We start from the raw sequence: 109,036 nt of genomic DNA, 5'->3' as shown, positions 1-109,036 counted from the left end.
GTCATGACCCGGGTCACCCGTCAGCCCGATCATGCATGATTCGAGAGACACAAGGGGTGTTCCAGGGAACGCCAGCGTCTCATTCCGCTGGAACACCCCTCAACCGTCTCGGCGCTAACGCGCCGATCCACCTTCTCCCACAAGGGGGAGAAGGGAAATCGCGTCAGCCGCCAACCGGAGCGTTCGCCTCCCAGCCGTTGACCCAGACCTGCCGCAAGCGGTCGCCTTCGCCCTTGAAGCGCAACCCGGTCGGCTGGCAATCCGCGATCCGGTCGCTGCGGAAATTGCGGATCGCCTGGCGCAGCTCGCACCAGGCGACGATGTTGGCGGTTTCGGCGTAGTAGATGAGCGCGATCGGCCGGACGAGGCGCTCGGAGGCGCGGCCCATCTCGTCGCGATAGGAGAGGTCGAGCTTTTCCTCGTCGCGGATAGCGCGGCGCACCAGCGCCAGGTCGATGGTGCCGGCCGAGGGCGCGGCGAACCCCCACGCATGCAGCGCATTGGCATCGAGCGTCTGCCGCAAAGGTGGCGGCACCGCGCCGGCGATCTTGGCGCCGACACGCTTGGCCGCCTGCTTGAGCTCGTCGTCTCCCGTGCGCTCCAGCAGCGCCAGCGACAGGACGATCGCCTCCATCTCCTCGATCGAAAACATCAGCGGCGGCAGGTCGAAGCCGGGACGCAATACATAGCCGATGCCGCGTCCGCCCTCGATCGGCACGCGCATCGCCTGCAGGGCTGCAATGTCGCGGTAGATGGAGCGGATGGTCACTTCCAGCTGCGCGGCGATCATTGCCGCCGTCACCGGCTGCCGCGCCAGCCGCAGGATCTGGATGATCTCGAACAGGCGTGACGCCTTGCGCATTTTCTCACCCGGCTCCGATCGCAACTGACACACCATCGTCAGTTGGGTTGACCTATAGGACTGCCTATCGGGTTGAAATCAACAATTCCTCTGCGGTGCGCCGTCAGGAGGCGACGGGCAACTGACATGAATTATGCGGGAAATCCATGAATTATGCGGAAAATCTCTGGCTCTTCTTTATCCTCCTGTTCGGCATCATAGCCGTTCCGGGCATGGACATGCTGTTCGTGCTAGCCAATGCGCTGACCGGCGGACGCGACAGGGGGCTTGCCGCCACCGGCGGCATTATGGTCGGCGGCATGGTGCACACGCTGAACGGCGCCATCGGCGTCGGCCTGCTCATGCATTTCGTGCCGATCCTGTTCACGCCGCTGCTGATCGCCGGCGCCGCCTACATGGCCTTCATCGGCATCACGCTGATGCGCAGTTCGATCACCGTCGGTGATGACGGGCCCGCCGGCAGCCGCTCCGCATGGAAGGCGTTTCGCCAGGGTTTCGTGACCTGCCTGATCAACCCGAAGGCCTACCTCTTCGTGCTGGCCGTCTACCCGCAATTCCTGAAGCCGGATTATGGTCCGATCTGGATGCAGGCGACCATCATGGGCCTGATGACGGTCCTGACCCAGGCCGCGATCTATGGCGGGCTCGCAATATCAGCCGGCCGCAGCCGCAAGCTTCTGATCGCCAATCCGCGGGCGACCGTTCTCGCCGGCCGGGCGGCCGGCTTGCTGTTGTTTGCGGTCTCGGTGTTCACCGCGTGGGAAGGGCTGAGGACGGCGTGATCCCTGGCTGAATCGGGAACCGCCGCCCTGCCTTGTGCCCGGCCAGATCAAGCGGCGCCCGGTCGGCTCTCCATCATGGCGCGGCGTGTCGAGCGGCGCCATTCGACGGCGCCGGCAAGGCCGTGCAGCACGGTCTCGGTGGTTGCCCAGTCGATGCAGCCATCGGTGATGCTCTGGCCGTAGACGAGCGGCTTGCCTGCCACCACGTCCTGCCGGCCGGCGACGAGATTGCTCTCGATCATGACGCCGACGATGCGCTCGTCACCCGCCGCCACCTGCCCCGCGACATCCGCTGCCACCTTGGGCTGGTTCTCCGGCTTCTTCGAGCTGTTGGCGTGGCTGACATCGATCATCAGCCTGGGTGCGACGCCGATGCGGGCGAGTTCCACGCTAGCCGCCTCGACGCTCGCCGCGTCATAGTTGGGCTGAACGCCGCCGCGCAGGATGACATGGCAGTCCTCATTGCCGGTGGTGGTCGCGATGCCGCTGCGGCCGCCCTTGGTCACCGCCATGAAATGATGCGGCTGCGCGGCGGATTTCACCGCCTCGGCGGCGATCCTGAGATTGCCGTCGGTGCCGTTCTTGAAACCGACCGGGCAGGAGAGGCCCGATGCCAGCTCGCGGTGGATCTGGCTCTCGGTCGTGCGCGCGCCGATCGCGCCCCAGGCGACGAGGTCGGCAATGTATTGCGGGGTGGTCATGTCGAGGAATTCGGTCGCCGCCGGCAGGCCGAGATTGTTGACGGCCGAAAGGACGTTGCGCGCCATCCGCAAACCCTTGTCGATGTTGAAGCTGCCGTCGAGGTCCGGATCGTTGATCAGGCCTTTCCAGCCGACCGTCGTGCGCGGCTTTTCGAAATAGACCCGCATGACGATCTCCAACCGGTCGGACAGGGCCTCGCGCAGCGCCGCCAGACGGCTGGCATAGTCGACCGCAGCGACCGGATCGTGGATCGAACAGGGGCCGACGACGACGAGCAGCCGGTCGTCGGTCCCGTTCAGGATGGCGTGGATGGCGTTTCGTGACGCGCTGACGGTGCGCGTCGCCGTCAGCGTGCGCGGGATTTCCCGCATCACCTGGTCGGGTGTGCTCAGTTCTCGGATTTCCTTGACCCGAAGGTCGTCTGTGGTGGTCAACACGGCTTTCTGCTCCTTTTTTGGGAACCTGCCGGCTGAAACAAAAAAGCCGCCAGGTCTGGCGGCTGTTCGGATATTGTTGCTGCAATCTTCAGATCGAGCGCAATCCTCCCGCCGCCAGCGAGCTGCTAAAGTACCAATAGGTGGCGGTCAGGTGGATCATGCGGCTCATATAGTGGAAGCCGAGGCGTTTGTCACGTGCCGTAGATGAGTTGGCGAAATCGCTGGCGAGAGCCCCTCTCCCCGTCACTATACGGGGAGAGGATGCCGGCAGGCAGGTGAGGGGCGGCGCTTGCGTCAACGGATAGGACGGGGGCGAAAAGCACCGGCTTCAATCGAACCATGTAACTATCAAAGTCGGCGCTGCCCCTCATTGCCCTGCCGGGCATTTCTCCCCGTATAGTGACGGGGAGAAAGGGGGCCTGTTCGAACCGGATAGATAGGTAACAGAATGGACCTGATGGATGGGTGACAGTTTTCTCCTTCGCTGGGAGNACGCCATCGTAGACGGCTTCGTTCTCGCCTCACAAAAATGAGCCCGAAGCAAATGTGTGCCCACGCTAGCCCCCCTCCGGAGGGAGAGGAAGGAGCCTGTTCGAACCGGATAGATAGGTAACAGAATGGACCTGATGGATGGGTGACAGTTTTCTCCTTCGCTGGGAGGACCGGCGATGGTTTGGCGAGAGACTGGCATCATGGACGAGCGACTTCGGTTTGTTGTGGACTGCCTGGCAGGTGAGGAGACGATGAGCGAGATTTGTGCGGCCTACGGCATCTCTCGCAAGATCGGCTACAAGTGGCTTGGTCGCTATCGTGCGTTGGGCCCGGAAGGTTTGCGCGATCTGCCACGGGCGCCGCTCAATCACGGCCGGGCGACGGCTCTGGATCTGGTGGAACGGATCGTGGCGGCAAAGGAGACGCATCCACTGTGGGGGCCCAAGAAGATCGTGGCGCGGCTCAAGCGCACGGCCCCCGAGCTGCGCTGGCCGTCAGCTTCGACGGCGGGTGCCATCCTTGCACGACATGGGCTTGTGGGCGCGCGCAAGCGGCCACGGCTGCGGGCCTGCGGCAACGGCCCCTGGCCGCCGGCCGAGGAACCGAACGCAGTGTGGACTGGCGACCACAAAGGCTGGTTCCCGACCGGCGACAAGCGGCGTTGCGAGCCCTTGACGGTGATGGATGCGTCAAGCCGCTATCTTCTGGCGCTGGAAGCAACGGGCTCGACGGCCGATGCCGAGGCCTGGCCGGTGTTCGAGCGGTTGTTCGAGGAGCATGGGCTGCCGGATCGCTTCAGAAGCGACAATGGCCCGCCGTTCGCGTCGGCCGGCGTCGCCGGGCTGACGCCACTTGCCGCGCGCTTCGTCAAACTTGGCATCGTGCTGGAGCGGATCGCGCCCGGCAAGCCGCAGCAGAACGGCCGCCATGAGCGCTTTCATCTGACCATGCTGCCGCTGGCCAAGCACCCGCAAGCCGACAGAACAGCTCAGGGTCGAGCCTTCGAGGCCTTTCGGCGCAGCTACAATGAGGAGCGACCGCATGAGGCGCTGGCCATGGACACTCCAGCCCAGCATTACCGCCGCTCACAGCGCCTCATGCCAAGAACGCCACCCGAGCCCGATTATCCGGCCGAGGCCGCGGTCCGCCACGTGCGCCACAATGGCGAGATCCGATGGAATGGCGGCTTCATCTATGTCTCGCAAACGCTGGCCGGTGAAGCGGTCGCGGCCACCGAAACCGAGGATGGCCAATGGGCGCTTTCCTTCTATGCCCATCCCCTGGGCATCATCGACACGAGGCGCATGAAGCTCGTCCGCCGCAGCGCCGCGCCAACCAAACCGCTTGGCGCTGCGGCGGACGAATAGAGCGGAGAAGTGTTACCTATGTATCCGGTTCAAAGTGTTACCTATCTATCGGCTGGACAAGCCNGGACGAATAGAGCGGAGAAGTGTTACCTATGTATCCGGTTCAAAGTGTTACCTATCTATCGGCTGGACAAGCCAAGGTCGGCGAACTCGCGCCCTTCCTCTCCCCCGTCGATCGGGGGAGAGGTGGCCCGAAGGGCCGGAGTGGGGGTCGACCAGCGCCACGCTGGAGATGAGGCGCCCATCGTCATGCTGCGGCGCAGCAACGAATTCGCTTGCCTTGTTTAGTAAAAATTGCATCACTAAACAAATTACTAAACATTCGCGGTGCTCTGGCGCTGCCATGTTTGGGCCCCTGAGGAGAGGGGTTGAGGGCTCTTGAAACCGTCATCCGGGCGCGTTTCGCAAATGGGAGGAAGGCATGAAATCGAGCTTTAAACTGGCGTTGGGACTGACCTCGGCGATATCAGCGTCGACAGCCGTCTCGAACGCCGCGCACGCTGAAGATCTGACGCTGTGCTGGGCCGCCTGGGACCCGGCAAACGCGCTTGTCGAACTGTCCAAGGATTTTACCAAGGAAACCGGCATCGGCATGAAATTCGAGTTCGTGCCGTGGACCAACTACGCCGACCGCTTCCTCAATGAACTGAACTCGCACGGCAAGCTGTGCGACCTGATCATCGGCGACAGCCAGTGGATCGGCGGCGCCGCCGAGAACGGCCATTATGTCAAGCTGAACGACTTCTTCGACAAGGAGAAGATCAGCATGGACGACTTCGTGCCGGCAACCGTCGTCGGCTATTCGGAATGGCCGAAGAACACGCCGAACTACTGGGCGCTGCCAGCCATGGGCGACGTCGTCGGCTGGACCTATCGCAAGGACTGGTTCTCCAAGCCGGAACTGCAGAAGGAATTCAAGGAGAAGTATGGCTGGGATCTCGGCCCGCCGGCCACCTTCGACCAGTTGAAGCAGATCGCCGAATTCTTCCAGAAGCGGCAGATCGACGGCAAGACCGTCTATGGCGCCTCGATCTATACCGAGCGCGGCTCCGAAGGCATCACCATGGGCGCCATGGACGTGCTCTACAGCTACGGCTTCCAGTACGAGAACCCGAAGAAGCCCTACGAAATGGAAGGCTTCGTCAATTCCGACAAGTCGGTGAAGGGGCTGGAGCTCTACAAGGCCCTCTATGATTGCTGCACCCCGCCGGGCGCGTCGAATAGTTATATGGGCGAAGGCGTCGATGCCTTCAAATCCGGCCAGGTGGCGATGCACATGAACTTCGCCTTCACCTGGCCAGGCCTGCAGAAGGACGAGAATGTCGGCGGCGACAAGATCGGCTATTTCGTCAATCCCAAGGGCCCCGACGGCGAACAGTTTGCCCAGCTCGGCGGCCAGGGCATTTCGGTGGTGTCCTATTCCGACAAGCAGGAATCGGCGCTGAAATACATCAAGTGGTTCGCCAACAAGGACGTGCAGGCCAAGTGGTGGTCGCTTGGCGGCTATTCCTGCCTGAACGCCGTGGTGAAGGATCCGAAATTCCCGGCCAGCCAGCCCTATGCGCAGACCTTCCTCGACTCGATGGCCATCGTGAAGGACTTCTGGGCCGAGCCGAGCTACGCCCCGCTGCTGCAGGCCTCGCAGAAGCGCTTCCACGACTATGTCGTCGCCGGCCAGGGTTCGGCCAAGGATGCGCTTGACGGCCTGGTCAAGGACTGGACGCAGGTGTTCCAGGACGATGGCAAAATGTAACCGGCTCCTCCCGAGCTAGGCCGAGCGCCCCGTGCCACCTTGGCACGGGACGCGGTTCAGATAAATTTCATGACAGAGACGTTTTTAAAGTGACCGAAGCAGGACTCACCATGCTCAATCGGACCGCGGAGAACGTTGCCCGGGCGACCCCGGAGCCGTTGGCCCGCAAGGTCCGGGGCATCAGCGACAAGGGCCTCGCCTGGCTGTTCATTTCGCCGACGATCCTGTTGCTGCTCGCCATCAACATCTTCCCGCTGTTCTGGGCGATCTATCTCTCCTTCACCAATTACCGGGCCAACCGGCCCAACGAAGTGGTGAAGAATCTCGGCTTTGCCAACTACCAGCGCATCCTCGGCGACAAGGATATCTGGATCGCCATGCAGACGACCGCGCATTTCGTGTTCTGGACGATCCTTTTGCAGACGCTGATCGGCTTCACGCTGGCCTGGCTGATCGACAGGAAGTTCCGCGGCCACGCCTTCTGGACGACGCTGATCCTGGTACCGATGATGCTGTCGCCAGCGGTGGTCGGCAATTTCTGGCGCTTCCTCTACGAACCGCAGATCGGCCTGTTCTCTTATGTCATCTCGTTCGTCTCCGGCATTCCACCGACAAGCATCCAGATGCTCTCCAACGTGTCGCTGGCGCCGTGGTCGATCATCATCGTCGATACCTGGATGTGGACGCCCTACGTGATGCTGATCTGCCTCGCGGGCCTGCGCTCGATCCCCGAATACATCTATGAGGCGGCCGAGGTCGACCGCGCCTCCAACTGGCGGCAATTCTGGTCGATCACGCTGCCTATGGCGCTGCCCTTCATCATGCTGGCGGTGCTGTTTCGCGGCATCGAGAACTTCAAGATGTTCGACATGGTCAATCTCCTGACCGGCGGCGGGCCTGGATCGACCACCGAAGTCGCCTCGATCACGCTGAAGCGGCAGGCTTTCGAGAGCTGGCGCACCGGCTATTCCTCGGCCTTCGCCATCATCCTGTTCGTCGCAGTGTTTGGCCTCGCCAACATCTACGTCAAGGCGCTCAACAAGGTGAAGCAGAGATGAGCCTGACCACTGCCCATTCGGTCGTCGCCCCCTCGGCCAACTCGAAGCGCATCGCCGGCGCGATCATCATCGCCTACGCGTTGATCTCGATCGTTCCGCTGTTGTGGATCTTCGCCACCAGCTTCAAGACGCCGCCGGACTCGATCGCCTATCCGCCCAAGGTCCTGTTCCAGCCTAGCATCGAGGGTTACTGCAACCTGTTCACGACGCGCACACGTCAAACGCCGGAGTACATCAACTCGCTGGGACCGGCGACCGGCTTCTGCGACGAGACGGTGCGCAAGCGCAACATGGTGATCGCCGGCCCGTCCAACTTCCTGCCGCGCTTCGCCAACTCGCTGATCATCGCCTTCGGCTCGACCTTTTGCGCCGTCTTCCTCGGCACGCTGTCGGCCTATGGCTTCTCGCGCTTCAAGGTGCCGCTGGCGGACGACCTTTTGTTCTTCATCCTGTCGACGCGCTTCATGCCGCCGATCGCCGTCGCCATCCCGATCTACCTGATGTACCGCGAGCTTGGCCTCTCCGACACGGCACTCGGCATGATCCTGCTCTACACGGCGGTCAATGTCTCGCTGGCGGTGTGGTTGCTGAAGGGCTTCATCGACGAGATCCCGCGCGAATACGAGGAGGCGGCGATGATCGACGGCTATACGCGGCTGCAGGCTTTCTGGCGCACCGTGCTGCCGCAGGCGACGACCGGCATTGCCGCGACGGCCATCTTCTGCCTGATCTTCGCCTGGAACGAATATGCGTTCGCCGCACTCCTGACCTCCGGCACGGCACAGACGGCACCGCCTTTCATCCCGACCATCATCGGCGAAGGCGGCCAGGACTGGCCGGCGGTGGCGGCCGGAACGACGATCTTCCTGGTGCCGATCCTGGTTTTCACCATTCTGCTTCGCAAGCAATTGCTGCGCGGCATCACTTTTGGGGCGGTGCGGAAATGAGTGATGTGCGAGGTCGACCCCCACTCCGTCGAGCTTCGCTCGACACCTCTCCCGCGATCGACGGGGTAGAGGAAGGGCGCGAACTTCATTCAGCCAGGCTCCCTTCCTCTCCCTCCGGAGGGGGGAGAGGTGGCGCTGCGAAGCAGCGACGGAGTGGGGGAACCACCCCGCAACCATCTCTCCGCTTGAACGGCGAGAAGGAAGGGAGCTACGCATGACCCGCCTCGCCATCTCCAGGAAAACATCATGGCCCCGTTGGGCCAGGCGCGGCCTGATGGAAAACGTCGCCACGGCGCTGATCGCCATCGGCTTCCTGATGCTGTTCCAGCCCTTCGCGCTGTCGCTCTACACCTATTCCTTCATCACCATGCTCGCCGGCACCGTGATGTTCATCATCGTCTCGAAGTTCCCGGAATAATCATGGCCGAGATCCGCGTCCAACATTTGAGAAAGGCCTTCGGCGATTTCGTCGCCGTGCAGGATTCCAACTTCGTCGTGGAGGATGGCGAGTTCTTCGTCATGCTTGGGCCTTCGGGCTGCGGCAAGACGACGACCTTGCGCATGATCGCCGGGCTCGAACTGCCGACCGGCGGCGAGATCCTGCTCGGTGGCGAGGACGTCACCATGCTGCGGGCCCGCGAACGCGACATCGCCTTCGTGTTCCAGCTGTTCGCGCTCTACCCACATATGAATGTGCGCAAGAACATCGGCTTTCCGCTCCTGGCGCAAGGCATGCCGGCGGCCGAAATCCGCACGCGGGTCGAGGAGACGGCAAAACTCCTGCGCATCGACCATCTGCTCAACAAATCCGTCTCGGGCCTTGCCGGCGGCGACCGCCAGCGCGTGGCGCTCGGCCGCGCCATCGTGCGGCGTCCGAAATGCTTCCTAATGGATGAACCGCTCGGCACGCTCGATACCGAATTCCGCGATCTGATGGTTCATGAGCTGCGCGAGCTGCACAACCGCATCCACGCCACCACGGTCTATGTCACGCATGACCAGATGGAAGCGATGTCGATGGCCGACAAGATCGCTGTCATGAACCACGGCGTCATCGAACAGTTCGGAACACCCCGCGAAATCTACGATCGCCCGGCGACGATGTTCGTCGCCGACTTCATAGGTTCGCCGCCGATGAATTTCCTCGGCTTCGGTGGCGGGCTGACCAAGGGCGCGAAGGAGATCGTCGTCCAGGGCGCGAAGGTCGCGGTGCCGGAGGTGCGCGAGGACATTGCGCCGGCCGACATGGCGCTTGGCATCCGGCCTGAGCATATCCGCTTCGACGACGCCTCGAAGCTTCGCGGCGCCATCTACGGCACCGAATATCTCGGCACGACGCAGATCGTCGCGGTGGAAACGGCGGACGGCATCATCAAGGCGCGGGTGCCGGCCGAAATCCGGCTCAACGCCGGCGATCATGTCGGCCTGACGTTGAACAGCGCGCGGCTGTCGCTGTTCGACAAGGGATCCGGCCGCGCGGTGAGAACCGCTGTTCACGATACCGCCTCTCAAGGGAGAGCGCAGCATGGCTGACGTCCATATCAAGAACGTGACCAAGAGCTTTGGCGAGCATGTCGCCGTCGACGGTCTGGACCTGCACATAGAAGACGGCGAATTCGTCGTGCTGCTCGGGCCGACGGGGGCCGGCAAGACGACGACGCTGCGCCTGATCGCCGGGCTGGAGCGGCCGGATAGCGGCACGATCGAGATCGGCGGCCACAATGCGACGACGCTGTCGCCGGCCGAGCGCGACACGGCTTTCGTGTTCCAGCAATACTCGCTCTATCCGCATCTATCGGTGTTCGACAATCTCGCCTTCCCGCTGCGCTCGCCGGCCCGGAAAATACCGGAGGACCGGATCCGCCGCCGGGTCGAGGAGGTGGCGAAGATGGTGCGCATCCACCACAAGCTCGCCAACCGCTCGACCAAGCTGTCGGGCGGCGAAATGCAGCGCGTCGCCATCGGCCGCGCGCTGGTGCGCAAGCCCGCCATCTATCTGATGGACGAGCCGCTGTCGTCGCTCGACGCCAAGCTGCGCGCGGATCTCAGGCTCGAGCTGAAGCGCATCCAGTCCGAACTCGGCGCCACCATGCTCTACGTCACGCACGACCAGATCGAGGCAATGACGATGGCCGACCGCATCGGCATCCTTGCGGACGGCGTGCTGGTGCAGATCGGCTCGCCGAGAACGATCTATTCCGAGCCGGCGAACCTGCATGTCGCGGCAAGGCTCGGCCAGCCGGCGATCAATCTGCTGCCGACGGGGCTGCTGCCCGATGGCGGCGCGCCGGCCGGCACCAGGACGATCGGCGCGCGCACCGAACATTTGACGATCGAAAAAGCAATGAATGGCCATGCCGACGGCGTCGTCGACTGGGTCGAGCATCTCGGCGACCAGAACCACCTGCATGTGACGGTCGGCCCGAAGAAACTGGTGACGCTGACCGACCCGGACACGGACCTGTCGCAAGGCGACAGAGTGGTGATCCGCTACCGCTCGCCGCTCTATTTCGGCGCCGACGGACAACGACTGATGTGAACGGTTTTCGGTGTTTTCCCCCAAAGGATAATGCCGGCTTGTGATTGACGATTGCGAATACGGGACGAATTCGATGAAGCACTTTTTCAACCGCAGGGAAACGATCGTCACCGAGGCGCTGGATGGCCTGTTGCGGACCATCGGCTCAGGCGAACTGGCGCGCCTCGACGGCTATCCCGAGCTCAAGGTGGTGCTGCGCGCCGACTGGGACAAGTCGAAAGTCAGCGTCGTTTCCGGCGGCGGCGCCGGGCATGAGCCTTCGCATGCGGGCTTCGTCGGCAAGGGCATGCTGACGGCGGCGGTCTCCGGCGAGATCTTCGCCTCGCCGAGCGTCGAGGCGGTGCTGGCGGCCATCCGCACAGTTACCGGACCGGCCGGCTGCCTGCTGATCGTCAAGAACTACACCGGCGACCGTCTCAATTTCGGCCTGGCCGCCGAGAAGGCGCGCGCCGAAGGCTTTCGCGTCGAGATGGTGATCGTCGCCGACGACATCGCATTGCCCGACATCGCCCAGCCGCGCGGTGTTGCCGGCACCTTGTTCGTCCACAAGATCGCGGGACACCTGTCGGAAGCCGGTCACGATCTGGCCGATATCGCGACAGCGGCCCGGGCAGCGGCGAAGGACATCGCCTCGCTCGGCATGTCGCTGTCGTCCTGCTCCATTCCCGGGCAGCCGCATGAGGACCGGTTTGGCGAAAACGACGGCGAGCTCGGCCTCGGCATTCATGGCGAGCCGGGCGTCGAGCGCATCGCGGTGCAAAGCGCCGACCGGCTGATGGCGATCATGGCGGAGCGCCTGGCGGTGAGGCTCGACCCGAAGGCCGCCTATGCCTTGCTGATCAACAATCTCGGCTCCGTGCCGCCGCTCGAAATGTCTGTTATCGCCAATGCGGTGCTTGCCTCGCCGCTCGGCAAGGCGGTCAAACTGACCGTCGGGCCCGGCCCGCTGATGACGGCACTCAACATGAACGGCTTCTCGCTGTCGCTGATCCAGCTCGACGCCGCGCGTGAGACAGCCTTGCTGGCGCCGGTCGGTCCGCATGCCTGGATGCCGGCCAAGCCGGTCGCAGCGCCTGCCATCGTGCCAATGGCGAAAGCAGCTGGACAAAGTGCTGCATACAAGGCCAGCCAGGACGCCGGCACCAGGCGCGTGATCGTCACGGTCTGCGAAAGGCTGATTTCGCTTGAAGCCACGTTGAACGGGCTTGACGCCAAGGCGGGCGACGGCGACACCGGCTCGACGGTGGCGACCGGCGCGCGCAGCATCCTCGAACGTCTCGATACGCTGCCGCTTGCCGAGCCTGCGGCAACCCTCGGGGCAATAGGTGACGTCCTGAGCGCATCGATGGGCGGCTCCAGCGGGGTGCTGCTGTCGATCTTCTTCACCGCGGCGGCGCAGGCTCTGGATGGCGGCGCCGATGTGGCCAAGGCGCTGCTTGCCGGCCTCGAGCGGATGACTTTTTATGGCGGCGCACAGCTTGGCGACCGCACGATGGTCGATGCCCTGGAGCCAGCCCTGAAAGCGCTCGACGCCAACGGGCTGGAAGAAGCGGCGGCGGCGGCCCGGCGCGGCGCGGAGACAACGGCGGCCATGGCGAAGGCGAAGGCCGGGCGGTCCGCCTATGTCGGCAGCCAGTTGCAGGGCGTGGCCGATCCCGGCGCCCATGCCGTGGCCGAGGTGTTCGCGGCCGCCGCGACGCTGTTCGTCACGGCCTGACGCATGCACCAGTTGTCGAATGACGGTTCTTTCGCTACTGCCGTCAAGGTGGAAACCGGGAGTCTGGGCGACATGGCGACGTTGAACCTTGCCAGGCTGGTTGCGGCCGCGGCTGACACGATCGCCGCCCACGCCGAGGAATTGACGGCGCTCGACCAGGCGATCGGCGACGGCGACCATGGCTTGAACATGAAACGCGGCTTCGAGGCCGTACGGGCCGAGGCGGATGCGTTCGCGGCAAAGCCGCTGCCCGACGCCCTGAAGGCGATCGGCACCAAGCTGGTGATGACGGTGGGCGGCGCGTCCGGCCCGTTGTTCGGAACATTGTTCATGGCGCTGGGCAAGGAGATTTCGGCGGAGCCCGACCGCGCCAACCTGACGGTGGCCTTTGGCAGAGCGATCGAAGCGGTGGCGGCGCGCGGCAAGTCGCAGGTTGGCCAAAAAACCATGCTCGATGTGCTGCAGCCGGTGCATGACGCATTGGCCGGGGGAAAGACCGCGGCCGAGATAGCCGACATCGCCGACGCTGCGGCCGAGGCGACCGTGCCGATGAAGGCTCAGCGTGGCCGCGCCTCGTTCCTCGGCGACCGCTCGATCGGCCACATGGATCCCGGCGCGCGCTCGACGGCACTGCTGGTGCGCACGGTGGAACAAGCGATCGGGGAAAGCGCATGAGCAATGTCGGGATCGTGATCGTGTCGCATTCGCCGCTGGTCGCGGAAGGCACGGCCGACATGGTGCGCCAGATGGTGGGCGACGAAGTGCCGCTTGCATGGTGCGGCGGAAACGGTCATGGCGGGCTCGGCACCAATGTCGAGGCGATCATGGGCGCCATCGACAAGGCCTGGTCGGAAGCCGGCGTCGCCATTCTGGTCGATCTCGGCGGCGCCGAGACCAACTCGGAAATGGCGGTGGAGATGATCGGCGAACCCCGCGCGCAGAAGATCATCGTCTGCAACGCGCCGATCGTCGAAGGCGCGGTGATGGCCGCGACCGAGGCGTCCGGCGGCGCCTCGCTTCGGGAAGTGGTTGCGACGGCGCATGAATTGTCGCCGTCGTGAGTAAACGGGAATTTTGAAAGACATGTCCGCAGCCGCCGAAGCGACCGTCCTGATCACCCATGATGTGGGCCTGCATGCGCGTCCTTCGGTGAAATTCACCAAGCTCGCCAAGACCTTTGCCGCCGACGTGGAAATAGCGCTTGCCGCCAACGGGCCGTGGTTCGACGCCAAGAGCATCGTCAAGGTGATGGCGGCCAAGGCGCCGAAGGGCACGGTGCTGCACATCAGGGCCAGCGGCGACGGCGCCAATGATGCCGTCGACGCGCTGGTCGAACTGGTGCGGCGCGATTTCGACGAGGGTGCCGGTCATGTCCGGTCGGCGTGAGGCCGGCCCACGTCTGCATCGACCCGCGGGGGATGCGGGCCATGCGGATTGAGGGTGTACCGGCTTCGGCCGGCTATGCCGAGGGGCCGCTGTTCGAGCTCGACCGGCCGCCGGCAGTCTACACCAGCAAAGCCACTCCCGAGGAGGAGAAGGCGTCACTGAGGGCGGCGATCGGCAAGGCGGTGAGCCGGCTCATGACCATGGCCGGAACCGCCGACAGCGACGCCGCCGGCATACTCGAATTCCACATCGCCATGCTGGAAGACGATGCGCTGAGCGGACCAGCCTTCGCGTCGATCGATTCCGGACGGGCCGCCGACGCGGCCTGGCGGCAGGCACTCGACGGCGAGATCGCCGGCTATGAAGCCTCCGACCAGGATTATTTTCGCGCCCGCGCCGGAGACCTGCGCGATATCAGAGACCAGGTGCTGCATGCCCTGACCGATGACGGTGCCAGCACAGCCCCGGCCGGCGCCATTCTCTATGGCGAGGACATCGCGCCGACGCGTTTTCTCGAAACCGATTGGAGCAGCGGCGGCGGCATCGCGCTGAAGGCGGGCAGCACCGCCAGCCATGTCGCCATGCTGGCGCGCTCACGCGGCGTGCCGATGGTCGTGAGCCTACGCGAACCACCCGCCGGTCTGGCCGGCATGGCGCTGCTCGACGCCGAGCACGGCAATATCGTGCTGGCGCCCTCGCCGGCCGAGATCGGCTCTTTCCGGCAGTCGTCCTCTTCCTTCGCCGCCCGCCAGGGCAAGGCGCAGACCTTTCTGGCAAGGCCGGCGCTGACCAAAGCCGGCACGGCGGTGCGCGTCCAGGTCAACATCGCCGATCCGTCGGATGTCGACGCAATCGACATCGCGACCTGCGACGGCGTCGGCCTGATGCGCACAGAATTCCTGTTCGGCAAGACGTTGCCGGACGAGGAGACCCAGTATCGCGCCTATCGCAAGGTGCTGGAATGGGCCGGCGACAAGCCGGTGACGATCCGCACTGTCGATGCCGGCGGCGACAAGCCGGTGCCGGGCTTCACCGTCGAGGAAGGCAACCCATTCCTCGGCCTGCGCGGGATCAGGCTGTCGCTGGCGCGGCTCGATATCTTCCGTGTTCAGATCAGGGCATTGCTGCGCGCCGCGCCACACGGCAATCTCAGGGTCATGTTTCCAATGATCGCCACGGCCGAGGAGTATGAGCGCGCAGCCGCCTTGTTCACCGACGAACAGGCAGCCCTTGCCGCGCGCGGCACAGTGCAGCGGATGCCGCCGCTCGGCATCATGGTCGAAGTGCCGTCGGTGGCCATCGCGCCGGAGGCCTTCGCCGGCGCCGCCTTTTTCTCGATCGGCTCCAACGACCTGACGCAATATGTGATGGCGGCGGCGCGCGACAATGCCGCGGTCGCGCATCTCAATTCGGTCCGCCATCCCGCGGTGCTGCGGCTGATCGGCTCGGTCACCGCCTTCGGACGGGACAATGGTATTCCCGTCAGCCTGTGCGGCGATGCCGGCGGCGATCCCGCCTCGATCCCCGCGCTGATCGAGGCCGGCTTGCGCGATCTCTCCGTGGCGCCGGCGCAACTCGCCATGGCCAAGGCGGCCATCGCGGACATTTCGGTGTAGGCGTGGCAGGCATGGTCGACAAGACGCCCGAACCCGGTTCCGAAGAAGCGATCCGAGCCTACAAGACGATCCTGTCGCATGTCATCGACCAGCGGCCGTCCGGCATGCGCCAGCGTCTCGCCGACGCGCTCGGCAAGCACCGCAGCTTCGTCACGCAAATCTCCAGTCCGACCTATTCGATCCCGATTCCGTCAAAACACTTGCCGGCCATATTCTCCGTCTGCCATTTCAGCCCGGCCGAGCGCGATCAGTTCCTCGCCGCCTACCATCAGGCGCATCCGGGAAAAATGTCGGTCGCGGCTGGCATGCGCAAGACGCGGCATGTTTCGCTTGTCGTGCCGGATTTCGGCGACGACAAGCAGAACGCCGCGCTCGACAGGGCGGTCAACGACTTCATCCAGAAGATCACCAGCATCACCGGCAAGGGTGGCGGCTGACCATTCTTGCCGGACTGTTCGGGAGGACGCCATGAAGAAATTTATGAATTCGGTGGACACGGTGCTGACCGAGAGCCTCGACGGTTTCGTCGCCGCCCATGCCGATATCCTGGCGCTTGGCGAGGAGCATAAATTCGTCCGTCGCAGAACCCTGCGGCCAGGCAAGGTGGCGCTGATCTCCGGCGGCGGTTCCGGCCACGAGCCGCTGCATGGCGGCTTTGTCGGCCATGGCATGCTGGACGCCGCCTGCCCCGGCCAGGTCTTCACCTCGCCGACGCCCGACCAGATGCTGGCGGCGGCGCAAGCCGTCGACACCGGCGCCGGTTGCCTGTTCATCGTCAAGAACTATGAGGGCGACGTGATGAACTTCGACATGGCGGCGGAAATGTCCGATGGCATCCTGCAGGTGGTGACCAATGACGACGTCGCCGTCGAGAATTCATCCTACACGACCGGCCGGCGCGGCGTCGCCGGCACGCTGGTGGTCGAAAAGATCGTCGGCGCGGCGGCAGAGCGTGGCCTGGCGCTCCCGGCGTTGAAGGCGCTGGGCGACCGGGTCAATGCCGCGACCCGCTCGATGGGCGTGGCGCTGACCAGCGGCACGGTGCCGGCGGCCGGCAAGCCGACCTTCGCCATCGGCGACGGCGAGATGGAATTCGGCGTCGGCATCCATGGCGAACCCGGCCGCCGGCGCGATACGTTGAAGAGCGCTGACGCCATCGCCGAGGAAATCTGCGCCGCGATCCTGGGCGATCTCGGCGACGAGGCGAAAGGCCCGGCGTTGCTGTTCGTCAATGGCTTCGGCGGCACGCCGCTGATGGAACTCTATCTGATGTACAACAGCGCGCGTCGTATCTTCGAGAGGCACGGCGTGACAATTACCCGCTCGCTGGTCGGCACCTATGTCACCTCGCTCGACATGGCCGGCTGCTCAATCACGCTGACCATGCTTGATGATGAGACGACCGGCTGGTGGGATGCGCCGGTCCACACGGCAGCACTGCGGTGGGGCATGTAGCGCTGGCTTCCACAGCGCTTTTCTGCAACCATCCTGGGCCGTCCATTTAGCAACTTGCCCGGGCTGATGCTGCCATTCCTCAACTCCGCCGAAGAAAAACTGCTGCTGCGCTTCGCCGATCCGGAGGCCGCGGCAGTCGAGGACGATTTGTCGGCAAAGGCTTTGTCGGCACTGCTCGACAACGCGGAGTTTCATGGCGTTCTGCCGATCATGCTGCGCAAGCTCCATGACCGTGGCAACGCGCATCTGACATCGGATGCGAACGTGCAGAGCAAACTTCACGAACTGCGCCAGAAAGCGCCGATCGCCACCGGCCAATCGATGCTACTGAATTACCATGGCGGCCGCATCATGAAGGTGCTCGCCGCCGAGTGCATTCCGGCACGGATCGTCAAGGGCCCGGTCTTTGCGGGAAAGCTCTATCGCCACGTCACCGACAGGCCGTTCACCGACATCGACATCCTCGTCGAGCCCGCCAACCTTGCACGGGCAAACCGGGTGATCGCTTCATGCGGCTTCGAGCTTGGCAGCAATGAAGCCGAATCCTACCAGCTGCAGGAATTCAAATGGCTGGAAAAGGGGAATTCGAGCCTGCTGGTCGAACTGCATGGCGACCTCGTGCACGATACGGGCATGCGCCGACGCCTGTCGCTCGGTTTCCGCGAATTGCGCGTCATCGACGGCGATGCTACCGACACGCCGGCAGCCCTGCTGACTATCGCCATCGTGCATGCCGCCGGCGGCCACAAATTTCATCGGCTGCAGCTTTGCGTCGATGTGCTGCAAGGCGTGCGGGCACTGCAGTCCCCCGAAGCGGAAGCCCGCCTGCTCGACGCCGCCCGCATGACCGGCATCGAACTCGAACTGGCGATCGTGCTCAATGTGACCGGCGAGCTGTTCGGCGAGCGCCGTGCACTTGAACTCGCCGGCCGCATCAAGCCCGACCTTTCGATAAGGCTGGCCAAACGGCTGATCACCACGAACACGCTGCTCAGGGTCAATTCGAGGGAAAAGATCGGCTCACGCCTGCGCCGTGATGCCTTCCGCTGGATCCAGCGCCTGGCCAAGGCTCGGCCATACCCAGCCTGAAGCTCCGGCTCAGTCCTGCCTGGCCAATGTGGCATTGATCAGCGCCGCGGCGTCGGCCGGGCGGGCACCGACTTCCAGCGTGAAGGTCGGCACCGATGAGACCAGCTTGCCGATCGTCGCCAGCCGGCGTTTCTGCAGCGGCAGCAGGCCGGTCATGCCGGTGCGGACATTGTCCATCGCCAGCGCTACCATCGCGTCGGTGCGGGCCATGGCGACGAGCCGCGTCTGCCCGTCTGCGGAGCGCGCCAGGTGCAGGAGGGCGGCCACGGGTCGGGCCACCGGGCTTTCGATCCGCACGATCTCGCTCAACCGCTCCAGCGAGACGGCCTGCTCCCCATTGCGGTCCCAGGAGGGGCCAAGGCATGGCGCCACCTGCGGGATCATTTCGGCGGTTATCTGGTGGATCTTGACGTGCCGCGGCAGACCCCAAGCCATCGGCTTGCCTGAAGTCAGATCCAGGATCATGGCGTCGTCGGAACAGAGGCCAAAGCCTTGCGTTGCCAGCGCCAGCGACGTGGTGGTCTTGCCGGTGCCGCTCGGCGCATGGATCAGCACGACGGCATCACGGCCCGGCAATGTCAGGCCGGCCGTGTGCAGCATATGCTGGCCGCCGGCGTCGAGGGCGGCGTCCAGAACCAGCATCGATGGCGTCCAAGCGGCTTTCGTGCCGGGCCGAACCCGGAGTTTGGCCCAAGCCTCCTCGTCATTGATGGCTACGGTCTGGCGTCCGGGAAAGACGAGGTGGATCGTGGCGCCATCGGCGATCATCCGGCAGTGGCCATCCTCCGGTATCTCGCCGTCGAAGACGAGCGAACCGCCGGGAGCCTCATCCAGAACGTCCGCCTCAGCGATATCGAGGCGAAAGCCCGGCTCGACGGGATCCGTGATGCGCAGGACGCCCAGCATCCTGTCGAAATCCTCCCATAGGTCGGGGCGTTCGGCCGATATGCCGAGGATCTGGCCGTTGAGGCCATAGCAGGCAGAGCGCATGGTCAAGCGGGGCGCACCTTTGTGGGGTCGGCATGGTGACGATAGATCTCCACCATGCCCGGAAGGCGATCGCTGACCACCGGTCTGCCATCAAGACAAACCCAGCAATGCGCCGACAGATGCGGTGCCTGCAGCGACTTCGGATCAACGCCGAAGCGCAGCTCCGGATCGAAACCGGCGAGACGCAGGAAGCGATGGCCGAGCAGCCCCTCGCGCAGGCATCTGCGGTCGCGCATCTGCCAGGGATGGCGGACGGTGCGGTTGACTCTGGCGACGATGTAGGCGGCCGGCAGACCGCGATAGGGTGTCGACGAGGCCAGCGGCGCCCATTTCAGCACCTGCTCGAAGCTGCGGTTTGCGATGAGGACCGGCATCAGCCGCGCGCTTGCCCAGAGATGGCATCGAAACAGGGCACGCAGGAGCGGACCGTCGGCCATCACGCACCTAGCTCCATCACGCACCTACCTCCATCACGCACCGGAGGCGGCAAGGATGCCTTCCGAGATCAGTTCGGTGGCCAGCGCCGCCATGTCTTCATCCAGCGTGCCCTTGTCGACCTCGAACTCCTCGCAAAGCAGGCCGACGATCTGATCGAGACTGCGCGCGCCGTCCACCTTGTCGAGAAAGGCTTCGGTCGTGCCGTTGCATGTATAGAGCTGGCCGCTGCGCGCCAGAAGCACGACGGCACCGTCGCCGACATGCTGGACCGAAGCGTCGTCGGCCAGCCGCAGAACCGTTCCAGAGGCAATTTCCATAACCAACCCCACCAAGCCATAAGAACCCCGAAATGAGATAGCGCGGCGGTGGAGCGCTGTCTATCGGCCGGCGGGGATGGGCTCGTGCGCCTTGCGACCGCGACAGATCCCGTGGCTGCAAAATGCCTCCACCACCTGTTCCAGCCGAAATCATCCCAGAAATGGTCGTCGGCGCGACGCCGCAGACAAGGGAGTTGGCCGGCGGGACCGTTGCTTTTCTTCCCCAGAGTAAGGTAAGGACTCCCGGGGTTTTGGGGAGATAGCGTATGCGTTACAACTGGGAGCGGGCTCCGACGACTTTCGAACGTCATCGAAAAGCGATGGCAGCAGCCATTTTGATCTTCGGCGGCGTAGGCCTCATGCTTGTGGCCCTGCCGATCTAGTGCAATCGGCATTTGCCCAATGAATACCGTCTGTTAAGCGGACCCACCGACCTTCAGCGAGGCTGCCCGGTCACGGCAATGAAACGGCGGTCGCGCCCTTCAAAGCCCTGACTGAAGCGCTGCACGAGCACAACGATCATCGCCGGTTTGCCGACAGGGGTGAATTCATAGGATTCCGACAGGCTGTAGGAGGTCGGGCAGTTCCTCGACCCGGGCACGGCCTTGTCTTCGTGCAGGGTCTTGAACGGCTTGCCGTCCTGGCCTTGCAAGGTCAGCCGGAAGCCGAGCGCCTTGCCCGGTTTGTCGCCTTGTAGCGCCTGGTCACCCTGCTGGATGTCATTGAAACTCGCTGAGCAATCGATCGCACTGTCGGCCAGGATCTCATCGAGCCGGATGGTTGAAACCTCGGTCTCGTCATAGAGCGGCGAAAGCCATTTCTGCGACGCCTGCTCAAGACGCGAAATGTCGTTGTAGCCGACGATCTCGCCGGGAAAGGTGAACTTGTCGGACGCTGTTTGCGTGCCCCGCGATGCAATGGCGTACTTCGCCAGGATCGGCGCCGCCTTGGCAGCCGCTTGCGCCCTGGCCTGTTCCAGGGTCAGTGTCGACTCCTCGGTTTCGTCGACGACGAGAATGGGCTTGCCGCCAACGAACTGATCGGTGCGGGTGTCGATGATGTCGATCTCCGAGTAGCCTGAATCCGACGCGCCGGCGTCGAGCGTTCCATACTGCTCGAAGGCGAAATAGGCGCCATCGGCCGAGAAGCCGATGATGCGCCGTGCCGCGGCATCCCCGGCGCGGGCGACACCGGCCGAGACAACGATCGCCGTACCGACCGCCAGCGTAACCAGCGGCCAGCCCGCGATCGACCACCAATGGCGCATTCGTTCGCATCCTCCCCGCCGATACGGCAGTTCACGACACCGCGCCTCCCTGGTCAAGCCAGGGAACGTCTCAGACGAAAATCAGGGAAGACAGCGCCGGAAAAAACAGCATAGGCTGTATGCAAAGACGGCAAATCGTTCCTGGGGAGGTACGGATGGCTTCACGCTATCATGAGGTCTATGAGGGTTGGAGACGCGATCCGGAAAAATTCTGGGCGGACGCGGCCAGCGCCATCGACTGGTATTCGCCATGGGACAAGGTGTTCGATGCCACCGCCGGCGTCTACGGCCGCTGGTTCACCGGCGCGACCTGCAACACCTGCTACAACGCCATCGACCGGCATGTCGCCGGCGGGCGCGCCGACCAGATCGCGCTGATCCACGACAGCGCCATCACCGGAACGGTGAAAAAATTCACCTATGCCGAGCTGAAGCGCGACGTGGTGGCGCTGACCTCGGTGCTGAAGAACCGTGGCGTCGGCAAGGGCGACCGCGTCATCATCTACATGCCGATGGTGGCGGAGGCGGCCATCGCCATGCTCGCCTGCGCCCGGATCGGCGCGGTGCATTCGGTCGTGTTCGGCGGCTTTGCCTCGCATGAATTGGCCACCCGCATCGACGACGCCAGGCCCAAGCTGATCATATCGGCCTCTTGCGGGCTGGAGCCGGGCCGCATCGTCGCCTACAAGCCGCTGCTCGACAAGGCGATCGAGATGTCCCGCCACAAGCCGGACGCCTGCCTGATCCTGCAGCGCGACCAGTTGCGTTGCGAACTGAAGGACCATTTCGATATCGACTATGCCGATGCCGTTGCCCGCGAGCGGGCGGCCGGCGCCAATGTCGACTGCGTGGAGGTGCTCGCCACCGACCCGCTCTACATCATCTACACGTCCGGCACGACCGGCCAACCCAAGGGCATCGTGCGCGACAATGGCGGCCACATGGTCGCACTGAAATGGACGATGGAAAACGAGTTCGGCGTCAAGCCGGGCGAAGTGTTCTGGGCGGCATCCGATGTCGGCTGGGTCGTCGGCCATTCCTACATCGTCTACGGACCGCTGCTGCATGGCTGCACCAGCATCCTGTTCGAAGGCAAGCCGATCGGCACGCCCGATGCCGGCACCTATTGGCGGGTGATCGCGGAACACGGCGTGGTCGCGCTGTTCACCGCGCCGACCGCTTTTCGGGCGATCAAGGGCCAGGACCCCAGGGGCGAGTTCGTTGCCAAATACGACCTCTCCAAATTCCGCACGCTGTTCCTCGCCGGCGAGCGCGCCGACCCCGAAACCATCAAATGGGCGGAGCAGAAGCTCAACGTGCCGGTGGTCGACCATTGGTGGCAGACCGAGACCGGCTCGCCGATGACGATCAACCCGGCAGGCCTCGGCCTGCTGCCGGTGAAATACGGCTCGCCCGGCGTGCCGATGCCCGGCTATGACATACGCGTGCTCGACGATGCCGGCCACGAGGTGGCGCGCGGCACGCTGGGCAATGTGGTGGTCAAGCTGCCGCTGCCGGCGGGCTGCCTGCCAACGCTGTGGCACGCCGACCAGCGGTTCCGCCAAGCCTATCTCGACGAGTTCCCCGGCTTCTACAAGACGGCCGATGCCGGCATGATCGACGAGGACGGTTATCTCTATGTCATGGCCCGCACCGACGACATCATCAATGTCGCCGGCCACCGGCTGTCGACCGGCGCCATGGAAGAGGTGCTGGCCGCCCATCCCGATGTCGCCGAATGCGCTGTCGTCGGCATCGCCGACGCGATGAAGGGCCAAATTCCGCTCGGCTTCGTGGTGCTGAATGCCGGTGTCGCGCGTGATGGCGGCACCATCGAGAAGGAGGTCGTCGCGCTGGTGCGCGAGCGCATCGGCCCGGTCGCCGCCTTCAAGACCGTGGTGACGATCAAGCGCTTGCCCAAGACGCGGTCGGGCAAGATCCTGCGCGGCACCATGCAGAAGATCGCCGACAAGGAGGAATGGACCATGCCGGCGACCATCGACGACCCGGTCATCCTCGACGAGATCGCCGCCGCCATGAAGGAGCGCGGGATCGGGGTCTGAGGCCGCCGGCCGGGAGCGATCCCGCGCAGCCTTGCTTGCCAACAAGCCTATGCCGAATCGGCAAGCAATACTTTTATTGTGCAATGCAGCAACCCTCCCTACAGTGGCAAATGGGGGGCCATCCGGCGGTTCGGTATGGCTCAGCAGAAAATTACATTTGGCGGCGTCGACATCCTGCGGTTTCTCGCCGCCGTGCTGGTCATGGTCTACCACTATGGCTTCTGGGTGTGGGCTTATCCCGACGGCATCTCGGCGCAGGCCACGGGCGGCGTTCCCCAGCAGCCGGCAATAGGCGCCTGGGTCGAGTCCGGCTGGGTCGGCGTCGAGATATTCTTCGTCATCAGCGGCTTCGTCATCGCCTTCAGCGCGGAGAATTCGACGCCGCTGCGGTTCTTCGAGGCAAGGGTGAAAAGGCTGGCGCCGGCGGTCTGGATCTGCGCGCCGGTCACCGCCGTGCTGCTGCTCGCCATCGGCCTGAGCTGGCCAACCGATGCGGTGGTCAGGCTGGTCCGCACCGGCCTGTTCGCGCCCTATGGCCCGTGGGTGGACAGCGTCTACTGGACGCTCGGCATCGAGATCGCCTTCTATGCCATCGTCTGGGTGCTGCTGCGGCTCGGCCGCTTCCACCTTATGGAGGCGGTCGCCATCGCCATCGGCCTAGTCAGCACGCTGTTCTGGTGCCTCTATTACCCGCTCGGCTGGTCCGACTTCGCCGAAACGCGCTGGCTGCAGCTCGTCCTGGTGCATCATGGCTGCTTCTTCGCTGTCGGCGTGCTGCTCTGGCTGATGCGGTTCAAGGCGCTGACGCCGTCGCGCCTTGGCTTCTGCCTGCTGTTCCTTGGTGGCGGCGTGCTGCAGATCGCCAGTTCGGTCGACGTTCACAGCATCAAGGTCGGGGCCGTGATGCCCTATGCGCCACCGATCCTGATCTTCCTCGTCGCCATCGCCCTGATGGCGCTGTCGCTGCGGCTTCAGCTCTCCTGGAGCGGCTGGCGCCGCATCGGCCTGATGACCTACCCGCTCTATCTGATCCACGACGTCATCGGCGCGGCGATGCTTGGCGCCATGGTGCGCGCCGGGCTGCCCTATCTCCTGTCGATGGCGGCGGTCGCCGCGACCATGATCGCGGCAAGCTGGCTGGTGGCGACCGAGGCGGAGCCGCGTGTCCGACTGCTGCTCGACCACACCGTTTTCCGCTACCGGCTGAAGGCTGCGTAGGCGCGGACCGGTACGAGGGCTGAGCATAATGCTTGGCCCTGCCGCCACTGCTCAAGAAATCAATGATGGCGTCGGGTAGCGTCACTGGCAAAGCTTCGAATCCAAACGCAGCTTTGCGCTCACGCTCGCCGGCGCCCAGCATCGCTTCCGCCACGGACCGACGCACCCGCCGACGGCAGAACGCTATAAATTGATCGTCAACCCAGAATGGGATGAGCGCGCGGCTCTCCAGAAAGCCTTTGAAAAGGGCCAGCAATCCGTCCGCGAAGGATCGCACCGGTCAGGGTTTTGAGGTCGAGATGGAAACCATCTTCGATTGATTGAAGGCGACGAGCTACCGTCGCGCCTCCCGCACGCTCCATCAACTTGCCGCCGACGAGTTCCTTCGCTTGTCCACCCAAACGTTCCTGGCATACTCGATGCTCGGCGAACATGCTGGCCAAGCAATGGCCTACCTCAGACCCGCGCCTTGCTGCGCACTTCCGACTTGTCGAGATAGTAGGCCGAGTACTTGTCGAAGAATTTTTCCGACGCCCCGAACGATCCGTATTTGGCCAGCTTCTTCAGGTCGACCTTGTTCAGCACCGCGCCGACGATCTTGTTGGCGACATAGGGTTCGGATTCCAGCATCGACCGCACCATGGCGCGCGGCGTGCGGCCCCATTCGGTGACCAGCACGAAGCCATCGACAAGCGGCGCGAAGGCCTTGGCGTCGACCACCGGCCCGAGCGGGGGCAGGTCGACGACGATGTATTCGAAGGTCTCCTTGGCGTTCTCGATGAAGCGCCGCATTCCCGCCGAGGAGAGCAGCTCGCTGGTGTGCGAGAAATGCCCGCGCGATACGGCCGGGATGATCGCCAGCTTGGTCTGCCGATCGATCTTGCCGACGGACTGCCAGGTCTGGCCGTTCACCACCGCTTCCATCAAGCCTTGCTCGGCCTCCATGCCGAGGCTGCGGCTGAGGCCCGGATTGCGCAGGTCGCCGTCGACCAGCAATGTCTTGGAGCCATTGGCGGCAAGCAGCCCGGCGAGATTGGCCGCAACTGTCGACTTGCCTTCGCCGGGAAGCACCGAGATGACGCCGATGACGCGGCTGCCTTGCCCTTCCATCACGACATCGAAGGCGATCTTGGCGCTGCGCAGCGTTTCGGAGAACATCGATGCCGGAGCGTCGATGCTCACCCGCATGCGCGCGCGCCTTTCGATGGCGGCCGGCGATCTGGCGACCTTGGCATCCAATTGACCGTCGACCGCCTTGTCCTCCTTGGTGACGGCCTTGCTGCCGATGGTCGGCAGGTAGCCGAGGAACTTGAGGCCGACGCGGTCGCGCACTTCCTCGCCGGTCCGGAAGAACCGCTCGTTGAATTCGTTGAGACCGCCGAAACCGGCGCCCATCAGCATGCCGAGCACGAGCGAAAGTCCAAGCACGATGATGGTGCGCGGGCTCGAGGCGGAGAGCGGCGTCGACGCGTCCGAGATGATGCGGATCTTGCCGACCGGGAAGGATTGCTGCTGCGCGGCTTCCTCGTAACGGCCAAGAAAGGTCTGATAGAGCGTCGAGAGCGCCGTCGCCTTCTGGTCGAGGTCGCGCAGTTTGACCTGCGACTGGTTGTCGATGGAACTCTTGCCCTGTGCTGCCGCGACATTGGCCCTGAGCGCGGTCTCGCGCGCCTGCGCAACCTCATATTCGTTGCGATAGTTTTGGGTCAGCTGTTTCAGCTCGCCGAAGATCTGCGCCGAAATGTCGGCCTTTTCCTTGGCGAGCGCCACCGCTTGCGGGTGCTGGGCGCCGAAATTCGCCTCGACATCCTGCTGCCGCTTGGAGACCGCGAGATAGCGGGTCTTGAGTGCCGAGATGAGCGCACCGCTTGGCTGGTCGGACGATATGGCGGCATCCTTGAAGGCGTTTTCGGAGCCGCTGTCGACGATCGACTTGTACTGCTGATAGCGGGCGCTGGCGCGCGCCGTGTCGGCCTGGGCCACGATGAGCTGGGCGTTGAGGTCGGCGAGTTGCTTGTCGCTCATCAACTGGCCATCGCTGTTGGCCGACAGGCCGTGCTCGGCCCTGAATTTTTCGACCGCGAGCGATGCCTGTTGCGAACTTTCGCGCAGTTCCGTCAGCCGGCCCTGCAGCCAAACCGCCGCGCGCTCGGTGGCGTCGAAGCTGGCATCGAGCTGATCGGCAAGATAGGCGTCGGCATAGGCCTTGGTGATCGCGGTCGCCAGTCCGGGATCCGTCGCCTGGTAGCCAAGCGCGATGACGTAGCTTCGCCCGACACGGTCCGCCTGGATTTCATTCTGCAGCTTGAGGATCGCATAGTCGCGCCGCGACGTGGCAATCAGCGCATCGCGAGCGGCGGGGGAGAGCTGGCTGACGTCGCCGACGCCCGGCATGACCGGGCTAGGGCGGACATACTGGATCAGCCCGCGGATGAGGCCGACGCCCTGGGCAAGCGCCGACTGGGGCGGGTTCATGAACGCATCGTTCTGGTCCAGCTTGAGCTTGTCGACGACCACCGCGGCAAGCCGTGTCGAGGTCAGGATCTCGATCTGGCTCAGAATGGCGCTATCGGTCTGCATGGTTGTGGACGCCGCCGAAATGTCATCGACGATCTTGTTCAGACCCTCGTCGATCAGCACGCTGGCGACCGACACATATTTGGGCGGCGTGGTCTGGATATAGAGCAAGCCCAAAAAAAGGCCGATGACGGCACACACGGCGACCACCTTGGCCTGCCGTGCGGCCATGCCAAGCAGCCGCTCGATGTCGATGAAGTCTTCGCCGTCTCCTGCATCCGAATTCGGCAATGGCATCCTCTTGTCGAGAGGAAAGTTGGCATAATTCATCGTCGGTCCAATTCCAGAGCCTGTTCCATCCCGATCGTTGGGCTGGGCTCTATCTCTCTGTTTGAGCATGATCTTTTCCGAAAACCGGAACCCACATTCCGGGATCATGCCTTGGCTGTCAGGCGCCTCGAAGATCGGAAGCATCGCCTACAGGCAACGCAAGCTTCATGCCAGACGGCGGGACCTGTCGGCCCTCGCCGCCGGACATCCGGCAATACTCCCGAAAGATGGGCATTATGCGGCTTCTTCCTGACGTTCATGCGACTGGACGAACTCCTGAAGCATCTCGAAGACCGGGCCCTTCATGTCGTCTCGCGCCAGAGCGAAGGCGATGTTGGCCTGGATGAAGCCTTCCTTGGAACCGCAATCGAACATGCGGCCGAGGAAAGGCTGGGCGAAGAACGGCTGATCCTTCGACAGCCGGACCATGGCGTCCGTCAGCTGGATCTCGTTGCCGGCGCCGCGCTGCTGATTGCCCAGAAGCGCGAAGATCTCGGGCTGCAGGATGTAGCGGCCGTTGATGTAGAAGTTCGACGGTGCATTGGCCGGTGCAGGCTTTTCAACCATGGCCGAGACCTCGAAACCGCCGCCGACGTCGGCACCGCGGCCGACGATGCCATATTTGTTGGTCTCGCTCGGATCGCAGCGCTCGACGGCGATGACGTTGCCGCCGGTGCGCTCATAAAGGTCGACCGTTTCGGCGAGACATCCGCGGCGACCGAAGGAAACCATGTCGGGCAAAAGCAGGGCGAAGGGCTCGTTGCCGATGACCTCGCGTGCGCACCAGACGGCATGGCCGAGGCCTTGCGGCGACTGCTGGCGGATGAAGGAGGTGGCGCCGGCCACGGGAAGCATGCTTTCGAGCGCCTCCAGCTGGGTCTTCTTGCCGGTCTGCTCCAGGGTTCCGATCAATTCCGGATGCAGGTCGAAATAGTCCTCGATGACCGCCTTGTTGCGGCCGGTCACGAACACGATGTGCTCGATGCCGGCCTCGAAGGCCTCGTCCACCGCATATTGCACGACGGGCCTGTCGACCACCGGCAGCATTTCCTTCGGCATCGACTTGGTCGCCGGCAGGAACCGTGTTCCAAGCCCCGCCACCGGTATCACGGCCTTCCTGATTTTCTTCATCGCAAATTCCTTCTGAGGAGATCGACTTCAGTCCATTCACAGGCCACGAGAAATCCCTTCATGTGCCTGCATCTTCACCTCCCCACCCCCACGGCAAACTGTGCCGCTACTCTTCGCAACCGCACGGCGATCGGCATGCCCATATGCCTGACCGCCGCCGGGTCGCTGAGCGCCGTCCGGATCGCCTTGAACGGGGACCGCGCCTTGATGTGCTGGACCATCGCCAGGAAGGAGGCCGCCTTGCGCAAGCTGCGGCCGCGCCGGGCGAAGGCGGCCAGGGCCGCCTCATCCATCCGATGGGTTTGAGCGAATTTGGCATCCGCCTCGCGCATCGCCTCGACATGGTGAAGCTCGAGCACACGCGAGATGGAGCCGCTGAGAATGTGGTAGGCATAGCCGATATCAGGCTCGACCACGCATCTGCCGCCCTTGGCCAGGGCGTCGGCAAACAGGATGTAATCCTCGCCGATCCTCAGTTTCTCGTCATAGCGAAGCCGGTTTTCATCCAGGAACCGGCGCTGGAAGATCGGCTTGAGGTAGCCGAGGTTGAACTTCGATTCGAAAACGACGTTGCCGGCGATATAGGTGGCCAGCGAAATCTCGCCCAGGCGCTCCAGATACTGGCGCGGGAACATTGCGTCCTCGACGACACCGTCCTCGCGGACGACCTGGAGATTGTCGACGGCGATCTGGGCATCCGCCCTCTCGGCGCGGGCAATCATGGCTGCCATGCGGCCTGGAAAGACCGCGTCGTCGGAATCCAGCACCGCGACCCACCTGCCGCGGGCGACGTCGAGCCCGGCATTCCTCGCCCCGCCGGGGCCCCTGTTTTGCGGGAGCGCGACAACGCGCACGATGTCCTGCGGATAGGCCCTTGCCACATCGAGCGTCGCGTCACGCGACTTGTCGTCGACGACGATGATTTCGACGCTGACATCCTTCTGGGCGATGGCGCTGGCGATCGCCCGGTCCAGCGTTGCCTCGGCATTGTAGGCGGCAATGATGAAGGAGACATCGGGGACGAAAGAGACATCCGGGATGGGGGAAACGTCAGGCTGCACGCTTGCCTCCTTCCCGTGGCGAGGGCTGGCCGTAGAGGCGAATCTCTCGAATGCCAACGAGACCGCTGACGACCCCGACATGCATAATGCCGCGCAGCACGCTTCGGTTCCGGCGCACCGGGCTGGCGACGACGGGAAGCGCCGCGGCGAAGCAATAAAGCGCCTTTACCGAAGCCAGGCCGATCTGTTTGACCAGGCCGATGCCACCGGCGTTGTGGCCCAGGAGATGGCCGTGCGTCTGGCCGACCCGGAAGCGCCGGCGGCCCAGCCAGTCGAACGCAGCCCTGGTTCGCGGCACCACCTCGTTTACCCAGGCGTCTGGGGAAAAAGCGATACGGCCTCCCGCCTTGTGCATCTGGTCGAAGTACTCGGTGTCCTCGCCGCCGGTCTGGCCGCGCGCCAGGCTGAAGCGACGGCCGCGCAGGCTGTCCGCTCCCACGCGCAGCAGCACGTTGCAGGTGTAGCCGGTGCGGATCTCGCCCTGGACCCAAACGGGCAAGGTGGAGTGAAAATCGCCGCGCCGCATCCAGTCCGGCGCATCCGGGCGGTAAAGCGCCCGCACCGGGCCGAGCACGGCGGCGGCACCGCTCGTTTCAGCCGTCGTGACCAGTTCCGCGAGCCAGCGGGCAGTCGCCGTCTCGTCATCGTCGATGAAGGCGAGAAAATCCGCCTCGCTGGCGTCGAGGCAAGCGTTGCGCGCGATCGAGATGTTGCGCGCCGGGCAATGACGATAGCGGACCGGCACCGCCAGTTCCCGCGCCAGCACCGTCACCAATTCCCTGGCGCTCGGCGTGTCGTCATTGTCGGCGACGATGATGCCGACATCGAAACCCCTGGGCATATCCATGGCGGCAAGCGAGCGCAGCGTGTCGGCCAGTTCCGGCCGCCGGAACGTGCACACGCCAATGTCGATGCTGCGGTTCTTGGCCTGAACAGCCATCAAGCCACCCCGCGCCGCGAGCCGAGGCCGAGAAGCTGCAGCCAGAAACCGACGGACCAGCCGAGATGCATGACCATCGCCGAGACCCCGGCCAGCGCGACATCGGCCTTGCGTTGGCGAATCGCCGCCACCAGGCCATAACCCAGGCACACCGACGCCCAGACCAGCAGCGGCACCGCCGCGATCCAGTGCACGAACGAGAAGGCCGCGAGAAGAACCACCGGGAACACCGCCAGCGGCACCATCTGCCGAACCTTCGGGATGACACGGTGCTTCAGCACGTTCTTGGCGCGGCCGCGGCCATAGCCGAGATACTGGAAATAGAGACCCTTGAGCGAGGTGCGCGGGTAGTAGACCATCTGCGTCTTCCCGCTCATCCAGATCTTGTAGCCGGCTTGCCGCAGCCGGTAGTCGAGTTCGGCGTCCTCATTGTGGCTGAACGTCTCGTCATAGCCGCCGACAGCGCCGAAGGCCGAAATCCGCATCAGCGCATGGTGGCCATGGTCGATCCACTCTCCGGCGGAGAGGTGGCGGTGCTTGGAACCGCCGGTGCCGAGTTTTGAATTTTGCGCCGCCGCCGCCGCCTTCTGCACGGGGCCGCTGCCGCTGGTCAGCATGGAAACCACCACCGAATCAGCGCCCGTGGCCAGTGCCTCCTCGACCAGCCTGTCGCAATAATCGTCGGGATAGCCGCCATGAGCGTCGATCCGGATCAGATACTGGGCACCCTCGCCGAATGTGCCGACGGCGAGATTGATCGCCGCGCTCTGTATGCGCCGCTGGTTGTGCAGCAGGATGACGCGCGCGTCCCTGGCCGCGACATCCTCGACGATGGCCAGCGTGCCATCGGTGCTGCCGCCATCGGCAACGACAATCCTGGCGCCCAGCCTTTCGGCCGCGGGCCGCAACTGGTCGAGCAGCGCACCGATATGGGCCGCCTCGTTCAGGCAGGGGATCACGATCAGGCTGGAAGGCAGCGCTTGCGTCATCGGGCGAGGTCCATCCTATGCCAGGGCTTCGGCCGCGAGGGGTTCGCGCACGATGGTCAGACGGCGCAGTTTTTCGACCAGTGCCCTGCAGTCGCTGCGATCGTAGCTCCACATCCTCGGATTTTGGGACAGCACGCGGGCTTTCAGCCTGTCGAAGCGGTGCTCCTCCATCTTGCCGAGCGCGCTTTCGAGCGCATCGGGCGTGGCTTGCGGCAAAAGGATACCGATGTCCTGCTGGCTGAGGAATCGTCCCGTTTCGGTATGGCCCATCGAAATCGGCACCGCGCCGAAGCGGCAGCCTTCATAGAGGCGGTTGGGCAGCAGCCATTCCGAATTCTGCCCCTCTTCGAAGAAATCGATCGCCCAGGAGAAATGGACGTCCTGGTAGATCGACGCCATGTCCTCCGGATTGCGGTAGGGGCCGCGAAACGACAGATACGGTTGGGCTTCGACGAAAGCATGGAAATCCGGGAATTCGGACAGCGCCGGGCGGCCGCGTAGCACGACCTCGAAGCGTCCATCCATACGGCGCGTGAAATCGGCCAGCAGTTCGAGCGAGCGGCGGCAGCGCAGCGCTCCGAACCAGCCGATTCGCCATGGCGGCGCGGCAGGCGTTTCCGCCACCTGGTGTGCGCCGGGCAAAATCGCCGCCGTCTCGAAATACTTGTTTTCGACCAGTTCGACAGGTGCGGCGACCTGGCGGAAGGGCTTGAAGTAGTTGGCGATGAAGGCCGGCGAACTGGTCACCAGCAGCTTCACGTCCCGCGCCAGATGGCGCTCCGTGGCGCGCAACGCCTTGCCCAGGACATCGTTGCGAAGCACCAGGCGATGGATGTCGAGGCATTCATAGACGATCGGGACCGTGGCACCGAAGGCCGATCTGGCACGGCCGGCAAGCGCCAGCATTTCCAGGTTGCGCGCGATGATCAGATCGGGTCTCGGCGTGCCGCTCAGCTTCGCCCGAAGAGAAACCGCCGCTTTCGCCACCGCTGCCAGGCGCTGCACGAATCGGCCGTCGCGCGTCGCGCCAAGGTCGATCGGCCGCAATCCTTCGATGTCGGCGATCGGGGTCGCGGTGCGGCGGAAACCCGCCAAAGTGACCCGGGCGCCGCCTGTCCGGAGCATCGTGATCCGTCGGCGGACCGCCGGATCGGAAACATCGTGCACCAGGTACAAGACATGCAGCATGAAAACTCGACCGCTGTTTGACCCACCCAAGGGAATGCTAGTACAGCTCTTGCTGCATCGCAACATTTTTGGCGCGGAGATGGACATTTTCTGTTGCACTGCAAAATTATTGCCGTAGTTTGGGGTTGGCGGCGGTTGTGGATTTCGGGCTCCGGAATCCGCGCAAAGATCAGGAATCCTGAATTTGGAAGCCAATCCATTCGACCCGCCAGAAGGCTCGTTGCGCAAATCGGTCGGCCGTGGCGCGGTCGTGACCGCCATGTCGCAATCGGTGCGGGTCGCGACACAGATCATATCCGTCATCGTGCTGTCGCGGCTCCTGTCGCCGCAGGATTTCGGCGTCGTGGCGATGTGCGCGCCGGTGCTGGCCTTCATCGCCCTGTTCCAGGATTTCGGCCTGACTCAGGCGACGATCCAGAAGTCGGGCATCCGGCATGAGGAGGTGAACTACCTCTTCTGGATCAACGTTGCGGTCAGCGCCATCCTGGCCTGCGTGCTCGCGGGCGCCGCACCGCTGGTCGCCGCCTTCTACGGCGAGCCGCGCGTGGCTGGCCTGGTGGCCGCCCTGGGCCTGCAGATCATGGCCTATGGGCTCGGCGCGCAGCATCTGGCGCTTCTGACGCGGCGCATGCAGTTCGGACGTCTGGCGATCATCGATGTCGCCAGCGCCGTCGCGGGTCTGGCGGTATCGATCGCCTGGACCTTCATCGACCGCTCCTACTGGGCGCTGTTTGCCGGCACGCTGACCGGCGCCGTGCTGCCGACGCTGTGCTACTGGGCAAGCTCACGCTGGCGGCCCGGCCTGCCGCGCAAGGTCGCCGGCATCGGCGAACTGATCAATTTCGGCGCCGGCATCACCGGCTTCAACTTCGCCAATTTCTTCGCCCGCAACCTCGACAACGTGCTGATCGGCAAATACTGGGGCGAGGCCCAGCTCGGCCTTTACGACCGCGCCTACAAGCTGCTTTTGTTCCCGCTCAGCCAGATCACCAATCCGCTGTCCAAGGTCATGGTGCCGGCGCTCTCCAGGCTGAAGGACGAACCCGACCGCTACCGCAGCGCCTATCTGCGCGTCATGCCGCTGATCCTTTTGGTGGCGCTGCCCGGCGTCGCCTTCGCCACCGCGATGTCGGACGTGCTGATCCCCTTCGTGCTCGGCGAGCAGTGGCGGGCGAGTGCCTCGATCTTCCTGGCGCTCGGCTTTGCCGGCCTGCTGCAGCCGCTCAACAACCCGGCGGGATGGCTCTTCGTCAGCCAGGGCCGCTCCGGCGACTTCATGCGCTGGGGCATCATCACGGCGGTGACGTCGGTGCTCGCCTTCGCGCTCGGCCTGCCCTATGGCGCGCTCGGCGTGGCTGTCGCCTATGCGGCCAGCGAGTATCTGCGCACGCCGTTCCTGTGGCTCTATGTCGGCAGGAGCGGGCCGTTGCGGGCCAGCCATGTGCTGCGCGCGGCAACGCCCTTCGTGCTCGGCGCGCATCTGGCGCTGGCGGCGGTCTGGGTGGCCAAGCCGCTGCTGCCGCAGCAGCCTGTCGTTTCCCTGGCCGGCGGCGCCATCCTCGCCTACGCCATCACCATCATCGTCGCGTTGGCGTTCGCAGCCGGTCGCGAGGCCTTGCGCGAAGCCGTGAAAATGCTGCCGGCAAGGCCGCCAGCGGCGGCACCACGCCAGGCGCAATAGTTTCGGCGCTTTCGACCGCTATCTCCATATCCACCCAAGCATCAGGTCCGATCCATGCACTACCGTTCGATCTCCGACATGAACGACGCCATCGTCAGCAACCTTCACCGGCTGCCGCGCGACATCGACCTGGTGGTCGGCGTTCCAAGAAGCGGCGTGCTGGCGGCGACGCTGGTCAGCCTTGCGGCGAACATTCCTATGACCGATCTGGATTCCTTTCTGGACGGCCGCGTCTACACGTCGGGCATCACCAAGCGCCGCGCCGCGCTCGACCGCAAGGTCTCGGACATGCGCAAGGTGCTGGTGATCGACGACAGCGTTTCCGGCGGCAATGCCATGCGCGACGCCCGCGCCCGTATTCAGGCCGCCGGCATCGAGGCGGACTACACCTTTGCCGCCGTGTTCGGCCTGCAGCCAAAGCATCAGGAGACGGATATCGTCTTGGAGGTGGTGCCGCATCCGCGCATGTTCCAGTGGAACTTCATGCACCACAAATTCCTGGCGCAATGCTGCGTCGACATAGACGGGGTGCTGTGCCTCGACCCGACCGAAGCGGAAAACGACGACGGCCCGGCCTACGAGAAATTCCTCAGCGAGGCACGGCCGCTTCATGCCCCGACCCACAGGATCGGCTGGCTGGTCACCAGCCGGCTGGAGAAGTACCGCGCGCTGACCGAGGCATGGCTGGCCAAGAACGGTATTCAGTACGACCAGTTGGTCATGCTCGATCTGCCGAGCAAGGCAGAGCGGCAACGGCTTGGCGCGCATGGCAGTTTCAAGGCCGATTTCTATCGCAAATCCGACGCCATGCTGTTCATCGAAAGCGAGCATGCGCAGGCGCTGAAGATCGCGGAGCTGTCAGGCAAGCCGGTATTGTGCGTCGAAACGCACATTGTGAGCTTTCCCGATGCGCTGTCGCTGCCGGCGCTCGGCCAGGCGGCGCGCAACCTGCCGGCGAGGCTGCGGCAGGTCAATTCGCAGGAAGGCCGCAAGGGCGTCGCCAAGGCCCTCGCCCGCGCCCTGCTTGGCGCCCGCGGCTACGAGACGCTGAAGAGCCGGGTCAAACGTCCGGCCTGACCAGCATCGCCATCTGGTGCGCGGCGGAGTGCCTTTTCAGGCGGCCTAATTTAGTCAGGCGGCTTGGAGCGCGCGCTGCTGGATCGCCTTGTCCAATATCGAAAAGAAGGTGACGAACTGGCGATCGGGATCGAGTTCCGGGCGCGCCGCGAAACTGCGCGCGAGACTGGAGACCCGCTCATATTCCTGGTTGTCGTTCCACAACCGCCTGACGGCCGCGACCCAGTCGACGAGCGGAGAGTCGTAGTCGAGCACCACGCCGCCAGGTCCGATCGCCTCAGGCAGGCCGCCGCGCCGCGAGCCGACGACCGGGATGCCGCTGCAATGGGCCTCCGAGGCGACGCGGCCCCAGGCCTCTTCCCATTTGCTGGGCGCCAGCAGGATCCGGGTGCGGCCATAGACCGTCTTCATGTCGCTGGTGCGGCTCTCCAACGTGACGTTGCCGAGCGGCGCGATCGTCTCTTCGATGCGCGCCCGATGGTCGTCGTCCAGCTTCCAGCTTTCGACGAACAGGAACGGGATTTCGGGGCAGGCGCCGGCAAGACGCACCGCAAGCTCGAAGCCCTTTTCCTCATAGGGGTTGATCAGGGTCACGAACTGGCCCGTCGTCGGCGTGCTGTAGTGCGTCGGGTTGATGGTCGGCGGGATCACCGTCGTCTCGATGCCGAACTCCCTGCGGTAGGTGCGCGCGGTGAATTCGGAATTGGCGATGTAGAGCGCGGAGCGCAATTCGCGCAGGTCGCCGCCCAGCTCGTGGAATTCGACATTGCGGAGATAGACGACCAGCGGCACCCCCTTGGCCTGCAGCGCCTTGCCGATCGGCACCGATTTGTGACACTGGACCACCGCCACATCCGGCTTCATCCGGTCGACGGCAAAGCTTGCCGCCTCCCAGGGGAACCAGGCCCGGACCACCGGGTAGCCGGGGAAGCTGTCGACGACGGCGGGCTGGCGCAAGAGCTTCATCTTGGCGCGCGCCTTGAAGCCAAAGACGCCGTCGCCGAACAGGGCGGCAAGCACCGAGGCCTCGTGCCCGTTCTCGATCAGCTGTTCAGCCAGATGATGCGTGCTCGACTGGACACCACCGCTGAATTCGGGGGTGTAGCCATTGCCGCCTGCAAAAAGGACTTTCATGGGATCGGCTCCTTGTCGCATTTCGTATTTCGTTCCGAGGCAACCGACGGCGCCTCGCATTCGACGTCATGCAAGCTTCGGTGGCTCCAGGTTCGCGAACGGATTGGTGCAGGATTGCCAGCCGGTAAACCGGATCGGATCGTCAGGCGAACTGCGCCATGCGTAGTCCGTCAGCATATGGAATTCGGCGACGACCCAGCGGTCGAAATGTGTCAGATCTTCCCGCTTCTCCTGGGGCAGCAGGCGGCGGACGGCACCCAATTTGAGCTCCTCGACCAGCGTGACCGCGTCACTGAGCTTCGAACTCGGGAATATCCACGGGTTGCGGTTGCGAAACTCCAGCGCGAACTGCTGCAGATGCTCGATGCGCATGTTCAGCCGGCCGAGGTATTTCTCGAGCGTGACACGAACCAGGTCCTCGTCGGAGAACGAGGAGACGGCGGCATAGGCGACACCTGTCGACACCACGCCCCCGGCCATGATTGCCAGCGCCGAACGTCGTGAGACTTCAATCATCTGATCGCTCCTCTCATGCGATCCGGCCCGCCGCCCGCAAGGACAGCGCCGCCGCGGTCAGGCTCGGGTTGGCGCAGGAACAGCTCGGATAGGTGCTGGTGCCGACGACAACCAGATTCCGCAGCCGGTGATGGATCATGCCGCTATCGACAACCGAATCGGCCGGGCCGGTGCCCATCCTCAATGTGCCCTGGACATGCGATTCGGTCGGCCGGATGCCGCGGTCGAAGAGCCCTTCGACGGGCAGCGGAGCAAGCAGCCCCGGCAATTTCTCCAGCGCCCGCGCCATGCCCTTGACCGCATAATCCGACGGCGCCTTGAAGCTTACGAAGGCATTGTCGTCCTCGTCGAGGGTGACGAAATTCTCGTGATCGAGCAGGTTCTCGGTGACCACGACAAGCGGCAGCGCCTGCCGCAGCCGCCCCTTTTCGGCGCGCATCCCGTGCTGCCAGCGGTTCTCGAAATAGACCAGCGCCGCGGCGTGCTCGGATCGGTGCGGTCCATCATAGAGGCCGAAATTCAGGCCGGTGGTGATGGTGCTGCCGTCGAAATTGTCGACGCCGTCGAGATAGACCTCGAAGTTCCAGCCATAGGATTCGTGCAGGCCGCGCCCGACGAATTCGTCTCCGAGGCCCGATCGCAGCATGATCGCCGCACTCTGGATGGCATTGGCGCCGAGAATGAAAAGATCGCCGCTGACCTGGTATTCCTTGCCGTCGTGAACGAAGGTGACCGAACGGACCGTGCCGCCGACATGGTCGAGCCGCCGCACTTCGGAGCCGAGGCAGACCGAAATGTCGGGATGCTCGAAGACATGCATCAGGCCGTTGTTGGCGGTGAACTTGGCGTCGACCGGGCACAGCCAGCAGCGCAGATTGGCGCAGCACGAGGTGCGTTGCGACGTCGGCACCCGGGCGCGGGCGGTGGGCATGACGAAGTGCTGGCCGGGCTGGGCCGCCTTCATCATCTTGTCCGGCGTCGACATGCGATGCGGCGGCTGCGGAAACGGCTTCGAACGCGGCAGCATCGCCGCCATGTCTGGATCGCCCGAGATCGACATGATGTCTTCGGCGTCGCAATAGAAGGGCTCGACATCATCATAGCTGATCGGCCAGTCGTTGCCGATGCCGTAGGTGCTTTTCAGCCTGAAGTCGTTGGGATGGAACCTTGGCGTCTGCGCGAACCAGCAGTTGGTCCCGCCACCCAGCCCGATGGTGTAGTTCCACGGCTTGTCCGAGTTGGTCTTGTAGGTCGTCTCGTCATCGATGTCGGTGTTGACGTTCTGGTTGAGCTGCCACTCATGGGTGTTGTGGCGGCCCCATTCCAGCACCAGGATGCGTGCCTTGCGGCGCTTGGCGAACTCATGCAGGAAGAAGGCCGAACCGAAGCCGGAACCGATCGCGACAAGATCGAAATGGTCCTTGGTGATTTGCTCCGGCTTTACGTCCAGCACCATCAGCTGTTCATCCTTTCCGCGCCCGGCGCGTTCGTCATGGCCATCCCATCCGTTTCGGGCTTGCCGGTGCCCGCTCTCACGCCGCCATTCTGCCGATCGAGTGATATTCGATGCCGTGGCGCGCGATGACCTTGGGATCATAGAGGTTGCGGCCGTCGAAGATGACCGGCGTGGTCAGTGCGTCCTTGACCGCATCGAAGGACGGCGCACGAAAGCTCTTCCATTCGGTCGCGATCAACAGCGCATCGGCGCCGCGCAGTGCCGCCTCCTTGGTGCCGCACAAAAGCAAATCATCGCGCAGCCCGTAGATGGCCTGGCATTCCTGCATCGCTTCCGGGTCGTAGGCCTGCACGCTGGCGCCGGCCTGCCACAGCGCTTCCATCAACGTGCGGGCCGGCGCCTCGCGCATGTCGTCGGTGTTGGGCTTGAAGGCCAGGCCCCACAAGGCGAAGGTCTTGCCCTTGAGATTGCCCTTGAAGTAGCGGTTCACCTTGTCGAACAGCACGGACTTTTGATCGTTGTTGCGCTCCTCGACGGCGCGCAGCAGCTTGGCGTCGAACTTGACGCCTTCGGCGGTCTTGATCAGGGCGCGGACGTCCTTGGGGAAACACGAGCCGCCATAGCCGAGGCCCGGATAGATGAAGTGGTAGCCGATGCGCGGATCGCTGCCGATGCCCTTGCGCACCTCCTCGATGTCGGCGCCCAGCTGCTCGGCCAGATTGGCCATCTCGTTCATGAAGCTGATCTTGGTCGCCAGCATGCAGTTGGCGGCGTATTTCGTGAATTCGGCGCTGCGCACGTCCATCACGATCATCTTCTCGTGGTTGCGGTTGAACGGTGCGTAGAGCTCGCGCATCACCGCCTCGGTGGCCTCGCTATTGGTGCCGACGATGATGCGGTCGGGCTTCATGCAGTCGGCGACGGCGGAGCCCTCCTTGAGGAATTCCGGGTTGGAAGCGACGTCGAACGCCAGGTCCTCGCGGCCCCTTTTCTTCAGCGTCTCGGCGATCCTGGCCTTGACCTTTTCGCAGGTGCCGACCGGCACCGTCGATTTGCCGACGACGATCTTGGGCGTCTCCATTTCACGGCCGATGGTCTCGGCGACCGCCAGCACATATTTGAGGTCGGCCGAGCCATCCTCGCCGGGCGGCGTGCCGACCGCGATCATCTGGATTTCACCATGCCTGACGGCGGCGGCGGCATCGGTGGTGAATTTGATGCGGCCGGCTGCGTGGTTTTCCTTGACGATGCTTTCGAGGCCCGGCTCGAAGATCGGGACCAGGCCCTGGTTGAGCCGCTCGACCTTGTTTGCGTCGACGTCGACGCAAACCACCTGGTGCCCGACCTCGGCAAGCACCGCCGCCTGCACCAGGCCGACATAGCCAATTCCAAACACCGTCAAATTCATTCGGTTTCATTCCTGTCCATGGCGGCGGGCTGTTTTCGATCCGGCCGGTTCAATTCGTCTTTCCCAACTCTTTTACGCTGCATACGAGCGATTCCGGAAACTGGCAGGGTTCGCCGAGCGCGGTGAAGGCAACGCGCTCGATCTGCAGCGAAAGTTTGCGGCCAGGATCCGCGAACGCGCCCATCCAGCCCTTCATGGTGTCGCTGCCCCAAAGGCTGAAGAAGATCTTCTGCGCGTGGGAGGGCAGCTTCGCCGGATCGGTGATGGTGTTCACCAGCTGGCCGTTGACGTACCAGCGCAAACTGTCCTTCTCCCAGACGAAGGCGTAGTCGTTGAAAGCCTTGTCGGTGCCGCCGGGCACCTCGACCAGCTTCTCGTTCTTGCCCTTGCCGGCGATATAGGCGTTGACCTGCACCTTGGAGGTGTCCTTGGTCAGGATCTCGAAATCGATCTCGTCCCAGGGCTGCTTGTCGGACGGGCCGATATAGGAAAAGAAAGCCGCGTTGAGGCCGGGACCGGCGTCGGTCTTCATGCGCGCCTCATAGGTGCCATAGCCGAAGCGCTGCTTGGTCTGGATCTCGCCGCAGGCGAATTCGCGATCCTTGGTCTTCTGCTTCTCGAAGCCCAGCGACAGCGTTCCCTCCGCCAGGCTGACCTGTCCCTTCGACCAGGTGCAATTCTGATGGCTGCCGTTCGTCCAGCCGTCGGACACGTACCAGCGCGAGCGATCTAAACTCTTGAAATCGTCGACGAACGACGGCGAGGACTGGATGTCCTGCGCGCGGGAAGGAACTGTCGACAAGCTGCCAAGAGCGACCAGCAGCAAAGAAGCACCGAGCCAAGCCAATCGCCCCCAGCCGCCTTGCCCTGCCCGATGCGCACCAATTGCCGCCTTGGACGTAGTCTTCGGATCCGAATTCATACCAAACTCACCTTTGTGCTGTGCGTCCCCAACCCAAAGTCGACGTTCGAACCACTTCCAAACGGGCCAACCTCGGCCTTCTTGACCCTCTCCAACTCCTTTAGCCGTCTCGAATCACATCTTCCGCAACAGTCCCGCACCTTCACCTTCACCCTCGGCCGGCGCCCGCCGGCTTGGTGAATTCGACCATGGCGGCCGGATCGGGCGCGCCATTTTCGTCGAAAACCATATCCAGCGCATGGCGGAGATCCTTCATCATGCCGTCCTGGCGCGACAGCGCCGCGATGCGGCGCTCGCAATTCAGGATCGACGTCGTCAGCGCGCTGACTTCGGAGGAGCGACGATCGGAAGCGGGATCGTTTTCCATGGCTTCGACAAGGAAGGCCGCATTGGTCGATGTCTTGCGATAGCGGATCTCCAGGCCGGTCCTCTCGGCCTCGATCTCGGCGGCGATCTGCTCGAACAGTTTCGCCAGACGATCGAGACGCGCGATGTCGGTCTGCCGGTCTCGGGCCGGATCCCTTGATCTGAAGCCGAATATCGAGGCCATGAACTAAATTCCTGTCATCGCCGGCTTTCGGGTCGGGCTCTTGGCCGATCCCCGCGCCGGGGCTGAAAAAAACTCGTACCGTATCGTCCTGCTCCTCTGAGGGGAGAGACTTCAGACCAATCCGATCGGGGGCCAATTCGGCTGGTCGTCCAATTTGCTGCAGCGCAACATAGACTGCCATCCCCGGAGCCGCGAGGCAACCACCCAATTCGTAAACTCATAAATCCGAAGGAAATGGTTCGCGTGACGAGACCGCTGTCCATGGATAATCCGGACATTCCCGCGCCTTACCGCGCCTTGCCCGTGCTGGTTCCGGCCATCAGGAAACGCAGCGGCGGCATATGCCTTTGGCCGGACATGAGGCCGACGCGGCGAAACAGCGCCTCGAGCTTGTCGGACGCCACGCCCTGGACGATGGGAACGAGGTTGGATTGACTCGCAAAGGCATAGGCCGCGGCCGAAGCCAGTCCCCGCTCGGCCTTCACGTCGAGGAAATTGCGCAGCCGGTATTTGTCGCGCACGTGCCGCTCATGCCGCCGCAGCACCGCTTTGGCGCCTTCCGGCAGGCTGTCGATAGCCAGCAACGCCAGATCGGCGTCGGCCAGCCGCTTCAGATCCTGCGTCTTGTGGCGGCCGCTGAGCGAATCGGCGCGCACGATGGCGCCGTAGCCGCAGGAGCGGATGACCTTGAACCGTGCGCCGTGAGCGACCGCGCGCGCGTAGAGCTCGTAGTCCTCGCCCAGGCGCAGGGTTTCGTCATAGCGCAACCCGTGGCGGTCGAGGAAGGCACGGCTGATCACCGGCTTGAGGAAGCCCAGTTCACCTCTTTGAACGCGGCGTCTGGAGATGTTGCCCTCGACGAAGCGCTCGAAATCGAGGAATTCCGGCTCCGCCGCGAAATCCGGCGCGACAATTGTCGTCGCATCCTTCGTCGCGTCATCCCTGATCAGCATGATGTTGTCGGCCGCGAAATCCCAGTCGGCGTCGGCAAACAGGTTGCGGAACCTGCCCTCCAGGAAGAAGTCGTCGGCGTCCAGAATGGCGATGAACGGCGCTTTCGAGCCGGCGATCGCGGCGTTGCGGGCAAAGGAAGGGCCCCTATTGACGTCGAGGCGCATCACCATGAGCCGGCCGCTGCCGTCGTCGGCGGACACGGCGACCTCGGCCGTGTTGTCGGTGGAGCCGTCGTCGACGACGACGACCTCCACCACTTCCGGTTCGCGCAACGCGGACGCGATGGCGACCGCGATCGTGCGTGCCGCGTTTTTGGCCGCGATGATCACGCAGACCTCGGATTTCGTCATCGACATGGGTTTAGCCTCTTGCACAGGTTCCGATCTGCCCTCGCCCTGTACGCATTCGATTTCCGACAGCACCACCATCACGGACTGGCCGGCCGTTCGAAGATGCGGCGACTGATGTCCGCCGACGCCGCCCAGCCGGCCTCGGCCAGGTAGCGGACGGGAGCACGGCCGCATAATTCCCACAACACCGTTCGCCGTTGCGGCCATCGCAGCGACGACAGCCAAGGCGCGATGACCATGCTGAGCAGATCCTCATTGCCGATGCGCGACAGGATCGGCTTGGCGCGCTCCGACAAAAGCGTGCCGGTGCCGCCCAGCAGAACGTCGGCGGCGCGCAGGCCGAGCAGCAGCGTATCGTCCAGCCCCTGCCTCACCGCCGCGTCGAGCAGACGCTGCTGATCGGCCTCGTCGAGACGATTGGCGCTGGCCCTGATATCGCAGACATAGCCGGCGCAGGGTTCGCGGTTGAACAGGGCCTTGGCGACGCTGATGCAGGACAGCATCAGCGTGTCGGCGACCGATGTGAACGGCACCTCAGCGCCGCCAATCTCGACCAGCCGTTTGCGCCGCAGGAACCCGTCGGCATCGCGTGGACTGGGCGAACCGGGCTGCTGCACGCGATAGTGAAGGTCGACCGTGGACGATTTTGGCCCGTTGCCGCGAATCATGTGCTGTTCGCCGAGGAAACGCACCCACCAGACCGAGCGGGACTTGCCCGACACCTCGTAGCCGATCGAGCGCAGTGCGTCGCGCGCCCTAAAAAAGCCGGCGGGAGAAACCAGGATGTCGACATCGCCCGAAGGCTTCATGAAATGGTCGTCGTAGAGCAGATGCTGCTGGAACGGCCCCTTCAGAAAGACGAAATCGATCTGCCTGTCGCGCAGCGCCTCATGGATCGTCATCGAGTCCATCAGGCAGGCGGCGTTCATCGAGACCGTGCGCCTGCGATAGGTGTCGAGCCACTGGAAGAGCTCAGCCGGCCTTTCGCCGGCCGGCGCACGCGACAGCGCCTTCAGGACAAAGATGGCAACCTTGTTCAGCCTAGCGATGTCGGCGACGACGGCATCTGAAAGACCGGGCGTCGAGACTTTGCCGGCGGCCGGCCTCGCGAAATACAACCGCAGGCAGGCCTGCACATAGGCGACCTCGTCGGCGCAATCGGCGGCGCGCAGTCGTTCATAAGAGCTTTCCGGCAAGGCCATTGAGCGCACAGTCTCCAAAAAGCGGTTCGCGCGATAGGTATGCTGCAGGTGCGAAGCAAAGCATCCTCAAAAACCTCGGCGCCGTAAAGTCTTTCCTTTCGCAGTGCGGAATTTTGCAACCAGAACGTTTACCGGCGTTCCGCGAAAGTGGTGGAAATACCCGGTTGGAATTCCGCTCATGCCGAAGCATTCCAGCCGACATCAACCTGGATCGGCTAAATTAAGTTCATCTTTTAGCGCCGCCTAAAAAAGCAGCGGCAGCGTAGATGTTTTATACAAGCAAAATCAATTGCTTAAAGAATCGTCAGCGACAAGACCAGACCGCACTTGATTTTACCCCGAATGCGGCGAGATTTTGAGCATCCCACACATACATGGTGACATCCGCAACCCGTAATTGATTAACCAGAGGTAAATCAGGCTTGACTCATAAATGTTGCTATGCAGCTATTGCATCGCAGCATGCAAGTGCTGACGGCACTCGACAGGCCGTTTCCAGTCCTCATTGGAGAGTAAAATGGAACAGAATGTTGAAAAGCATGAGTATGAAACGCCAAGCTTGACGGTGCATGGTTCGATTGAAACCATCACTCAGGGCGGCGGGGGCAGCACGGCGATCGACGCATCGTTTCCCGCGCACACCCCGATCGGCGACCTGACGTTCTCGTGAGACTAGCCTGATCCTGGAGGAGTTACGTTGGGCCTCTGGGATTCGAGCCCATAAATGGAGCCGGGGATGAAAATCCCCGACTTTCCGCTTTTGAAGCCTTTCCGCTTTTGAAGCGACGATGTGTAGACCGTGTGTTGCAAACGAGGTTTTAGGATGAACTGGAACCCATCAGACCACGATTGCATAAGTGCCACCAAAGATGCCGTGGCTTGCGAATTCGGCGACGGCCTCGCGCTTCTCAATCTGAAATCCAATATTTATTACAGCCTCAACGGCGTCGGCGCGTTCATCTGGGAGTTGATCCAGGAGCCGAAGTCGATCGCCGATATCCGTAGCGCCGTGCTTGCGTCCTATAATGTCGACGCCGAGCGCTGCAAGGCCGACGTCGACGCATTGCTGAAGGGGCTGGCCGAAAACGGGCTTGCGAGGCTGCAGCATGAGGCACTTGTCTAGGCAGGTTTCGCAAAAGGCCATGGTTTCGCGGCAAAGACCTGCGACGGAAAAGAGCCCCAGGCAGGCGAAAAGTCGGCCAGGCCGGCGGAGCCTAGCCAGAATTCTCTCACTGAGCGGCTCGGAAGCGCTTTTCCTTTGCCAATGCCTGGTGGTGGTCGCGGTTGTCCGGCTGGGGCTGACATTGTTCTCGTACAACCGTGTTCGCGCCATGGTGACCCGGCTCAACGCGCACCAGTGCGCCAGCATGGGCGAGTTGCGGCTCNTGCGGCTCGTCGCCTGGGGGGTTGCCGCGGCGGCACGGTTCGTGCCGCGCGCCACGTGCCTCACCCAGGCGCTTTCGGGCCAATACATTCTCGCGCGCCAAGGCAATGCCTCGAATATCCGCATCGGCGTCGAACGCGGCACGGGCGAGCAGTTGAAAGCGCATGCCTGGCTGATTAGCGACAACCATATCGTGCTCGGCGGATCCGTCGATGGTTTCGCCCATCTGGTCGACCACGGCAGCCGATGAGCGGCGTGGCCGGAATCCTGCTGCGACAGGAACACGCACTCGCGGCCCGCGGATCCGCGCCGGCGGACGCGGCGACTGATATCCAGCAGATGCTGGCACGCATGCGCCATCGCGGCCCCGACGGCAGCTCGTGGTGGCTGGACACAGGCATCGCCCTTGGCCACGCCTGGCTCAACACATTGGATGAAGCCGGCCCCGGCCCGCTGACCATGGCTGGCGGCAAACTGGCCATCACCGCCGATTGCCGGCTGGACAACCGCGACGAGCTGCTCGCCAGGCTCGGCATACGGGACAGCTTGGTCGCGGACGCTGTATTGCTGATGCGGGCCTACCTGCGCTGGGGCGAAGCCTGCCCCCAGCATCTGCAAGGCGACTTCGCCTTTGCCATCTGGGATGCCGAACGGCAGCTGTTGTTTTGCGCGCGTGATCATTTCGGGGTCAAGCCATTCTACTACCACGCGGCGGACCGGCGCTTTGCCTTTGCCTCCGAGATCGGGCCGATGCTTGGCCCGGACGGGGTCGGCGCGCGCATCAGCGAGCACCGGATTTCGGGGTTCCTGGCCGGGCTTCCAGACGACCCGCAGTCGACGCCCTACAGCGATATTTTCAGCCTGCCGGCCCGTCACAGCCTCACCGTCAGCGCTCGACAGGTGCTGCTGCGCCGGTACTGGCAGATCGAACCGTCTTCGCGGCCGCCGCGGTCGGATGCAGCGGAGGAATTCGCCCATCTGTTCTCGCAATCGGTGCGTAGCCGCATGCGGGGGACATCGTCGATCGGCGCGATGCTGAGCGGCGGTCTCGATTCCTCCTCGATCGCCTGCGTGGCCGGCCTGCGGAACGCCGCCGAACGCAAGCCAAGGCTGCCGACCTTCTCGCTGATCTTCGAGAAAGGGTCGTCGATGGACGAACGCCCCTTCATCGATGCCGTGCTCGACCAGCAAAAGGTCGACCCGACGCTGATCGCGGTCGGCGACTATGCGCCCTTCGCTGAATTCGAACGGGTGCTGGAGGAGCAGGAAGGCACCTTCCTGGCGCCGGGCCTGACGCTGACCCGCGGCATCTACAGGACGGCTGGCGCCAAGGGCATCAAGGTGCTGCTCGACGGCCATGGCGGCGACGAGGTCGTCTCGCAGGGCCATGGCCATCTGCACGAGCTGGCCAATGGCGGCAGATGGCTGGACCTTTGGCGCGAGATCCGCAGCGCTTCCAACACCTATGGCGACAGCACGCTCGGCCTTTATTTCCAGTTCCTGACCCTCTATGGGCCGGCCTGGCGGATCGCCAAACTGAGACAGCTGGCAAACCGGACCCTGAACAAGATACGCCGGCCGAGGCCAACGCGTGGCCGAAGCTGGCGCGACCTGGTCAATCCGGACTTGGCCCGGCGGACCGAACTCATCGACCGTTTTCACCGGGCCGGGTACATGCCGCGCGGCGTCCAGGCCAGCGACGCCTTGAGCCACCGCTGGATCCTGTCGAACGGCTATGTCCCGCATTCCTTCGAGGTTCTCGACAAAGCCGCCGCCAATTTCGGCGTCGAGCCGCGCTATCCGTTCTGGGACAAGCCGCTGGTCGAGTTCTGCCTGGGGCTGCCGGGCGAGGAGAAGCTCAGCCACGGCTTTGGCCGCTCCGTGCTGCGCCGGGCCATGGAAGGGATCCTGCCGCCGGCGGTCCAGTGGCGGCGCGACAAGATCGATTTCACCGCCAATCTGGTCAACGGCATGGTGCGCAACCACCGTGATCTGCTGGAGCAGTTGCTGGTTTCGGACACGGATCGCATCGCACCCTACGTCAACCTGCCCCAGGTGAGTGCCGCCTATGCGCGGCTGCTGCGCCAGCCGGATCAGGCGGCCCCGCTCGACGTCCAGTATGTCTGGCGCTCGGCGTCGCTGTCGCTGTGGCTGCGGCAGGTGCAACAGGGCGGGAGTGCCACATGATGCCTCGCAATGGGCCACTTCCCCTCGCCCCACACTACCCCGCCGTAGCGGGCATGCCGGAGAGGCAACGCCACTTCTACCGAGCCTATGGGCTGACGGTCGCATCCGACGTGGCGTTGCCCGAACTGGATCCGGTGGAGCCGGCCGTGGCGGACATAATGATCGCCGTCGGCGCAATCGATATGCCGAAGCCTTCGCCGCAGGCCGCGACCACCTTCCGCTTCGAGCCGGACCGGCAATATCTGGCATGGCATGCCGTCGGCGCGTTCCTGATCAGCGGCGGCCGCCGCATCGATGTCGAACCGGCGCCTGGCGTTGACGACGCGCTGCTTGCCTTCCCGCTGCTCGGGCCGGTGATGGCGCTGCTGCTGCATCGGCGCGGCCTGCTCGTCCTGCATGCCAGCGCCATCGCGGTGGCCGGCAAGGGCGCCATCTTCATGGGCGACAAGGGCGCCGGCAAATCGACGACGGCAAGCGCGCTGATCCGTGCCGGTCATGAACTGCTTACCGATGACGTCGTGGCACTCGATCTCACCAATCCGGACCGGCCGATGATCGTGCCGGGCTTTCCGCAGATCAAGCTGGCGGCCGACGCCGCGGCCGCGATCCCGCTTGGGCAAGCCGAGGTGCGGCCGCAAGTCCATCCGGCGATCGACAAGATGCAACATCGCCTGCACGGCGCCTTTTCCGGCAGCATGGTGCCGGCGGCCGGGATCTATGTCCTCGAGCGCGGCCAAAGGGCCGCGATGACGCCCTTGCCCGCCATCGCCGCCTTGCCGGCCATCATCAAATTCTCCTACGTCACCCGGTTTGGGCGCGCCGCGCTCTCCGGCGATTTCGCGGCGATGCATCTTCGCCAATGTTCAGCAATCGCTAACCATGTCGGCGTGTGCAGGCTGGAAGTTCCGGTCGGTCTCGACAGGATCGGCGAGGCTGTGGCGCTGCTTGAGAGAGAACTGGCTGAAGATGTTTAGGTCATCGGTCTTTCGTCTGTCGCTGTTTCGCGACGTCGCCGCCTTCGGCGCCGTGATCGCGCAGATCGGCGGACGGCGGACCTGGACGGCGCTGCTGTTCCTGGTGCTCGGCAGCCTGACCGAAGGCATCTCCATCCTGCTGCTTGTACCGCTGCTGCATCTGGTCGGGCGGGCCGACCAGGATTTCGCGGTGCGGTTGCCGAACATCGATTTCGTGCGCTGGCTGGTGCCAGGCGGGACGTTGCAGCTGACGACGGTGTTGGTTGCGCTGGTCGGGCTTGTTGCCGCGCAGGCGGCGTTCAACCGCTTCAAGTCGGTCTACATGGCCAGGCTTCTGTTCGATTTCATCAACCGCTTGCGCATGAACCTGTTCGAGAGCATCGGCAAGGCGCGCTGGGGCGTGTTTTCGCGCATGCGCGGCTCAGACCTCGACCACGCCCTGACCGGCGACATAGACCGTGTCCAGGGGGCCGCTTTCTCGCTGCTGATGCTGGTGCAAATCGCCGTGCTGCTGGTGGGCTACCTCGTGATCTCCATGTTCATCTCGCCGGTCATGACGGCGTTTGCGATCGCTATCGGCATCGTCATGTTCGTGGCGTTGCAGCCGTTTCGCTCGCGCGCCACCGCCTTTGGGCGCGTGCTGACAAGCAATCGCCAGGATCAGTACCGGACGGTCTCGGAATTCCTCGGCGGCATCAAGGTGGCCAAGAGCTTGAACGTCGAAGCCAGCTATTTCGCGCAGCTGCAGGCAACGCTCGAAAAGATGAAGGCCGACAACATCGACTATGTCCGCAACAGCTCGATCGGCACCGCCGTATTCCAAGTGGCGAGCGTCGTCGGCTTGAGCCTGTTCATCTACGTGGCGCTGGTCCGCTTCAACCTCTCGCTCGCCGAGATCGTCGTGCTGCTGCTGGTTTTCATGCGCATCGCGCCACGCTTCATGGACATGCAGACGCAGGCCCAGCAGGTGCTGATCAACCTGCCCGCCTACACGGCAATGCGCAGCCTGCAGGCACGTTTCGACGCCGAGCGCGAACCGGGCCATGCCGAGGTCGAAGATGCAAGCAAGCTGGCACTCGATACGGGGCTGAACATCCGTGGCGTTTCCTTCGCCTATGACGACGGCGCCTATGACGACGGCGCCGGCAAGGCGGTGGTAAGCGACATCACCTTCGGCCTTCCGGCCGGCAAGGTCACCGCCCTGATCGGCCCCTCCGGATCAGGCAAGAGCACGATCGCCGACATGCTGCTTGGCCTGCTCGAACCGACCGCCGGCAAGATCCTGGTCGACGGCGTCGAGATCGACGCCGCCAATCGACGCCGATGGCGCGGTCAGGTGGCTTATGTGCCGCAGGACGTGTTCCTGCTGCATGATACGATCGCGGCGAACCTGCGTCTTGCCGCGCCGCAGGCCAGCGACGACGATCTGTGGACCGCGCTGCGCGCCGCGCATGCCGGCGAGTTCGTCGAGCGGCTCGACCATAGGCTTGATACGGTAGTCGGCGACCGGGGCGTGCGGCTTTCGGGCGGCGAGCGCCAGCGCATCGCACTGGCGCGGGCGCTGCTGCGCAAGCCGTCACTGCTCATCCTCGACGAGGCGACCAGCGCGCTCGACTGGCAGAACCAGTCGCTGATCGCCAAGTCGATCGACGGGTTGCGCGGCGCGATGACGATCCTGACCATCGCCCACCGGCCGTCGATGATCGCCTTCGCCGACTGGGTGGTGGCGATGGAAGACGGCCGTGTCGTGGAAGTCGGGCAGTATCAGCGCCTGAAGGCGAAGCCGGCAAGCCGTTTGTCCAGGATGCTCTCGGGAGAGCAGTCGGAGACCGAACCGGCCCATGTGGCCTGAGGCCGGGCGATGCCGCGCGTTGGAATTAGTGCAGGCCTCGCCGGGCACTGCCCAGCTTCTCGCCTTCTACTTCGGGCGAGTTCAGCTTTCTTTCGGCTTCGCGTAGCCTGTCGGCCGGCGTCGGCGCGCTCCTGGCAACCATGACATAAATGATGGCGAAATACCCGGCCTGGATGACCACGGCGCAAATGATGACGCGCAGCAGGGTTGTGCCCAGCGGAACGCCGTCAATCCAGGACCAGCCGACGACGATCGCAAGTGCGAAAATCATCCCAACGATGAATTTTGGAAGCGACATACCCAACAGCCCATAAACCGGCTCGGGTTATATCCAACAATTGCCCCACCCGAGCGCCGTCCCTTGTTATGCGGGCTTGTTAAACCACCCGCCGTCGACCGGTTGCTTCCGGCCTTTCAACCTGTCGCTACTCTGACAGGTATAATTTGCAATTCTATTAAGGCGAGCAGAAGGCGGCAAGGGCAACCGCACATATTTTTCATTGAGCTTTCGCGTTCGACTCTGCCATGCTGCAACGCACACGATCGCACTTTACTCAACCAGAGGCGGTTGACGTTTTTTAGTACAATCCGTAATATTAAGTAGTATTTTATGTTAATAGTCGTGATCTTCGGGACCTTCTAAAGCACTCATGTGCATCACTCTGGGCCGCGGAGAACGTCCTGCCCAAAATTGGCCTCAAAAACGTCGGTATTTTTTCCACTTGCCCATTTATTGTCACAAATGTGCTATGCATCCTGAAAAATGTGCATTGCGAGCTTATTATTTGGTCAATTCATGACGTGACTATTTCAATGGGCTGGTAAATTGTGTGTTGCGCTGCAACATTTTTTTGGTATCGTGTGGTGAACCATTCGTTCAACGCATGGAGTTACGGCATGAGGGATATTGCCAAGTCGGCCACGGCGGACTTTTCGCAGGCTGACACCGATTTTCCGCCGCCGATCGGCGGCCTCATGAAGCGAAGTTTCGATATTATCGGTTCGCTGGCGGGACTGATCGCTCTCAGCCCGCTGTTCGTCATGATAGCGCTGCTCGTCAAATTATCCGACGGCGGATCAGTTTTCTACGGTCACCGGCGAATCGGCCGTGGCGGCCGGGTTTTCCCGTGCCTGAAGTTCCGCACCATGGTTCCGGATGGCGACAAGGTGCTGACCGCCTATCTGGCCACCAATCCGGAAGCCAACGCGGAATGGATTGCGACCCGCAAGCTGAAGAACGATCCGCGCGTCACCCGCGTCGGAGCGGTGTTGAGGAAACTCAGCCTCGATGAATTGCCGCAGATCATCAACATCCTGCAGGGCGACATGAGCCTTGTCGGACCCCGCCCAGTTGTGCGCGACGAGTTGGAAATCTACGGCAGTGCCGCCGTTTATTACCTGAAGTCGCGGCCCGGCCTGACCGGCCTGTGGCAGGTCAGCGGCCGCAACGACGTGTCCTATGACAGCCGCGTCGCGTTCGATCGTCACTATGTCGAGAACTGGTCGCTGTTCGAAGACGTTCGCATCATCATCAGGACCGTGCCGGCCGTTTGGATGTCACGCGGTTCTTACTGACCGGCCGGCCGATACCAGGCATCCGGCGGCAAGCTCATCGGGCGATGGGGCTAAAACGGATCGGAACGTTCACTTGAAGACAGACATGTTCGAAGCCTTTAGCAGCGGCCCACTCTCCGGCCGCTCGCGGCTCATGGCCACATGCCTTGCGTTGTCGCTCGCTTTTCCCCAACTCGCAACCGCCGACGAATACCATCTCGGCTCGCAGGACAAGCTCACCATCCGCATCGCGGAGTGGCAGACCGTCGAAGGCACGTTCAGGGACTGGACGGCGGTCAATGGCCAATACACGGTCGGCCCGAGCGGCACGCTGTCGGTGCCTTTCGTCGGCGAATTGCCGGCGGCCGGCAAGACCACGGCGGAAGTCGCGGCGGCTATCGGCGAGGCGCTGCAGCGTAAGCTCGCTCTGTCGGACAAGCCCGAAGCCTCGGTCGAAATGGCGCAGTTCCGGCCGTTCTACATCTCGGGCGAAGTGCAGAACCCCGGTCAGTTTCCCTACGTGCCCGATCTGACGGTGCTGAAAGCGATCAGCGTCGCCGGCGGCATCCGGCGCACCGCGGACTACGGCCCGCAGCTCGGCAAGGACCTGGTCACCGCCAAGGGCAACTTCGACATCTCCGACGACCAGCGTGTCCGGCTGCTCGTCAGGCGCGCCCGCATCGATGCCGACCTTGCGGGCAAGACGAGCTTCGAGGCACCGAAGGAGGTCGAGGGCGATGCACGGCTGCCGACCATCGTCGCCGACGAGATGACGATCCTGACGGCCGACCAGAAGGCGCTGAAGCTGAAGCTCGAGGCGCTCGACGATCTCAAGAGCGTCCTGCAGGCCGAAATCGAATCGCTGCAAAAGAAGATCGTCAACCAGCAGAAGCAGGTCGACCTTGCACAGCAGCAGCTCGCCAGCATCGGTCCATTGGCCCAGAAGGGCTTGGTCGCCAATGCGAGACTTCTGGATTCGCAGCAGTCCGTCACCGACCTGCAGGGCAAGATCCTCGACTACGAGACAGCCATCCTCACCGCCAAGCAGGCGATCAGCAAGGCGACGCAGGACGCCATCGATGCCCAGAACACGTTGAGTTCGAGCCTCGCCGCCGACCGGCAGCAGACCGAAGCCGACCTGAACGAGGCCGCGCTGAAGGTGAATATGCAGAAAGGACTGATAGCCCAGGCCACCGATCCAGCGATGACGGCGGCCATCACCAACGACCAGCAGCCAACCCTGCTCTATTCATTGGTGCGCAATGTCGACGGCAAGACCAGCGAGATCGCGGCGAAGGAAGAAACGCAAGTGCTGCCCGGCGATGTGATCAAGGTCAAGCTGGCGCCGCTACCCAGCCAATAGGCACGCCAGGTTTGGCGCGATCCGGCGCCTTCGATCCCCAATCGCAAAGACATCCAACCTCCGTCAGGCCTGCCTGGCGGAGGTTTTTGTTGGTGCGATTTTCTTTGGTAGCGCGATTTCCAGGCCGTGAGATTTTCAAGACCTTCAGATTTTCGGGGCCGTGAGATCTTCAGGCGGCGAGACGATCAAGCCGAAGGAAATCACGCGACGCGCTTTTGTCTTTTTGTTCGATGCATCGTTGCCCAAATCGCTACGCCCTTTTGGGCAAGGTGCGTTGGCTCACGAAGGGTCGGCAGTCGCCGGACGGCCGGCGTGCCGCGGCCATTCGGCCTCGCCCCTGTTCGCATCCGCCGGCTCGAAGGCCGGCGACCGCCGCGTGCCGGTAACGGGCAGCCGTGCCAGCTTGAAATAGCTGAAATACATCAGGAAGGAACCCATGATGTAGGGGTTGAGGATCTCGACCTCGACGAAGGAGCGGATCAGCAGCAGCACCATCACGCCGAAGAGAACCACCGATTCGGCCTGCCATGCCTTGAAGATCACCATCGAGACGTGGCCGTAAAGCGTGCGCAGCAAGATCAGCGACACCATCGTCGCACCGGTGAAGCCGAGTTCGACAAGCGCCTCGATATAGGTGCTGTGGAAATGGAAGCCGGTACGGGTGGTGATGTAGAATTCGTTCCACAGCCGTTCGGCCTCGGCAAATCCCTGCACCCAATAGGCGGCATAACCGACGCCGAGGATCGGCGACCGCTGAGCGGCATCCCAGCCCTGTTCCCAGAGATAGGTCCGCCCGGTGAGCGTCGAATCCTTGCCGAAGATGCCAAGCACGAAGTCCATGAGCCCCAGATTGAGCGCCACCACAGCCACCACGACGATCATGCCGGCACCGACCAGGAAGATCACGCGGCGATAGCGCCGCGACAAGAGTTTGCTCATGGCAAGCAGTGCAATCAGCGCCAGGACCGCCGGTATCGAGGCCATCGAGGTGGCGGAATGCGAGACGACCAGCACATAGGCCGACAACAGCACGACGGGCACCGTCAGGATGAAGCTGAGCCGGCCACGCCGCAGGAAGGCGAGGAACACAACGGAGAAATAGATGCCGAGCGAGCCGACAAAACCGATCTGGTTCTTGGACGCGAAGGCGCCGACGAAATTGTAGGTGCCGTCGAGGACGTCTTCGGAATAGCCCCCGACCTTGAGTGAATAGAGCAGGACGAAGAATATCCCGATCAGGGCGCCCAGCGTCAGGGTGCGCGCGCTGACGGTGCGCGCCGCGACATAGGCGCAGGCAATGTGGGAAAGGTACTGGATCGCCGTCCTTGCGGTGGTGCCGGGCGCCTGCGACCAGAAGACGGAGAAGCAGACATAGGCCGCGAACAGCAGCGGCAGCCAGGCGCTGGACAGCTGCCGCAGGAAACGCCGGTAGTCGACCAGGATGAGCGGAAGCCAGACGGCGTAGTAGGCCAGGATCAGCACCTGGCCGAATATGACGGAATAGGAGAACGCCCAGATCGAGACGGCAACGGCAAAGGCGCCATAGGCGGAGTTCTTTTCGGGATCGACCAGCAGGGACTTGGGAATCTTCATCTCAGAGTCCCGTCGACGCGACCCAAGACCGGCAAGCCAGAGACCACCAAGCCCGGCAGGCTGAAAGCCGGCCGCCATATCCGCAAACAGGGGCGTACAATAAACAGCGTCTCCATTGTGCAGTGCAATATAACCTATCGCACCCCTTGCTCAATGGCAAATCCGGGGCAAATCCGGTCACCTTGTCTTACAGCCGGGCGATTGCCGAGAGATCGATGGGGTCGGCGCTGCTCCGGGATTGGCCCAGACGATCGCCCCGCATGCCGGCTTGAACTTGCCTGCCGGGGACTTCACAGTCCACCTGGGGCGAGGCGGCCGGTTGCATCGGTCACGGAAAGAGGACAATCAGATGCCTATGCATTTTGCGGGACGTTTCGCCGGCCGGTCGGCGGTCATCACCGGCGGGGCCTCGGGCATCGGCCTGGCGGTGGCGCAAAGGATCGTCGACGAGGGCGGGCGCGTCAGCGTCTGGGACCGCGATCCGGCCCAGATCGATCAGGCCAAAGCTGTTGTTGCCGGCCTGCACGGCGTGACGTTGGACGTTGCCGATGCGAAGGGTGTTGAAGCCGCCACAGCGCGGACGATCGAAGCCCTTGGCGGGGTCGACATCCTGGTCACCAGTGCGGCCATCACCGGACCCAACATGACGACCTGGTCCTATTCGACGGAGGATTGGCAGAAGGTCATCGACATCAACATCAACGGTGTCTTCTACTGCAACAAGGCGCTCGTCGCGCACATGCTCGAACGCGACTATGGCCGCATCGTCAACATCGCCTCGATCGCCGGCAAGGAAGGCAATCCCAACGCCTCCGCCTACAGCACGTCGAAAGCAGCGGTGATCGGCCTGACCAAGTCGCTCGGCAAGGAATTGGCCAAGACCAAGATAACGGTCAATTGCGTGACGCCGGCGGCCGTGCGCACAGCGATCTTCAAGCAGATGAGCCAGGAGCACATCGATTTCATGCTGTCCAAGATACCGATGGCGCGCTTCGGCGAGGTCGAGGAAGTGGCGGCACTGATCTGCTGGATCGCCTCGGAGGAATGCTCGTTCACGACGGCTGCGGTGTTCGACGTGTCCGGCGGCCGCGCTACCTATTGACCAGCCGGGGGCTCCCTCCTCTGCCAGATCCAACTACAATTCCGCGTGACGGAGCAACGAACGGAGCTGGACAGGCGTATAGTGGCTGACGCCCGGATGGACGGTGATGACATAACAGGGTTGCGGGAAGCCATGATGCGACGAGACAGCCCGACAGGGGCGATAACCCACGGCCGCCGTGCCGATGAAGCGCGATCGGCGGGAGTCACGACCATCTGGCCGGAGTTTGCATCGTTTGCCTGAAGCATATCCCGCCACGCTGTCCGATGACGAACTACTGGATCGCTATCAGCGCGCCGCCTTCGGCTATTTCCTGGAGAATGTGAACCCCGACAACGGGCTGGTTGCCGACACGTCACGGCCGAATTCGCCGGCCAGCATCGCGGTCGTCGGTTTCGCGCTGTCCTGCTATCCGATCGGCGTCGAGCGCGGCTGGATGACGCGCGAGGCGGCGGTGGAGCTTACCCTCGCCGCGCTGCGTTTCTTCTCGGCCAGCCCGCAGGGCGGCGGCGACGAGGTCACCGGCCACAAGGGCTTTTACTACCACTTCCTCGACATGCGGACCGGGCTGCGCGTGTGGCGCTGCGAGCTGTCGATGGTCGACACCGCCTTGCTGATCGCCGGCTTCCTGGTGGCGAGCGCCTATTTCGCCGGCAGGGATGAGAAGGAAACCGAAATCCGCCAGCTGGCCGAGGCGCTCTACCGGCGCGTCGACTGGCGCTGGGCGCAAGGCAGCAGTCCGACCTTGCGGCAAGGCTGGAAGCCCAGGAGCGGCTTTCTGCACTATGGCTGGGAAGGCTACAACGAGGCGACGATCCTCTATGTGCTGTCGATGGCCTCGCCGGACAGCCCGACGTCCGACGACTGCTACGAAGACTGGACGGCGACCTACCAGTGGGAAAACATCTATGGCCATGACGTGCTCTATGGCGGACCGCTGTTCATGCATCAGTTCTCGCATGCCTGGATCGATTTCGCCGGCATCCGCGATGCCTTCATGCGCGAGAAGAATTCCGACTATTTCGAGAACAGCCGCCGTTCGACCTACCTTCACCGCGACTATGCCCGGCACAACCCCTATGGCTTCGACGGCTATGGCGAGAACCTGTGGGGACTGTCGGCCGGGGATGGACCGGGCGGCTTCCGCGCCAGCGTGGAGCGACGGCGTCATCGGTTTTCCGGATATGCCGCGCGTGGGGCGCCTTTCGGGCCGGATGACGGGACGATCGCGCCATGGTCCTATCCGGCGTCGCTGCCCTTCGCGCCTGACATTTGCCTGGCTGCCTTGCGCCATCTCGGCGACCGCTATCCGCAGGTGATCGACAATTTCCGGCTGCCGAGCGGCTTCAATCCGACATTGGCCAGCCGGCGAAAATTCGGCCGCAACGGTTGGATCTCGGAAGGCCATTATGGGCTGGACCAGGGCATCGTGGTCATGATGATCGAGAACCACCGCTCGCGCCTGATCTGGGAGTTGATGCGGTCCAATCCTCACATCCGTCGCGGCCTGGACAAGGCCGGTTTCACCGGCGGATGGCTGTCGCAGCTCGCAAGCCCCGAGCCTGGGGGCCGCGATGTCGCATGAACGGACCAAAGCCGCCGCTTTCCCGGTCGACCGCAACGATGTCGAGCTGATCCGGGGCGCGCATCCGCCGCGCTGGAAGAACCCGGAGCCGGACGGTCCGTACAATCTCGTCGTCATCGGCGCCGGGCCTGCCGGACTGACCGCCGCGCGCGACGCCGCGAGCCTTGGCGCCAAGGTTGCGCTGATCGAGCGCGGGCTGATCGGCGGTGCGTGCGTCAATGTCGGCGGGGTGCCGTCGAAGTCGATCATCCGCACGGCCAGGCTCTATGCCGACATGCGCGACGCCGAGAATTTCGGCGGCGACACGCCGGAGCGTCTGCACGTCGACTTCGGGCGCGCCATGATGCGGATGCGGCAGATCCGGGAGCGGATCAGCCGCGCCGATGCGGCCGCTGCCATCGTTTCGCAAGGCATCGACCTCTATTTCGGTGAGGCACGCTTCGCCGGCACGGACACGGTGGTGGTCGCCGGCAAGACGCTGCGGTTCAGAAAGGCTTTGATCGCGACAGGTGCGCATCCAAGCGGGCCGGCGATTCCGGGGCTTGCCGAGGCCGGCTATCTCAACAACGAAACCATGTTCGATCTCACGAAGTGCCCGCCACGGCTCCTGGTCATCGGCGGCGGGCCGCTCGGCTGCGAGACGGCGCAGGCCTTCTGCCTGCTCGGTGCCAAGGTCATCCTGGCGCAGAGCGATCCGATGTTCCTGCCGGGCGAGGAACGCGACGCCGCGCAAATCCTTTCGGATGCGCTGGCGCGCGAGGGGGTCGAGGTGCGCCTGAACACCGAAGTGGTGGCGGTGCGGACAAAGGGCGGCCAGAAGCTCGCCGACCTGATGCGGGACGGCGACGTGACGACGATTTCCGTCGACGAGATCATCACCGGCGTCGGCCGTTCGCCCAACGTCGACGATCTCGACCTGGAAAATGCCGGCGTGGTGTATGACGTCAACGGCATCAAGGTGGACGATCACCTGAGAACGACAAATCCGCACATCTACGCGGCGGGCGATGTGTGCCTCGAATACAAGTTCACCCATACCGCCGAAGCGACCGCCCGCATTGTCGTGCGCAATGCGCTGTTTCGCGGCCGGGAAAGGCTCAGCGACCTTGTCGTTCCCTGGTGCACCTATACCGATCCGGAGATCGCCCATGTCGGTCTCTATCCGGTGGAGGCACGCCGGAACGGCATTCCGGTCAAGACCTATACGGTGCTGATGCACGATGTCGCCCGTGCCGTGATGGACGGCGAGGAAGAGGGATTCGTCAAGATCCATGTCAGGGAGGGGTCCGACCGCATCCTCGGCGCGACGGTGGTCGCCGCCCACGCCGGCGAGATGATCAATTCGGTGACGCTCGCCATCCGGTCAGGCATGGGATTGCATGCACTGGCCGACGTGATCCACCCCTTCCCGACGCAGGCCCAAGGCATCAAGATGGCGGGCGACGCCTACCGGCGAACGCGGTTCACAAGCTTGCGCAGGCGTCTGGCGGCGCGCTGGCTGGCCTGGTCGAGGCGATGACAGCGCATGGAGCAGCTTTTTCTCTGAAATGTCCGCAAATACACGACCAAGTATCCCGCCCGGCGCTTGACGGCACCCAGTACGACTAAGGAAGATTGGACGCACCGTGCGACCGCGGAACACTCGGGGATGCAGCCTGCAGCTGAAACCGAATATGCAATCCGGCTCTTGGCCAAGGGCTACATCTGCGTGCCGTTGTGTGCCGGGGGCAAGCATCTCGATCTCCAGGCAATGGAGTATCACCCCCTACATTTGCAGGCCCGTCGAAAGGACCTGAAAGAGTTGGCGTTCCAATCGGTTGCCTTTCATCTGTCGCAGAAGCCGCCAACCGGTGACGACATCCGGCGGTGGTTTCGTAAGTTTGCCGGAAATGTCGGAATCCTTGGAGGGTACTCCAACCTTCTTATCTTGGATTTCGATGATGCCGCGACCTATCTGAGCTGGTCGAGCAAGCACGAGGCCCTTTTAAGTCGCACGCCGATTGCAAGATCGCCGAACGGGTTTCATGTCTATCTCAGGACGCGCGACCCGACGGCTTCGTCCAGCCTCTATGCCGGCATGCGCCGGATCGGCCACGTGAAGGCGCTTGGGGGCTATGTCGTTGGCAGCCCGTCCATGCTCAAGGATGGTTCGTCCTACAGCTGGCTGAAGGACCATTCACCATTCGACGTCGATCCGTCGCCCATCGAGGGCCTCGCTAGTCTCTCGCTTCGCGCAGTCTCGCCGTTCAAATACCACTATGACCGCATGCTGAACCGTGGCTTCTTCGAGCCCCCCTGAGTATCCAGCCCGCGAGTATCCAGCCCGCATGAGTATCCAGCCCCCATGAGTATCCCGTACGGCGCGCGACCGGACATCAGCATCGTCATCCCCGCAAGGAATGCGGCTGCGACGATCGACGCGACCCTGCGCAGCCTTGTGGCCGACAGAGACCTCATCGGTGAGATCCTTCTGGTCGACGATGGATCCAACGATCAGACCGCGGCTATCTCGATCCAAAGCGCCCGCGAATATGAATTGCCGCTGCAGGTCCTCAGCATGCGGCTTGGCAGCGCCGGCGCCGCCCGCAACGCCGGTATGGCGCGTGCCAAGGGCAAGTTCCTGTTCTTCCTCGATGCCGACGACGAGGTGATCGCGGGAGGCTTGGGGCTGTTGCGTGAGGCGCTTGTGAGCAATCCCGGAGCCGGCCTGTCGATCGGATCCAGCATTCGACGCACCGCGGGCCGGCCGGATAAGCTCAAGGCTCCACATGGATATACAAGCGATCGGGCCCTGAACGCCCGACGCTACCTCCTCAACGAGGCGTGGCCGATCGCCGTGGGAAGCGCATTGGTCGCAGCCGCGGCGACGGCCGCCATCAGCTTTCCCGAAACGGCTGGTCTCGATGAGGATACCTGCTATTGGGCAGCCCTGCTTGCACGCTTCGACGTGGCGACGACCCCCGCACCGGTGCTTCTCTATCACCATGACGAAGCGAGAATGGCGCGGCGATTCGTCCAGACCCCCCGGGCCACATTTCTCGCGATCGCACTGGAACTGGACAAGCTTGCCGGTTTAGGCATTGCTAAGGACATTCTGCAATGGAGGAAAGCCTGGATCGCGCAGCGGATTTCCAGACAGCTCCTCAAGCACAAGCGATACGGGGCTGCGATGCGCATGATGCGTGCCGTTCGCGCCCACAAGACCCTGGGCGGGAGTTGGAAGACATTGCAATATCATACCCGAATTCGTGCCGGGGCCATGGTGGAGCGGCCTGGCCATCGGTTGGATGCCAGGAGGGACAGGGAAAGACGCACGCTGATCGTGTCGTACGACCCGGCCTTTCCGCCAACTTCAGGTTCGGATCTGAGAAACTACCGCAATGCCGACGCAGCCGCCAGGTTCGGACCGGTGTGCCTGGTTTCGGTGAAGCCGAAGTTCGCGGGGAACGCGGCTGATCCATTGATCCGCGTCGAGGCCCTGTCGATCGAGGGTGAGCCCCGCACGGCCTCGGTCGGGTGGTGGCGCACCAGGGCGGAGAATCGCATACCGCGTTCCGCCCTGGCGCGGCTTGAGGCGCTCGCCCGTGAATTCCGCCCTGACACCATCATTGTCGAGGGCGTCGGCCTGTTCAAGCTGCTGCGGCCGCTGCGGCCGCTGGCGGCGCAGCTCATTCTCGACATGCACAATGTCGAGTCCGACCTTGCCGCACAGATCAGGCGTCTCAGTGCCAAGCGAACCGCGGCGGCATTCGGCGTCAGGTTCCTTGAAAGAAAAGCGCTGTCCCTTGTCGACAGGGTATGGGTCTGCTCGAACCTGGATCGCCAGAAGCTGATGAGGCTTTCCCGGCACAAGATTCCGATCCACGTGGTTCCGAACGGAATTCCGCAAGCCGGCGATGTTGCCACGCACCTGCCTGCCGAGCCGTCGACCGGCAACGGCTTTCCGGTGATCGTGTTCATCGGTCATCTCGCCTACCCGCCAAACGTCGATGCCGCACAGCGATTGGCCAGTGTCATATTTCCCCGTATCCGACACGCCCTGCCGGGTGCCAGGCTTGTCCTGGCTGGACGCACGCCGAGACCGGCCGTGCAGGCACTGGCCAGATTGCCTGGTGTGGAGCTCATCGAGGATCCCGCCGACGTGGCGCCACTCTTGTCCAGCGCGCATCTCACCGTAGTTCCGCTGACGGCGGGTGGCGGCACACGCATCAAGATCCTGGAAGCAATGGCCGCGGGCGTGCCGGTGATCGCCACGCCGATCGCGGCCGAGGGCCTGGACCTGGTCGAGAACGACGAGGTGCTGCTGGCTGACACCGACGAGACGCTTGCCGAGATGGCCATCGGACTCTGTCTCGACCCCGAACGCCGGGCGCGGCAACGCCTTCGCGCGCATCAGGCGGCATGGGCAAGGTTCGGCCTGCAAGCGATCCGCGACGCCGTCCGCGACGGGCTTGGACCAAACGGCCCCGCCGCATGATTCCAGCAATCCTGCACCAGACGTGGAAGACCGACCGTGTCCCCGCGCGCTTCCAGGCGTATGCCGACAGCTGGAAGCGGCACAATCCACACTGGACGGTGATGTTCTGGAGCGACCGGATGTTGCTCGACTTCGTTGCCGAGCACTACCCGGCTTTCCTGCCGGTGTTCTGCACGTACCCGCACGGCGTGGAGCGGTCGGATGCGGCCCGCTACATGCTTCTGCATCATTTTGGCGGGGTCTACGCCGACATCGACTGCGAATGCGTCGCGCCCTTCGCTCCGGTCATGAACGAGACCCGGATCGTGCTGTGCAAGGAGCCGGCTTCGCATTCGGCCGTCCAGCTGGAATTCCGCGGCCTGCCCTATCTCCTGTTCAACGGGACGATGGCGAGCCCGCCCCGTCATCCTTTCTGGCTGCATGTCTTGTCGATGATGCCCGGGCTCGCCGGCGCCAAGGACGTGCTCGACGCCACCGGCCCTTGCCTGCTGACCTCCGCCCAGCGCAATTACGGCGATCAGGCGGCCTTCGCCATTCATCCCTCCGGCCTGTTCACGCCGGTGACGTCGGCCGGCAGCGCCGAGCGCGAGGCCGACGACGACACGACAGCGCTTTCGATCCATCACTGGGCCGGCACCTGGTGGATCCCTGAGCCGCCGCCGAAATGGACCACCAAGCTTCGCAATCGAGCCTACCGGCTTTGGTATCAGCTGACGCGTGGCGCGTATCTCGATGAGGCCGTGGCGAAAGCGGGCGTCGACAAAGCGGTCCTGTCGGCGCTGCCGCCTTCAGGCAAAAATGTCGCCGTACTGGTGCCGCTTCGCGACGCCGCCGACCTCATCCAGCCATTTCTCGATGCGCTGGAGGGGCTCGACTACCCGAAGGAGAGGATCAAGCTGGTTTTCTGTGAGGGTGACAGCCTGGACGGGAGCTGGGAGCGGCTGCAGGCCGCGACGGCGGGATTAGCCGGCAAATATCGTGACATCGTCCTGCTGCAAAGGCGGGTCGGCACCAGCCTCGACCGGGCAAAACGGGCAAAGCCCAGAATGCAACGCGTCAGGCGGGGCGCGATCGCCAAGGTGCGAAATTACCTGATCGATCACGGGCTGAGCAAGGACGACGACTGGGCACTGTGGATCGACATCGACGTCTGGCGCTTTCCCGGCGATGCCCTCAACCGGCTGATCGCCACGGGACATCGCATCGCGGTGCCCAACTGCGTGAAGGTCGCCGGCGGCGGCAGTTTCGACCTCAACAGCTTCATCATAAGGCGGCAGACAAGGGATTATCGCTACTACCGCGATATCCGTGGCGGTCTCCACCAGCCTCCCGCGCAAACACCAAACCGGTATCATCTCAGCGATGTCAGGCATCTCGACATCATCGGCCTCGATGCGGTCGGCGGAACCATGCTCCTGGTCGATGCCGCCTTGCACCGCAGCGGCCTTCGCTTCCCCGAAATTCCCTACCGCGACCTGATCGAAACCGAAGCTTTTGGCGTGCTCGCCAACGATCTCGGCATTAGGCCGGTCGGCCTGCCTAAGCTGGAAATACTGCACGTGCCGTGGTGAGCCGGCAGCCGCCGAAGTTTCTTCCCTAAGGGTTCCAGATCGGCGATGGCCGCAGATGTCGCCAAGGCGTCAGTCATGCAACTCGCGCGATATCGGCGGACCGACAGAGTAGCCGGAGAATGTGACCTCGAAACCCTCGCGCTGCGGCGAACAGCACATCATGCCGACATCGACCGTCTTCGACACCGGGAAATAGGCGAGCCGCACCGGCTTCCAGTGACCGTCCGAAGCATCGAGATACTGGACGCGGATCGCCTCGGCGTGGCGGGTCAGGCGGATCCTGACGCCGCCCGGACCGGCCTGAATGGCCACCAGCGACCAGTCCGACGCGTCGTTGGTGACGACGACCGAGACATAGGCGAGGCCGTCCGTGTATTCGATGCCGGCCTTGATCCAGTGCGTTTCGCTCAGCCGGAGCATCAGCCCCGCCTGGTCGTAGAGCACCTTGTAGTCGCCCTTGACGGTGACTTCGGCGGTGAAATCGCCCTCGACCGGCCGATGCAGGAAATGGCCGTTGTCACGCCAGAAACCGTAGAAGGTCTCACGCCAGAAATCGGTCTCCTTGCCGGTGCGTGCATGGACGGTATCGCCGTCGATGGCGTGGTGCGGCGGCGGGTTGAGCCAGGTCAGGTCCTGCAATGCCATGGCGACGCGCCGATCCGTTTCTTGAGCTGCGTGACCGCTCGCCGGCCCGACCGGCCGGCGCCGACCACCTCGCGCCCGATCAGCCTGCAAACGTGTAGGCGGTCTTCACCGTGGTGTAGAACTCCATGGCATAGCGGCCCTGTTCGCGCGGGCCGAAACTCGAGCCCTTGCGGCCGCCGAAGGGAACGTGGAAGTCGACGCCCGCCGTCGGCAGATTGACCATCACCATGCCGGCTTCGGAGTTGCGCTTGAAGTGGGTGGCGTGCTTCAGGCTCGACGTGCAGATGCCCGACGTCAACCCGAAAGGCGTGTCGTTGGCGACGGCAAGCGCCTCGTCATAATCCTTGACGCGGATGACGCTGGCGACAGGGCCAAAGATCTCCTCGCGCGAAGAGCGCATGGCATTGGTGGCCTCGGTCAGCAGCGCCGGGCGCAGGAAGAAGCCCGGCGTCTTGCGGTCGAGCCGTTCGCCGCCGAAGGCGAGGGTCGCGCCTTCCCTGACACCGATGGCGATGTAGTCCTCGTCCTGCTTCAGCTGAGTGGCGTCGACGACGGGGCCGATCTGGGTCTGCGCGTCGAGCGCATCGCCGATGACCAGCTTGCCCATGCGGTCCTTGAGTGCGTCGACGAAACGATCGTGGATGGCGTCGGTCACGATCAGCCTGGACGAGGCCGTGCAGCGCTGGCCGGTCGAGAAGAAGGCGCCGTTGAGCGCGCAATCGACGGCGACCGCGAGATCGGCATCGTCGAGCACGACCAGCGGGTTCTTGCCGCCCATTTCGAGCTGGAACTTACGCATGTGCTCGACGCTGGCGGCGGCGACGCGTTTTCCCGTGCCGACCGAGCCGGTGAAGGTGATGGCGTTGACATCGGGGCTGTCGAGCATGGCCTGGCCGACCACCGAGCCCTTGCCCATGACGAGGTTGAGCACGCCCTTGGGCAGGCCGGCGCGATGCAGGATGTCGACGATGGACCAGGCGCTTTCGGGAACGAGTTCCGCCGGCTTGAAGACGATGGTGTTGCCGTGGGCCAAAGCGGGCGCGATCTTCCAGGCCGGAATGGCGATCGGGAAATTCCAAGGCGTGATGATGCCGACCACGCCGACCGCTTCGCGGGTGATCTCGACGCCGACGCCCGGGCGCACGCTTGGCACCATTTCTCCGGACAGGCGCAATGTCTCGCCGGCGAAGAAATCGAATATCTGGGCGGCGCGAATGGTCTCGCCAATGCCTTCGGCCAGCGTCTTGCCCTCCTCGCGCGCCAGATTGCGGCCGATCTCGTCCTTGCGGGCCATGATCTCGTCCGCGGTCTTCTTCAGCACCGCATGGCGTGCCAGCGGACCGGAACGGGACCATGCCGGAAACGCCGCCTTGGCCGCGGCGATTGCCTGGCCGGCCTGTTCGACGCCAGCCGAGGCATATTCGCCGACCACATCGCCGGTATCCGAGGGGTTGATGTTGCGGGAGCCGGCGTCGCCGACCCACTCGCCATCGATGAGGTTCTTGCGAAATACGTTCATGATCTTGCCTTCCTTGCCTTGGCTGCTGGCTTGGCTGCTGGCCGCGCGGCGGCATCCGTCTGAATTGGTATTTGCCAGACAATTGCCTTGCGGGAAAGCACGCACTGGCCGATGCGCCGCGACAAAAATCCTCAGGCTTGCCTGCGCCGATGGTGTGGCGCTTTTTCGACAACGACCCGGCTAACATCCGCGGGGCGCCATCCGGGCCAAGACGAATCGGCCCTGTACAGAAGTGTCCACGATCTTGATTTGCCCGATGCGGCGTGTCATGCGTCGTGCCGATGGCGGCACTCGAAACGACGATCCAGCGCACCGGCGCCACCGGCAACGTCAAGGCCACTCGTGAAGACTGGCTGAAGCTTGCGCTTGAAACACTGATCTCTGATGGTGTCGAGCGGGTCCGCGTGCTGACGCTGGGCCAGCAGCTCGACGTCTCGCGCTCGAGCTTCTACTGGTATTTCAAGAGCCGGCAGGATCTGCTCGACCAACTGCTGGATCATTGGCGGCAGACCAACACGAAATTCATCGTCGAGCGCGCCAGGCGACCTTCCGCCACCGTGGTCCGCGGGGTGATGAGCATCTTCGAATGCTGGGTCGACGAAAGGCTTTTCGATCCCCGGCTGGATTTCGCGATCCGGGCCTGGGCGCGCCGTTCGCCGGCAATCCGGCGCGCGCTCGACGAAGCCGACGAGGAACGCGTCAACGCCATCCGCGACATGTTCATGCGCCATGGTTATGACGAGGAGGACGCATTCGTTCGTGCCCGCATCCTCTACTTCATGCAGATCGGCTATTACTCGCTCGAACTCGACGAGCCGATGAGCAGCCGTTTGCCTCACGTCGCTTCGTACCTCCGCAGCTTTACCGGCCAGGAACCCACGACCAAGGACGTCGAGGATTTCTCGCGCTATGTGGTGGAGACGATGGCACGCAAAGGTTAGCACCAGCCGTCGTGCGATACCGAACTAGACATATATGTACAATGCCACTACGCTTCCCTGAGAAATCAGGCTTGTCCGCCGCACCATGACCAGACGCTATTCCGCGTTATCGCTCTTCAAGGAAGGTCTGGCTGGGCAGATCGGCTGGAAGCAGGCCTGGCGCTCGCCCGAGCCGAAGCCGGCCTATGATGCGATCGTCATCGGCGGCGGCGGACACGGGCTGGCGACAGCCTATTACCTGGCCAAGAACCACAACGTCGCCCGAGTGGCCGTGCTGGAAAAAAGCTGGATCGGCGGCGGCAACACCGGTCGAAGCAAGCTGCGTATCCATGTCGACCGCGGTCTTGCCGCCTATCTCTGGACGTGGATGGAGCAGGCCACGTCGCGGCCGGAAGCTAGAGCATGAACGACCAGAACAGGCAGGCCAGCATCGCGGCGGCGAAGACCACGAAGAACAGGCTGCGCAGCAGCACGTTGCGGCGCAGCTCGTTCATGACGAAGTGACAGCCGATGACGACCACGGCAAACAGGAACCGCCAGTTCAATAATGCCAGCAGGGCGCTGCCCTGGCCGAAGGCCCATCTTGCAAGAAGGCCGCCGACAATGGTGGCAAGCAGCACGATCACTGTCCAGAAGATCGCGTCGGCGGCATGGGTCAGCACGATGCTGGCCGCACGGATCGGCAGGATCATCATCAGCAGCGCGGTGAAGAAGTAGACGGCGGCCAGCGGAATGAACGTCCCGGCATCGGCAATGCCGTCGAGATGCCTGACGCCGATCGCCCCATAGGGATAGCCGTGCCTGGCCACAGCTAGGCTCAACGCCATGAGCAAGGCGGTCAGCACAGCGACCAGCGCGAAGGATATGAGGGCTTTGCTCATGATGTTCCTGTCCCAGACGAATCAGACAGGAACGTTGTAGCCGGCGGTCGTAAACTGCGGGTAAGCGAGCTTACCCGGGACGCCGATTTCGACCTCTGCGCAAGCCGATGACGAGCGGCTATTCGGCGGCGACCCTGCCCGCCGAGCGGTTCGCCAGCACGAAGCCGATCTCGTCCACGGCCTGCGCGGCGCGCTTCAGGATCGCCTCGGAGCGCAGCACGCCNTCGCCAGCACGAAGCCGATCTCGTCCACGGCCTGCGCGGCGCGCTTCAGGATCGCCTCGGAGCGCAGCACGCCGTCGGTGAAATCCTTGTCGGTGGCGTATACGGCGGTCGGCAGGGTGAAGGCCTCGAAGAAGCCGAACAGCGGCCGCAGCTGGTGTTCGACGATCAAGGCGTGGCGCTCGCCGCCGCCGGTCGCGGTCAGAAGGATGGGCTTGCCGCGCAACGCGGCCGGATCGATGAGGTCGAAGAAGTGCTTGAACAGGCCGGTATAGCTGCCCTTGTAGGTCGGCGAACCGACCACCAGCACATCCGCGGAGAGGATCTGGGCCAGGATCGGTTGCGCCTGGCTGTCGAGGTCGCGTGCCCACCTTGCCGTGCCCAGCGATGGGCCGACATCCTCGATGTCATAGGTGCTGGCCGACAGGCCGTGGCGCGCGGCAATGTCCCTGGTGACGAAATCGACGAAGGCACGTGTCTTCGACGGCCGGGTGATGTTGCCGGAAAAGCCGACGACTGTTGGATTTGACATGGCGGTGGGCCTCTTGATGGTCGAAGTTTTTACTAAAGCGAGCTTTCGCCCGCCGATGGAAATCAGCTCCAGGCGTGCAGAGGCGGACTTTCGCCGTTGAGAAAATATTTGCCGAGGATCGAATATTTCCAGCGCACCGGATCGTGCAGCGTGTGCGTGCGGGCGTTGCGCCAATGCCGGTCGAGATTGTGCTCGGCCAGGGTCGAGCGCGTGCCCGCCAGCTCGAACAGCTTGTTCGTCGCGGCGATGGCGATCTCGGTCGACAGGATCTTGGCCTCGGCGGTGACGATCTGCGCATGCGCGACCGTCTCGGCGGTCGGCTCGATCACGGCCCGGTCGATTGCATGGCCGGCCTTTTCGAGCAGCGCCTGTGCCGCGTGCAGACGCAGCGTCAGATCGCCGATCGCCTGGATGGTGTAGGGATCGTCCCAGGCATTGTCGACGCCGCTGTCGATCCAGGCGCGGCTCCTGGTCCTGACGAAGTGAACCGTCTCGCCGATCGCCGCCTGGGCGATGCCGGTGTCCACCGCGACCTGGATGATCTGGAAGATGGCGCCGTCGGCGGTCGGCTTGTCGTAGCCCTTGTAGCCGGGCACCAGATGCGTTTTCGGCACCTTTACGTTGTCGATGATGACGGTGCCGGAAAGCGTCGTGCGCTGGCCGAAGCTCGACCAGTCATCGATGACCGTCAGGCCGGGCGCACCACGGTCGGCGATCGCATACCAGGCGCGGCCCTCGTCATCGAGCGCCACGATCGGCACCAGATGCGCAAGCAGCGCGCCGGAGGAATAGAATTTGCGGCCATTGACGACGACATGGTCGCCGGCATCGGTAAAGCGGGTCTCGAAATCGGCAGCACGCTTGGAACCGAACTCCGAGAAGGCGTTGCCGAACCGCGTGCCTTTCAACGCCTCACCGAAGAGCCGTTTCTGCTGTTCGGCGTCCGACACGGTGCGGATGGCGGCAATGACACCGAGATGGTTTTGAGCCACCTGGCCGATGGAGGAATCCGCCGCCGAGATGATCTCGATCACCTTGGCCAAGGTCGCGTAGGATACTTCCGGCCCGCCGAATGCCCTGGGCACATTGATGGACCACAGGCCGCTTTGCGAGAAGGCGTCGAGTTCGGCAACCGGCCAGATCCGCTCGCGGTCACGCCTCGACGACTCCTTGGCGAATTCGGCGGCGAGCGCGTGGGCGATGGCGATGGCTTCGGCGTCATCCTTGATGATGTGGGCCGGCGCCGACGGCCTTGCGACGGGCGGCACGGCGGCGGAGGCATGGTCTGTCTTGACGGTCGAGACGGTCATTTCACTGCTCCTTCGAATTTCGTTTCAGGCGACGGCATGGAGATGGGCTGGTTTGGCAGCCGGTGACGGCTGTTGCCCGGGGGTCGATTGACCGAGATAGAAGGCGCGCACATCCTCGCGCTGGCGAAGCTCTGCAGCCGGGCCGGAGAGGACGGAGACACCGTTTTCGAGCACCGTGGCGTGGTCGGCATATCTCAGCGCGACCGCGGAATTCTGCTCGGCCACCAGGATCGACAGGCCGGTCTCGCGATTGAGTTTTCTCAGGGTCTGGAAAATGTCCTGGACGATGAGCGGGGCAAGCCCCATCGACGGTTCGTCGAGGACCAGCAGGCGCGGCCGCGACATCAGCGCCCGGCCAATCGCGGTCATCTGCTGCTCGCCGCCGGAGGTCAGTCCGGACAGTGTCCGGCGCTTTTCCCTGAGGCGGGGGAAATAGCCGTAGATGCGTTCGAGGTCGACGTTGATTTCGGCGCGACGACCGCTGCGGCCGATGCCGCCGGCAACCAGGTTTTCCTCGACGGTGAGGCTCTTGAAGCAGTGGCGGCCTTCGAGCACCGGCACCAGGCCGGCGCGCACCAGATCTCCCGGCTTGCGGCGCGAGACATCCGAACCGTCATAGCGGATGGTGCCGGCGTTGACCTGGCCGCGCTCGGCCGGCAGCAGGTTCGAGACCGCCTTCAGCGTGGTGGTCTTGCCAGCACCATTGGCGCCGAGCAGCGCCCGGATCTCGCCGCGCCTGATCTCGAAGCTGACGCCGTGCAGCGCCGTGACGGCGTGGTTGTAGGTCGCGTGGACCGCATTCACGGCAAGAATGACGTCATTGTCCGGCATGGGCTCTTCTTCCCTGGTCCGCAGAGCGAAAGCGGCCGGCGCCACGGAAACCCGTCCGCGGCGCCCGGCACTGGCTGATCAGTTGGTGGTCACGGCATTGGCATCATCGGCGGTGCGCAGCTTGATACCCTTCTCGGCGGCATAGGCCTCGGCCGACTTCTCGATGATGGGCCGCAGCAGCGCCCAGTCCGGCGCGATCCAGTCGGAGACCACGTTCCATTTCTTGCCGTCCCACTGCTGGAAGGTCACGTAGCCCTCACCTTCATGATTGTCCCAGCTGACATTGATCGAATGGAACAGATCCTTGGCGCCGAGCGCCTCGACCTTGGCCGGATCGAGCTTGAGATGTTCGAAGCCCCAGCGGACCTCGTCGCCGGTCAGCGTGCGGTGGCCGAACTTCTCCTGCGCGACGCGGATCGCCTCGACATTCAGTATGCCGTTGACGATGCCGAGATTGTGGTAGACCGAGCCGATGCGCGACTTATCTTCAAGATTGCCCTTGCCTGCGTCGTAGACCGTCTTCACGATCTCCTGCACCACCGGGTAGCTGTTGCCGGAGGCCTGGGTGGTGATGGCGGTGTAGCCCTTGGCGGCGTCGCCGGCGGGGATGACATCCTCTTCCGAATTCGACCAGACATTGCCGACGATGTGGTCGACGGGATAGCCGACCTTGACCGCCGTCTTCAGCGCCACCGGGTTCATCACGCCCCAGCCGCGCAGGACGACGAAGTCCGGCTTGGCGCGGCGGATCGTCAGCCATTGCGACTGCTGCTCGTTGCCGGGATGCGGCACCTCGATCTGCTGGACGGTGAAGCCGTATTTCTGGGCCAGCAATTCATAGATCGGGATGGTCTCCTTGCCGTAGGGCGAGCCATGGTAGAGCACGACGATCTTCTTGCCCTTCAGCTTGTCGATGCCGCCCTCCTTGGAGGCGATGTAGTTCACGATCCCCGACGTCTCGCTGTAGGGATTAAGCAGCAGCGGGAAGACATAGGGGAAAACGCGCCCGTCGGTGGAATCGGTGCGGCCGTGGTTGACCGTGATCAGCGGCACCTTGTCGGCGGTGATGCGGTCGATCATGGCATAGGCGATGCCGACCGAGAGCGGGTTCCAGGCGGCGGCACCGGCATGGCTCTTCTGTCGCTCGTAGCATTCGACGCCGCGCTCGACCTCGTACTGGGTTTCGCATTCGTCCCAGGTCAGCTTGACGCCGTTGACGCCGCCGTCGCGGATGTTGATGAGGTTGAGATAGTCGATGAAGCCGCCGAAGAAGCCGGTGCCGCCAGCCGCGTAAGGCCCGACGCGATAGCTCTGCAGCGGGAAATATTGGTCGTCGGCGTGAGCTGATGGCAAGGCCACCGACACGATCATCGCGGCGGACAGCGCCGCCGCCTTGATTGTGCTGAGAAAATTCATGGGTTGGGTACTCCCGGTATGGCCGTCCTTGGTTCGGCCTCTGGTTCATTTCCAAATGCGATTGATGTCGATGATGGAGCTCAGCTCGTCTGCCAGGCGAACAGGAGCCGTCTTCGGAGCCTGTCCCACAGGGCCACCAGCCCGTCGGGTTCAAGGATCAGAAACAGGATGATGAGCGCGCCCAGCACGATGCGCTGGCTCATGTCGAGCACGCCGGAATCGAAGACATCGCCGAGCAGGAAGCCGCCGATGCGGGACAGCGCGAGCGGGAAGACCACGATGAGGGCGGCGCCGAAGAACGCGCCACGGATCGACGCCAGCCCGCCGATGATGATGATGAACAGGATCTGGAAGGATCGGTCGAGATCGAAGCCGTCCGGCTCGACGGTTCTGAGATAGGCGAAGGCCCAGACGACACCGGCAACACCGATGATGAAGGACGAGATGGCGAAGGCCAGAAGCTTGGTCCTCAACACCGGGATGCCGATGATGCGGGCGGCGGTTTCATTGTCGCGGATGGCGATGAAATTGCGCCCGGTCTGCGACGAGACCAGCCGGTGGGCAAAGAAGGTCAGCATGGCGACGATGGTCAGCGCAAACAGATAGCGGCCGACGGCGCCGTCGAGCGCGAAGCCTGAAATCGAAAGCCTTGGCGCGTCGATGACGCCCGATGCCGAATTGTTGGAGAACCAGCTGAACTTGGTCAGCGCCCATTGCACGAAGAACTGCGCGGCAAGCGTCGAGACGGCGAGATAGAAGCCCCTCAGCCGCAGGCTCGGCAGGCCGAAGACGATGCCGATCGCCGCGGCGGCGAGGCCGGCCAGAACAATGCTGCCGATCAACGGCAGGCCTTCGACGCGCAAGTTGAAATTATAGGCGGCGAAGGCGCCGGCCGCCATGAAGGCAGCACTGCCAAGCGACACCTGGCCGGCATAGCCGGTAAGAATGTTCAAGCCGACGCCGGCGAGGCTGAGCGCCAGGAACGGCAGCAGGATCGCTTCGAACAGATAGCTCGAGCCGATCAGCGGCACGACGCCATAGGCGAAGGCGAGCAGCAGGACAGGCGCGAGCCATTTCGGCAGCACCGGCGTGGACGGAAAATCGCTCGCTATCGCGGTCATCGCTCAGACCCTTTCGACGAGCTTCTGGCCGAACAGGCCGGAAGGGCGGATCAAGAGGAAGACGAGCGCGACGACATAGGCGAACCAGCNACCAGCTCTCGATGCCGCCGCCGAAATAGTCGCCGATATAGACCTCGGCGAGCTTTTCGCTGGCACCGATCAACAGCCCGCCGACGATGGCGCCGAGGATGGAATCGAAACCGCCGAGCACCAGCACAGGTAGCGCCTTGAGCACCACCAGCGACAGCGAGAACTGCACGCCGAGGCGGGCGCCCCAGAGCAGTCCCGCCACCAATGCGACCAGGCCGGCGGCCGCCCAGACGGTCGCCCAGATCAGCGGCAGCCGCAGACCAACCGCAAGCGCGGCGAACTGGTCGTCGGCGACGGCGCGGAACGAGAGGCCGATGCGGGTGTAGCGGAAGAACAGCGACAACAGCAGAACCATGCCGGCGGCAACCACTGCGGCGAAGATATCGAACTGGCTGATCAGCACGCCGCCGACTTCCAGCGGCACGTCCTCGATGCCGAGATCAAGGCCGTGGACTTGCGTGCCCCAGATCAATTGGGCGGCACCCTCGATGATGTAGGACAGGCCGAGCGTGGCCATGAACAAAGTGATCGGCGGCTTGTTGGTGAGCGGCCTGAGCACCGTGCGTTCGATGGCGATGCCGATCGCCACCATGATGGCGAAGGTGGCGACCAGGGCCAACGCGAACGGGATGCCGCGTTCGACGAGGCTAACGAAGGTGAGTGCCGCGAACAGGAGCAGCGCGCCCTGCGCGAAATTGAGCACGCCCGAGGTCTTGTAGATCAGCACGAAGCCGATCGCGACCAGCGAATACATGACGCCGGAGAGCAGGCCGCCGACGAGCACTTCGATGAAGAACTGATAATCGAAGTCGGCGATCATATGCCTGCCCCGTCCTCATTGTCGGAGGCGACGCCGAGATAGGCATCGATGACACGCTGGTCGTTCCTGACTTCGTCAGGCGTGCCGTCGGCGATCTTGCGGCCGTAGTCGAGAACGGCGATCCGATCGGACAGGCCCATGACGACGCCGACATCGTGTTCGATCAGAACGACGGTGGTGGCGAAACGATCGCGCGCGGCGCGGACGAAACCCGCCATCTCGCTTTTCTCGCCTGATGTCATGCCGGCCATCGGTTCGTCGAGCAGAAGCAGGCGCGGTTGCGCGACCAGTGCGCGGGCCAATTCGACGCGCTTCTGCAGCCCGTATGGCAGCGTGCCGACAAGGCGATCGCGAACGGCGGTGAGGTCGAGGAATTCGAGAACCTGGTCGGCGCGGCCGCGTGTTTCACGCTGCTCGCCGCGCGAGCGGCCAATGCCGAGCACCTGGCCGGCAAAATTGGAGCGGACCTTGTAGGCAAGGCCGGACGCGACATTGTCGAGGACGCTGAGGCCTTTGAACAAGGCCAGGTTCTGGAAGGTCCTGGCGACGCCGAGACGCGCCAGCCGCTGCGTCGGCACATGGGCATGGCTGACGCCGTCGAGCAGGACATGGCCGCGATCCGGCCGGTAGACGCCGCTGATGACGTTGATCAGCGAGCTCTTGCCGGCGCCGTTCGGCCCGATGATGGCGCGGATCTCGCCGGGTTGCACCGACAGGTCGATATCGGCCAATGCCACGACGCCGCCGAACGACAGGCCGATAGCTTTCAGTGAAAGCAGCGGAGAGTCGGCACCCGAAACGGACCCCGCCGGCTCGACGCGACCCGCGGACGGCAGCGCCGGCTGGAGCGCTGACGGCAAGCCGCGCGCGAAAATTTCCGGCGCGTAGACCGAAGCCTCCATCATTCCAAGGGCATAGCTGGCCAATGGCATTTCCAAGGTCCTCGATTGCGCCCTAGGCGCGCGAATTCTCGATGCCGCCCGAAGAGATCGAGCGCGCCTGAAAAACCTTTATCGTGCGTTGGCCGGAGCTTGTCCGGCCAGCTTGCGGGATGACTATTCTGCCGCCAGTGACGCTGCCTGTTCGGCGTCTTCCAGCTCGCGGACGAGCGGGATGACATGCTTGCCGAAATACTCGACCTCCTCCTGGAAATGCAGGAAGCCGAGCAGGATGAGATCGGCGCCGGCGCGCTTCAGGTCGACGATGCGCTCCGCGACCTGCCTCGGCGTGCCGATCAGGTTCGAGCGGAAGCCGTCATTGTACTGGACCAGATCGTCGAAGGAGGATTTCGCCCAATTGCCCTCGCCTTCCGGCGAGGCCTTGCCGGCATTCTTGACCTCGTGGCCAAAGGCATTGACCGCTTCGGGGTTGGCCTTGGCAATGATTTCGGCAAGCACCGCCTTGGCTTCATCCTCGGTTTCGCGGACGACGGCGAAGGCGTTGACGCCGACCTTGACCGAATGATTGCTGGCCTTCGCCTTGGTCCTGAGGTCATCGACCTGCTTGGCGATCTCGGCCGGCGTGTTGCCGTTGGTGAAGTACCAGTCAGAGACACGCGATGCCATGTCGCGCGCGGCGCGCGATGAGCCGCCTTGGAAGATTTCGGGCAGCGGCTGCGGCGGTTTCGGCTTCAGCGAATATTCGTTGAAGCGATAGAAATCGCCGCGGAAGGTGAAACTGTCTTCGGTCCATATTCCGCGCAGCGCGCGGATGAACTCCTCCGAGCGGCGATAGCGCTCGTCATGGTCGAGCCAGTGCTCGCCGATGGCGTGAAACTCGCCACGGAACCAGCCGGAGACGAGGTTGATGGCAACACGGCCATTGGTCAGATAGCTGATGGTGGCGATCTGCTTGGCTGCCAGCGCCGGATTCCACGGGCCGGGCAGGATCGCGGCGATGACCTTCAGCGTCGTGGTGGCTGCGAGCAGGTCATGGCTGAACGCTACCGATTCGTGCTGTTCGTCGGCGCCGTAGCCGGCGGTGAAACGAATCTGGCTGAGCGCATAGTCGAAGCCGGCCTTCTCGGCGATCTGCGCCAGCTTGCGATTGTATTCGGCCGAATGGTTGGTGCGCTGCTCGATGTTGGAGATCACCAGGCCGCCCGAAACATTGGGCACCCAATAAGCGAATTTGAGCGCGTCGGTGTCTGCGTGTGCCATGAACTGTCTCCCATTCAGGCGGTGTCGTTGATCGATCCGGCGGCGCCGGCCTTCTCTAATATTTATTATGTTTATGGAATTTATATACAAAGAAGCATTTTCCGTTTTTGGACCCTTTCTGGAACAGAAATACCAATTTGCCCGTCGAACCGGCTTCCGGCCGTCAGCGGGCCTCGGCAACGCTGTGCGCATCGACGCCGATCGTCTCGGCTGACGGGACCGTGTCCAGCAGCCTTGCGATCTCCCTGGCGACCGTCTGGGCATGACGGGCCACCTCAGGCAGGCCCATGAGCTCGCCAAACGTGCCCCTGGCCAGCGGGCCGGCAACGAAAAGCGTGGCGATCGCCCTGTCATCCCGGCCGATGGCGCGGCTATCGGGGCTGGTCTCGATACCCAGCCCGTATGCGTCAGCCCTGATCAGCCCGGCTTCGGCCAAGGAGCGCAGCGCCGGGTTGAGCCGAAGGGCTTGCCCATGCGCCGGGCCAGTCGTGTTGATGACCGCATCGAAGCGCACCGTCTCGATCCCTGTCTGTCCGCGCCGCTGGAAGCTGACCGCCGGGCCATCATCCTCATGGTTCGAGGCGACAAGCCTGGCGGCAACAGTTTCGTAGGTGCCGGCGGCCTGACGGCGATCCAGCACCGCCGCCACCTGCGGTGCGATCCTGAAGCGATGCACGTCCCAGAACACGCGCAACTGGCGGACCAGCCTTGCCCGCTCGCGCGGTGCAAGTGCTGCCCACAGCACCGGTCCCCGCAGCCGCAATTGGTCGAAGACCGACTGCCAGTTGACATTGGCGGCTCGCGCCGCCGCCAGCGTGGCGCGAATAGTCTTCAGCAGGCCAAGCGCCGTTGCGGCCGGCGATGACGCAAAGTCGCCGAAGGGCTCGCCCCTGACGTCAGGATGGCCGCGCGAGCGCAACCCGCGGCGCGACAACGCCAGGATGCGGCCGCGATGGCCGCGGCGATCGAGTTCGGCCACCATGTCGGCCGAGCTCAATCCGGAACCGACAATCAGCACCGATGCTTCCTGTCCGATATGGGCAAGAGCGGAAGCGGCGTATGGGTCGGCGACGAAACCCGGCGCTTCGGCCAGGGAGGCCAGCGCGGCCGGAATTCCAGGCGGCAGATGCGTCGCCGCCAGAACGACAATGTCGGCTGCGACCGGGCCGCCGGAAGTGTGCACGGACCAGCCAGCGCCATCCGCGTCACGGGTCACGCGCGTGGCAAGACCTTGGACATGACGGACCACGCCCGAACCGAGCCAGGGCGCCAGATGCTCGGCGACGTAGCGGCCGAACATGCGCCGGCGCGGATAGGCGTCGCCATTCTTCCAGATGGCGTCGGTATCGCGCTCGAGTTCGCCACTGCCGGTCAACCAGCGTGCGAAGTGCTGCGGATCGTCCGGAGCCATGCTCATCCTGATCGCCGGGACATTGACCCGATGCGCCGGCTCCGCGCCGGAATAGGCAAGGCCTCCGCCGAGCGCCGGGCGCGGCTCGATCACGGAAATCGACAGACGTTCGAACAAGGGCAATTGCGCCAGATGCCAGGCGACCGCAGCGCCGGAGAAGCCGCCGCCGATGATGGCGACGCGCAGCCGGCGGGATTGGGGCAGCGCGTTCACGAGGCGCTGGCGAGCGACTTCGGGCGGTGGTCGCCGGCAATGGTTTCGCCGAAGGGCCCGGTGTTGACGGATGAGCCGGCCGATTTGACCGGGTGATCGGTTGGCAGTTTCGGCAGCACCAGTTCGCCGAAACGATAGGCTTCTTCAAGATGCGGGTAGCCGGACAGGATGAAGGTGTCGATGCCGAGGCGCCGATATTCGTCGATCCGCTCGGCAATCGTGTCCGGGTCGCCGACAAGGGCGGTTCCGGCGCCGCCGCGCACCAGGCCGACGCCGGCCCACAGGTTGGGCGCGATCTCGAGCCTGTCGCGGCTGCCGCCATGCAGCGCGCTCATGCGCGCCTGGCCGACCGAATCCATGCGGGCAAACACCTTCTGCGCCGAAGCGATCGTCGCATCGTCGAGCCGGCTGATCAGGCTGTCCGCCGCGGCCCAGGCCTGCTCGGTCGTCTCGCGGGCAATGACATGCAGGCGAATGCCGAAGGAGAGCTTGCGGCCGGCCTTTTCGGCCAGTTCGCGCACGGCGTACAGCTTGCGCTCGATATCGGCCGGCGGTTCGCCCCAGGTCAGATATTTGTCGATCTCCTGCGCCGCCATCACGGAGCCGGCATCGGACGAGCCGCCGAAATAGAGCGGCGGATATGGCGTCTGCACCGGCGGGAACAGCAGGCGGCCATCCTCGATGCGGAAATGCTTGCCCTGATGCTCGACCGTCTCGCCGCTCAGCACGCGCTTGTAGATGCGCAGGAATTCCTGCGTCACCTCGTAGCGTTCGGCATGCGAGAGAAAGATGCCGTCGCCCTTGTTCTCCAGCGGATCGCCGCCGGTGACGACGTTGATCAGCAGGCGGCCGTTGGAGATGCGGTCGAGCGTGGCGGTCATGCGCGCGGCGAGCGTCGGCGACTGCAGGCCGGGCCGCACGGCGACGAGAAAACGCAGCCGCTCGGTAAGCGGCGCCAGCGCCGAGGCGATCACCCAGGAATCCTCGCAGGCCCGGCCGGTCGGCAACAGCACGCCGTAATAGCCCAGCGTGTCGGCGGCCTTGGCCACTTGCGTCAGATAGGGCAGGTCGACGGCCCTGCCGCCTTCCGTCGTGCCGAGGTAGCGGCTGTCGCCATGCGTCGGCAGAAACCAGAGCACCTTGATGCGGTCGGGGACATCGGCGGTCATGGCCTGCTTCCCACGCGCGGGCGACGGCGGCAGCCCGGCAATCGGCCAAGGCCCGCCGCGAAGGCTCGACGATGGCGAGACCAGTCTCATTGGGCCGCATCGCCGGCGCGCGATCATGTATCGGGACGGCGGTGCAGGCGCCGAACAGCCGCTTGCCGTAGCAGATCAAGTTCTCGATGCCCTGCATGACGAAAACCGCCGCCGGCCGGCATTTTGGCATACTCGACCTCGGCTACCGCTTCGTTTCCGGCGTGGAACGCCTCCCAGGCACGCACGGCATAGTCGACACAATCAGGCGCCAGGATCATGCCACGGCAGCCGATCCGAAAATTGTCGATCAGTTCCAGCCCGCCACGCCCGTTGAAAACGGGAAGCCGGTCCTCGGTGCGCTCGATCAAGCCGGCAATGTCGGTGACTGGCCCCTCGCCCTTGATCAGCCTGATGATGGCACGCATCCTGGTCAAGGAGCTCGAGCCCTACCGGTTGATGTTCATCGAGGAGCCGTGCTCAGCGAAAACCGCGAAGCGCTGAAGGAGATCGCCGCGCTTGGCTTGACCCCGATCGCGCTCGGCGAACGGCTCTACAGCCGCTGGGACTTCAAGTCGGTATTCGAGCAAGGCGTCGTCGACATCATCCAGCCTGACCTGTCGGACGCCGGCGGTATCACCGAATGCCGCAAGATCGCGGCGATGGCCGAGCCCTACGACGTGGCGGTGGCGCCGCGCTGCCCGCTGGGGCCGATCGCGCTCGCCGCCTGCCTGCAGCTCAACACGGTCAGCTACAGTTGCTTCATCCAGGAGCAGAGCCTCGGCATCCATTACGACGCCGGCAACGACCTGCTCGACTATGCCGCCAACAAGGACGTCTTTCGCTACGAGGACGGCTATGTCGCCATTCCCGACGGTCCGGGCCTGGGCGTCGAGATCGACGAAGAGTATGTCAAGGAGCGCGCCAAGGAAGGCCATCGCTGACGCAATCCGATCTGGCGCCACAAGGACGGCTCCTTCGCCGAGTGGTGAAGAGATAGATCGCCGGTCTCGGCAGGTCAGCTATTTCTTTGCAATCGCTAATTTAAGGCCTATGCTTGGGGATCGGCCGCCAGTTCTTCGGATGCGTCCGACAGTGAGAGGTGCGTGCTCTTGCCCGTATGGGAGAGAGCCTTGCCCCAATCCCTCTTTCGCAACCAGGTGCTGAAGGCCCTCTCCTCGCAGGACTTCGCGCTTTTGCGGCCATCGCTGCGTCACGTCGAACTGGACATCAAGGACCAGTTGGAGGTCGCGCATCAGCCGATCAAGAACGTATATTTTCCCGAGAGGGGCATCGCGTCGGTGGTCGCCACCATGACCGGCGGGCGGCAAAGTGAAGTCGGCATTATCGGCTATGACGGGATGACAGGAATTGCCGTCATTCTCGGACAGGAAAGCACTGCCAACGAGACCTATATCCAGGTCGCGGGCAATGGCTGGCGCCTGCCGGTTGAAAACCTTCGCCCTGCGATTGCGGAAAGCCCGTCGCTTCGCACGTCAGTGCTGGACTATGCCCACGCATTCCTTGTGCAATCGTCGCGAACGGCACTGGTCAATGGTCATTCGAAAATCGAGGAACGCCTGGCCCGTTGGCTGCTGATGATCCATGACCGCGCCGAAGGAGACAAGATCTACCTGACGCATGAATTTCTGGCGACCATGCTCGGCGCCCACCGTCCCGGGGTCACCACGGCCCTGCAAATGCTTGAATATCGAGGACTGGTGCACGCCAAGCGCGGCGAGATAACGATCGTCGACCGCGCCGGATTGATAAAGCTCACACACGGTGCTTACGGCGAGGAGGAGCAGCGCTATTTCGGCCTGGCCGCAGCCTGAAGCATGCCCAAAAGCATATGCAGTTTTGGGCGGTTCGCAGCGACTGTCCGCTATCGGACATAGGCTTGAAGGCGGTTGAATTCGTGCCATAAAGTCGGGTTGGTCAGGGTTTTCAGGGAGGAATTCTTCATGACCAATTCGTTTCGCACCATCACTGTTGAAAAAGCCGCCGAAGCCTATGTCCTTTCCAGGGGAAGGACCCGCTTTCTCTCCATCGCACAGGCGATCCTTGCCATCCGAACACTGATGCCGGCATGCAAGGCCACCGACCGCGAGTTGGAGGAATTGGTGGCGGCCGCATCCTTCGTTCATGGCGTGCCCGTCGCCTTCGACGCAAGAAGGGCCAAAGCACCACGGCTCCATTCGTAGGCCCGTTGATGTCCGCGCCCGTGGAGACGCCAACCTTGTCGGACGTCCGACTGGCGATCGTCCGGCACCTGATCGACAATGTCGAGAGCACGAGCATTTCGATATCCGAGGTGAACCGCGCCGTGAGGCGCGTGTTTCCGCTTTGCGAACTTACCGATTGGGAACTTGACGATCTCATTGCGCGAAGCGCGATCGGCGCTGGATTTGCGATCGATTTCGATGCGGGAGGATCCTGGCCGGATCGGAAACCGATCGGAAAATCAGCGGCCTAGAAGGTGACTGGTGGAGCCAATCGGAATCGAACCGACGACCTCTTGAATGCCATTCAAGCGCTCTCCCAACTGAGCTATGGCCCCACTTCCGGAGTCAACCGGCGCCGTTGCCGGCGAAGAGATCCGGCGCGGGTTGGAACACCGCGCCGTTAGTGCAGGCGGCTTCTAACCCCGCCTTTCCCAGATATCAAGCCTTGAGTTCCGGCTTTTTGTTCACAGGCCGAGAAAGCCTGCAAACACTTGCATTCCAGGCCGATCAGACCTCGTCGTCGTCGTCGCCGACGCCGATCATGTCGGCGACGTCGTCGTCTTCTTCCTCTTCGTCGGCAAGGAAGGTGTCATCCTCGTCGTCGCCCAGCTCGACATCCTCATCGTCGCCGAGATCGGGCAGATCGTCGCCCTTGGCGTCCTCGTCAGCCTCTTCGAGCGAGACGACTTCAACGCCCTCTTCGTCCTCGGCGTCCACTTCCTTCTCGGCCACTTCCTCTTCCTCTTCGAGGGCGGCGATCTTGCCTTCCTCGAAATAGGAACGCGGATAGGTCTTGCCCGTATAGGGCGAGACGATCGGGTCCTTGTTCAGGTCGTAGAATTTTCGACCCGTCTCAGGGTCGATACGCTTTGTGCCAAGTTCGTTTTTTGCCACGGCAAGCCTCGTCAATAAAAGAGTGGTCCCCTTAACCACAGTTTGGGGCGCTGTCAAAGCGAAAAGCCGGCGTCACAAAACCAAGTCCTGAAAGGCCTCGCGCCAAGTGACGGCCATGGGGATGACCATTTCGCCCCGCCGTGATACGAGACCGCCGCAACAAATGAAAAGCGCCGGCCCGCCGGCACTGCGTCCAGGGAAATTCCATGTCTCACGCCGCCGCTGCCAAGCCGGCCACCGCCCGCAAATCGTCAGCCCTTTCCGGCACCGCACGGGTGCCGGGAGACAAATCGATTTCGCACCGCTCCTTCATGTTCGGCGGCCTCGCCTCCGGTGAGACCCGCATCACCGGCCTGCTCGAAGGCGAGGACGTGATGCGCACCGGTGCGGCCATGAAGGCAATGGGCGCGCATATCGAAAAGCGCGGCACCGAGTGGGTGATCCGCGGCACCGGCAACGGCGCGCTGCTGCAGCCGGAAGGCCCGCTCGATTTCGGCAATGCGGGGACCGGCTCGCGACTGACCATGGGCCTCGTCGGCACCTATGACATGGAAACCACCTTCATCGGCGATGCCTCGCTGTCCGGCCGGCCGATGGGCCGCGTGCTTGAGCCGCTGCGCCAGATGGGCGTGCAGGTGTTGAAGGCGACGCCAGGCGACCGCATGCCGATCACGCTGCATGGACCCAAGCACGCCGCCCCGATCACCTACCGCGTGCCGATGGCCTCGGCGCAGGTGAAGTCGGCGGTGCTGCTCGCCGGCCTCAACACGCCCGGCATCACCACGGTGATCGAGCCGGTGATGACACGCGACCACACCGAAAAGATGCTGAAGGGGTTTGGCGCCAATCTGTCGGTCGAAACCGACGAGCGCGGCGTGCGCCACATCTTCATCGAAGGCCAAGGCAAGCTTAACGGCCAGACGATCGCGGTGCCGGGCGACCCGTCCTCGGCCGGCTTCCCGCTGGCGGCGGCACTGATCGTGCCGGGTTCCGACATCACAATCGAAAACGTACTGATGAACCCGACCCGCACCGGCCTTCTGCTGACGCTGCAGGAGATGGGCGGCAACATCGAAATCCTCAACCCGCGCAATGCCGGCGGCGAGGATGTCGCCGACCTGCGTGTGCGTTATTCCGAGCTCAAGGGCGTCACCGTGCCGCCCGAGCGGGCGCCGTCGATGATCGACGAGTATCCGGTGCTGGCGGTCGCGGCGAGCTTTGCCGAGGGCGAGACGCTGATGCAGGGGCTGGAGGAACTGCGGGTGAAGGAATCCGACCGGCTGTCGGCGGTGGCCAACGGGCTGAAGCTCAACGGCGTCGACTGCACCGAGGGCGAGGCTTCGCTCGCGGTACGCGGCAAGCCGGGCGGAAGGGGGCTGGGCGGCCATCCCAACGGGTTGGATACGACGGTGCAGACCCATCTCGATCACCGCATCGCCATGAGCTTCCTGGTGATGGGGCTGGCGACGGAAAAGCCGGTGACGATCGACGACCAGGCGATGATCGCGACGAGTTTCCCGGAATTCATGGGGCTGATGAAGGGGCTGGGCGCGGAAATAGGGTGACAGGTGATGCATCTAAGCCGAGTTGAAACGCCGGCGGGACAGCGCCCCCCTCTGTCCTGCCGGACATCTCCCCCTCAAGGGGGGAGATCAGTCGTCACAGCGGCTTTCGCCAATTTTCCACGCTGCAGGAAAAAGCGGGGCGCCGAAGCTTCTAATCTCCCCCCTAGAGGGGGAGATGTCCGGCAGGACAGAGGGGGGCGTGAAGGATCGCGGCGCTCAACCCTTTTGTTGACCCGCCAATGACACACGTCTTCACCATCGCCATCGATGGACCCGCTGGCGCCGGCAAGGGCACGCTCGCCCGGCGGCTGGCCGACCATTACCGGCTGAACCTGCTCGACACTGGTCTCACCTACCGCGCGGTGGCGCATGCGCTGCTGCGGCTCGGCCTGCCGCTTGACAATGTATCGGCGGCCGAAACCGCCGCGCGCCAGGTCGATCTGGCGACGCTCGACCGCGCGGTCTTGTCGGCGCATGCGGTCGGCGAAGCCGCCTCGAAAGTCGCGGTTTACCCGACCGTGCGGCGCATTCTGGTGGAAAAGCAGCGCGCGTTCGCCAAGACGCCGCCGGGCGCGGTGCTCGACGGGCGTGACATCGGCACCGTCGTCTGTCCCGACGCCGACATCAAACTCTATGTCACGGCAAGCGCCGAAGTACGCGCAAGGCGCCGGCTGGCGGAGATCGAGAGCATCGGCGGCACCGCCAATTTCACCGAAATCCTCGCCGACATCGAGCGCCGCGACGAGCGCGACATGGGCCGTGCCGACTCGCCCTTGAAGCCGGCCACCGACGCGCACTTGCTTGATACCAGCGAAATGGCTATAGAAGCCGCGTTTCTCGCGGCCATGACTGTCATCGACGACGTGCTGGCCAAGAGAAATAAAGCCTGATCCGGGTTTTCCCTCGTTTTCCGTTGCCGGAAGCGCAGAAAATACCCATATCGGGCACGAACCAGCCTGCCAGCATTCTTCATGCGCCGGAATTGCCGCTTGAAAAGCGGCCCAGGGCTTTTTTAGCCCGGAACGCCGGCAGGCCAACGCAACGCTAACCCACGGCGCCCGTCCCGCTTCAGATGCGGGACACTCCAGGAGAAAATATGTCAGCTGCAAATCCCACTCGCGATGATTTCGCGAGCCTGCTCGAAGAATCATTTACCGCCGGCCATTCCGGCGAAGGCCAGGTCGTCAAGGGCACGATCACCGCGATCGAAAAGGACATGGCCATCATCGACGTCGGCCTCAAGGTCGAAGGCCGCGTGCCGCTGAAGGAATTCGGCGTCAAGGGCAAGGACACCACCCTCAAGGTCGGTGACACCGTCGAAGTCTATGTCGAGCGCATCGAGAACGCGCTTGGCGAAGCGATGCTTTCGCGTGAGAAGGCCCGCCGCGAAGAGAGCTGGGTCCGTCTCGAAGAGAAGTTCACCAAGGGTGAGCGCGTCGAAGGCGTCATCTTCAACCAGGTCAAGGGCGGCTTCACCGTCGACCTCGACGGCGCCGTGGCCTTCCTGCCGCGCAGCCAGGTCGATATCCGCCCGATCCGCGACGTCTCCCCGCTGATGCACAACCCGCAGCCCTTCGAGATCCTCAAGATGGATCGCCGCCGCGGCAACATCGTGGTCTCGCGCCGCACCGTGCTCGAGGAAAGCCGTGCCGAACAGCGTTCGGAAATCGTGCAGAACCTCGAAGAGGGCCAGGTTGTCGAAGGCGTCGTCAAGAACATCACCGATTACGGTGCGTTCGTCGACCTCGGCGGCATCGATGGCCTGCTGCATGTCACCGACATGGCATGGCGCCGCGTCAACCATCCGACCGAAATCCTCAACATCGGTCAGACGGTCAAGGTGCAGATCATCCGCATCAACCAGGAAACCCACCGCATCTCGCTCGGCATGAAGCAGCTCGAGAGCGATCCGTGGTCCGAGATCGGCACCAAGTTCCCGATCGGCAAGAAGATCAAGGGTACCGTCACCAACATCACCGACTACGGCGCATTCGTCGAGCTGGAGCCGGGCATCGAAGGCCTCATCCACGTTTCGGAAATGTCGTGGACCAAGAAGAACGTGCACCCCGGCAAGATCCTGTCGACAACGCAGGAAGTCGACGTCGTGGTGCTCGAGGTCGATCCGGCCAAGCGCCGCATCTCGCTCGGCCTCAAGCAGACGCTTGAGAATCCGTGGCAGGCGTTCGCCTCTAGCCATCCGGTCGGCAGCCAGGTCGAGGGCGAGGTCAAGAACAAGACCGAGTTCGGCCTGTTCATCGGCCTCGAAGGCGACGTGGACGGCATGGTGCACCTGTCCGATCTCGACTGGACCCGTCCAGGCGAGCAGGTCATCGAAGAGTACAATCGCGGCGACATGGTCAAGGCGCAGGTGCTCGACGTCGACATCGACAAGGAGCGCATCTCGCTCGGCATCAAGCAGCTGGCCAAGGATACGGTCGGCGAAGCGGCCAACAGCGGCGAACTGCGCAAGAACGCGGTCGTCACCTGCGAGGTGATCGGCGTCAAGGATGGCGGTCTGGAAGTGCGGCTCGTCGAAAGCGGCATCGAGACCTTCATCAAGCGTTCCGACCTCAGCCGCGACCGCGACGAGCAGCGCCCCGAGCGCTTCACCGTCGGCCAGAAGGTCGATGCCCGCGTCATCGCCTTCGACAAGAAGACCCGCAAGCTGCAGGTCTCGATCAAGGCGCTGGAAATCGCCGAAGAGAAGGAAGCCGTCGCTCAGTACGGCTCGACCGACTCCGGCGCTTCGCTGGGCGACATCCTGGGTGCCGCGCTGAAGAAGCAGGGCAACTAAGGCGTCAGCCATCGACGACACGCCTCGCGTGCGACCTCACAAAAAGACCCGCCGGAGCGATCCGGCGGGTCTTTTCTTTACGAGAACATAAACTTCGTCGCGTATTTGCCAGTGGTCCAAGGGAATACCTTCCATGAGCAATGGCGCCAACAATGCCGCCGCGCGACCTTCCTGGTTGCTGCGTCTTTACACCAACGCGCCTGTCCTGTTCTGCTTTTGCGCAATGGCGATCCTGATGACCGCCCTTTGGTGCCTGGGCTTCAGGCTCAACAATGACGCGGACGATCTGCTCAAGCTCCACGAAATCCGTACTTTGCTTGAGACGGGCAATATCTTCGACCGGACGCTGCCCGGTATCGTCCAGCCCGAGCCCTATGTCTCGCACTGGCCATGGATCGTGGACTTGCCCTATGCCGCCTTCGCGCGGCTGGTCACCCCGTTCGCCGGCTTCGAGCCGGCTCTGATGCTGGCAAGCTTCGCCGTCCCGCTGCTGCTGCTTGCGCCGGCGCTCTATTTCTACAACCGGCTGGTGATCGCCACCGGCTTTGCCTATCCGGCCGTTGCATTCCCGTTGGCGCTGATCTTTGCCGCGCGCACCTTTTTCGAATTCGCCCCGGGACGGATCGACTATCACAATCTGCAAATCCTGCTGCTTCTGGCAGCGCTGGCGTTGATGATGTCGCGAAACCGATTTTCCGCCTTCGTCAACGGGCTGCTGACAGCCCTGTCGATCGCTGTCAGCGCCGAGTTCGCGCCGTTCTATGCGCTGGTGATCGCGGTGTATGCCTTCGACTGGATCTTTGACCGCGAGGGCGGTGAAAGCCGGATCGCCGGTTTCGGCCTCGCCTTGGCTGCCGGGGCGATCGGCCTGTTCGCGGCGATCGCGCCGCCCTCCGCCTATACCGCGGTCAGATGCGACAGCTATTCAACGCCGCACGTGACGGCGTTGGTCGCGGCCGGGCTGTCATTTGCCGTCGTACCCTGGCTTGCCGGCCGGCGTGGAGGATGGCCCATGCGCACGGCAATCCTGCTGGTGTTCGCGGCGGCCAGCGCGGCGGCGCTGGCGATGTTGTTTCCGCAATGCCTGGCCAGCCCCTATGCCTCGCTCGACGCCTATGTTCGCGACAACATGATCAACAGAATTCTTCAGGAACTGAGTCTGTTCCGGCGCCCTGATGTCGTCCTGTCGACGGGCTTTCCCAGCATGGCGCTGCTGTTTATCGGTGCGCTTGCGCCAGCCGTCATCTGCGCCGGGCGGCACGGTCGAAGCCGGCCTCTCGTCATATTGGCCCTGTTCTCGCTGCTCGCGCTGGTGCTTGCGGTCGGTTATGTCCGCTACTACCGCTACCTTCCGATCTTTGCCGGCATAGGCCTCGTTTTCGTGCTGGCGAGTCTGCTGCCGCCGGATGCGAGGTTGGGACGCTATTTGAAATCTCCGGTGCCGGCGGCATCGCGCAGATATACGTTGATCCTGCCGGGTCTCGTTTTGTCCGTCGCAATGGCGCTGTACAACCTGTCGGTAAAACCGTCCGAAGCGGCGGTTCCCGCGGGCGAGCTCGCCGATAACTGCTATTCCAGCCCTTTTGAGCCTGAACAGGGTTGGCCGGCGGGCGCCATTGTGCTTTCCCCACCGTTGGTCGGCTCGCGTTTCGTTGCTCTTGCCGAAGGTCCCAAGGTGGTGACGATCGCCAATCATCCATCGGCCAAGGGAATCGAACGAAGCTATCGTTTTCTTGATCCGGCGACCGCCGACCCACGCGCGATACTCGATGCCACGAAAGCAACGCATGTCGCGATTTGCGCCTGGCGAGGCCCGCCCTTGCCGGCGCTGGAAGCCGCCTATCCATTCGCGGCGGGGCTGATTGAAGGCCGGCCGCCGGCATGGTTGCGCGAGTGCCCCACGGCCGCTTCATCGCCGCTTCGGATTTACAGCTATCGCAATGCCGATGGATCGGATGCCGTGTGCCCGGCTTCGACGCTCGCGGGTCAGGCCCGGCCGTAGAGCGGCACCAGCGTTCCGCTCATCGCCTGATTGGCGGGTGAGGCCAGGTAGGCGATGGCCTCGGCCGCGGCTTCGAGGCTGACCCATCTGGTGAAATCGGCGTCCGGCATATCGGCACGGTTCGCCGGCGTGTCGAGCGTCGACGGCGCCACGGCATTGACCAGGATACCCTCGGCCTTGAGTTCCTCCGCCATCGCCACCGTCATCGCCGCGACGGCTGCCTTGCTGGCCGCGTAGGCAACCATGCCGGCACCGCGCCTGAGGTCGAGCCCGGCGCGCGCGGTGACATTGACGATGCGGCCGGCAGTGCCTGACTCCAGCATCGAGCGGATGGCCGCGCGGCTGCACAGGAAGGTGGTGCGGGCATTGGTGTCCATCATCTCGGCAAAGGACGCCGATTCGATCTTTTCCACCGGCGCCGCGGCAAAGCCGCCGGCCAGATGGACGGACCCCCACAAGGCGGGAACCTGAGCATAGAAGGCCTCGACCTTGGCGGAGTCCGACAGGTCGACATTGTGTGCCAGCATGACGTTCTCGTGCGCGGCGAAAGGAAAATGCTGGGGTGCCGCGGCGTGCGCGTTCGGCACGTGGCAGATCGCACCTTGCTCCAGCAGCCTGCCGACCACCGCGCCACCGAGCGCACCGGTTCCGCCGGTCACAACGATATGCCTGCCCTTAAGTGTTTCCGTCATCCTGGACCGCTCCTGTCGTTTTTTATGATTTTGTCGCTTGTTGCCGCCCGACGCGAAGCGTCGCGCCTTTCGGGCGATCACTCAATTGATATCTCGACATGGCAGCCGTCACGTCTTTGCATGCGTCAGGCAGCCATGCGACAGGCAGAGCCGCGGGCCGCGGCTCATGCCCGCGCAAAAGCCAAGCCGGCGAAGGATACGATGCTGGATGGAAAATCAACGCTGTCCTGAAGGCTTCAATCGATCGTGATTTCGATGACGCACGGCAACCCCGTCGCCCGGGCGCGCTTCAAGGCACTAGGCAAGGTGCCGATTTCGGCCAGCCGTTCGGCGCCGATGCCATAGGCCTCGGCCAGCTTGCAGAAATCCGGCGGCGCCGGCGATACACCGACAGGTTCCACGCCGACATCGAGCATCGAGGTTTCGATCTCGCGATAGCCGCGATTGTTCCAGACGACGAAGATGACGGGGGCCGCGGCATCGAGCGCCGCGCCGAGCTCCGGCAACGTGAACTGGAACCCGCCGTCGCCGGTCAGGCAGACGACCGGCGCATCGGGCATGGCAAGTGCCGCGCCGATCGCCGCCGGCGGTCCGTAGCCGAGCGCGCCGAAGCCGGTGGAGGCGTTGAACCAGCCGCCTGGCCGGTCGTGGTCATAGTAGAGGTTGGCGGCGTAGATCGGCTGTGTCGAATCACCGACGATAATCGCGCCCGGCAAGGTGTCGCGTATCATTTCCACCGCATGCACCTGCGCCACATAGGCCGGGCTCAGCTCGGCAAAGCCGGCCTCGCGTGCAGCCGCGGCGCGCCCCTGGCCGTCCGGCGCGGCCGGGTGAGCGGCGCCGATCGCGGCAAGCAGGGCCTCGATCGCCTCGGTGCAATCGGCCTGGATGGCGACCGTCACCGGACGTCGCGCAAGCTGGTCGGCGCCGATGTCGATGCGGATCAGATTGGAAGGCAGGACGAAGCCGCCGTCGCCATAGCCATCATAGTCGGTCGGCCCGAATTCCGTGCCGGCGGCAATCACCAGATCGGCGTCCGCCATCAGGGCGCGAACCGCCTTCAGGCTCGGGCTTGCCGGAACGCAGAGCGGATGGCGGTGCAGCAGGCCGCGCGCATTGGTGGTCTCGACGACCGGTGCGCCCATCGTCTCGGCCAGGCGACGCAGCGCCATGTCGGCACGCTTGGCGCCGCCGCCGGCAAGGATCAGCGGACGGCGCGCGGCGGCGATGAGTTTGGCCGCATCCGCAATTGCCGCGCCGTCGGGCGCCGGCGGCGCGGCGTTGCTCAACAGGGCGGCGATGCCGTCCGCCGGCTTGACCATGACATCGGTCGGGATCTCGATGTGCACCGGGCCGGGGCGGGAAGACGAAAACAGCGCGAAGGCCCGTGCCAGCGCGCCGGGCAATTCATCGGCTTCGGTTATGCATTGCGAAAACAGGGCCACCGTTTCCATCATGCCGCGCTGATCCGGCAGCTCATGCAGGAAGCCCAGCCCCTTGCCCAGCGTCGGCATGGCGTTGACGCCCGAGATGACCAGCATCGGCACCGAATCGGCGCGCGCCTGGCCCATGGCGGTGATGGTGTTGGTCAGCCCCGGTCCGGTGATGACGAAAGCGACGCCCGGCCTGCCGCTGGCGCGGGCATAACCGTCGGCCATGAAGCCGGCACCCTGCTCATGGCGCGGCGTGACGTGACGGATCTTCGAACGCGCCAGGCCACGGTAAAGCTCGACCGTGTGGACGCCTGGAATGCCGAAGACGGTATCGACGCCATGCGCTTCAAGCAGCGTGATAAGGGCCTCGCCGAGTGTCGTCATTGGTTTTTCTTCCCTTCCGGCCCGAGGCCTAGTTCGGCCTCGACGGTCTTGATGCCAATCGCCGCCAGTTCGCCGGGCGAGAACATCTCGCCGGCCAGGCAGCCTTCGATCCAGAGTCCGTCGATGATCGCATTGATCGCGATGGCATGGTGGCGCAATTGGCTTGTGTCCGGATTGCGCTGCTCGGCGGCGAGCACCTCGGCCACGACCGCTTCCACCTCATTGCGAAAACCAAGGTAGCCTTCGCGGTGGGCATGAGCCAGGGTCGGATCCGCGCTGGCGCGGCCGATGAAGGTTGCCCAGAGCGAAAACACCCGCGTATCGATGATCGGCGCATCGAGGTTGGCGGTGATGAAAGCCGCAAGACGCTGACGAGGCGAGGCGTCTTCCATGACCAACGCCGCTTTCGCCTGCTCGGTCATGCGGCCCATCAGCGCCGCATAGGCTTCCTGCAGCAATTCTTCCTTGCTGGGAAAATAGTGCCGGATCAGCCCGGCGGTGACGCCGGCACGCAATGCGATGGTGCGCAAGGTGGCGCCCTGCAGGCCATGTTCCGCCACGCTGTCCAGGGTGGCCTCGATCAGATCCTGCCGCCGCCGCTCCTCGCCCTCGCGACGGAAGCTGCGGCGGGATGGCGTATTCATTGGCGCAGGATCGGCCGCGTCAGGCATGTCGGCCCGCCCTCGCAGGCGATGCAGAGTGCATCCGCCTCGAAGATTTCGACCGTGCAGCCGGCGGCTTCCATCGCGGCTTTGGTCTTTGGAAAGCCTGCAACGGCAATGACCTTGAGTGGGCTGGTCGGCAACACGTTCAGGCTGAGGCCATTGGAAGCCGCGAACTCTTCGGCGTCGCCTTCGACCAGCCGGATGTTGCGCGCCTTCAGCATCTGATAGAATGGGGCCGGCAAAAGCGGTGAATAGACCAGTGCGAGGTCGTCGGCCAGCGGGCTGATCACCGACATCAGATGCAGGCATGCCTCCTCGCCCTGCCACAGCGGCAGGTCAAAGCCGTAGACGGAAACGCCGAGCGGCGTCAGCAGGTTGGAAACCTGCTGGATGCCTTCCTGGTTGGAGCGGACACCGCGCCCAATCACCAGCGTGCGGGCATCAAGCCATACACAATCACCGCCTTCGACCTGGCCGGGAGCCTCGACCCGGCCGAGGATTGGAATGCCCAGCCTTCGGTAGGTTTCCTCATGCAGCGACGGTTCCCTGGCGCGCAAGGGCTTGCCCATGGACAGGATCAGCGCGCCGCGGTCGGTCATCAGCGACGGGTCGTGCGTGAACACCGAGTCCGAAAGTCCATCCGCAGTGTCCTCGATCCATTCGATCTCGGCACCGGAAGCCGTCACCAGTTCAGCAAGGAGCGCGTGCTGCGATGCCGCTTTCGCCGGGTTAAAACCCGGGCCATAGTGCCAGGCAGCCCTGTCGGCATTGCGCATGGCGTTGGCCGCCGACCGCATCAGCACGCGTCGCAGCGGCGCCGCCATGGACTGTGATCCGAAAGCGCTCATAGAGGCCCTTTTTTTGCTGAAAAAAATCGAAAAAATTTCATGAAAGGCTATTTATACACTTGCACAACAAGCTCGCAAGTGCCGTAATGAGCAGGATTGACGGGCTCTCGCCGTTGGGTCCATGCTGAAGTCTGGAGTGGGCAGTACAGCGTATATGTTGATTAGCCGGATAGACGTTCGACGAACCGCCGAGCCTACACAGGTCACCCAGTGACCATGGTGGAAGCTGCCACAGTCCAACCCGGCAAGGTGCAGGACGGCGCCGCCGAAGCCATCCACGTCGAGAACCTGCACAAGAAATTCGGCGAACTGCACGTGCTGAAGGGCGTGTCGCTGTCGGCGCGCGACGGCGAGGTGATCGCCATTATCGGCGGCTCGGGCTCGGGCAAATCGACACTGCTGCGCTGCATCAACTGCCTGGAAAATCCAACCGGCGGCATCATCCGCGTCAATGGCGAGGAGATCAAGCTCAGGGCCGACAGCTATGGCCACACCGTTCCGGCGGACCGCAAGCAGATCGAGCGCATCCGCTCCAAGCTCGGCATGGTGTTCCAGAATTTCAATCTGTGGAGCCACATGACGCTGATCGAGAACGTCATCGAGGTTCCGGTGCATGTGCTCGGCGTCAAGCGCGACGAGGCGATCGCCCAGGCCGAGAAATTGCTGGCGCGCGTCGGGCTTGCCGAAAAGCGCGATGTCTATCCGGCCTATCTTTCAGGCGGCCAGCAGCAGCGCGCCGCGATCGCTCGCGCGCTTGCCATCAATCCGCGCGTCATGCTGTTCGACGAGCCGACTTCGGCGCTCGACCCCGAACTGGTCGGCGAGGTGCTGAAGGTGATCGGCGACCTGGCGCGCGAAGGCCGCACCATGGTGCTGGTCACCCACGAGATGAAGTTCGCCCGCGAGGTCGCGACCCACGTCGTCTATCTCTACAACGGGCTGGTGGAGGAAGAAGGGCCGCCGGAGCAGATCTTCGGCGCACCGAAATCCGAAAGGCTCAAGCAGTTCATCCGCAACATCGGCTAGGGACAGGCCGGGACGGAAGAAAACCGGGAACCAACAACAAACTGGGAGTTTGAAATGAAGACTGTTCTGAAGACATTCGCCGCGGCACTGCTGCTCGGCGTCGCGGCCATGGGCGTGGCGAAGGCCGATCCGGTGAAGGTCGGCGTCGCCGCCGAACCCTATCCGCCCTTCGCCTCGCCGGATGCCTCGGGCAAGTGGGTCGGCTGGGAGATCGAATTCATCGACGCCGTCTGCGCCGAGGAGAAACTCGACTGTGTCATCACCCCGGTCGCCTGGGACGGTATCATCCCGGCGCTGACGACCAAGAAGATCGATCTGATCGCCGCTTCGATGTCGATCACCGCCGAGCGCGAGAAGACGATCGCCTTCTCGGACAAGTACTACAACACGCCGACCGCCATCATCGGACCGAAGGACCAGAAGTTCGGCGCCACGCCTGAAGACCTCAAGGGCAAGGTGGTCGGCGTCCAGGTGTCGACCGTGCATGCCGTTTACGCCAAGAAGCACTTCGGCGCCACGGCTTCCGAGATCAAGGAATACCAGACCCAGGACGAAGCCAACCAGGATCTCGCCGCCGGCCGCGTCGACGCGGTGCAAGCCGATGCCATCGCGCTTGGCGAGTTTCTGAAATCCGATCAGGGCAAGGCGTGCTGCGACATGAAGGGCAACGTGGCTCCTGATCTCGAGGTCCTCGGACCCGGCGTCGGCGCCGGCCTCCGCAAGGAAGACACAGAGCTGAAGGACAAGATCAACGCCGGCATCAAAGCCATCCGCGCGAACGGCAAATATGCCGAGATCACCAAGAAATACTTCGACTTCGATGTCTATGGTGACGATCCGCAGTCGAACTGACATCGCCAAGGCATGAGCAACAGCCGCACGGCATCCGCCGTGCGGTTTCGCCGAAACCTGTCCAGGCACGCTTGCCGCTGACGAGAATTGACAGCGGCTGACGCCAGCAATTCGGGGGCGACGCTGATCGACGCATTTCTTTCGGCCTCCGCGGCCGGCATCATCGAACTGCTCTCGCCCTATCCGCCAGGCTGGGGCGGAACGCTTCTGTTCGGACTCCTGCATTCGATCGAGATCGCGCTCGGGGCCACCTGCCTCGGCCTTTTGATCGGCACTGGCGGCGCCTTCGGCAAGCTTTATGGCGGCCCGGTGGTACGCGATCTGCTGGCGGTTTACACCACCGTCGTGCGCGCCGTGCCCGAACTGGTGCTGATCCTGCTGCTCTATTACGCCGGAACCGACCTGATCAACCAGGCGCTGACGGCAATGGGCTATCAGCGCGTCGACATCAGTGGCCTTGCCGCCGGCATCGCCGTGCTCGGCTTCGTCCAGGGTGCCTATTCGACCGAGGTGATACGCGGAGCGATCCTGGCTATTCCGCAGGGCCAGATCGAAGCCGCCCGTGCCTACGGAATGTCTCCCGGCCTGATGCTGCGGCGCATAACGCTGCCGGCCATGCTGCCGTTTGCCATACCGGGCCTCGCCAATCTCTGGCTGATCGCCACCAAGGACACCGCCCTGCTGGCGGTCGTCGGATTCTACGAACTGGCGCTGGCAACGCGGCAGGCCGCAGGCGTCACCAAAGCCTATTTCACCTTCTTTTTCGCCGCAGCCGTTCTCTACCTGCTGCTATCGCTGATTTCCAATTTCCTCATCGGCCGCGTCGAGGCATGGTCGCGGCGCGGCATGCCTTCGCTCAAGGAAACACGCTGATGGCGAACGAAGCGGCCATCATCAACGTTGTCGCGCGAACATCGCTGTGGCTGCAGCCGCACCGCATCGTGCTGATCCTGATCGCTCTGGCGCTGGTGCTGTCGGCGGTGTTTTTCATGCGCTGGGATTGGCTGCCGCAATATTGGGAAATGGGATTGATCGGCATCTGGCGCTCGCTGTGGATCCTGGCCGTTACTTGCGTGCTCGGCTTCCTGCTCGCCGTGCCGCTCGGGCTGGCGCAGGCCACCGGCTCGTTCTGGTTCGCGGCACCCGCCAAGGCCTTCTGTACGGTGATCCGAGGAACACCGCTGCTGATCCAGCTGTGGCTGCTCTATTACGGTCTGGGTTCGCTGTTTCCCCAATATCCGTGGATCCGTGAATCGTGGATGTGGCCGTATCTGCGGCAAGCCTGGCCTTATGGCGTGCTGGCGCTGACCCTGTCGTTCGCCGGTTACGAGGGCGAGGTGATGCGCGGTGCCTTTGCCGGCGTGCCCAAGGGACAATTGGAGGCGGCTCGCGCCTTTGGCATGAGCCGCTGGAAAATCTTTCGGCGCATCTGGCTGCCGCAGGCCTTCTACAGGGCGCTGCCGACACTGACCGGCGAGACCGTGCTGCAATTGAAATCGACGCCGCTGGTGGCGACGATCAGCGTCATCGATATCTTCGCCGTTTCGTCCAAAGTGCGGCAGGACACCTACCTCACCTACGAACCCTTGCTGCTGCTGGCGCTGATCTACATGACGATCACCGGTATCCTGGTGTTCGCCTTCGGCAGGATAGAGGCGCGCATCCCGAACAAGATCGGCTAGAGCATTTCACCGTTTCACGGAAACGGCGAACCGCTCTATCTCTTTGTTTTTACGCAATTCCGGACGGAAAACCGTGTCACACTTTTCCTGGAATTGCTCTCGTGAGGAGTGAGTAGCGAATAGTGAGTGGAAGCGGCTCGCCGCATCCTCTATTCACTACCCACCACTCCCTACCCACTTAAAGGCAGCTACGATGCAACTCAGTCTCGACCAGGCAAAAGGACTGTGCCGGATGGCGGCACTCGGCGCCGGCGCCAATGAAGAAGCGGCGCAATCGCTCACCGCCTCGATCATTTCGGCCGAGGCAGAAGGGCTTTCGAGCGTCGGGCTCACGCATTTCATCGACTATCTCGAAGCGCTCGAGGCCGGCCGCATCGACGGCAATGCCGATCCGGTGATCACGAGGCCGGCGCTGGCGGTCTATCTCTCCGACGCGCGCGGCGGGCTGGCGCATACCGGCTTCGACCGCACCATCGACGACCTCGCCAAGGCGGCAAGGCTGTTCGGCGTCGCCATCTTCTCGCAGAAGAATGCCTATACATGCGGCGCGCTCGGCTACTTCACCGGCCGGCTGGCGGCGCAGGGGCTGGTGTCGTTCGCGGCCACCAATGGCCCGGCCGTTCTGGCCGGCTCCGGCTCGGTGAAGCCGGTCTATTGCACCAACCCGATGTCGTTCGCCGCCCCTGCCGCCGACGGCGCGCCGCTGGTCATCGACCAGTCGTCGAGCGCCACCGCTTTCGTCAACATCCGCAAGGCGGCCGAGGACGGCAAGAAAATTCCCGAAGGCTGGGCGCTGGACGAGAGCGGCAACCCGACCACCGATCCGGCGGCCGCCATGAAGGGCGCCATGCTTGCCTTCGGCGGCCAGCGCGGCGCCAACATCGCGCTGATGGTCGAAGTGCTGGCAGCCGGCCTGTCGGGTGCCAACTGGTCGCTCGACGCGCCATGGTTCAGCGGCGGCCCGGACAGTCCCGGAACCGGCCTGTTCGTGCTTGCAGTCGAACCCAAGCTGCTCGATCCGGATTTCGAGCAGCGCATGAAGGACCAACTCGACCGGCTGCGCCGCCGCTATGGTGTGCATGTGCCTGGCCGCGCCCGGGCAGAGGCGGCCGAGAAGGCGCAGGCACGCGGCATCACCGCGCCGAAGGCGGTCGTGCAGCGCATTTCCCAATTCGCCGAGCGCTATTCGGCTGAATAGCCCAATATTTCAGACGGTTACCTGAAGACTGCCGGCGCAGAGAGCGGCGCGGTGCGTTTTTTTCTGCGCGCCGCTGAACCTTTTTGCGCTTTGTAAACACCCAGCTTTGTCCAGGGCAAGGCGAGCTTGCCCGATCCGAACCGGGGGAAACAGCAAACCGAAAGCGAAAGCCTGCTTCACGCGGAGGATGTCCCTTCGCGCCTCGGAAAACCCAACCGAAATCAAAAGGAAAATTGCCATGACCAACACCAAGATCACCATGCTCACCGCGGTCCTTCTTCTCGGCTCGTTCATGGGCGCCACCCAGGCAGCCACATTGAAGGCCGCTCCGGTGAAACCGTCCACGCCCGGCGTCATCACCGCCCCGAGCGGCGGCGCCACCGAGGACCACTACTGCAAGAACGGCCACGCCAAATTCGCCAATTGCAGCGCCGATTTCGTCGCGGCCTGCAAGAAGGTTGGTGGCACCATGTCGGATGTTCAGGGCTGGGGTGGGCGTACTTGCTTCACGCCCTCCTGATACCGTCTCAGGTCAGGCCGCTCCGTCGGCCCCTGGCTTCGCATGATGTCATCCGGAAAACCCCGCTTCGGCGGGGTTTTCTGCGTCGACGCCCGCATCGGCAAGGCGTTCTGAGGTGTTTTTGTCCTGACGCAATTCCCAAGGAAGAACCGCCTTGCACTTTTCCTGGAAATGCTCGGAGACAAGGGTGACAGCGACGTCGCGTCACCCTTTGCCTTTGGCGCAAAACGGACTATGAAACGGCTTCAGCCAAGCCATCTGGAACGTGCGCCGGAGCCCGCCATGACCGAAATCCTGCAGACCCCGAAGCTCGTCGTCGTGTTTGGCGGGTCCGGCTTTGTCGGCCGCCATGTCGTGCGCGCGCTGGCCAAGCGCGGCTATCGCATCCGGGTCGCCTGCCGGCGGCCTGATCTTGCAGGCCATTTGCAGCCACTCGGCAATGTCGGCCAGATCCAGCCGGTACAGGCCAATGTGCGGGTGCGCTGGTCGGTGGACCGCGCCGTCCAAGGCGCCGATCACGTCATCAACCTTGTCGCCGTCCTGCATGAGAGCGGCCGGCAGAAATTCTCCGCCGTGCACGAGTTCGGCGCCCGCGCGGTGGCCGAAGCGGCGCGCTCCGTCGGCGCCGGCCTCACCCATATATCGGCGATTGGCGCCGATCCGAACTCCCAATCGGATTACGCGCGCACCAAGGCGCTTGGCGAAAAGGCCGTGCTGGAGACGATCGCGGATGCCGTGATCTTCCGGCCATCGATCAATTTCGGGCCTGAGGACTCCTTCTTCAACCGCTTCGCCAATATGGCGCGCTATTCACCGGTGCTGCCACTGATCGGCGGCGGCAACAACAAGCTGCAGCCGGTCTATGTCGGCGATGTCGCCGAAGCGGTGGCGCGCTCGGTCGACGGCAAGATCCATGGCGGCCAGATCTACGAGCTTGGCGGCCCCCAGGTGCTCACCTTCAAGGAATGCATGGAAGAGCTGCTCGAGGTGATCGAGCGCAAACGCCTGCTGGTGCCGGTGCCGTGGTGGGTGGCCAACATCCAGGCCTCTATCCTCGGACTGTTGCCCAATCCGCTGCTGACCAAGGACCAGGTGAGACAGCTGCGCGAGCACAACATCGTTTCCGACGCGGCGGCCAAGGCCAACCGGACACTCACCGGGCTGGGCATCCAGCCGCAATCAATCGCGACGGTCCTGCCCAGCTATCTCTGGCGCTTCCGCGCCGCCGGCCAGTTCCAGCAGCGCAAGCCCGCGGCATAAACTGCCGCAACCGATCCAAAGGTCAGGCCGGCACCACCTGACTATTGGCACGCCTAGCGGGGCGTGACCTGCATGGGCAAGCCACCTTGCGGCTGCGTGGTGAGTTTCTGCACCGGCCAGGGCTTCGTTTCAGCGGTCACGTCGAAGCGGAAGCGCGATAGCAGGATGGCGAGCGCGATGATCGCCTCCTGCATGGCGAAGCTGGCGCCGATGCAGACGCGCGGCCCCGCGCCGAACGGCAGATACTGGAAGCGGTCGATCTTTTCGCGGTTTCCCGGGTGAAAGCGCTCCGGCAGGAAGGCATCGGGCCTGTCCCAAAGCTTGCGGTGGCGATGAACGACCCATGGCATGACCAGCACGGCCGCGTGCTTGGGGATATAAAGATCCTTCCACATCTCCGGCACGATCGGCTCACGGTTGATGGATGGCGCCGGCGGATAGAGCCGGAGCGCCTCCTCGAAGGCGGCGCGCGTCAATGGCATGGCGTCCAGCCACTTCGTCGGATCGGCTTCGCGCGCCAGCACGTGATCGATCTCCTGTTCGACCCTGTTGCGCTCCCATGGCGATTCCGCCAGGCAATAAAGCGTCCAGCCGAGTGCGCGCGCCGTGGTCTCGTGGCCGGCGCCAATGAAGGTGATGATGTTGTCCTCGACCTCGGCCCGCGTCAGCCCCTCTGGCCCCTCGGCCTTGAGCAGGAGCGTCAGGAAATCCTGCGGCACGGCATCGGGATCGCGCCTGACCTTCTCTTCGCGCATATTGACCGTGTCGGTGACGATTTTGCGGAAATAGGCCATGGTCTTGCGGCCACGGATGCGGGTGAGCCGCGGCAGCCAGTCGGGCGCGCGCAACAGGTCGAGCGGATCGACACGGCCCATGGTCTCGAACAGACGATCGATCTCATTGGCGAAACTGCCCTGCTCGCCAGCGATCTCGCCGGAAAACAGCGTCTCGGCCAGGATGTCGTAGGTGAGCATCGTCATGTCATGGGCGATATCGGACGTCCCGCCCGCTTCGTAGCGGGTGGCGAACTCGCGCGTGCGCTTCAGCATCGGCTGGGCGAAGCCGAAAATGTGGCGCGGGGTGAACACCGGCGCCATTGCCTTGCGCGACCGCTTCCAGACCTCGCCCTCGGCGGTCAGCAGGCCGTCGCGCAGGATCGGGCGCAGGATCTTCTGGCGCACCGTCGCCATCTTGTAGTTCCTGGCATTGTCGACCAGCACATGGCGGATAAGACCGGGGTCGTTGGCGATGACCAGCGGCCCGCCCGCGCCGTTGGCCGAAATCCAGGGTTCGTTGTAGGTCTGCTCGCCCCAAAGTTCGAGCGGGTTGCGGTAGACGATGCGGATCATCTCCAGCGTCGAAGGCGGCGACGTGCGCGGCTTCGGCGCGGGCGGAACGAATGGGGCGGGCTGCGTGTCCATGAAGTGCTCCGCTGTTGCCCCTCAATGTAGTGACTGGCGATGCGGGCGTCCATGTGGCCGAACGGCAGGACGAACCAGGCCAGCGCGAGACGCGAAAGCAGACGGGTTCGTTCATCCGATCGTGACCGCCATGCGCAGGCTCCCGCCTTGTCCGTCGTTGCGCTCTGCCGTAGGGACAGTCACCAACGGATACCGCCAGTCGAAGGAGCCCGCCTTGAAGCACCAGTTAAACATCATCATCGGCAGCACGCGGCCCGGCCGCGCCGGCCCAGTTTTTGCCCAGTGGCTGGAGGCGTTCGCGCGCGAGCATGGAAAATTCGAGCCGGTGCTGACCGATATCGCCGCGTTCGACCTGCCGGTGCTGGACGAGCCGCATCATCCGAGACTTGGCAACTACCAGAACGACCACACCAAGGCCTGGTCGAAGGCGACCGACGCCGCCGACGCGTTTGTGTTCGTGGCGCCGGAGTACAATTATTTCGTCGCGCCGGCGATCGTCAACGCGATCGATTACCTCGCGCGGGAATGGAAATACAAACCCGCCGCCATTTTCAGCTATGGCGGCGTTTCCGGTGGCCTGCGCGCGGCGCAGGCGCTGAAGCCGTTGCTGACATCGGTCGGAATCATGCCTATCCCGGAAGGCGTCGCGCTGCCGATGTACCAGAAGCTGCTCGACGAAAACCGCGCTTTCAACGCCAGCGAGCAGGTGGCTGGCGGAGCCAAGACCATGCTGGACGAGCTGTCGCGCTGGAGCGAGGCACTGAAGCCGATGCGCGCGGCCTGAACGAGCCGGTTCGAGCCGGCTTGCCCGCGCGATAAAGAGGTGGAATGGTCGGCAAACGACCGAGCCGGGGGGCGGTTCCACTTGCGTTTGCTGTTTGCCTTGCTGCTGATGCTCGCGACCACCGCCACGGCGGTGGCCGAGCGGCGCGTGGCGCTGGTCATGGCCGACGACGACTACCGGCTGGTCCGGCCGCTCGCCAATCCCGTTCATGACGGCGAGGCCATGGAAGCGGCGCTGAAGAAGCTCGGTTTCGAGGTCGTGCTCGAAACCAACCGGGATCTGCGGCGCATGCGGCGCGCACTCGACGATTTTCGCGAAGACGCCAAGGGTGCCGACGTGGCGCTGGTCTATTTCTCCGGCCATGGCGTCGAAATTTCAGGCGACAACCGGCTGCTGCCGGTCGATGCCGACGCGTCCTCGCTCGACACGCTGGACAAGACCAGCCTGCCGCTGGAAGAGGTGCGCGACGCGGTCGCCGCCACGGCCAAGGTCGGGCTGATCGTGCTCGATGCCTGCCGCAGCGACCCGTTCTCGGGGAACGGTGGCGAAGGACGCGGCGCCACCGCCATGGCAAAGGATGTCGCGGACAAGGTCAAGCCGGGCCTCGGGCGCGTTGGCCGGGCGGAAAACATCCTGTTTGCTTTTTCGGCCGCGCCCGGCGAGACGGCCGCCGACGGAACCGGCCAGAACTCGCCCTTCACCACGGCGCTGACCAAATATCTCGGCACCGATGGGCTCGAAATCCGCTCCGTCCTGACGCTGGTGCAGCAGGAGGTCTATGATCTGTCGCGCGGCAAGCAGCTGCCCTATGTCGAAAGCGGCCTGCCGAAGCTGTTCTTCGCCGCTACCGCCAGGGAACAGTTGCCGGAGCGCGAACGCCTGCTGCTGGCCATGGCCGACGTGACGCCGGAAATGCGCGGCCAGGTCGAGCAGATCGCCAGCGATGCCGACATGCCGCTGGCGCCGCTCTACGGCGCGCTGATCAGCGCCGACACCAGCCACCTGTCGGCGGACAGCCTGAATGCCCGGCTGCGCGAGGCGGCCGACGCCTTCGTCAAGGTGCGCGCCGAGATGAAGACGCTGGCTGCCGACGATCCGCGGGTGACTGAACTGCGCCGCCAGGCCGAGGAGCAGCTGGCCCTGGGCGCCTTCGGCGCGGCCCAGGCGAAGCTCGCCGAAGCGGTCGCTGTCGACGAGGTGTCGCGCAAGGCGCTGAAGGCGAATTTCGTCGACCGCACGCTGTCGCAGGCCGCAACACTGTTCTTGTCGGCGGGTGCCGCGCGCGCCGATCTCAACTATACGGCGGCCATCAAGGGCTATGAAACGGTGCTGTCGCTGTATGGCGAAGCTGGGCAGACCGCTCTCAACCTGGAACAGGCCGACCGTCAGAGCCGCACGCTGGAGGAACTCGGTCAGCTCTATACGACGGTCGGCAATATCGAGGCGGCCGGCCGCGCCTTCACCGCCCTGTTGGGCGATCTCGAGCAGCGGTCGCGTCAGGAAGCCGATCCCAGCGTCAAGCGGGATCTCGCCATCAGCCACATCAAGCTCGCCAACATAAAAATGGCGCAAGGCGACCTGCCGACCTCGCTGGAAAACTATGAGGCGGCCAGGGGCATGCTGCAGGCGCTGACCGCAAGCATGCCGGACAAGAAGGACTGGCTCGGTGATCTTGCCATGGCCAATGACAAGATCGGCAATGTGCTGGCGACGCAAGGCGATGTGGGCGCGGCGGCCCAAGCCTATCGAGAGAGCCTGTCGATCAAGCAGAAATTGGCCGATGCCGAGCCGGACAGCGCCTATCGGCTGCGCGACCTGACCATAAGCTATGACGAGATCGGCGACCTTGCCCGCACAGCCGGCCAGTTGGACGATGCCCAGACGGCTTTTGAAGAGAGCCTGAGAATTCGGCTGGTGCTGGCCGGGAACAAACCCGATGACCCAGAGCGCCAGCGCGCTGTCTCGGTCAGCCAGGAGCGGATCGGTGACGTGCTGCGCCAACGCGGCGACGCCGCCGGTGCGCTCGTGGCCTACAGCAGGAGCCAGGCAATCGCCGAAGACCTGGTGCGCCGCGACCCCAACGATACCGACTTGAAGCGCGACCTGTCGATCAGTTACGCCAAGATCGGCAACGCGCTCAACGACCAGGAGAACTGGCCGGCGGCACTGGCTTCCTACCGGCAAGCACTGGCCGTTGCGCGTGACCTTGCCGCTGATGACCCCGCCAACACCGAATGGCAGCGCGACCTGTCGGTCTGCCTGGAGAAGGTTGCCGGCGTGCTCGACGCCCAGGGCAATACCAGCGGGGCACTGCAAAACTACCAGGACAGCCTCGCCATTGCCAACCGGCTGGCGAAGCTCGACCCAGGCAATTCCGACTGGCAACGCGATCTGTCGATCACCCTGTCGGAAATCGGTATGCTGGAGACCAAGCAGCGCCACTTCGAGGCCTCAAAGAAAGCCTTCGAAGCCAGCCTTGGCATTCGCCAGCAATTGGCCCGGTCCGACCCGAACAATGCGATCTGGCAATTTGACCTGGTGCAGGCCTACATCAACTATGCGTATGTGGCCAAGGATCCGAAGGCGGTGCTGACCAAGGCGCTGAACCTGACGCTGGAGCTCGATCGCACGGGCCGGCTGGCGCCCAGGGACAAACCCACGATCAAATATCTGCGCGGGCTTCTCGCTAAATTCGGCGCCCGAAAAAAATAGCCGGCTGCCGGCTCGGCATTTGGGCCGGAAATGCCTGCAAACCTTGGAAAAACCGCCTTTAGCGCCTATATCTTGTGCATAGCAGAGGCGCGATTCGGGGCCGATTTTTCGCGCTGTACAAGCGGCATCTAGACAACAGGTTTTCATGAGCGACCAGATCGAGAACACCAACGGCGCTGAAGCCGAATACGGCGCCGATTCCATCAAGGTTTTGAAGGGGTTGGACGCCGTCCGCAAACGCCCCGGCATGTATATCGGCGACACCGACGACGGTTCAGGCCTGCATCACATGGTCTATGAGGTGGTCGACAACGCCATCGACGAGGCCCTGGCCGGTCACGCCGACCTGGTCACGGTGACGCTCAACCCCGATGGTTCGGTGACGGTTATCGACAATGGCCGCGGCATTCCGACCGATATCCACACCGGCGAAGGCATTTCGGCCGCCGAAGTGATCATGACGCAGCTGCATGCGGGCGGCAAGTTCGACCAGAATTCCTACAAGGTGTCGGGCGGCCTGCATGGTGTGGGCGTGTCCGTGGTGAACGCCCTTTCGGCGTGGCTGAAGCTCAAAATCCGCCGCAATGGCCAGATCTTCGAGATGAGCTTCACGCATGGCAATGCGGACGCGCCGCTGAAAGTGACCGGCGCTTATGAACAGGACAAGCAGCCGGGCACCTATGAGGGGCGCAGCGGCTCGGAGATCACCTTTTTTCCGTCGGCCGAGACTTTCACCATGGTCGAATTCGACTTCGGCACGCTGGAACACCGGCTGCGCGAACTCGCCTTCCTCAATTCCGGCGTGCGCATCGTCTTGACCGATGCCCGCCATGCCGACGTGTTGCGGCATGAGCTGCATTACGATGGCGGCCTCGAAGAGTTCGTCAAATATCTCGACCGGGTCAAGAAACCGCTGATCGACAAGCCGATCGCCATCAAGGCCGAGCGCGACGGCATTACCGTCGAGGTGGCGATGTGGTGGAACGACAGCTACCACGAGAACGTGCTGGCCTTCACCAACAACATCCCGCAGCGCGATGGCGGCACCCACCTGGCCGGCTTCCGTGGCGCGCTGACACGCCAGATCACCGGCTACGGCGACTCCTCGGGCCTGACCAAGAAGGAAAAGGTCTCGCTGATCGGCGACGATTGCCGCGAAGGCCTGACGGCGGTGCTGTCGGTCAAGGTTCCCGACCCGAAATTCTCCTCGCAGACCAAGGACAAGCTGGTCTCGTCGGAAGTCCGCCCGGTGGTCGAGGGGCTGGTCAACGAGGCGCTCGGCACCTGGTTGGAAGAGCACCCGACCGAGGGCAAGGTGGTCATCGACAAGGTGATCCAGGCCGCGGCGGCGCGCGAAGCCGCGCGCAAGGCGCGCGACATCACCCGCAAGAGCTCGCTCGGCGTCACGTCCCTGCCCGGCAAGCTGGCCGACTGCCAGGAACGCGACCCGGCGAAATCCGAAATCTTCATCGTCGAGGGTGATTCCGCCGGCGGCTCGGCCAAGGGCGGCCGTTCGCGGCAGAACCAGGCGATCCTTCCCTTGCGCGGCAAGATCCTCAATGTCGAGCGGGCACGCTTCGACCGCATGCTCGGCTCCGACATGATCGGCACGCTGATCACCGCGCTCGGCACCTCGATCGGCAAGGACGAGTTCAATGCCGACAAATTGCGCTACCACAAGATCATCCTGATGACCGACGCCGACGTCGACGGTGCCCATATCAGGACCTTGCTGTTGACCTTCTTCTTCCGGCAGATGCCGGAACTGATCGAGCGCGGCCACCTCTACATAGCCCAGCCGCCGCTCTACAAGGTGACGCGCGGCAAGAGCTCGCAATACATCAAGAACGAGAGCGCCTTCGAGGAATTCCTGATCGGCTCCGGGATCGAGGAAGCCTCGCTTGCGCTGGGCTCCGGCGAGGTTCGGGCCGGGCAGGACCTGCGCAGCGCCATCGACGATGCGCTGGCCGTGCGCCAGCTCATCAACGGCTTGCACACGCGCTACAACAGGGGCGTGGTGGAACAGGCCGCGATCGCCGGCGGGCTCAACCCCGACGTCTTTGCCGACCTCGGTCGTGCCAACGCAATGGCGGAGCGGGTCGCACAACGTCTCGACATCATAGCCGAGGATACCGAGCGCGGCTGGACAGGGCGGATGTCGACGTCGAACGAAGGGATCGGCGGCTATGTGTTCGAGCGCACCGTGCGCAGCGTCAAGGAATACGCCCATCTCGACATGGCACTGATCAATTCGGCCGACGCCCGCCAGCTCGACCGCTACGCACAGCGCCTCAGCGAGGTCTATGGGACGCCGCCGGTGCTGCGCCGCAAGGATGTGTCCGAAACCGTGTCGGGGCCGCTGGCGCTGCTCAACGCCGTCTTTGCGACCGGCCGCAAGGGGCTGACCATGCAGCGCTACAAGGGTCTCGGCGAGATGAACGCCGAGCAGCTCTGGGAAACCACGCTCGATCCGAATGTGCGCTCGCTGCTGCAGGTCAAGGTCAATGATGCCACCGACGCGGACTCGCTGTTCTCGCGGCTGATGGGCGACGAGGTCGAGCCGCGGCGCGAGTTCATCCAGGACAATGCGCTGTCGGTCGCCAATCTCGATATTTGAGGTCTCGGCAAGCTTTTTTGAGACATTGGCGTGCCCCGGGGCCCGCCAATGTCGGCTTGCACAATCAAAATCATTGAGGAGTTGCCGGAACAGAAGGCCTTCAAAGACATTGTGACAGTGTCGATCACAATTTCTTACAGGAGGCTTTCATGGGACGCGGCATTCTACTGTGGCTGCTCGGAGTTCCGATTCCGATCATCATTCTCCTCATGCTTTTCATGCGATAGGAGGCCTCCATGCAGTCCTCCACCCTATCGGCTGTCGGCGTATCGACTGCAACGGAATCATCCTCCACGGCTGTCAGCTGGGGACCGATCATCGCCGGTGCCTTCGCGGCCTCGACGCTGACCTTCATCCTCATGCTGCTCGGCTCCGGGCTTGGGCTAACGATGGTTTCACCCTGGTCGGGCTCTGGCCTCTCGGCGACCAGTTTCGCCGTATCGACTGCGATCTGGCTGGTCGTCGTGCAGTGGTTGTCGTCGGGTGTCGGCGGCTATCTGGCGGGCCGGCTGCGCACCAAATGGGTCGGCATCCACACCGACGAAGTCTATTTCCGTGACACCGCTCACGGCTTCCTCGCTTGGGCATTGGCCACCTTGCTCGTCGTCGGCGTGCTTGGCTCGGTACTTTCGGCGGCGATTGGAACGGGCGTGCAGGCAGCATCCAATGTGGCTTCGGGCGCCGCCATGGGAGCGTCGGCGGGCGCCTCCGCCAATGCCAGCAACGCATCGGCATCGGCCGACAATGCGACCTCCTATCTGGTGGATTCGCTGTTCCGGCCGGCCGATCCGGCCAAGCTCGCCACCGGCAACCCCAGCGATCAGGCCGCCGCGGCGGGGCAGGCCTCGCGCATCCTGATCGCCGGTGCCGTCGCGGGTGAAGTATCCGCGGAGGACAAGACATACCTGTCGCAACTGGTGGCCGCGCGCACCGGCCTCTCCGAGGCGGACGCCAAAACGCGTGTCGATGCTGTCCTGGCCAAGGCGCAGGATGCCAAGGTCAAGGCACAGCAGGCGGCCGACACAGCCCGAAAAGCAAGCGCGACTTTCGCCCTGCTCGGCGCCCTGTCACTCGTCATCGGCGCCTTCATCGCCAGTGCCGCCGCGGCGCTGGGCGGCAGGCAACGCGACGACGAGGAAGCGGTATTTCTCGCGAACCCCTGAACGCAATCGCCCATGGAAACGAGAAGAGCCCGGCTTTGAAACCGGGCTCTTTGCGTTTGTACGTCGAGATTTCTGCCGGCCGGATCAGTGATCCATGGCCTTGACGATTTCCTCGGTCATCTTCTTGGCGTCGCCGAGCAGCATCATGGTGCCGTCCTTGTAGAACAACGTGTTGTCGATGCCTGCATAGCCCGAGCCGAGCGAGCGCTTGACGAACAGGCAGGTGCGCGCCTTGTCGACGTCGAGGATCGGCATGCCGTAGATGGGGCTGCTCTTGTCGTCGCGCGCGGACGGGTTGGTGACGTCGTTGGCGCCGATGACATAGGCGACGTCGGCCTGCGCGAATTCGGAGTTGATGTCTTCGAGTTCGAACACCTCGTCATAGGGCACGTTGGCCTCGGCGAGCAGCACGTTCATGTGGCCAGGCATGCGGCCGGCGACCGGGTGGATGGCGTACTTCACGTCGACGCCGTTGGCCTTGAGCTTGTCGGCCATTTCGCGCAGCGCGTGCTGCGCCTGCGCGACCGCCATGCCATAGCCCGGCACGATGATGACCTTCTGGGCATTCATCATCAGGTAAGCGGCATCGTCGGCAGAACCCTGCTTGACCGTGCGTTCGATGCCATCATCGGCGGCAGCAGTCGTCTCACCGCCGAAGCCGCCGAGGATGACCGAGATGAAGCTTCGGTTCATGCCCTTGCACATGATGTAGGACAGGATCGCGCCGGACGAGCCGACCAGCGCGCCGGTGATGATCAGCGCCAGATTGCCGAGCGTGAAACCGAGTGCGGCGGCGGCCCAGCCTGAATAGGAATTCAGCATCGAGACGACCACCGGCATGTCGGCGCCGCCGATCGGGATGATCAACAGGATGCCGAGCACCAGCGAGGCAGCGACGATCAGCCAGAACACCAGTTTTGACTCGGTGGTGACGAGCAGGATGATCAGCACGATCAGCGCCACGCCGAGCGCGGCGTTGATGAAGTGGCGGCCGCCGATCATGATCGGCTTGCCTGACATGCGGCCGTCGAGCTTGAGAAAGGCGATGACCGAGCCGGTGAAGGTGATGGCGCCGATGGCGACGCCAAGGCTCATCTCGATCAGCGCCTGGGCATGGATGTCGCCCGCGGTGCCGATGCCGAAGCTTTCCGGCGCGTAGATGGCCGCAGCAGCGACCATAACGGCGGCGAGGCCGACCAGCGAGTGAAAGGCGGCGACCAGCTGCGGCATCGAGGTCATGGCGATGCGGCGCGCGGTGACGGCGCCGACACCGCCGCCAATGGCGAGGCCAAGCACGATCAGGCCGAAGCGCGGGGCGGATGGGGTTGCCAGCGCCAGCGTGGTGGCGATCGCGATGCCCATGCCGATCATGCCGTAGAGATTGCCCTGGCGGCTGGTGGTCGGATGCGACAGGCCGCGCAGCGCCATGATGAACAGGACGCCGGAAACG

At 63.7% G+C, this 109,036-nt stretch carries 97 protein-coding genes, 1 tRNA gene and 2 pseudogenes; 54 read left to right on the top strand and 46 right to left on the bottom strand.

Going from position 1 to position 109,036, the window contains the following annotated elements; translation table 11 throughout:
- Positions 1-163 precede the first annotated feature (163 nt).
- Complete coding sequence (locus tag X743_RS146760; RefSeq protein ID WP_023767549.1) at positions 164-862, bottom strand: YafY family protein; 699 nt, start codon at positions 860-862, stop codon at positions 164-166.
- 146 nt (positions 863-1,008) lie between these two features.
- On the opposite strand from X743_RS146760, the gene X743_RS146765 reads away from it, so the two are divergent.
- Entirely contained in the window at positions 1,009-1,644 is a 636-nt protein-coding gene (locus tag X743_RS146765) for a LysE family translocator (protein WP_023767548.1), read from the top strand.
- Positions 1,645-1,691: 47 nt separating this feature from the next.
- Here X743_RS146765 and X743_RS146770 read toward each other — a convergent pair whose 3' ends face one another.
- Positions 1,692-2,783 (bottom strand): 3-deoxy-7-phosphoheptulonate synthase, encoded by a 1,092-nt coding sequence (locus tag X743_RS146770; protein WP_023767547.1) that lies wholly within the window; start codon positions 2,781-2,783, stop codon positions 1,692-1,694.
- 668 nt (positions 2,784-3,451) lie between these two features.
- Between X743_RS146770 and X743_RS146780 the strand changes: the two genes are divergently transcribed.
- From X743_RS146780 to X743_RS146850, 15 genes are all read left to right on the top strand, one after another.
- Complete coding sequence (locus tag X743_RS146780) at positions 3,452-4,642, top strand: helix-turn-helix domain-containing protein (protein ID WP_023767545.1); 1,191 nt, start codon at positions 3,452-3,454, stop codon at positions 4,640-4,642.
- A gap of 421 nt (positions 4,643-5,063) precedes the next feature.
- Entirely contained in the window at positions 5,064-6,395 is a 1,332-nt protein-coding gene (locus tag X743_RS146785) for an ABC transporter substrate-binding protein (RefSeq protein WP_023767544.1), read from the top strand.
- A 110-nt stretch (positions 6,396-6,505) separates the two neighbouring features.
- Positions 6,506-7,453 (top strand): sugar ABC transporter permease, encoded by a 948-nt coding sequence (locus tag X743_RS146790; protein ID WP_031258105.1) that lies wholly within the window; start codon positions 6,506-6,508, stop codon positions 7,451-7,453.
- On the top strand, positions 7,450-8,400 hold the full coding sequence (locus X743_RS146795) for a carbohydrate ABC transporter permease (protein ID WP_013891454.1): 951 nt from the start codon (positions 7,450-7,452) through the stop codon (positions 8,398-8,400). Before X743_RS146790 ends, X743_RS146795 begins: the two co-directional genes overlap by 4 nt.
- 214 nt (positions 8,401-8,614) lie before the next feature.
- Positions 8,615-8,818, top strand: coding sequence for a hypothetical protein (locus X743_RS146800; RefSeq protein WP_023767542.1), 204 nt, complete (start codon positions 8,615-8,617; stop codon positions 8,816-8,818).
- Between the two features lie 2 nt (positions 8,819-8,820).
- On the top strand, positions 8,821-9,933 hold the full coding sequence (locus X743_RS146805; RefSeq protein WP_023767541.1) for an ABC transporter ATP-binding protein: 1,113 nt from the start codon (positions 8,821-8,823) through the stop codon (positions 9,931-9,933).
- Entirely contained in the window at positions 9,926-10,939 is a 1,014-nt protein-coding gene (locus X743_RS146810; protein WP_023767540.1) for an ABC transporter ATP-binding protein, read from the top strand. Before X743_RS146805 ends, X743_RS146810 begins: the two co-directional genes overlap by 8 nt.
- A gap of 73 nt (positions 10,940-11,012) precedes the next feature.
- Entirely contained in the window at positions 11,013-12,656 is a 1,644-nt protein-coding gene (locus tag X743_RS146815; RefSeq protein WP_023767539.1) for a dihydroxyacetone kinase subunit DhaK, read from the top strand.
- A 72-nt stretch (positions 12,657-12,728) separates the two neighbouring features.
- Positions 12,729-13,331, top strand: a complete 603-nt coding sequence (gene dhaL, locus X743_RS146820) for a dihydroxyacetone kinase subunit DhaL (protein WP_023767538.1) — start codon at positions 12,729-12,731, stop codon at positions 13,329-13,331.
- Positions 13,328-13,717 carry a dihydroxyacetone kinase phosphoryl donor subunit DhaM gene (gene dhaM / locus X743_RS146825; protein WP_006325214.1) on the top strand — a complete coding sequence of 130 codons (390 nt, stop codon included), beginning with the start codon at positions 13,328-13,330 and terminating at the stop codon, positions 13,715-13,717. Before dhaL ends, dhaM begins: the two co-directional genes overlap by 4 nt.
- 22 nt (positions 13,718-13,739) lie before the next feature.
- Positions 13,740-14,042, top strand: coding sequence for an HPr family phosphocarrier protein (locus X743_RS146830; RefSeq protein ID WP_023767537.1), 303 nt, complete (start codon positions 13,740-13,742; stop codon positions 14,040-14,042).
- A gap of 41 nt (positions 14,043-14,083) precedes the next feature.
- Positions 14,084-15,658, top strand: a complete 1,575-nt coding sequence (gene ptsP, locus X743_RS146835) for a phosphoenolpyruvate--protein phosphotransferase (RefSeq protein WP_031258103.1) — start codon at positions 14,084-14,086, stop codon at positions 15,656-15,658.
- Positions 15,659-15,669: 11 nt separating this feature from the next.
- Complete coding sequence (locus tag X743_RS146840; RefSeq protein WP_013891462.1) at positions 15,670-16,095, top strand: hypothetical protein; 426 nt, start codon at positions 15,670-15,672, stop codon at positions 16,093-16,095.
- Between the two features lie 31 nt (positions 16,096-16,126).
- Positions 16,127-17,113, top strand: coding sequence for a dihydroxyacetone kinase subunit DhaK (dhaK, locus tag X743_RS146845; protein ID WP_023767535.1), 987 nt, complete (start codon positions 16,127-16,129; stop codon positions 17,111-17,113).
- Positions 17,114-17,179: 66 nt separating this feature from the next.
- A complete protein-coding gene (locus X743_RS146850; protein WP_023767534.1) occupies positions 17,180-18,202 on the top strand; it encodes a nucleotidyltransferase family protein in 1,023 nt (340 codons plus the stop codon).
- A 9-nt stretch (positions 18,203-18,211) separates the two neighbouring features.
- Here the strand turns inward: X743_RS146850 and X743_RS146855 are convergent, their stop codons facing one another.
- The 4 genes from X743_RS146855 to X743_RS146870 form a co-directional block, all read right to left on the bottom strand.
- Positions 18,212-19,192, bottom strand: coding sequence for a serine kinase (locus tag X743_RS146855; protein WP_031258102.1), 981 nt, complete (start codon positions 19,190-19,192; stop codon positions 18,212-18,214).
- A gap of 2 nt (positions 19,193-19,194) precedes the next feature.
- Positions 19,195-19,629, bottom strand: a complete 435-nt coding sequence (locus X743_RS146860; RefSeq protein WP_023767532.1) for a lasso peptide biosynthesis B2 protein — start codon at positions 19,627-19,629, stop codon at positions 19,195-19,197.
- A 33-nt stretch (positions 19,630-19,662) separates the two neighbouring features.
- Positions 19,663-19,947, bottom strand: coding sequence for a PqqD family protein (locus X743_RS146865; protein ID WP_023767531.1), 285 nt, complete (start codon positions 19,945-19,947; stop codon positions 19,663-19,665).
- 436 nt (positions 19,948-20,383) lie between these two features.
- A complete protein-coding gene (locus tag X743_RS146870) occupies positions 20,384-21,214 on the bottom strand; it encodes a DUF2259 domain-containing protein (RefSeq protein WP_023767529.1) in 831 nt (276 codons plus the stop codon).
- A gap of 155 nt (positions 21,215-21,369) precedes the next feature.
- Between X743_RS146870 and X743_RS146875 the strand changes: the two genes are divergently transcribed.
- Positions 21,370-23,277: a propionyl-CoA synthetase gene (locus X743_RS146875; RefSeq protein ID WP_023767528.1), complete on the top strand. Its 1,908-nt coding sequence runs from the start codon at positions 21,370-21,372 to the stop codon at positions 23,275-23,277.
- A gap of 135 nt (positions 23,278-23,412) precedes the next feature.
- Positions 23,413-24,495 carry an acyltransferase gene (locus tag X743_RS146880; protein ID WP_023767527.1) on the top strand — a complete coding sequence of 361 codons (1,083 nt, stop codon included), beginning with the start codon at positions 23,413-23,415 and terminating at the stop codon, positions 24,493-24,495.
- Between the two features lie 197 nt (positions 24,496-24,692).
- On the opposite strand, the gene X743_RS1000000172290 is transcribed toward X743_RS146880, so the two are convergent.
- The 7 genes from X743_RS1000000172290 to X743_RS146910 all read right to left on the bottom strand — a co-directional run bounded on the left by X743_RS1000000172290 (position 24,693) and on the right by X743_RS146910 (position 32,651).
- Entirely contained in the window at positions 24,693-24,938 is a 246-nt protein-coding gene (locus tag X743_RS1000000172290) for a hypothetical protein (protein ID WP_156934482.1), read from the bottom strand.
- A 13-nt stretch (positions 24,939-24,951) separates the two neighbouring features.
- Positions 24,952-27,342 carry a polysaccharide biosynthesis tyrosine autokinase gene (locus X743_RS146885; RefSeq protein WP_023767525.1) on the bottom strand — a complete coding sequence of 797 codons (2,391 nt, stop codon included), beginning with the start codon at positions 27,340-27,342 and terminating at the stop codon, positions 24,952-24,954.
- Between the two features lie 234 nt (positions 27,343-27,576).
- On the bottom strand, positions 27,577-28,473 hold the full coding sequence (locus X743_RS146890; RefSeq protein ID WP_023767523.1) for a UTP--glucose-1-phosphate uridylyltransferase: 897 nt from the start codon (positions 28,471-28,473) through the stop codon (positions 27,577-27,579).
- A gap of 74 nt (positions 28,474-28,547) precedes the next feature.
- Positions 28,548-29,534, bottom strand: coding sequence for a glycosyltransferase family 2 protein (locus X743_RS146895; RefSeq protein WP_023767522.1), 987 nt, complete (start codon positions 29,532-29,534; stop codon positions 28,548-28,550).
- Positions 29,524-30,474 carry a glycosyltransferase family 2 protein gene (locus X743_RS146900; protein WP_023767521.1) on the bottom strand — a complete coding sequence of 317 codons (951 nt, stop codon included), beginning with the start codon at positions 30,472-30,474 and terminating at the stop codon, positions 29,524-29,526. Before X743_RS146900 ends, X743_RS146895 begins: the two co-directional genes overlap by 11 nt.
- Positions 30,474-31,463 carry a glycosyltransferase family 2 protein gene (locus tag X743_RS146905; protein WP_023767520.1) on the bottom strand — a complete coding sequence of 330 codons (990 nt, stop codon included), beginning with the start codon at positions 31,461-31,463 and terminating at the stop codon, positions 30,474-30,476. The genes X743_RS146900 and X743_RS146905 overlap by 1 nt, the downstream gene beginning before the upstream one ends.
- A 15-nt stretch (positions 31,464-31,478) precedes the next feature.
- Positions 31,479-32,651 (bottom strand): glycosyl transferase family 1, encoded by a 1,173-nt coding sequence (locus tag X743_RS146910; RefSeq protein ID WP_023767519.1) that lies wholly within the window; start codon positions 32,649-32,651, stop codon positions 31,479-31,481.
- Between the two features lie 184 nt (positions 32,652-32,835).
- Between X743_RS146910 and X743_RS146915 the strand changes: the two genes are divergently transcribed.
- Positions 32,836-34,332, top strand: a complete 1,497-nt coding sequence (locus X743_RS146915) for a lipopolysaccharide biosynthesis protein (protein WP_023767518.1) — start codon at positions 32,836-32,838, stop codon at positions 34,330-34,332.
- Between the two features lie 54 nt (positions 34,333-34,386).
- The gene (locus tag X743_RS146920; protein ID WP_023767517.1) at positions 34,387-35,409 is read left to right on the top strand and encodes a phosphoribosyltransferase family protein; all 1,023 of its coding nucleotides are present in this window, start codon (positions 34,387-34,389) and stop codon (positions 35,407-35,409) included.
- A 54-nt stretch (positions 35,410-35,463) separates the two neighbouring features.
- On the opposite strand, the gene X743_RS146925 is transcribed toward X743_RS146920, so the two are convergent.
- The 8 genes from X743_RS146925 to X743_RS146960 all read right to left on the bottom strand — a co-directional run bounded on the left by X743_RS146925 (position 35,464) and on the right by X743_RS146960 (position 43,901).
- Positions 35,464-36,543, bottom strand: coding sequence for a glycosyltransferase (locus X743_RS146925; protein ID WP_023767516.1), 1,080 nt, complete (start codon positions 36,541-36,543; stop codon positions 35,464-35,466).
- A 66-nt stretch (positions 36,544-36,609) separates the two neighbouring features.
- On the bottom strand, positions 36,610-37,059 hold the full coding sequence (locus X743_RS146930; RefSeq protein ID WP_023767515.1) for a hypothetical protein: 450 nt from the start codon (positions 37,057-37,059) through the stop codon (positions 36,610-36,612).
- 13 nt (positions 37,060-37,072) lie between these two features.
- Positions 37,073-38,515, bottom strand: coding sequence for a GMC family oxidoreductase (locus tag X743_RS146935; RefSeq protein WP_023767514.1), 1,443 nt, complete (start codon positions 38,513-38,515; stop codon positions 37,073-37,075).
- A gap of 76 nt (positions 38,516-38,591) precedes the next feature.
- Positions 38,592-39,923, bottom strand: a complete 1,332-nt coding sequence (locus X743_RS146940) for a UDP-glucose/GDP-mannose dehydrogenase family protein (protein WP_023767513.1) — start codon at positions 39,921-39,923, stop codon at positions 38,592-38,594.
- A 49-nt stretch (positions 39,924-39,972) separates the two neighbouring features.
- A complete protein-coding gene (locus X743_RS146945) occupies positions 39,973-40,845 on the bottom strand; it encodes a family 16 glycosylhydrolase (protein ID WP_023767512.1) in 873 nt (290 codons plus the stop codon).
- Positions 40,846-40,993: 148 nt separating this feature from the next.
- Entirely contained in the window at positions 40,994-41,395 is a 402-nt protein-coding gene (locus X743_RS146950) for a hypothetical protein (RefSeq protein WP_023767511.1), read from the bottom strand.
- 287 nt (positions 41,396-41,682) lie between these two features.
- Complete coding sequence (locus X743_RS146955) at positions 41,683-42,705, bottom strand: glycosyltransferase family 2 protein (RefSeq protein ID WP_023767510.1); 1,023 nt, start codon at positions 42,703-42,705, stop codon at positions 41,683-41,685.
- A gap of 71 nt (positions 42,706-42,776) precedes the next feature.
- Positions 42,777-43,901: a nucleotidyltransferase family protein gene (locus X743_RS146960; protein ID WP_023767509.1), complete on the bottom strand. Its 1,125-nt coding sequence runs from the start codon at positions 43,899-43,901 to the stop codon at positions 42,777-42,779.
- A 517-nt stretch (positions 43,902-44,418) separates the two neighbouring features.
- On the opposite strand from X743_RS146960, the gene X743_RS1000000171060 reads away from it, so the two are divergent.
- The 6 genes from X743_RS1000000171060 to X743_RS146985 all read left to right on the top strand — a co-directional run bounded on the left by X743_RS1000000171060 (position 44,419) and on the right by X743_RS146985 (position 50,298).
- A complete protein-coding gene (locus X743_RS1000000171060) occupies positions 44,419-44,571 on the top strand; it encodes a lasso peptide (RefSeq protein ID WP_010913078.1) in 153 nt (50 codons plus the stop codon).
- Between the two features lie 153 nt (positions 44,572-44,724).
- A complete protein-coding gene (locus tag X743_RS146965) occupies positions 44,725-45,024 on the top strand; it encodes a PqqD family protein (protein ID WP_023767508.1) in 300 nt (99 codons plus the stop codon).
- A 148-nt stretch (positions 45,025-45,172) separates the two neighbouring features.
- Entirely contained in the window at positions 45,173-45,535 is a 363-nt protein-coding gene (locus tag X743_RS146970; protein WP_245264283.1) for a lasso peptide biosynthesis B2 protein, read from the top strand.
- Positions 45,532-47,472, top strand: coding sequence for a lasso peptide isopeptide bond-forming cyclase (locus tag X743_RS146975; protein WP_023767506.1), 1,941 nt, complete (start codon positions 45,532-45,534; stop codon positions 47,470-47,472). Before X743_RS146970 ends, X743_RS146975 begins: the two co-directional genes overlap by 4 nt.
- Entirely contained in the window at positions 47,469-48,446 is a 978-nt protein-coding gene (locus tag X743_RS146980; RefSeq protein WP_023767505.1) for an HPr kinase, read from the top strand. Before X743_RS146975 ends, X743_RS146980 begins: the two co-directional genes overlap by 4 nt.
- On the top strand, positions 48,439-50,298 hold the full coding sequence (locus X743_RS146985; protein WP_023767504.1) for an ABC transporter ATP-binding protein: 1,860 nt from the start codon (positions 48,439-48,441) through the stop codon (positions 50,296-50,298). Before X743_RS146980 ends, X743_RS146985 begins: the two co-directional genes overlap by 8 nt.
- Positions 50,299-50,323: 25 nt before the next feature.
- On the opposite strand, the gene X743_RS146990 is transcribed toward X743_RS146985, so the two are convergent.
- The gene (locus tag X743_RS146990; protein ID WP_031258099.1) at positions 50,324-50,596 is read right to left on the bottom strand and encodes a hypothetical protein; all 273 of its coding nucleotides are present in this window, start codon (positions 50,594-50,596) and stop codon (positions 50,324-50,326) included.
- A 599-nt stretch (positions 50,597-51,195) separates the two neighbouring features.
- On the opposite strand from X743_RS146990, the gene X743_RS146995 reads away from it, so the two are divergent.
- The gene (locus tag X743_RS146995; protein ID WP_023767502.1) at positions 51,196-51,873 is read left to right on the top strand and encodes a sugar transferase; all 678 of its coding nucleotides are present in this window, start codon (positions 51,196-51,198) and stop codon (positions 51,871-51,873) included.
- An 85-nt stretch (positions 51,874-51,958) separates the two neighbouring features.
- On the top strand, positions 51,959-53,215 hold the full coding sequence (locus X743_RS147000; RefSeq protein WP_031258097.1) for a polysaccharide biosynthesis/export family protein: 1,257 nt from the start codon (positions 51,959-51,961) through the stop codon (positions 53,213-53,215).
- Between the two features lie 279 nt (positions 53,216-53,494).
- On the opposite strand, the gene X743_RS147005 is transcribed toward X743_RS147000, so the two are convergent.
- Positions 53,495-54,808, bottom strand: a complete 1,314-nt coding sequence (locus X743_RS147005) for an O-antigen ligase (protein WP_023767499.1) — start codon at positions 54,806-54,808, stop codon at positions 53,495-53,497.
- A gap of 349 nt (positions 54,809-55,157) precedes the next feature.
- Here X743_RS147005 and X743_RS147010 point away from each other — a divergent pair, with 349 nt between their 5' ends.
- From X743_RS147010 to X743_RS147030, 6 genes are all read left to right on the top strand, one after another.
- The gene (locus X743_RS147010; RefSeq protein WP_023767497.1) at positions 55,158-55,910 is read left to right on the top strand and encodes an SDR family NAD(P)-dependent oxidoreductase; all 753 of its coding nucleotides are present in this window, start codon (positions 55,158-55,160) and stop codon (positions 55,908-55,910) included.
- 235 nt (positions 55,911-56,145) lie between these two features.
- Complete coding sequence (locus X743_RS147015) at positions 56,146-57,495, top strand: glucoamylase family protein (RefSeq protein WP_023767496.1); 1,350 nt, start codon at positions 56,146-56,148, stop codon at positions 57,493-57,495.
- A complete protein-coding gene (locus tag X743_RS147020; RefSeq protein WP_023767495.1) occupies positions 57,485-59,014 on the top strand; it encodes a mercuric reductase in 1,530 nt (509 codons plus the stop codon). Before X743_RS147015 ends, X743_RS147020 begins: the two co-directional genes overlap by 11 nt.
- 129 nt (positions 59,015-59,143) lie before the next feature.
- Positions 59,144-59,794 (top strand): bifunctional DNA primase/polymerase, encoded by a 651-nt coding sequence (locus tag X743_RS147025; protein ID WP_023767494.1) that lies wholly within the window; start codon positions 59,144-59,146, stop codon positions 59,792-59,794.
- 45 nt (positions 59,795-59,839) lie between these two features.
- Complete coding sequence (locus X743_RS0136640; RefSeq protein WP_031258095.1) at positions 59,840-61,972, top strand: glycosyltransferase; 2,133 nt, start codon at positions 59,840-59,842, stop codon at positions 61,970-61,972.
- On the top strand, positions 61,969-63,543 hold the full coding sequence (locus X743_RS147030; RefSeq protein WP_023767493.1) for a glycosyltransferase: 1,575 nt from the start codon (positions 61,969-61,971) through the stop codon (positions 63,541-63,543). The genes X743_RS0136640 and X743_RS147030 overlap by 4 nt, the downstream gene beginning before the upstream one ends.
- Before the next feature lie 69 nt (positions 63,544-63,612).
- Here X743_RS147030 and X743_RS147035 read toward each other — a convergent pair whose 3' ends face one another.
- Entirely contained in the window at positions 63,613-64,188 is a 576-nt protein-coding gene (locus X743_RS147035; RefSeq protein WP_023767492.1) for a DUF1349 domain-containing protein, read from the bottom strand.
- 79 nt (positions 64,189-64,267) lie between these two features.
- A complete protein-coding gene (locus X743_RS147040) occupies positions 64,268-65,707 on the bottom strand; it encodes an aldehyde dehydrogenase family protein (RefSeq protein ID WP_013891505.1) in 1,440 nt (479 codons plus the stop codon).
- 281 nt (positions 65,708-65,988) lie between these two features.
- Here X743_RS147040 and X743_RS147045 point away from each other — a divergent pair, with 281 nt between their 5' ends.
- Both X743_RS147045 and X743_RS147050 read left to right on the top strand, forming a co-directional pair.
- Positions 65,989-66,648 carry a TetR/AcrR family transcriptional regulator gene (locus X743_RS147045; protein ID WP_023767491.1) on the top strand — a complete coding sequence of 220 codons (660 nt, stop codon included), beginning with the start codon at positions 65,989-65,991 and terminating at the stop codon, positions 66,646-66,648.
- Positions 66,649-66,733: 85 nt separating this feature from the next.
- Positions 66,734-67,054 (top strand): FAD-dependent oxidoreductase, encoded by a 321-nt coding sequence (locus tag X743_RS147050; protein ID WP_023767490.1) that lies wholly within the window; start codon positions 66,734-66,736, stop codon positions 67,052-67,054.
- Here X743_RS147050 and X743_RS147055 read toward each other — a convergent pair.
- The 12 genes and pseudogenes from X743_RS147055 to X743_RS1000000171055 all read right to left on the bottom strand — a co-directional run bounded on the left by X743_RS147055 (position 67,044) and on the right by X743_RS1000000171055 (position 79,286).
- Complete coding sequence (locus tag X743_RS147055; protein ID WP_023767489.1) at positions 67,044-67,529, bottom strand: hypothetical protein; 486 nt, start codon at positions 67,527-67,529, stop codon at positions 67,044-67,046. The genes X743_RS147050 and X743_RS147055 overlap by 11 nt on opposite strands.
- Before the next feature lie 195 nt (positions 67,530-67,724).
- The gene (msuE, locus tag X743_RS147060) at positions 67,725-68,282 is read right to left on the bottom strand and encodes an FMN reductase (protein ID WP_023767487.1); all 558 of its coding nucleotides are present in this window, start codon (positions 68,280-68,282) and stop codon (positions 67,725-67,727) included.
- Positions 68,283-68,344: 62 nt separating this feature from the next.
- On the bottom strand, positions 68,345-69,592 hold the full coding sequence (locus X743_RS147065; protein WP_023767486.1) for an SfnB family sulfur acquisition oxidoreductase: 1,248 nt from the start codon (positions 69,590-69,592) through the stop codon (positions 68,345-68,347).
- 24 nt (positions 69,593-69,616) lie between these two features.
- Positions 69,617-70,423: an ABC transporter ATP-binding protein gene (locus tag X743_RS147070; protein WP_023767485.1), complete on the bottom strand. Its 807-nt coding sequence runs from the start codon at positions 70,421-70,423 to the stop codon at positions 69,617-69,619.
- A 78-nt stretch (positions 70,424-70,501) separates the two neighbouring features.
- Entirely contained in the window at positions 70,502-71,839 is a 1,338-nt protein-coding gene (locus X743_RS147075) for an ABC transporter substrate-binding protein (protein ID WP_023767484.1), read from the bottom strand.
- A gap of 80 nt (positions 71,840-71,919) precedes the next feature.
- A complete protein-coding gene (locus X743_RS147080; protein ID WP_023767483.1) occupies positions 71,920-72,960 on the bottom strand; it encodes a branched-chain amino acid ABC transporter permease in 1,041 nt (346 codons plus the stop codon).
- 3 nt (positions 72,961-72,963) lie between these two features.
- A pseudogene (locus tag X743_RS01000000169295) lies at positions 72,964-73,867 on the bottom strand (branched-chain amino acid ABC transporter permease).
- Entirely contained in the window at positions 73,867-74,802 is a 936-nt protein-coding gene (locus X743_RS147085; protein ID WP_023767482.1) for an ABC transporter ATP-binding protein, read from the bottom strand. The pseudogene X743_RS01000000169295 and the gene X743_RS147085 overlap by 1 nt, the downstream one beginning before the upstream one ends.
- Before the next feature lie 123 nt (positions 74,803-74,925).
- Positions 74,926-76,029, bottom strand: a complete 1,104-nt coding sequence (gene sfnG, locus X743_RS147090; protein WP_023767481.1) for a dimethylsulfone monooxygenase SfnG — start codon at positions 76,027-76,029, stop codon at positions 74,926-74,928.
- 163 nt (positions 76,030-76,192) lie between these two features.
- Complete coding sequence (locus X743_RS147095; RefSeq protein WP_023767480.1) at positions 76,193-77,653, bottom strand: FAD/NAD(P)-binding protein; 1,461 nt, start codon at positions 77,651-77,653, stop codon at positions 76,193-76,195.
- Complete coding sequence (gene ssuD / locus X743_RS147100) at positions 77,650-78,822, bottom strand: FMNH2-dependent alkanesulfonate monooxygenase (RefSeq protein ID WP_023767479.1); 1,173 nt, start codon at positions 78,820-78,822, stop codon at positions 77,650-77,652. Before ssuD ends, X743_RS147095 begins: the two co-directional genes overlap by 4 nt.
- Positions 78,823-78,935: 113 nt before the next feature.
- Entirely contained in the window at positions 78,936-79,286 is a 351-nt protein-coding gene (locus X743_RS1000000171055) for a hypothetical protein (RefSeq protein ID WP_245264282.1), read from the bottom strand.
- On the opposite strand from X743_RS1000000171055, the pseudogene X743_RS01000000169285 reads away from it, so the two are divergent.
- The 3 genes and pseudogenes from X743_RS01000000169285 to X743_RS147110 all read left to right on the top strand — a co-directional run.
- Positions 79,267-79,793, top strand: a pseudogene (locus tag X743_RS01000000169285) (enolase C-terminal domain-like protein); the annotation flags it as partial. The gene X743_RS1000000171055 and the pseudogene X743_RS01000000169285 overlap by 20 nt on opposite strands.
- A gap of 216 nt (positions 79,794-80,009) precedes the next feature.
- Positions 80,010-80,684, top strand: a complete 675-nt coding sequence (locus X743_RS147105) for a Crp/Fnr family transcriptional regulator (RefSeq protein WP_348625905.1) — start codon at positions 80,010-80,012, stop codon at positions 80,682-80,684.
- A 129-nt stretch (positions 80,685-80,813) separates the two neighbouring features.
- Entirely contained in the window at positions 80,814-81,053 is a 240-nt protein-coding gene (locus X743_RS147110) for a hypothetical protein (protein WP_023767476.1), read from the top strand.
- 280 nt (positions 81,054-81,333) lie between these two features.
- Here the strand turns inward: X743_RS147110 and X743_RS147120 are convergent.
- Both X743_RS147120 and X743_RS147125 read right to left on the bottom strand, forming a co-directional pair.
- Positions 81,334-81,409 (bottom strand) — tRNA-Ala (locus tag X743_RS147120).
- A 172-nt stretch (positions 81,410-81,581) separates the two neighbouring features.
- Positions 81,582-81,968, bottom strand: a complete 387-nt coding sequence (locus X743_RS147125) for a TIGR02300 family protein (RefSeq protein ID WP_023767474.1) — start codon at positions 81,966-81,968, stop codon at positions 81,582-81,584.
- Between the two features lie 206 nt (positions 81,969-82,174).
- On the opposite strand from X743_RS147125, the gene aroA reads away from it, so the two are divergent.
- From aroA to X743_RS147145, 4 genes are all read left to right on the top strand, one after another.
- A complete protein-coding gene (gene aroA / locus X743_RS147130) occupies positions 82,175-83,533 on the top strand; it encodes a 3-phosphoshikimate 1-carboxyvinyltransferase (protein ID WP_023767473.1) in 1,359 nt (452 codons plus the stop codon).
- 239 nt (positions 83,534-83,772) lie between these two features.
- Positions 83,773-84,423, top strand: a complete 651-nt coding sequence (gene cmk, locus X743_RS147135) for a (d)CMP kinase (protein ID WP_023767472.1) — start codon at positions 83,773-83,775, stop codon at positions 84,421-84,423.
- A gap of 206 nt (positions 84,424-84,629) precedes the next feature.
- Positions 84,630-86,327 (top strand): 30S ribosomal protein S1, encoded by a 1,698-nt coding sequence (gene rpsA / locus X743_RS147140; protein WP_013891536.1) that lies wholly within the window; start codon positions 84,630-84,632, stop codon positions 86,325-86,327.
- Between the two features lie 133 nt (positions 86,328-86,460).
- Positions 86,461-88,329 carry a hypothetical protein gene (locus X743_RS147145; RefSeq protein ID WP_023767471.1) on the top strand — a complete coding sequence of 623 codons (1,869 nt, stop codon included), beginning with the start codon at positions 86,461-86,463 and terminating at the stop codon, positions 88,327-88,329.
- On the opposite strand, the gene X743_RS147150 is transcribed toward X743_RS147145, so the two are convergent.
- The 4 genes from X743_RS147150 to X743_RS147165 form a co-directional block, all read right to left on the bottom strand.
- The gene (locus X743_RS147150) at positions 88,314-89,021 is read right to left on the bottom strand and encodes an SDR family NAD(P)-dependent oxidoreductase (RefSeq protein ID WP_023767470.1); all 708 of its coding nucleotides are present in this window, start codon (positions 89,019-89,021) and stop codon (positions 88,314-88,316) included. The genes X743_RS147145 and X743_RS147150 overlap by 16 nt on opposite strands.
- Before the next feature lie 236 nt (positions 89,022-89,257).
- A complete protein-coding gene (locus X743_RS147155) occupies positions 89,258-90,838 on the bottom strand; it encodes a 5-guanidino-2-oxopentanoate decarboxylase (RefSeq protein ID WP_023767469.1) in 1,581 nt (526 codons plus the stop codon).
- Entirely contained in the window at positions 90,835-91,482 is a 648-nt protein-coding gene (locus X743_RS147160) for a TetR family transcriptional regulator C-terminal domain-containing protein (RefSeq protein ID WP_032923300.1), read from the bottom strand. The genes X743_RS147155 and X743_RS147160 overlap by 4 nt, the downstream gene beginning before the upstream one ends.
- Positions 91,479-92,351, bottom strand: a complete 873-nt coding sequence (locus X743_RS147165) for a dimethylarginine dimethylaminohydrolase family protein (RefSeq protein ID WP_023767467.1) — start codon at positions 92,349-92,351, stop codon at positions 91,479-91,481. The genes X743_RS147160 and X743_RS147165 overlap by 4 nt, the downstream gene beginning before the upstream one ends.
- 216 nt (positions 92,352-92,567) lie before the next feature.
- On the opposite strand from X743_RS147165, the gene X743_RS147170 reads away from it, so the two are divergent.
- The 5 genes from X743_RS147170 to X743_RS147190 all read left to right on the top strand — a co-directional run bounded on the left by X743_RS147170 (position 92,568) and on the right by X743_RS147190 (position 97,109).
- Positions 92,568-93,377 (top strand): ABC transporter ATP-binding protein, encoded by an 810-nt coding sequence (locus X743_RS147170; RefSeq protein ID WP_051508589.1) that lies wholly within the window; start codon positions 92,568-92,570, stop codon positions 93,375-93,377.
- A 54-nt stretch (positions 93,378-93,431) separates the two neighbouring features.
- Complete coding sequence (locus X743_RS147175) at positions 93,432-94,229, top strand: transporter substrate-binding domain-containing protein (RefSeq protein ID WP_023767465.1); 798 nt, start codon at positions 93,432-93,434, stop codon at positions 94,227-94,229.
- 159 nt (positions 94,230-94,388) lie between these two features.
- Positions 94,389-95,102 (top strand): ABC transporter permease, encoded by a 714-nt coding sequence (locus tag X743_RS147180; RefSeq protein ID WP_198023926.1) that lies wholly within the window; start codon positions 94,389-94,391, stop codon positions 95,100-95,102.
- On the top strand, positions 95,102-95,911 hold the full coding sequence (locus tag X743_RS147185; protein WP_023767463.1) for an ABC transporter permease: 810 nt from the start codon (positions 95,102-95,104) through the stop codon (positions 95,909-95,911). Before X743_RS147180 ends, X743_RS147185 begins: the two co-directional genes overlap by 1 nt.
- A gap of 193 nt (positions 95,912-96,104) precedes the next feature.
- Positions 96,105-97,109 carry an Ldh family oxidoreductase gene (locus X743_RS147190; RefSeq protein WP_023767462.1) on the top strand — a complete coding sequence of 335 codons (1,005 nt, stop codon included), beginning with the start codon at positions 96,105-96,107 and terminating at the stop codon, positions 97,107-97,109.
- A gap of 9 nt (positions 97,110-97,118) precedes the next feature.
- Here X743_RS147190 and X743_RS147195 read toward each other — a convergent pair whose 3' ends face one another.
- Positions 97,119-97,349: a hypothetical protein gene (locus X743_RS147195; RefSeq protein WP_023767461.1), complete on the bottom strand. Its 231-nt coding sequence runs from the start codon at positions 97,347-97,349 to the stop codon at positions 97,119-97,121.
- Here X743_RS147195 and X743_RS147200 point away from each other — a divergent pair.
- Positions 97,348-97,629 carry a hypothetical protein gene (locus tag X743_RS147200; protein WP_013891547.1) on the top strand — a complete coding sequence of 94 codons (282 nt, stop codon included), beginning with the start codon at positions 97,348-97,350 and terminating at the stop codon, positions 97,627-97,629. The genes X743_RS147195 and X743_RS147200 overlap by 2 nt on opposite strands.
- A gap of 282 nt (positions 97,630-97,911) precedes the next feature.
- On the top strand, positions 97,912-98,889 hold the full coding sequence (locus tag X743_RS147205; protein ID WP_023767460.1) for a complex I NDUFA9 subunit family protein: 978 nt from the start codon (positions 97,912-97,914) through the stop codon (positions 98,887-98,889).
- A 53-nt stretch (positions 98,890-98,942) separates the two neighbouring features.
- On the opposite strand, the gene X743_RS147210 is transcribed toward X743_RS147205, so the two are convergent.
- Positions 98,943-100,310: a cytochrome P450 gene (locus X743_RS147210; protein WP_023767459.1), complete on the bottom strand. Its 1,368-nt coding sequence runs from the start codon at positions 100,308-100,310 to the stop codon at positions 98,943-98,945.
- Positions 100,311-100,524: 214 nt separating this feature from the next.
- Between X743_RS147210 and X743_RS147215 the strand changes: the two genes are divergently transcribed.
- From X743_RS147215 to X743_RS147230, 4 genes are all read left to right on the top strand, one after another.
- Complete coding sequence (locus X743_RS147215) at positions 100,525-101,094, top strand: NADPH-dependent FMN reductase (RefSeq protein WP_023767458.1); 570 nt, start codon at positions 100,525-100,527, stop codon at positions 101,092-101,094.
- Between the two features lie 81 nt (positions 101,095-101,175).
- Positions 101,176-103,806 carry a caspase family protein gene (locus X743_RS147220; RefSeq protein ID WP_023767457.1) on the top strand — a complete coding sequence of 877 codons (2,631 nt, stop codon included), beginning with the start codon at positions 101,176-101,178 and terminating at the stop codon, positions 103,804-103,806.
- A 145-nt stretch (positions 103,807-103,951) separates the two neighbouring features.
- Entirely contained in the window at positions 103,952-106,423 is a 2,472-nt protein-coding gene (gyrB, locus tag X743_RS147225; protein WP_023767456.1) for a DNA topoisomerase (ATP-hydrolyzing) subunit B, read from the top strand.
- 236 nt (positions 106,424-106,659) lie between these two features.
- Complete coding sequence (locus X743_RS147230) at positions 106,660-107,586, top strand: membrane protein (RefSeq protein WP_023767455.1); 927 nt, start codon at positions 106,660-106,662, stop codon at positions 107,584-107,586.
- Positions 107,587-107,670: 84 nt separating this feature from the next.
- Here X743_RS147230 and X743_RS147235 read toward each other — a convergent pair.
- Positions 107,671-109,036, bottom strand: a 1,366-nt coding sequence (locus X743_RS147235) for an NAD(P)(+) transhydrogenase (Re/Si-specific) subunit beta (RefSeq protein ID WP_023767454.1), incomplete at its 5' end; no start/stop codon positions are given.

It is taken from the genome of Mesorhizobium sp. LNHC232B00 (assembly GCF_000502435.1).
GTDB lineage: Bacteria > Pseudomonadota > Alphaproteobacteria > Rhizobiales > Rhizobiaceae > Mesorhizobium > Mesorhizobium opportunistum.
Note: the sequence above shows the minus strand (reverse complement) of the source record. Positions and strands in the feature narration are given on the sequence as shown.

Coding starts and splice junctions, on each gene's coding strand:
- X743_RS146760 (WP_023767549.1), bottom strand. CDS start 862: ATGCGCAAGGCGTCACGCCTGTTCGAGATCATCCAGATCCTGCGGCTG.
- X743_RS146765 (WP_023767548.1), top strand. CDS start 1,009: ATGAATTATGCGGAAAATCTCTGGCTCTTCTTTATCCTCCTGTTCGGC.
- X743_RS146780 (WP_023767545.1), top strand. CDS start 3,452: ATGGTTTGGCGAGAGACTGGCATCATGGACGAGCGACTTCGGTTTGTT.
- X743_RS146785 (WP_023767544.1), top strand. CDS start 5,064: ATGAAATCGAGCTTTAAACTGGCGTTGGGACTGACCTCGGCGATATCA.
- X743_RS146790 (WP_031258105.1), top strand. CDS start 6,506: ATGCTCAATCGGACCGCGGAGAACGTTGCCCGGGCGACCCCGGAGCCG.
- X743_RS146795 (WP_013891454.1), top strand. CDS start 7,450: ATGAGCCTGACCACTGCCCATTCGGTCGTCGCCCCCTCGGCCAACTCG.
- X743_RS146800 (WP_023767542.1), top strand. CDS start 8,615: ATGACCCGCCTCGCCATCTCCAGGAAAACATCATGGCCCCGTTGGGCC.
- X743_RS146805 (WP_023767541.1), top strand. CDS start 8,821: ATGGCCGAGATCCGCGTCCAACATTTGAGAAAGGCCTTCGGCGATTTC.
- X743_RS146810 (WP_023767540.1), top strand. CDS start 9,926: ATGGCTGACGTCCATATCAAGAACGTGACCAAGAGCTTTGGCGAGCAT.
- X743_RS146815 (WP_023767539.1), top strand. CDS start 11,013: ATGAAGCACTTTTTCAACCGCAGGGAAACGATCGTCACCGAGGCGCTG.
- dhaL (WP_023767538.1), top strand. CDS start 12,729: ATGGCGACGTTGAACCTTGCCAGGCTGGTTGCGGCCGCGGCTGACACG.
- dhaM (WP_006325214.1), top strand. CDS start 13,328: ATGAGCAATGTCGGGATCGTGATCGTGTCGCATTCGCCGCTGGTCGCG.
- X743_RS146830 (WP_023767537.1), top strand. CDS start 13,740: ATGTCCGCAGCCGCCGAAGCGACCGTCCTGATCACCCATGATGTGGGC.
- ptsP (WP_031258103.1), top strand. CDS start 14,084: ATGCGGATTGAGGGTGTACCGGCTTCGGCCGGCTATGCCGAGGGGCCG.
- X743_RS146840 (WP_013891462.1), top strand. CDS start 15,670: ATGGTCGACAAGACGCCCGAACCCGGTTCCGAAGAAGCGATCCGAGCC.
- dhaK (WP_023767535.1), top strand. CDS start 16,127: ATGAAGAAATTTATGAATTCGGTGGACACGGTGCTGACCGAGAGCCTC.
- X743_RS146850 (WP_023767534.1), top strand. CDS start 17,180: ATGCTGCCATTCCTCAACTCCGCCGAAGAAAAACTGCTGCTGCGCTTC.
- X743_RS146855 (WP_031258102.1), bottom strand. CDS start 19,192: ATGCGCTCTGCCTGCTATGGCCTCAACGGCCAGATCCTCGGCATATCG.
- X743_RS146860 (WP_023767532.1), bottom strand. CDS start 19,629: ATGGCCGACGGTCCGCTCCTGCGTGCCCTGTTTCGATGCCATCTCTGG.
- X743_RS146865 (WP_023767531.1), bottom strand. CDS start 19,947: ATGGAAATTGCCTCTGGAACGGTTCTGCGGCTGGCCGACGACGCTTCG.
- X743_RS146870 (WP_023767529.1), bottom strand. CDS start 21,214: ATGCGCCATTGGTGGTCGATCGCGGGCTGGCCGCTGGTTACGCTGGCG.
- X743_RS146875 (WP_023767528.1), top strand. CDS start 21,370: ATGGCTTCACGCTATCATGAGGTCTATGAGGGTTGGAGACGCGATCCG.
- X743_RS146880 (WP_023767527.1), top strand. CDS start 23,413: ATGGCTCAGCAGAAAATTACATTTGGCGGCGTCGACATCCTGCGGTTT.
- X743_RS146885 (WP_023767525.1), bottom strand. CDS start 27,342: ATGAATTATGCCAACTTTCCTCTCGACAAGAGGATGCCATTGCCGAAT.
- X743_RS146890 (WP_023767523.1), bottom strand. CDS start 28,473: ATGAAGAAAATCAGGAAGGCCGTGATACCGGTGGCGGGGCTTGGAACA.
- X743_RS146900 (WP_023767521.1), bottom strand. CDS start 30,474: ATGGCTGTTCAGGCCAAGAACCGCAGCATCGACATTGGCGTGTGCACG.
- X743_RS146905 (WP_023767520.1), bottom strand. CDS start 31,463: ATGACGCAAGCGCTGCCTTCCAGCCTGATCGTGATCCCCTGCCTGAAC.
- X743_RS146910 (WP_023767519.1), bottom strand. CDS start 32,651: ATGCTGCATGTCTTGTACCTGGTGCACGATGTTTCCGATCCGGCGGTC.
- X743_RS146920 (WP_023767517.1), top strand. CDS start 34,387: ATGCACTACCGTTCGATCTCCGACATGAACGACGCCATCGTCAGCAAC.
- X743_RS146925 (WP_023767516.1), bottom strand. CDS start 36,543: ATGAAAGTCCTTTTTGCAGGCGGCAATGGCTACACCCCCGAATTCAGC.
- X743_RS146930 (WP_023767515.1), bottom strand. CDS start 37,059: ATGATTGAAGTCTCACGACGTTCGGCGCTGGCAATCATGGCCGGGGGC.
- X743_RS146935 (WP_023767514.1), bottom strand. CDS start 38,515: ATGGTGCTGGACGTAAAGCCGGAGCAAATCACCAAGGACCATTTCGAT.
- X743_RS146940 (WP_023767513.1), bottom strand. CDS start 39,923: ATGAATTTGACGGTGTTTGGAATTGGCTATGTCGGCCTGGTGCAGGCG.
- X743_RS146945 (WP_023767512.1), bottom strand. CDS start 40,845: ATGAATTCGGATCCGAAGACTACGTCCAAGGCGGCAATTGGTGCGCAT.
- X743_RS146950 (WP_023767511.1), bottom strand. CDS start 41,395: ATGGCCTCGATATTCGGCTTCAGATCAAGGGATCCGGCCCGAGACCGG.
- X743_RS146955 (WP_023767510.1), bottom strand. CDS start 42,705: ATGTCGATGACGAAATCCGAGGTCTGCGTGATCATCGCGGCCAAAAAC.
- X743_RS146960 (WP_023767509.1), bottom strand. CDS start 43,901: ATGGCCTTGCCGGAAAGCTCTTATGAACGACTGCGCGCCGCCGATTGC.
- X743_RS1000000171060 (WP_010913078.1), top strand. CDS start 44,419: ATGGAACAGAATGTTGAAAAGCATGAGTATGAAACGCCAAGCTTGACG.
- X743_RS146965 (WP_023767508.1), top strand. CDS start 44,725: ATGAACTGGAACCCATCAGACCACGATTGCATAAGTGCCACCAAAGAT.
- X743_RS146975 (WP_023767506.1), top strand. CDS start 45,532: ATGAGCGGCGTGGCCGGAATCCTGCTGCGACAGGAACACGCACTCGCG.
- X743_RS146980 (WP_023767505.1), top strand. CDS start 47,469: ATGATGCCTCGCAATGGGCCACTTCCCCTCGCCCCACACTACCCCGCC.
- X743_RS146985 (WP_023767504.1), top strand. CDS start 48,439: ATGTTTAGGTCATCGGTCTTTCGTCTGTCGCTGTTTCGCGACGTCGCC.
- X743_RS146990 (WP_031258099.1), bottom strand. CDS start 50,596: ATGTCGCTTCCAAAATTCATCGTTGGGATGATTTTCGCACTTGCGATC.
- X743_RS146995 (WP_023767502.1), top strand. CDS start 51,196: ATGAGGGATATTGCCAAGTCGGCCACGGCGGACTTTTCGCAGGCTGAC.
- X743_RS147000 (WP_031258097.1), top strand. CDS start 51,959: ATGTTCGAAGCCTTTAGCAGCGGCCCACTCTCCGGCCGCTCGCGGCTC.
- X743_RS147005 (WP_023767499.1), bottom strand. CDS start 54,808: ATGAAGATTCCCAAGTCCCTGCTGGTCGATCCCGAAAAGAACTCCGCC.
- X743_RS147010 (WP_023767497.1), top strand. CDS start 55,158: ATGCCTATGCATTTTGCGGGACGTTTCGCCGGCCGGTCGGCGGTCATC.
- X743_RS147020 (WP_023767495.1), top strand. CDS start 57,485: ATGTCGCATGAACGGACCAAAGCCGCCGCTTTCCCGGTCGACCGCAAC.
- X743_RS147025 (WP_023767494.1), top strand. CDS start 59,144: ATGCAGCCTGCAGCTGAAACCGAATATGCAATCCGGCTCTTGGCCAAG.
- X743_RS0136640 (WP_031258095.1), top strand. CDS start 59,840: ATGAGTATCCCGTACGGCGCGCGACCGGACATCAGCATCGTCATCCCC.
- X743_RS147030 (WP_023767493.1), top strand. CDS start 61,969: ATGATTCCAGCAATCCTGCACCAGACGTGGAAGACCGACCGTGTCCCC.
- X743_RS147035 (WP_023767492.1), bottom strand. CDS start 64,188: ATGGCATTGCAGGACCTGACCTGGCTCAACCCGCCGCCGCACCACGCC.
- X743_RS147040 (WP_013891505.1), bottom strand. CDS start 65,707: ATGAACGTATTTCGCAAGAACCTCATCGATGGCGAGTGGGTCGGCGAC.
- X743_RS147045 (WP_023767491.1), top strand. CDS start 65,989: ATGGCGGCACTCGAAACGACGATCCAGCGCACCGGCGCCACCGGCAAC.
- X743_RS147050 (WP_023767490.1), top strand. CDS start 66,734: ATGACCAGACGCTATTCCGCGTTATCGCTCTTCAAGGAAGGTCTGGCT.
- X743_RS147055 (WP_023767489.1), bottom strand. CDS start 67,529: ATGAGCAAAGCCCTCATATCCTTCGCGCTGGTCGCTGTGCTGACCGCC.
- X743_RS147065 (WP_023767486.1), bottom strand. CDS start 69,592: ATGACCGTCTCGACCGTCAAGACAGACCATGCCTCCGCCGCCGTGCCG.
- X743_RS147070 (WP_023767485.1), bottom strand. CDS start 70,423: ATGCCGGACAATGACGTCATTCTTGCCGTGAATGCGGTCCACGCGACC.
- X743_RS147075 (WP_023767484.1), bottom strand. CDS start 71,839: ATGAATTTTCTCAGCACAATCAAGGCGGCGGCGCTGTCCGCCGCGATG.
- X743_RS147080 (WP_023767483.1), bottom strand. CDS start 72,960: ATGACCGCGATAGCGAGCGATTTTCCGTCCACGCCGGTGCTGCCGAAA.
- X743_RS147085 (WP_023767482.1), bottom strand. CDS start 74,802: ATGCCATTGGCCAGCTATGCCCTTGGAATGATGGAGGCTTCGGTCTAC.
- sfnG (WP_023767481.1), bottom strand. CDS start 76,029: ATGGCACACGCAGACACCGACGCGCTCAAATTCGCTTATTGGGTGCCC.
- ssuD (WP_023767479.1), bottom strand. CDS start 78,822: ATGACCGCCGATGTCCCCGACCGCATCAAGGTGCTCTGGTTTCTGCCG.
- X743_RS147110 (WP_023767476.1), top strand. CDS start 80,814: ATGACCAATTCGTTTCGCACCATCACTGTTGAAAAAGCCGCCGAAGCC.
- aroA (WP_023767473.1), top strand. CDS start 82,175: ATGTCTCACGCCGCCGCTGCCAAGCCGGCCACCGCCCGCAAATCGTCA.
- cmk (WP_023767472.1), top strand. CDS start 83,773: ATGACACACGTCTTCACCATCGCCATCGATGGACCCGCTGGCGCCGGC.
- rpsA (WP_013891536.1), top strand. CDS start 84,630: ATGTCAGCTGCAAATCCCACTCGCGATGATTTCGCGAGCCTGCTCGAA.
- X743_RS147145 (WP_023767471.1), top strand. CDS start 86,461: ATGAGCAATGGCGCCAACAATGCCGCCGCGCGACCTTCCTGGTTGCTG.
- X743_RS147150 (WP_023767470.1), bottom strand. CDS start 89,021: ATGACGGAAACACTTAAGGGCAGGCATATCGTTGTGACCGGCGGAACC.
- X743_RS147155 (WP_023767469.1), bottom strand. CDS start 90,838: ATGACGACACTCGGCGAGGCCCTTATCACGCTGCTTGAAGCGCATGGC.
- X743_RS147160 (WP_032923300.1), bottom strand. CDS start 91,482: ATGAATACGCCATCCCGCCGCAGCTTCCGTCGCGAGGGCGAGGAGCGG.
- X743_RS147165 (WP_023767467.1), bottom strand. CDS start 92,351: ATGAGCGCTTTCGGATCACAGTCCATGGCGGCGCCGCTGCGACGCGTG.
- X743_RS147170 (WP_051508589.1), top strand. CDS start 92,568: ATGGTGGAAGCTGCCACAGTCCAACCCGGCAAGGTGCAGGACGGCGCC.
- X743_RS147175 (WP_023767465.1), top strand. CDS start 93,432: ATGAAGACTGTTCTGAAGACATTCGCCGCGGCACTGCTGCTCGGCGTC.
- X743_RS147185 (WP_023767463.1), top strand. CDS start 95,102: ATGGCGAACGAAGCGGCCATCATCAACGTTGTCGCGCGAACATCGCTG.
- X743_RS147190 (WP_023767462.1), top strand. CDS start 96,105: ATGCAACTCAGTCTCGACCAGGCAAAAGGACTGTGCCGGATGGCGGCA.
- X743_RS147200 (WP_013891547.1), top strand. CDS start 97,348: ATGACCAACACCAAGATCACCATGCTCACCGCGGTCCTTCTTCTCGGC.
- X743_RS147195 (WP_023767461.1), bottom strand. CDS start 97,349: ATGGCAATTTTCCTTTTGATTTCGGTTGGGTTTTCCGAGGCGCGAAGG.
- X743_RS147205 (WP_023767460.1), top strand. CDS start 97,912: ATGACCGAAATCCTGCAGACCCCGAAGCTCGTCGTCGTGTTTGGCGGG.
- X743_RS147210 (WP_023767459.1), bottom strand. CDS start 100,310: ATGGACACGCAGCCCGCCCCATTCGTTCCGCCCGCGCCGAAGCCGCGC.
- gyrB (WP_023767456.1), top strand. CDS start 103,952: ATGAGCGACCAGATCGAGAACACCAACGGCGCTGAAGCCGAATACGGC.
- X743_RS147230 (WP_023767455.1), top strand. CDS start 106,660: ATGCAGTCCTCCACCCTATCGGCTGTCGGCGTATCGACTGCAACGGAA.